Consider the following 111,313-nt stretch of genomic DNA (forward strand, 5'->3'; position numbering starts at 1 on the left):
GGCAGACGACAGGGGCGGCGAGGGTAGGGAGGGGCAAGAGGAGAAATAGTAGCATTACCGCGATAATGGGCCACGATCGCGCGAGGGGGGAGGCTTGGCGCAGCCCCCTCACGGCTCGGCCAACACGATATTCTCCACGCCACCGACATAATAGAACGGCTTCTGCTTCGACGACGTCAGCCGAACCACTTCGCGCGAGATGAAATCGGCGAGCCCGAACAGCGTCACGCCGCCGTCGGATGTCCGCGCCTTGCCGCGCAGGCCTTCGAGGATCGAATAGGTGAAGACGCCGTGGCCGAGTTCCGGCAGTTCGGCGGCGGTGTTGTTGGCCGCGGTCGCCGAAAACACGACGATGCGCGCGTCCTGCGCGTCCTTTTCCAGGCGCGGATTGAAGGCATTGGCGGCATGGCAGGTGTCGAGCAGCATGAAGCGCATGCCCTTGGCCCGTTCGACCGATTTCTGGATATCCGACCAGTCGACAAGCGAGGAGCGCTTCCAGCGGTCGGCATCCTGTTTGCGGCCATCAGTCGGGATGAAATAGTAGTCCTCGTCGATGTTGATGCCATGGCCGGCGACAAAGACGATGGTGGTGTCGTGTTCGCCGGGTCTGTCGAGGAAATCGGCAAGCTGGTCGTCGATCGTATGCGAATCCGGCTCCATGATGTTATCGGCGCTGGCGACCGTGTAGGTCTGCTGCGCCTTGTCGGGGCTCTCGTCGAGCGCCTCGCGGTTGACCAGAACCAGCGTTTCCATCGACGAGAACAAAGGCGCCGATTTCTGCGCGACCACTTTGAGGAATTCGGTGGCGTCGTCGACGGGGTAGCGCAAATCGCAGGCGTGGCCGGAGCAGGCGTCGGCCAGGAACGGATATTTGTCGACGCCGATGACGGCGACATAGAGCTTGCCCTTGGCTTCGGCCTTCTCCGTCTTCCTCGCCAGCGCGGTCACGCTGCGTTCGGTCAGATAGCCATATTCGTTGGTGCCGGTGATGCGAATGGTGTTCTGGCCGTCCTCGACCGGCACTTCGACTGTTGTCTTGTTGCCGTCGGCCGAACGCGTGGTGACGTCGCCGACATTGCGGCTGTTCGACAGGATCGAGAAGCCGGCGACATCGGCGCCCAATTCCTTGGCGCCTGTGATCTCGACGGCGACATAACCGTCACGGACCTTGCTCTGGTCGTCGGCCAGCCGAATGCCGAATTCCGGCGGCTTGCGCTGCAAAAGCTTCTGCAGCTCGTTGTCGACGCCCGGCCGCATCTCCTTAACCGCCTGTTTGGCGCTGCGCAGGATGATGGCACGGCGCACCATTTCGGGGCTCCAGAGATATTTCTTCAACTGGCCGGCGCGGATGAAACGGCCTTCATGATCGCGACCTTGGTTGACCTGCCAGCCGATCAGCTTGTCGCCCTCGTCCGAGGAATAATAATAGCCCTGCGGCATCCAGGCGATCCATTGCGAGCCGGCAAAGAAGATCGACACGATCAGCTCGTGCGTCTTCAGGTTCCACAGCCTCAGCGTCTGGTCGGCACTACCGGTGACCAGCAGGCCGGCTTTCCCCGAGGCGACCATGGCGTTGATTTCGCCGGTATGGCCGGTGAATTCGCCGGCAATCCTGGCGGTCGCGGCCTTGTATTCCAGCAGCGTGCCGTCACTGCCGCCGGTGATCAGGCCAAGCCCGTTGTCGATCAGCGTGAAGGCGGAATGGGCAAAGCCGTTGGTGGCGTCGTTCTCGATCGAGCGCACCATTTTGCCGCCATTGGCAATCTTCAGCACCGCGTTTTCCAGCGCATCCTTGCCACCCGCCGTGGCGTGTAGCGACCACTGGCCGTCGGCAAATGCTGCGCGGGCAAACGAGCCGGGTTCGGTCAGGGGCTGCGGATCCTCAAAGAACCGCTCGGTGGTCGGCAGTTCCAGCGTCTTGTCCAGCGCACCCAGCTGTTCCGGGCAAGCCACGCGCTCGGGGCAGGGGTTGGCATTACCCCAGGCGATGATTCCGTTCGCCGCATCGATGCCGACTGATGTCACCGGCTCTCCCACACCTTGTAGCAAGGCCTTGCGTTCGCCGGTCGCCGGGTCCCAGACTTGGATGGCGTTGCGGGTGCCGCCGGCGGTCGCCACCAGCGAGCCGTCGGCATTGGCGGCACTGGCATAGACGGTGCCGTCGTGGCCGCTGTAGTCGAGCAGCTTCTCGCCGCTGTCGGTATTCCAGACGGTGGAGCGATGCTTGTCGGCGCAGCGATAGCCGCATGAGGCGACCAGAAGCGACCCCTTGGCGAAGGTCAGCGAGCCGATGAGGAAATCCTGCTTCGGCAAGGCACGCACCAGCGTGCCGTCGGCTGCGCGCCAGAGCTGGACCTGTCCGTCCTTACTGCCGGTGGCGAAGAGGCTGCCGTCCTGGGATGCCGCCAGCGCCATGACGCTGATGTCCCGCAATGGCTCGGCGTCAGCCGGCAAGGCGATCTCCTCGCCCTTGGCGACATCCCACAGCCGGATGCCATTGTCGGTGGTGGTCGCCGCCAGCCGGGTTCCCGCAGAGGCGAAAGCCAGCTTGTCGATGTGCCAGGAATCGGCATCGAGCTTCGTGTCCAGCGTCCAGCCTGACGTGGCCTTGTCGTCCTGTTTCCAGAGATAGACCATGCCGTCGGCACCGCCGGCGGCCAGCGTCTTGCCATCGGGAGAGAAAGCCAGGTCATAAGTCGCGTAGTCGGCGGCCTTGAGCACGGCCTTCATCTTGCCGGTGGCGAAGTCGAACAGCCTGATATCGCCATAGGGCGGCTTGTCGCCGAGGCCGGCGCCGAAATAGCCGCCGGCGGCGATCGTCTTGCCGTCCGGCGAGACCGCGACCGCGAAGATCTTGCCGTCGTTGCCATTGCCGAGATAGCCGCGGATGGTGCGCAGCGTCACGCCGCTCTGCCAGTCCCAGATGCGGATGGTCTTGTCGTCGGATGCCGAGACCAGATCCTCTCCATCAGGTGTGAAGGCGAGATCGGCAATCCGTGCGGTATGGCCTCCGGTATCGAGGTCGAGATGGAAATCAGGGCCATCCTCGGCTCGAGCTACCGAGGCCATGATCAACGCCGCGGCCATGGCCAGCCAGCGGCAGGCACGCATGAGGCGGATGCTGATCCCAGCCTCTTCCATCGCTATTTGGCTTCGGCTGCCGGTTGCCCGTTGCGCACATAGGCCTCGATCGCCGTGGCGAAAGTCGGCGAACCGGCTTTGCGCTGCTTGTCGACATAGCCGGCAAAATAACTCCAGAACGAGACGGCGTAGTCGCGGAAATAAGCGTCGGTCACCTTGCGCGAACACAGGTTGCCGTCGACGCAGAAGGACAGGCGGTTGAGGAAATAGACGATGCGGTCGAAATTCTCGTTGAAATCGGCGAGCGGCATGTCGCCACCGGAGGCGGTCATCGCCTCGATGCCGATGCGCTGACGGAACACCTGTTCCTCGGTCGGCGAAGGATTGGCGCTGAGCAGATTGTCGTATTTGGCATTGAGGGCGGCGAGACGATCCTTCAGTGCCCGCTGCGCCTGCTGGTAGTCCTTGGTTTCCCAGAGCTCGACTAGCGACATGGTCTGCTCGACGCGCTTCTGCTCCTGGTTGGCGAGGAACTGGTAGACCGAGAATGCCAGGGTGAAGATGATGGCGAAACGCACCAGCAAGCCCGACCAGGCATAGACCAGCATGCGCCAGTCGCGATCGGTGAAGGGATTGCTCTCCTTCTTGATCTCGTGGCTGCTTGGCCAGGGGAAACCTTCCGTGGTTTCCGGCAGCGTCTGCTTCGCCGCCGGCACCTTGGCGGGCGCGGCCATCTGTGTCTGCTTTGTCGTGCCCCCCGGCTTCTTCATTTGCAGTTGTCCAGTTCGATGGTGGCGGAGGGATCAAGCACGATGCCCGGCGTCTCCAGCCGCTTCTTCAGGCACTGCAGTTGCGGGCGCGAGACCATGAACTGCACGTCCGGTTCCGCAGGCGCCTTTGTCGGTGACGGCAACGCTTCGACGATGCCGCGCGAGGCACAGCTCGAGAGATCGACCACGACAGCGTTGCTGTTGGTTTTAGCGATCTGGTCGTACTGATCGAGAAAACAGGTCGCCAGTTCCGAGTTGGTGACGATCTGCTTGACGCACAGGCCGCAAGCGTCCTCTGCCGAAGCGTTGGCGATCAGCAACAGGCTGCCGGCCAAGCCGGCCACCGCCACGCGCCAGGAAAACACGGAATTCTTCACAATCGATCCTATCTGCTTCATCCAGCCGTCACGCGCCATGGCGGCCGGGAATGTTCTCATATCGCGCCAATCGCGCAAGAGCCGGCGCAACAGGGCCGTGCGGCCCTGACACCGGAACTCAGGCGCGCGGCACCGTCTCCATCGGGAAGATCATCACCGCGCCCTTCGGGCCGCTCTTGTCGGCAAGCCGCATCACCGAGCGGGTCGGCGGCGCCGCGCCGATATCGGCGAGCATGTCGGAAAAGCTGGCGGGGCCGAGGCCGCGCGTCATCGAGGCGACGCCGTCCTGCGCCAGGAAGCTCAGATCCTCCTTCTCGCTCTCCGGCGGCGCCTCGGTCAGCACCGCGATCATCCGTTCCATGCCGAAGCTGGTGTCGGTGAAGGCGAGCAGCCCTTCCTCCAGCGTGGCTTGCGGGGCAAGACGCTCGGCAACGATGTGGGTGATCGAATAGTCGCTGCCGACATAGAGCACGTTGATGTCGACCAGCTGGTCCGAACTGTTCTTGGCCAGCACATGCACTTCGTCGCCCGGCGAGACGCGCGGCACCGCGGAAGCCTGCAGCGGTTCAAGGCCATCCTTGTCGCGGCGCTTGACCTTGAACTGCACGTCGACATCCTCGGGCTTGTAGTCGGAGGCCGCGGCCAGCCGCGACAGGCCCGTGGCGCGGAAGATGGTGCGCAAATTCCTGGCCGTTGCGTCGACCAGCTTCTGGCGATCGTCCGGATGGATGATGATCAGCGGCGGCTTGCTGCCGTCCTTCAGGGTCACGTCGCCCGATGCCGGCAGGAACCACAGCGCCGGTTTGTCGGTGGCGTCCCCGGCCGCGCCTTCAATGGCATTCTCGCGCATCACCGCGAAGCGCAGCTCGGCGCTCTTGCCGGGATCGACCAGCTCGATGTTGAAGCCAGTCTCCTTGGCCGCGGCCAGTTCGTCGAGAACCGAATTGACGAGTTCGGCTTCCTTCTCCAATCCCTTGGTCGCGGCCGGCCGCGCGACGGCGAGCTTGTAGTCGACGGCGATCTCCGCCACCCGCGCATAGGCGTTGGCGGGAATGTCGGTGAGCTTGAGTGCCGGCTTCTTCTCGAACTCGACCGGCTTGACGTGGCTCTCCAGGTTCTTGGCCGACTCCACTTCGAGATAGCCGACCGCGTCGGACAGCGACGACAGCGCCGAGGGGAGGATGGCGAGCTTGCTGCCAGGGGTGAGGCGATGCAGCAGGCCGGCGCCGATCGTCACCTCGCCGTCCTTGACGACGATCGGCCACTGCATGACCGCGTCGGTCTTGTCGGTGCCGAAGACGCGCGCGTCGAGTTCGCCCTCGAACAGCGGCGTCGGCCGAGTGCGGCTGTCGGCCGAATATTGCTGCAGCACGGCCTGGCCAAGCTGGCGATAGGTGACGTTGGGATTCTCGGCCAGTTTCGAAAGGATGGTGAAGGTGAACAGGCCGAAGCGCGGCGCGTCCGTCGTGCCCTTGGGCAGCGGCATCTCCGGCGTCGTCTCCACCGTCTGCGCGGCATAGAAGGCGACCAGCTTGCCCTTGGTGATCGGTTCGCCGCCAGTCGGCGTCAGGTTGAAGGCGGGCTTGCGCGCGCCATTCTCGTCGAGGCCGCGCGAGGCGCTTGCGACCGTGTCCTCATAGGTCTTGATGGCCGCCGCCCTGGCAGCCTCGTCGCCGCCAACCAGATCGGCGAATTCGACCTTGCGTTCCAGCTCGTCGTCGACCTCGACGGCGCGGGTCGCGGTGCCGGAATGGCAGCAGTCGAAGACAGCCCAGACGAAGGCGCCCTTGTTGCGGATGGCGTCGAGCGCGTCGCCGATCTCATTGTCGACCAGCGCGTTCGGCACCCCGGCGTCGCGGTTTATCCATTTCTCGATGTCGACCGGCAGGAAAATCTCGTCGAGCCCGTCGGTCTCGTCGCCCTTGACCATTTCAGGCTGCTGGGCGCCATGGCCGGACAGATGCAGATAGACGAAATCGTCACGCTGAACCTTGGCTGCCAGATCCGCCAACGCCGCCTTGATCGCCGCATGGGTCGGCAAGCCGTTGGCGCCGGGCACATCCTTGGCGAGCAGCGTGACGTTTTCGGGCGCGAAGCGTACCGGGTCGGGCACGTTCTTCAGCAGATACTCGTGCACCAGGCCGGCATCGTTCTTCGGCCCGATCAGCCAGTTCCTCTGCGGCAAGGCAGGATATTCGGTGCAGGCGACCAGCAGCGCATGATAGGTGCGCGATGCCGCCAGTGCCCGGAACGAGAGCGTACCGGCCGCCATCAGCGCCGACGTGCCGACAAGCAGCGTCCGGCGTGTCAATTTGATCATATCGCTTCCCCAAGCCCGATCGAATTTCCCAAGCGAAACCACCCTCGTCGAGGATTTTGTCAGTATTTTGAATGTCGCTCCGCCATCAACCCTGCCATCGTCAAATGTGCCGGCACGTCATCGATTGGCCCGGGACAACAGAAGAGTAGCAAAGACGACGGTTCGTCGCTATCTGATTGGGATCGGGCCGTTTGCACGGGCAAACAGCCTGAGGATGGCGCAGGACAAGTTGGAACAGAACCATGGCGGCAAGGGATGTGCTGACGAAAAACCAGGTGTGCGTGCTCGAGAAACTCGAGGCCGCCAGCGGACCGCTCAGCGCCTACACCTTGCTCGACCAGCTGCGTGAACGCGGTTTCCGCGCGCCGCTGCAGGTTTATCGGGCGCTCGACACGCTGGTAAAGTCGGGCTTCGTACACCGGCTGGAAAGCATCAACTCCTTCGTCGCGTGCGCCGAGCCGCACGACCACAGCCATTCAATGACCGCCTTCGCCATCTGCGACACATGCGGACAAGTGACCGAGATGTCGGATCACGATGTCGACCACCGGCTGAACGAATGGGTCAGTTCGACCGGCTTCGCCGCCAAGAAGGCGGTGATCGAGTTTCGCGGCGTGTGTGCGAAGTGCCGGGCTGAGGCGGCCTAAGGTGTATTGATATTCAGGTGAGGCCGGCCTGCAAACGGCGGCTTCCTCCGCTTCCGGTGCTCACGTACCCAAAAGTACGCTCCGCTCCGGTTCTCGGAACCCACCATTTTCGACTGAATCTCAACACACCTTGCGTTGGCGCTAGTGCGCCTCGTCCCAATTGTTCGCGGCTCGCGCGTCGACGTGCAGCGGCACCGACATCGACACCGCCGGCATCGCCGCGTTTTCCATGACGTGCCGCACGACCGGGATCGTCGCCTCGACTTCGGCCTCGATTGTTTCGAAGATCAGTTCGTCATGCACCTGCAGGAGCATGCGGGCCGACAGTTTTGCCTTGTCCAGCGCCTCCTCCATGCGCACCATGGCGCGGCGGATGATGTCGGCGGCGGTGCCTTGCAGGCGGGCGTTGATCGAGGCGCGCTCGTTGAACGCGCGCAGCGATGGGTTGGACGACCTGATATCAGGATAATGGATGCGGCGGCCGAAGATGGTTTCGACAAAGCCGTGCTCGCGGGCATAGGCCTTGGTTTCCTCGATATAGTCGCGGATGCCGGGAAAGCGCTCGAAATATTTCTTGATGTAGTTGCTGGCTTCCTCGCGCGGGATCGACAGCTGGTTGGCGAGGCCGAAGGCGGAGATGCCGTAGATGATGCCGAAATTGATCGCCTTGGCGCGGCGGCGGATCTCGGAAGGCATGCCCTCGACGGGCACGTTGAACATTTCCGAGGCGGTGATGGCATGGATGTCGGCGCCGTCGGCGAAAGCCTGCCGCAATTGCGGGATTTCGGCGACATGAGCAAGCACGCGCAGTTCGATCTGGCTGTAGTCGGCCGAGACCAGCCGGTTGCCCTTGTCGGCGATGAAGGCGGTCCTGATCTTGCGGCCTTCGGCGGTGCGCACCGGAATGTTCTGCAGGTTGGGATCAGAGGACGACAGCCGCCCCGTCGTCGTCGCGGCGAGCGCGTAGGAGGTGTGGACGCGTTTGGTGTCCGGGTGGATGAAGCCCGGCAGCGCATCGGTGTAGGTCGATTTCAGCTTGGTCAGCTGGCGCCAGTCGACGATCTTGCGCGGCAGTTCGTGGCCTTCGGCGGCAAGGTCTTCCAAAAGTTGCGCCGAGGTTGACCATTGCCCGGTCTTGGTTTTCGAACCACCGGGCAGGCCCATGCGGCCGAACAAGATATCGCCGAGTTGCTTGGGTGAGCCGATATTGATGCGCTCGCCGATGAGCTGGTAGATTTCCTCTTCCAGGCGAGCAGCGCCCTGCGCCAATTCGCCCGACAGCCTGGACAGGATTTGCCGGTCGACCGAAATGCCGCGCTGTTCCATGCGCGCCAGCACCGGCACCAGCGGCCGCTCCAGCCGCTCATAGACCGAGACCAGGCCCTTGGCGGCAAGCCTGGGCTTCAGCACCAGCCACAGCCGCAGCGTCACATCGGCGTCCTCGGCGGCGTGTGCCGTCGCCCTGTCGATGTCGACCTGGTCGAAACCGACCGAGCTCTTGCCGGAACCGGTGACATCCTTGAGCTGGAGCGGGGTGTGGCCAAGCCATTTCTCGGCAAGCGCGTCCATGCCGTGGCCATGCGGCGTGCCGGCATCGAGCACGTAGGAGATCAGCATGGTGTCGTCGAAGGGCGCGACATCGATGCCGTAGCGGCTCATGATGACGAGATCGTATTTCAGGTTCTGCGCGATTTTTAAGACCGATTTGTCCTCGAGCAGCGGTTTCAGCAGCGCCAGCGCCTCGCGAAGCGGGATCTGGTTTTCGAGCGTGCCGCCGCCGAGCAGGTCACCATTGCCGCTCTTGTGGGCGAAGGGAATGTAGGCGGCGCGGCCGGGCGCCGTGGCTATTGCCATGCCGATCAGTTCGGCCTGCATCGGATCGCCCGACGTCGCCCTGACGTCGAAGGCGGTGATGCCAGCCTCGCGCGCCTCGGCGACCCAGGCTTTCAGCGTCGCGATATCACGGATGCAGGGATAGGCCGCCGTGTCGATCTTGCTGGTGGCCGCGCGCTCCAGCCGCAAGGCTGAGAGCAGGGAAGGGGTGTCGCCTTGCTTGGCCTTGTCGGGTGCGGCGGCTGCCCCACCGTTGGCCTGGGCCGGCTGGGCGGCGCCTCGGGACACCACTGGCGCTCCCGCCCCAACGTCAGGGCCATGCGCATGGTCGGCGCGCTCGACGGTCACAGCGACGGCCTGGACGTCGCCGGCCTCGGTGCTGGTCGCTTCCGCCACGCGGCGGGTCAGCGAGGTGAATTCCATGGTCTTCAAGAAACCGATCAGCTTCGGCCCGTCCGGGGCATGCAGGACGAAATCGTCCAGCCCGTCGGTTACCGGCACGTCGTTCTTCAGCGTCACCAATTGGCGCGAGATCAGGGCCTTGTCGGTGTTGGCGATGATCGATTCGCGTCTCTTGTCCTGCTTGATCTCGCCGGCGCGGGCCAGCAGCCCGTCAAGGTCGCCGAACTGCTCCAGCAACTGCGCCGCTGTCTTCGGCCCGATGCCGGGCACGCCGGGCACATTGTCGACGGAGTCGCCGGTCAGCGCCTGCAGGTCGACCATCTTTTCCGGCGGCACGCCCCATTTTTCGATGACTTCGGGAATGCCGATCTGGCGGTCCTTCATCGGGTCGTACATGCCGACCGTGTCGCCGACCAGCTGCATCAGGTCCTTGTCGGAGGAGATGATGGTGGTGTCGCCGCCGGCTTCGCGGGCCAGCCGGCAATAGGTGGCGATGAGATCGTCGGCCTCGAAGCCTTCCATCTCGATGCAAGGCAGGTTGAACGCCTTGGTCGCCTGGCGGATCAGGCCGAATTGCGGGATCAGGTCCTCGGGCGGCGCCGAGCGGTTGGCCTTGTATTCGGGGTAGAGGTCGTTGCGGAAGGTTTTCGAGGAATAGTCGAAAATCACCGCGAAATGGGTCGGCACAATGCCTACATCGGTGTTGCGGGCATCCTGCATCAGCTTCCACAACATGTTGCAGAAACCGGAAACAGCGCCGACCGGCAGGCCATCGGATTTGCGGGTCAGCGGTGGCAGTGCGTGGTACGCCCGGAAGATGTAGCCGGAACCGTCGATGAGGAAGAGATGATCGCCTTTTTTCATGCCGGCAGGGATAGCGCGGCGCGATGGCTTGGTCCATGCCAAAGACACCATCAGGCATCGGTTCCGGCAACACCCTGACAGATCGGGGTTATACAGGCCCGCTCACGGGCACGTTACAAAAGTGTAACGTTGATGCCCTTGAATCGCCACGTTCGGAGACCCAAATACAGGCCATCGGCAGTTTTCGCCGAAGTCCGGAGCAAGGCCCGTCCCCCGCCTATCCCGGACAACTGCGGCAGCCTATCCCCCCTCTCCGGGCTGCCGCATCGTTTCGAGTATGAGGCCGCCGTGGTTCCCCCTCCACCACGGCGGTCTTTTTTTGCCTCGCGGCAGTCGACTTTTTTTGGCCTGCGGCAGCCGATCGGCGCCGTGGTCCAATGGTCCCGGGCTTTTCGTTTCGCCGCTCTGCCTTTACGGTTCCGCCACTGAATCGAAAGGCTTGCCAAATGTCCGCAGTTTCCCCCGTTCTCGACCGTCTCGACAAGAATCTCGACCAGAGCCTGGAACGCCTGTTCGGCCTGCTCAGGATCAAGTCGATCTCCACCGATCCGGCCTATGCCGCCGACTGCCGCAAGGCGGCGGAATGGCTGGTGGCGGAGCTCAAGCTGATCGGCTTCGATGCCAGCGTGCGCGACACGCTGGGCCATCCGATGGTGGTTGCGCATCATGAGGGTCCGGCCGGCGCGCCGCATGTGCTGTTCTACGGCCATTACGACGTGCAGCCGGTCGACCCGATCGAATTGTGGGAAAACGATCCGTTCGCGCCGGCGGTGAAGGAGGTTGGGCCTGACCATAGGGTGATCACCGGGCGCGGCTCGGCCGACGACAAGGGCCAGCTGATGACTTTTGTCGAGGCTTGCCGCGCCTGGAAACAGGTGCATGGCAATCTGCCGTGCCGTGTCACCATCCTGTTCGAGGGCGAGGAGGAGTCCGGTTCGCCGTCGCTGAAACCGTTCCTTGAGGCCAATGCCGAGGAGCTCAAGGCCGACTTCGCGCTGGTCTGCGATACCGGCATGTGGGATCGCGAAACGCCGTCGATCTGCGTGGCGCTGCGCGGGCTGGTCGGCGAGGAAATCACGGTGAAGGCCGCCGACCGCGACCTGCATTCCGGCCTCTATGGCGGGGCCGCCGCCAATCCGATCCGTATCCTGGCCAAGGTGCTGGCCGACATTCACGACAAGGATGGCCACATTACCATTCCGGGCTTCTATGACGGCGTCGAGGAAACACCCTCACAGGTTCTGAAGTCCTGGGAAAGTCTGGGCGAGACGGCCGAGACTTTCCTCGGCCCCGTCGGCTTGTCGATCCCTTCGGGCGAAAAAGGCCGCTCGGTGCTGGAACTGACCTGGGCGCGGCCGACCGCCGAGTTCAACGGCATCATCGGCGGCTACACTGGAAAGGGCTTCAAGACGGTGATCGCGGCGGAAGCCTCGGCCAAAGTGTCGTTCCGCCTCGTCCACAAACAGGACCCGAAGGCAATCCGTACTGCGTTTCAGGCATTCGTGCGGGAACGTATCCCGGCCGATTGCTCGGTCGAATTCCACCCGCATGGCGGCTCGCCGGCGATCCAGCTTTCCTACGACTCGCCGTTCCTGGCCAAGGCCAAGGACGCACTGTCGGACGAATGGGAGAAACAGGCGGTCACCACCGGCAGTGGCGGATCAATCCCGGTTGTCGGCGATTTCCAGACTTATCTCGGTATCGAGTCACTGCTGGTCGGGTTCGGCCTCGACGACGACCGCATCCACTCGCCCAACGAGAAATACGAGCTATCCTCCTTCCACAAGGGTCAGCGCTCCTGGGCGCGTATTCTCGATGCACTGACACGCTGAGCGGCTCAAAAGTCGTTTTCCTGTTGATTTTTCACCGGATCGCGGCGAGGACGGGGAACGCCGCGACCGGAGAAGACAATGGCCGATATCCGTTTCCACAAGCATGATCTGCCCGACCTTTCGCATTACAATGTCGAGGCGGTGGCCATCGATACGGAAACGCTGGGGCTGAACCCGCATCGCGACCGGTTGTGCGTGGTGCAGATATCGCCTGGTGACGGCAGCGCCGATGTCATCCAGATCGCGCCCGGCCAGAAGAAGGCGCCGAACCTCGTCAGTCTGCTCAGGAATCGCAGCGTGACGAAGCTCTTCCATTTCGGACGCTTCGACCTTGCCGTGCTCTACAACGCGTTCGGGGTGTTGCCCGAACCGGTGTTCTGCACCAAGATTGCCTCACGGCTGACCCGCACCTATACCGACCGGCACGGGCTGAAGGATATCTGCTTCGAGCTTCTCGGCGTCGGCCTGTCAAAGGCGCAGCAATCATCGGACTGGGCGGCCGAGACGCTGTCGCCCGAGCAGCTCGAATATGCTGCTTCCGATGTGCTCTATCTGCACCGGTTGCGCGATGTGCTGGCCGGGCGGCTGGCACGTGATGGCCGCACCAAGGAGGCCGATGCGTGCTTCCGCTTCCTGCCGACGCGGGCCAAGCTTGACCTGATGGGCTGGGACGAAGAGGATATTTTTGCGCACAGCTGATGGCCTGAGAGCGATCCTGGCCGGTGGACAACTGGAACCAAGATGCCAGCCGCCGCGTTTTGTCGGCGCAGTTTCAACGGCTCAATGGGGGATAAGATGGCCGATCGAAAGCCGATATCGACAGCGCCGACCGACGGCTCCAAGGTCTCTGTCATGTGGAAGGACAGCGACGGCGTCGTCAACGAATCCATTGCGCAACATCGCGACGGCGGGTGGTGGGTCTATACCGATAGCAACACCCAGAAAAAGGTCGAGCCGACCAGCTGGCGGCCAGCCTCAAGCGACGATGACGATTAGTTTTGACGCAATCCCGGACGGAAAACCGCTTCACACTTTTCCTGGGGTTGCTCTAGTGACCGCGAAGCTGGCGAGGCCAGCTGCTTTCGAATAGCCTGAAGCCGTTGATATCGGGGCCGATTCGGAGCCTTCCGCTCCGCGCTCGCCCTCTTTGCTCGGAGGAAATCACCATGGGCGTCGAAAGCCTGCTCGTCTTCATCATCATTGGTGCTATCGCCGGCTGGCTTGCCGGTCTCATCGTTTCCGGTTTCGGCTTCGGCCTGATCGGCAACATCATCGTCGGCATCGTCGGCGCGTTCATCGCCGGCTGGTTGTTGCCACGGATCGGCTTCTCCATCGGCGGCGGCGTCATTGCTTCCATCATCCACGCCACGATCGGTGCCATCATCCTCTTGGTGCTGGTCAAGGTCCTGAAACGAGCCTGAGGCTCGAGACGACAAAGGGCGCGCCATGAAGCAGAATACGCTCTATCTCATCATTGGCGCGCTCGTCGTCGTGGTCGTCGCGCTCGGCGTCTATGTCTACCGCGAGCAGACCAAGCCGAAAGGCGTGGAACTCAAGATCGACGACAAGGGCATTTCGATCCAGCAGAACTGAGTCCGCCGTCGATATTGAGGATGCAGGAGCGCGGCATGGTGGCTTCCGATGCGCCGGCAGGCGAAGATCAGTCCAGGATTACCGTGGCGGAATGGGAGAGGCTTAACCGGCCGCCACGGCGCGAGGCGCTGCTGCGCTATCGCTGGCGGACTTTTCGCTTCCTGAGGACATCGGCGCCGGTCAGCGAATTGCAGGGACGACAGCAAGCGTTCCGTAACGCGATCGTCGCCAGCGTCGCCTTCAACCGGCCTGATGTGATCGCATGGCAAATCCATCTCGTGCGCCGATACCTGGCCGAGCACGAGAGCTACATCGTCTTCGACAACAGCAAGAAGCAGGAGGCAAGGGACGCCATCCGCGACCTCTGCCGTCGCCAGCACGTCCCCTACGTCTCGTTGCCGAGGAATAGGCTGGTGGTCAGCAGATCGCACGGCCAGGCGATCAACTGGATCGTGCGGAATTTCATGACCGGTTTTGGACCGAAGCTCTTCGGCTTCATCGACCACGACATCTTTCCGACGGAACCGTTTTCAATCCGCGACCGGCTGAAGGGCAAAAGTGTCTATGGCAGTATGCGGCACGATACGCCGACGCCGGGCGGCTGGTTCCTGTGGCCCGGCTTCTGTTTTTTCGATGGAAGCCTGTTGCGGAAGCGGCTGGATTTCGCGCCGAGCTACAAATTCCATATGGATTCGGGTGGTGGCAACTGGCCGCTGCTCTATCGCTCGATCGATCCCGCCCGGGTCAGATCTACCGAAAACAAGTTGCTGCACTTCGGCGAGGGCGATGACCCGCACGAGGATTTCTTCATGTCGGTTGACGGCTGGCTGCATGTCACGAACGCTTCAAACTGGCGAAAACAGCCGGTTGACAGGCGCGAGCATCTTGTCGCCTTGTTGCGACAGGTTGGGGGTCCTGACCAGCCGGATGTGACGTTCGAGCCGATCTGAACTGATCGGGGCTCGTCACGTCGCTTGATTTCCAGATGGCGGGCAGCGTTGAGCGATAGAAGCGCCGCGGTCGCCGTGGGTTTAGTCGGCAACATCGAAACGGGGCAACAGTCGTCAATGGACGGGGAACAGTTGGATACTTCTCGACCCCTTTCGTCGTTCGATCCTCAGGGCGCACCACGAACAATCCCCGTGATCGCCTTCAAGGCCAATGCGGCGGTGCGGGCGGCGCTTTCGGCGATTGGACGCACCGAGGATCTGCGCTTTTCACCGGACAATCGATTGCTGGCGATTGCCGGCTATGCGCGCAAGCGCTTGCTGGTTCTGCGCATCGACATCGAGGCCGGATCCGATGGTCCAGACGTTACGCTTCACGATTTCATGGAGCTGACATCGGACGATATGAGCGAAATCCATGGCCTGGATTTCATCGATGACCGCACCCTGGCGATCGCCAACCGCGATGGGTTGGTTGCGATCTTCAGCCTGCCGCGCGAAGAACCGGCTGGCCAGAGCCTCGAGATATCAGCCATTCGCCGGGTAAAGGGCAGGCGGCTTTGCAAGCTGAATTCGCCGGGTTCGATTGCCGTCAGGCGGGAGTCGCGCGGTCGCGTCAGCCTGCTGGTCTGCAACAATTACACGCATCTGGTCACCCGGCACGTGGTCAACCGATGGCTTGGCTATCGCACGACGAGCAACCAGCGGCTGCTGGAGCGTGGTCTGGACATACCGGACGGCATTGCGCTCAGCCATGACGGCCGCTGGATCGCGGTCAGCAGCCACGGCACCCAGGATGTGAAACTCTACCGCATGTCCGCGCCGCTTGGACCCGGCACCGAACCCGCCGGCGTCCTGCAGCACGCCGGCTATCCGCATGGCGTGCGCTTCACGAGCGACGACCGGCACATCCTCGTCGCCGACGCCGGCAGCCGGATGGTGCATGTCTATGCCGGCGACGGTGACTGGAGCGGGCATCGCGCGCCCGCGCGCTCGGCCACCGTGCTCGACGAGGAAACCTTCCTGCGCGGCCGGGCCAGCCCCGAGGAAGGCGGCCCGAAGGGCCTCGACATCGACCGGTCGGACAGCGTCGTGGCGGTGACCTGCGAGGAGCAGACGCTGGCCTTTTTCGCGTTGTCGTCGATATTCGGTGGAGTTGAAAATTGCCGGCAAAGTGGGGCCATTGCGTTGGCGTAGTGCCGGAAGCGCGACTGTCCCGGCATGGAATTAGAATGACGGATCGACGCTTCGGCGCTATGATGTCGACATAGGGCGTTTGGGGTCAACCAACCTACTGCTAGGAGGTTGCCATGAAACACCAAACACTGGACCAACTGCATGCAGTGGCCGACGTCAACACACAGCCGGTAATGAGCCGAACCCAACGTCTCGTACGTTGGGCCGAGCTTCTTGAACGTGAGCCCAGCCGGCTCCTGACCGCGCTTGCCGGAACCGAATACCGTGCGCTGCCGGAGCGCGATGTCATGCGAGGCGATGGCTCGCCGATAGCGGTTGCCTTCACGGACCCCATATTGCGCGACGAGGGTCTGAAAGACGACACTTATGGCGAAGCCAAGCGCTTCTTCGAGTTGACCGACCACCAACTGCACGAGATCGTCTGCTACTGCCATGTCGGCGAGGTCATGCAATCGTCCAGGGCAGCCCTCTCGGTCCGTGCGGCGATTGGCTGACGCATGCCCACCAGGTGACCACCTGGTGACGGGTGATTTGGGGCCGCGGTCGGACGCGAAGCCGCGATCATTTGCGATCGCGCCCTAAGGTGGAACATGTCCGCGACTGCCTGGGTCGCGGTTGAGAATGGTTCGGGCCTTGGCGCCCCGGACAAAATGCCACGGCGAGGATTGTTCCATCGCGGCGACCGCGACCGTTTACCAGCGCCAAAATCGGGGGCCTCGAACAGAGCGCCAACTGCGCACTAACTGCCGGACCCCAGGCATTTGATTATCAATCGCCTTGAATTTTTCCGACTTAACCCGCCTTTAAACCGCCGCATCTACTCTTCAACCCGGACGCCGTTAGCACCGGGGATAGCAAGCGCAAGGCATGGCGAACCGCAGAGACAGCCGCATCGAGCCCAGTTTCGAGGGACCGCCACAGGCGCGACCCCAGACGGGCCTTTCGGTGAGCGAGGAGGATCGCGTCGTGCCCAGCAACCGCAAAGCCTCCGCCAAACGCAAATCGTCGAAGGCGAAATCGTCGCGCGGCGGGCGTGGCAGAAGTCGCCGCGGCCTGTTCGGCGTGCTCGGCCGGCTGTTCTACTGGTGCTTCGTGCTCGCCATCTGGGGCGGCATCGCGGTGGCGGGCGTCGTCGTCTACTACGGCGCCAAGATGCCGGCGGCTACGACCTGGTCGATCCCCGACCGCGCCCCAAACATCAAGATCGTCTCAGTCGATGGCCAGTTGCTCGCCAATCGAGGCATGAGCGGCGGCGAAGCGGTCGGCCTGCGCGAAATGTCGCCTTACATTCCGGAAGCTGTGATCGCGATCGAAGATCGCCGGTTCTATTCGCATTTCGGCGTCGACCCGATCGGCCTGTCGCGCGCCATGGTGACCAACCTGCTTGGCGGGCATTTCTCGCAGGGCGGTTCGACGCTGACGCAGCAATTGGCGAAGAACCTGTTCCTGAAGCCCGACCGCACGCTGGAGCGCAAGGTGCAGGAGGTGCTGCTGGCGCTGTGGCTGGAGCACAAGCACACCAAGGACCAGATCCTCGAAATGTACCTCAACCGGGTCTATTTCGGCTCCGGCGCCTATGGCGTCGAGGCGGCGTCGCGCCGTTATTTCGGCAAGAGCGCGCGGGACGTCACGCTCTCGGAAGCAGCCCTGCTTGCCGGCCTGCTGAAAGCGCCGTCGCGGCTGTCGCCGGCGCGCGATCCGAAGGCCGCCGAGGAGCGTTCGCAGCTCGTGCTCGCCGCCATGCGCGAAGAGGGCAAGATCAGCGACAAGGAGCTGAAGACGGCGCTCAGCGCTCCCGCAACGCGTTCGCCGTCCTACTGGACGGGTTCGGAAAACTATGTCGCCGACACCATCATGGAAGAACTGCCCGACCTGATCGGCGACGTGCGCGGCGACATCGTCATCGACTCCACCGTCGACCTGAACCTGCAGAAGCTTGCCGAGCAGTCGATCCGCCGGCTGATCGATGAAAGCGGCAAGAAGCTCAACGTCACCCAGGGCGCCCTGGTGTCGATCGACGATTCCGGCGCGGTGCGCGCCATGGTCGGCGGTTACGACTATTCGACCAGCCAGTTCGACCGCGCCTCGGAAGCGCGCCGCCAGCCGGGCTCGGCATTCAAGCCGTTCGTCTATATGGCGGCGCTCGAAGCCGGCCGCACGCCCGACAGCACGCGCAACGATGCGCCGATCAGGATCGGCAACTGGACACCCGACAATTACGGCGGCAAGTACTTTGGCAAGGTCACACTGGCGACGGCGCTGGCCAAGTCGCTGAACTCGGTTGCCGCGCAATTGACTATGGAGGTCGGGCCGAACGCCGTCGTCGAGGCAGCGCACCGCATGGGCATCCAGTCCGATCTGCAGGCCAACACCTCGATCGCGCTCGGCACTTCGGAAGTGACGCCGCTGGAGCTGACCTCGGCCTATGTTCCGTTCGCCAATGGCGGCTACAAGCCCGACATCCACTTCATCCGCCGCATCACGACAGCCGAGGGCAAGGTGCTCTATGACAGCAGCGGCGGCAGCGCGCCGCGTGTGGTCAAACCCGAGATCGTCGGCATGATGAACTCGATGATGACCGGCACCGTCGAGATCGGCACCGCCAAAAAGGCGGCTTTTGCCTGGCCGTCGGCCGGCAAGACCGGCACCAGCCAGAATTCGCGCGATGCCTGGTTCGTCGGCTACACCGCCAATCTCACCACCGGCGTGTGGTTCGGCAATGATGACGGCACGGCGATGAAGAAGGTCACCGGCGGCGCGCTGCCGGCGCAGGCCTGGCATGAATTCATGGTTGCCGCACATGAAGGCGTGCCGGTGCGGCCGCTGCCCGGCACCTGGAAGTCGACGCCGGCCGATACGATCGTGCCCGACGACATACCGTCCGCCGACAACAACCAGCCGGCGCCGGTTCCTTCAGCGTCGGTTGGCCAGCAGGCTCCGTCAGCGCAGGCAGCCGCGCCGGCGGCCCAAGCGCAGGCCCGCGTGGCGCGGCCTGCCCAGACCGTCGATGCCGATGGCTTCAACATGCCGGCGGACGACGGCACCACCGCTTCGGTCGGCCATCCCGTGCCGCCGGGCAATGTTGGCGGTCCGCTGAAGAAGAAGAAGCAGACCTCGATCCTGGATATTCTGGGCGGCGGCTGAGCGGTAATTCGCCTCTCGCCAGCGCCACGGCGTTCCGCTACATCTCCGCCCGGAGATCTGACATGGCTGAACGCGACACCAGAAAAACCATCGTGCTGACCGGCGCCAGCCGAGGTATCGGTCACGCAACGGTCAAGCGCTTTTCGCGCGAGGGCTGGCGCGTCATCACCTGTTCGCGCCAGGCTTTCGCCGAGGATTGCCCGTGGCCGGCAGGCCCCGAGGACCACATCAAGGTCGACCTCGCCGACCAGGAAGATGTCGGCGTCGCCGTCTCTGAGATCCGCCACCGGCTGGAAGCGCATGGCGGTCAGCTGCACGCGCTGGTCAACAATGCCGGCATTTCGCCCAAGCTCAAGGACGGCAACAGCCGCATGGACTCGATCGACACGCCGATGCATGTCTGGCGCGACGTGTTCCAGGTCAACTTCTTCGCGCCGATCATGCTGGCGCGGGGATTGTTCAAAGAGTTAGCCGCGGCCAAGGGTTCGATCGTCAACGTCACTTCGATCGCCGGCACCCGGGTGCATCCCTTCGCCGGCACCGCTTATGCGACATCGAAGGCCGCACTCGGCTCGCTGACGCGCGAGATGGCGCATGACTTTGGTCCGCACGGCATTCGCGTGAACGCCATTGCGCCGGGCGAGATCGACACGGCGATCCTGTCGCCGGGCACGGAAAAGATCGTCGAGACGATCCCGCTCAGACGCCTCGGCACCACGGCTGAGGTCGCCGACATCATCTTCTTCCTGTGCTCGCAGCAGGCCTCTTATGTGACCGGCTCGGAAATCCACATCAATGGCGGCCAGCACGTGTGAACAAGCCGACTTCGGCTGGGCTGCTCATCCGGCCATGGTGAGAACAGCCTTGCCGCTGAAGCTGCGCTGTCGCAGGGCGTCCAGAGCCTGGGCGATATCCGTCCACGGCATGGTCAAGGCGACGCGGGTTTCCAGCCGGCCGGCCGCGACCAGGGTGAGCAGCGCGGCAATATCAGCGCCGATGCCCGAGCCGGAATTATAGTAGGCGAAGGTCTGAAGCCTCGCGCCCTCATGGCCCGGAACGAACTGGCGAAAGCCTACCGGCGTGAGTTCGCCACTGCTTGAGCCAAACATGACGATGGTCCCGCCGGGCGCGACGCGTTCGATCGCGTGGGCGAGGCTTTCACCGCCAACGGACTCGGTGATCAGTGAAAACGGGCCCTCGGCCAGTTCGATCGCCTCGACCACCTGCTCGGCTCCCAACCCGCGGAGGTCCTCGGCATGCCGCGCGGCGGCGATCGCGGTCACCGAGGCGCCTTGCTCGCGGGCGATCTGGATTTGGAAACGGCCGACCGCGCCGCTCGCACCGGTTATCAGCACCTCTAGGCCGGCGAGGTCACCGCCATGGCGCAACGTCCTCAGTGCCGTCGTGCCCGCCACGGGGAGCGTGGCCGCCGCGACGAAGCCGATCTCATCCGGCAGGACGGCGAGACGGTCGGTCGGAACCGCGACCCGTTCGGCCCAGCCGGCCTCGTCAACCAGGGCCACGACCCTTGTGCCCACGGTCGGCCCGGAGCCATCGACTGCCGCCCGTTCGACGACCCCGACCACATCCTGGCCAGGTATCCAGCCGTCCGGACGTATGGCGAGCAGGCGCAGTTCGCCGCGGTTCAACGAGGTTGCGCGGACGGCGACCAGAACCTCGTTCGCGCAAGGACGTGGCTCGTCCACTTCGGTGAGCTTCAGCCTGGCGGCATTGTCGGAGGAGATGGTGAGGGCGAGCATGGGGTCTTCCTTGGCCAAATGGCGAGAACGGCCCGAGCCTATCGATTTACGCGGTCGAATAATCTAGATATAAAGGCAATTGATCGCTAAAAGCGGGCATCATGCGACAGCCTCTTCGCTACCCATGGCTCGATTTCGACGTCGATGACATCCCTGCTCCGGCGATCGCCGTGCGCGTTGACGTCACCGAGACCAAGGCCGAGGTGTCGGATCATTGGCATCGCAAGGGGCAACTCGTCTTCGCGCTCGGCGGCGGCGTCACCTGCCGCGTTCCCAGCGGCCTGTGGATGGTGCCGCCGCATTGCGGCGTATGGGTGCCAAGCCGCATGCAGCACAGCAACATCGCGACGGCCAACGCGCGGATTTTCTTCGTCTATATCGAGCCGGGCGCGGCCGAGCTGCCGGATCGGTGCTGCACGCTTTCGATCTCGCCGCTGCTGCGCGAGCTCATCATCGAACTGTCTGACTGTGCGCCTGACGATGCGAGGTGCGCTTTCCTGGGAAGCATCCTGCTCGCCGAACTGCCCGATATGCCTATCCAGCAATTGCATCTGCCGATCTCCTCCGAACCACGCTTGCGGCGGATCGCAGAAGCGTTGGCGCAGGACCCGGCTGACCGCAGCACGTTGGCCGAGTGGGCCAGTCGTGTCGCGCTCAGCGAGAGCAGTCTTGCCCGCCTCGTCGTCAAGGAGACCGGCTTGAGCTTCGGCCGGTGGCGCCAGCAATTGCACCTGATCGTTGCGATCAGGGAACTCGCTTCGGGTGCCAGCGTCCAGCGGGTTTCGGGCTATCTCGGCTATGAGTCCGTCACAGCCTTCATCACCATGTTCAAGAAGGCGCTCGGCAGGCCTCCAGCGCAGTATCTCAGCAGCATCGCACGCAATGGCGGTTCCGCGTTCGTGGCGTGATCAGGCGGCGGACGGCTCGGTCGCGGATGGCTTGTGGCCGAGCACCTCTTCGACGATGCCGCGCGCGATTTCGCGTTCGCCCATGATCACCGTGTCGGCGCCGAGCCCCTTGAGGTGCTCGACTTCGGCATCGGAATGGGCGCGGGCAACGACGCTGATTTTGGGGTTGGCGGCGCGCGCCCTGAGCACGATCTGGCCGGCCTCGAAGGCATTGGGGATGGCGAGGATCAGCCGGCTGGCGCCTTCGGGATTGGCGGCGGCGAACACTTCGGCGTTGGCGGCATTGCCGGCGACGGTCTCGACGCCGTCGGCTTTCAGCTTGGCCAGCGTCTTGTCGGCGTCCTCGATGACGAGGAAGGGTAGGGCTGCTTCCTTCAGCGCTGCGCCGACAAGGCCGCCGACACGGCCATAGCCGATCAGGATGGCATGGCCGGTAAGCACCGTCTTCGGCGGCGGGCCGTCTTCCTCTTTGGAGGTTGCGGTGACAGAGGCCACCTGGCCCGGTTCCGTCGCCGGACCGACCGGCTTGGCGTCTGCCGCCGGTGCCGTCCTGGCGGCGCGGGCCTCGAGCCACGGTTTCATCCAGTCGATGACCAGGAACATCAGCGGGTTGAGCACGATCGACAGGATAGCGCCGGCCAGGATCAGGTCGCGGCCCTGTTCGGGCAGAAGTTTCAGTCCGACGCCGAGTTCGGCCAGGATGAAGGAGAATTCGCCGATCTGGGCTAGGCTGGCCGAAATCATCAGGGCCGTGGCCAGGGGATAGCCGAAGGCGACGACGATGACGAAGGCGGCCAGCGACTTGCCGATGACGATGATGGCCAGCGTGGCCAGGATCGGCAGGCCGTTGCTGACCAGGCTGAACGGGTCGAACAGCATGCCGACAGAGACGAAGAACAGCACCGAGAAGGCGTCGCGCAGCGGCAGCGATTCTTCGGCCGCGCGGTGGCTGAGCTCGGATTCGCTCATGATCATGCCGGCGAAGAAGGCGCCGAGCGCCAGCGAGACGCCGAACAGTTTTGCCGAGCCGAAGGCGACACCGAGCGCGATGGCAAGCACCGCCAGCCGGAACAGTTCGCGCGACCCGGTGTGGGCGACGTAGTGCAGGATCCACGGAATGACCCGGCGGCCGACCACCAGCATCACGACGACGAAGGCGGCGACCTTGGCGAGCGTGATGCCAACGACGCCCCAGATGCCGTAGCTGGCCGGCAGCGACAGCAGGCCGCTTGTGTGCACGTCCGCCTGTTCCTGGCCGCCGAGCACGCCGGCAAGGGCCGGCAGCAGGACCAGCGCCAGCACCATGGCCAGATCCTCGACGATCAGCCAACCGACGGCGATGCGGCCGCGTTCGGTCTCGATCAGCCGGCGTTCCTGAAGCGCGCGCAACAGCACCACGGTCGAGGCAACCGACAGCGCCAGGCCGAACACTAGGCCCGCGCCCATTGACCAGCCAAGCATCCAGGACAGTCCGGCGCCAAGTGCCGTGGCAAATCCGATCTGGACGATGGCGCCGGGAACGGCGATGGCGCGGACCGACAGCAGGTCCTTCAGCGAGAAATGCAGGCCGACGCCGAACATCAAGAGGATGACGCCGATTTCCGCCAGTTCATTGGCAAGGCCGGCATCGGCGACGAAACCCGGCGTGTTCGGCCCGACCAGCACGCCGGCCACGAGATAGCCGACCAGCGGCGGAATGCGGAAACGATTGGCGAGAGCGCCGAAGACGAAAGCCAGCCCCAGACCGGCGACGATGGTGGCGATAAGGGGCGTGTCATGCGGCATTGTCTATGGAGCGCCTTTCAAGCTGGGGATGTCGGATTTGCGCCGCCCGAAGCCGCCGCCTGTTTTGCAATATGGTGGAAGGGGTGACGGTGATGCAACCCGCAACGGGTGTGAAAATCGACGGTGGGGCGACAAAATGCTTGGCCGGCAGCCGAGAGGCCGCCGGTCCGGTTTGCGCCCACTGTGGCATTCGCCTCGATAAGGAGACCCGTCGCGCGGTCAGGCCGCTTGCAGAAAGGCCTCGATCTCGGAGATGGCGTGGTTGGTCATGGTTTTTGGAATTTCAGCCGTCACCTTGTCACCGACCTCCTTGTGCAGCTTCTTGCGCATGGCGCCAAGCATCATCGGCGGGGCGACAAGCACGATGCTGTCGAGCTCACCGCCATGAGCGAGCTTGTAGAGGCGGTCCGCGATCTCGTCCGCAAAGCGTTCCTTGCCGATCCGATGCCAGTCGGTATCCTCGACGGCGCTGCGGTGCACGGACGGGCCATCATTGTACCGGCCTGGGCTGTCGCTTCCCTGTTCACGAGTGGGCGGGTTCTCCTGTTCCATTATCTGCACGACTTCGAGATTTGGGAACTTGTTGTCGCCGGCGTTCTTCAACAAGAGCGCTTTTTCGCCGTCGGCCACCAGGACCCAGATGCCGTGCTTCAGTTTGATCGTGTCCATGAAAGCGCTCCTTTTGATGAATGGCTACGCTTCGGAACGCGTTTCAACCCGGCAACGTTCCACCCCCCCCTACGGCGGTGCCGCCCGGCGGTTGAATTCGGGATCTTTGAGTTGGTGACTTTAATCTACTGAATTGGTAGAAATTAGAAAAAACTGTTTTGCGAAATAAGGGGCAGGTCGCTAGAAAGACCTGAAGTCAAGGCCCGCTTCAGCGGCTTGAATCCGTCCGCACCCTGGATGTGGAATATTTTTCTCCTGCCTTTCGCAGTTGCGAAAAAGCGATTGCCTGCCATCACAGGATGCGCGAGTGCTTTGCTTCTGGTTTTTCGCGCCCGGGCGTAAAACTGCCAACCTGTTCCCGGATTGCTTATCTCATGCCGCATGCCGTGCCCAAGCTCAACGCCTTTCCCGTCTTCGTGCGGGTCGAGGGCGAAGCCCTGGCCATCGTCGGCGGTGGCGATGAGGCCCTGGCCAAGGCGCGGCTGATCGGACAGTCGAGTGCGGTCCTGCGCATCATCGCGCAAAATGCCGAACCGGAGCTGCTTGCCTTCATCGCTCAGTCCGGCGCCAGCCACGTTGCGGCGGCCTACGATGCCTCGCAGTTGGAGGGCGCGGTCATGGTGTTTGCCGCCAGCGGCGACGAGGCGCTTGACCGTCGCGTGGCTGCGGACGCGCGCCGGCTGGGCATCCCGGTCAATGCCGTCGACCGGCCGGAGCTCTGTGATTTCTTCACCCCGGCGCTGGTCAACCGCGCGCCGGTCGCCATCGCCATCGGCACCGAAGGTGCAGGCCCGGTGCTTGCCCAGCTGTTGCGCAGCCGCATCGATCAGATGCTGTCGCCATCGCTCGGTTCGCTGGCGACGCTCGCCGCTTCACTGCGTGGCGCCGCCGAGAAATTGTTGCCGAAAGGCAATGCCCGCCGGCGCTTCTGGAGCAGTTTTTTCCGGGGTGCGCCTGCCCATGCCGTGGAAGCCGGCCAGCTGTCGCAGGCGCATGACGCGGCCGTCGATCTGCTGCTGTCGAACGCACCGGCTTCGGGCCACATCGCCCTGGTCGGCGCCGGCCCCGGCGCCGAGGATCTTCTGACGTTGCGGGCGCATCGCCTGCTGATGGAAGCCGATGTCATCGTCCATGACGCGCTGGTGCCGGAGGCGGTCGTCGCCATGGGCCGCCGCGACGCCGAGCGCCTTCCGGTCGGCAAACGCAAGGGCTGCCACACCAAGAGTCAGGCCGAGATCAACGCGCTGCTGGTCGAGCTCGGCCAACAGGGCAAGCGCGTGGTGCGGCTGAAGTCGGGCGATCCGCTGGTGTTCGGCCGCGCCGGTGAGGAAATGGCGGCGTTGCGCGATGCCGGCATCGCCTACGAAGTGGTTCCGGGCGTCACCGCGGCCTTTGCCGCCGCCGCCGATTTCGAACTGCCGCTGACCTTGCGCGGCGTGTCGTCGTCGATGGTGTTCACCACCGGCCACGATCTCAAGGGAAATTCATTGCCCGACTGGGCCAAGCTCGCCATTTCCGGCGCCACCGTCGCCGTCTATATGGGCCGCTCGGTGGCGGCCGAAGTCGCCGGCCGGCTGATCGAGGCCGGCCTGTCGCCGGACACGGCGGTGGCCGTGGTCGAGAATGCCAGCCTGGCCAACCGTCGTCGCTTCCACGGCACGCTGGCCGATCTGCCGTCGCTGGAAGCGCGCGGCGATCTTTCCGGGCCGGTCATGACCATCATCGGCGATGCCGTTGCCGGCGCCAACTTTGAACGGTCCGAGCCGCTTGCGGCACACAGGAATGACGATTTGGGACATGAAGGCGCGGCCATAGCCGCCACTGAGAGAGTTCAGCCATGAAGATACTCACCGCCAACCGCCTGACCGACGGCATCGCCGTCTGGTACGCCGACGGTGGCTGGGCCGAGACCGTGGGCCAGGCCGACCTTGCCCATGACAAGGCAGCCGAGGACCGCCTGGAGGCGATCGGCGCCAAGGCCTATGCCGACAATGAAGTGGTCGATGTCAATTTGATCGACGCGGAAGTCGTCGACGGTGTCGTTGAGCCGGTGCGGTTGCGTGAAAAGATCCGCGCCGCCGGCCCGACCATCCGCGGCGATCTCGGCAAGCAGGCCGAGCGGGCAGCATAGCCAGGATTTGAGTGAAACGGGCGGACGCGCCCTGAAAGACGAAGCATGTACCGTTACGATGAGTTCGACCACGATTTTGTCCAGGCCCGCGTCGCCGAGTTCAGCGACCAGGTCCAGCGCCGGCTGTCCGGCGAAATCACCGAGGACCAGTTCCGGCCGCTCAGGCTGATGAACGGCGTCTACCTGCAGCTGCACGCCTACATGCTGCGCATCGCGGTGCCCTACGGCACGCTGAACGGCAAGCAGCTGCGCATGCTCGGCCACATCGCCCGCAAATACGACAAGGGCTACGGCCATTTCACCACGCGCCAGAACATCCAGTTCAACTGGCCGGCGCTGTCGGACATTCCGGCGATCCTCGCCGATCTGGCCAGCGTCGAGATGCACGCGATCCAGACCAGCGGCAACTGCATCCGCAATGTCACCGCCGACCATTTCGCCGGTGCCGCCGCCGACGAGGTCGCCGATCCGCGCCCCTATGCGGAGATCCTGCGGCAATGGTCGTCGGTGCATCCGGAATTCTCGTTCCTGCCCAGGAAATTCAAGATCGCGGTGACGGGTGCCGAGCGCGACCGCGCCGCCATCCAGACCCACGATATCGGCCTGCACCTGAAGAAGAACGCCGCCGGCGAGCTTGGCTTCGCCGTCTATGTCGGCGGCGGCCAGGGCCGCACGCCGATGGTGGCGCGGAAGATCCGCGACTTCCTGCCGGAAGCCGACCTTCTGTCCTACTGCACGGCGATCCTGCGCGTTTACAACCTCTATGGCCGCCGCGACAACAAGTACAAGGCACGCATCAAGATCCTCGTGCACGAGACCGGCGTCGAGGAAATCACCCGCCAGGTCGAGGCCGAATGGCAGGAGTTGAAGGACGCCGAGCTGAAGCTGCCGGACGCCGATATCCGCGCCATCGAAGCCTATTTCGCACCGCCAACGCTCGCCGATCGGCCGGAAGGCGACCAGGCGGTCAAGCTGGCGCGTCTCGATTCCAAAGGTTTCTCGGAGTGGCTCGACCAGAATGTGGTGACGCACCGCCATCCCGACTATGCGGCGGTGACGATTTCGCTCAAGGGCATCGGCGAGGTGCCGGGCGATGCTTCCGACAGCCAGATGGAAGCGGTCGCCGACATCGCCGAGAAATACGCCTTCGACGAGCTGCGCGTCAGCCATGAGCAGAACCTTATCCTGCCGCATGTCGCGCGCGCCGACCTCAAGGCGGTCTATGACGCGCTGGTTGATATCGGGCTGGCGACGGCCAACTCCAATTTGATATCGGACATCATCTCGTGCCCCGGCCTCGACTATTGCGCGCTGGCCACCGCGCGCTCGATCCCGATCGCGCAGGAAATCTCGCAACGTTTCGCCTCGCTGGAACGCCAGCGCGAGATCGGCGAGTTGAAGTTGAAGATCTCCGGCTGCATCAATGCCTGCGGCCATCACCATGTCGGCCATATCGGTATCCTCGGCGTCGAGAAGAAGGGCTCCGAGCTCTATCAGGTGACGCTGGGCGGTTCGGCCGACGAAAACACGTCGGTCGGCGAGATCATCGGCCGCGGCTTCTCGTCGGAAGAGATCACCGACGCCATCGAGCAGATCGTCGAGACCTATCTCGGCCTCCGGCTCAACCCACAGGAAAAATTCATCGACGCCTACCGCCGTGTCGGTCCCGCGCCGTTCAAGGAGGCGCTCTATGCTGGCGAAACCAAGGCCGCTTGACCACATCGCCAACGTCGATGACGGCGTCGCCGCCAAGGCGGCGGGGCTCGACGCGCTTTATGGTCATCTGAAGCCGCTCGAGATCATCGAACGCTCGGCGCGCGAACTGTTTCACGACGAGATCGCCGCGGTCTCGTCCTTCGGGGCGGATTCGGCGGTGCTGCTGCACATGATCGCGGAGATCGACCGCACGCTGCCGGTCATCTTCCTCGACACCGGCAAGCATTTCGAGGAGACGCTCGGCTACCGCGACGCGCTCGTCGCCGATTTCGGGCTGACCAACATCCAGGTGATCAAGCCCGAGGAAGCCGCGCTCGAGCGGATCGACCCGACGGGCAATCTGCACCAGAGCAACACCGATGCCTGCTGCGGCGTGCGCAAGGTCGAGCCGCTGGCGCGTGGCGTGGCGCCCTTCCGCGCTTGGTTCACCGGCCGCAAGCGCTTCCAGGCCTCGACGCGGGCGGCGTTGCCGGTGTTCGAGGCGGTCGGCGCGCGCATCCGCATCAATCCATTGGCGCACTGGACGACCTCGGACCAGGCCGACTACATGCGCGCCCATGCACTGCGCGAAAATCCGCTGGTCGCCTATGGCTATCTCTCGATCGGCTGTTTCCCGTGCACGCAACCGGTGCAGCCGGGCGAGGACGCACGCAGCGGCCGCTGGGCCGGTCACGCCAAGACCGAGTGCGGCATCCACCTATCGGGGCTGGAAGTGTCGCTGACCGACGCATCCCTATAGGGCGGGTTGATATCCAGGTGAGGCCGGCCTGCAAATGGCTGATACCTGCGCTTCCGGTGCTCACGTACTTCAAGTACGCTCCGCTCCGGTTCTCGGTATCAGCCATTTTCGACACGGCCTGACCTGAATCTCAACGCGCTCCGAGCTTCTTCGAATTTTTAGGAATTTTTGATGACTGAAACGACGACAGCGGAGACCCGGCTATGGACCCCGCAGGGTTTTCGCGAGGACGAATGGGCTCATGCCGAAAGTGCTGACGCGCTTTCCGGCAATGGCCGCTTCATCCTGCCGCTGCAGGCATTCCTCGGCCTTGATCCGGAGGTGCGCCGGTCCGCCAAGGAGCGGCTCGGCGTGGTGCTGCAGCCCGGCGATCAGCTCGAGAAGATAGCGGACCTGCTCGACCAGCTGTCGCTGGTGGCGCTGGTCTTCCCGGCCTTCAGCGATGGGCGCTCCTTCTCCAAGGCTGAACTGCTGCGCAGCCGCTACCACTTTGGAGGTGCCGTTCGCGCCACCGGCCAGGTGCTGGTCGATCCGTTGCCGCATATGTTGCGGCTGGGCTTCGACGAGTTCGAGATCTCCAATCCGGTGCTGTTGAAGCGCCTGGAAGAGGGCCACACCGGTGGGCTGGGGCTTTACTACCAGCCAACCGCCGTGCCGGAGCCCAAGGGCCCGAAATATTCCTGGCGGCGCGTTCGCAAGAGCTGACGCAGCGGTAATCGCGCGCGTCTTTACATCAGCTCTGATCAGGCCTTCTCTTGGCTGTCCGGACGGAAACATCCGCCGGGCGGGAGGAGAAGATCATGGATTTCGACTATGTCATCGCCGGTGGCGGATCAGCCGGCTGCACGCTTGCCGCGCGGCTTTCCGAAGATCCATCGAAGACGGTGTGCCTGATCGAAGCCGGTGGCGAGGGCAAGAACCTGTTGATCCGCGCGCCGGCCGGCATCATCGCGCTGCTGCCGGGACGGCCGAAGATCAACAACTGGGCCTTCCAGACGGTGCCGCAAGAGGGTCTCAACGGCCGCAGGGGTTTTCAGCCGCGCGGCAAGGCGCTGGGCGGATCCAGCGCCATCAATGCCATGCTCTATACGCGCGGGCACCGCGGCGACTATGACGAATGGGCCAACCTCGGCTGCGACGGCTGGTCATGGGACGAGGTGCTGCCCTATTTCCGGCGGGCGGAAGGCAACCAACGCGGCTCTGATGCCCTGCATGGCGGTGACGGGCCGCTGCGGGTTGCCGAGCAGCAAGAGCCTCGTGCGCTCTCCCGGGCCTTTGTCGAGGCCTGCGGCGAAAACCAGATCCGCCGCAACGATGATTTCAACGGCGTCGAACAGGAAGGTGCCGGGCTCTATCAGGTGACGCAATTCTGGGGTGAACGCCGCAATGGCGAGCGCTGTTCGGCGGCCGCTGCCTATCTGCAACCGGTCATGAACAGGCCGAACGTTACCGTCATCACCGGAGCGCATGCCACGGCGGTCATCCTCAATGGCAAGCGCGCCACCGGCGTGCGGTATCGCGCGGGGAAGGGCGAAGCCGTCGCGAAAGCCAGGCGTGAGGTGATCGTCTGTAGCGGCGCCTTCGGTTCGCCGCAGCTCCTGTTGCTGTCGGGCATCGGCCCGGCTGCCGAACTTGCCATGCATGGCATTCCGGTCATTCATGAACTGCCCGGCGTTGGCAAGAACCTGCAGGACCACCTTGATTTCATCATGGGCTGGACGTCCAGGGATGCCGACATGATGGGCATCGGTGTGCGCGGCCTGCCTGGCCTGCTGCGGCACATTCTGCGCTGGCGGAAAGATGGCGGCGGTATGATCGCCACGCCCTATGCCGAAGGCGGTGCCTTCCTCAAGTCCGATCCGGCGATAGAACGGCCCGACCTGCAACTGCATTTCTGCATCGCGATCGTGGATGATCATGGCCGCAAGCTGCATATGGGATATGGCTTTTCCTGCCATGTCTGCGTGCTGCGGCCGCATTCGCGCGGCGAGGTCGGGCTGTCGACCCATGATCCCATGGCACCACCGCGCATCGATCCGCGCTTTCTTTCGGACGAACGCGACGCCGAACTTTTGCTCAAGGGGGCCAGGATGATGCGCGGCATCCTGGAGGCGCCGGCGCTGGCCAGATATCGCCACAAGGAAATCTACACCGCCGGTGTTTCGAGCGACGCGGAGTTGATGTCGCACATCCGTGCCCGCGCCGACACGATCTATCACCCGGCCGGCACCTGCAAGATGGGCGTCGACGAGATGGCAGTGGTCGATCCGCAATTGCGGGTCCACGGGCTCAAGGCCTTGCGGGTCGTCGACGCCTCGGTGATGCCGACCCTGATCGGCGGCAACACCAACGCGCCGACCATCATGATTGCCGAGAAGGCGGCGGACATGATCAAGGCGGCCGCCTGACTGCGGCTCTGGTCGAGCCAGCGAGGCTGTTTTCGTCTGCCGGGAACGGCCTTCGGTCAAGAATGCGGAAAACTGGTCATACCAATTTGGCGATTTGCGCTTTCCCTTTAACCGTCCTGCCCTTAGGATAGGGAACATTATTTCGCGACCCGAAATAAATATAGCCACAAGGGAGGAACCGGGAATGGCTGGCAAGAAAATATTGATGCTCGTTGGCGAGTTCAGCGAGGAGTATGAGATTTTCGTCTTTGAACAGGCCATGCATGCGGTCGGCCACACCGTGCATGTAGTCTGCCCGGACAAGAAGGCGGGCGATGTCCTGAAGACCTCGCTTCACGACTTCGAAGGCCACCAGACCTACACGGAAAAGCTCGGCCACGACTACATCCTCAACAAGACGTTCTCCGAGGTCGACCCGGCCAAATATGACGCCGTCTACGCGGCGGGCGGGCGCGGTCCCGAATACATCCGTATCGACAAGCGGGTGCAGGCGCTGGTGCGGCATTTCCACGAGGCCGGCAAGCCGATCTTCACCATCTGCCATGGCGTACAGATCCTGATCGCGGTCGACGGCGTAGTGCGGGGCAGGGAAGTGGCGGCGCTGCACTATTGCGAGCCGGAAGTGACGCTGGCCGGCGGCATCTACATCGACGTCGCCCCGACCGGTGCCCATGTCGACGGCAATCTCGTTTCAGCCAAGGGCTGGCCTGGCCTGTCCAACTTCATCCGCGAATGCCTGAAGGTGCTGGGCACCGAGATCCGCCATGGCGAGATCCTGATGCGCGACGAGCGCCAGGCGGCTTGATCCGGTGGCAAGCTGCCGCGCCATGGCGCGGCAGTCTTTCTACAACGCCGCCCGTGCTTCGCGGAACGACACCAGCTTGCGGCGGTTCTCGTCCCACAATGCCAGTTTGACGCAGCGCAAGCTGTCGAGCAGCGTGACGCGACCGATACCGCGCAGCTCCGGATAATCCCGCAGCACCTCCTGCAGCCGGTAGCCCGGCACCTTGGCGGAGAGGTGGTGCACGTGGTGGACGCCGATATTGCCGGTGAACCAGTTCAGCACCGGCGGCAGGTCGTAATAGGACGAGCCGTGCAGGGCGGCATGCTGGAACTCCCAGTCGTCGTCCTTTGCCCATTCCGTCTCCTCGAACTGGTGCTGGACGTAGAACAGCCAGATGCCGGCCGAGCCCGCGAGAATGACGATTGGCAGATGGACAACCAGGAACGCACCGGGGCCGACGGCCCAGATGAGAATGGCTGCCGCAAGCGCGATGGCGAGGTTGGTGGTCATCGACGACACCCAGGGCGTCAGGCCGCCGCGCATCATGCCAATGGGCAGCCTTTGCGAGAAGATGAACAGCCAGATCGGCCCCAGCCCGAACATCACCAGCGGGTGGCGATAGAGCCGATAGGCGAGGCGCCCACGCCAGGACAATTGCCGGTATTCGGCAACGGTCAGCGTCCTGATATCGCCCATGCCGCGCTCGTCGAGATTGCCGGCGCTGGCATGATGTGTCGCGTGCGCGCGCCGCCAGCAATCATAGGGCGTCAGCGTCAGGACACCGAGCGCGCGACCGATCCAGTCGTCGGCGTATCGATTGGCAAAGAAAGAGCCATGGCCGCAATCGTGCTGGATCATGAAGATGCGCACCAGGAACCCGGCCGCCGGCAGGATCAGGATCAGCCCCCACCAATGGCCATAGGCATAGGCCGCCGAGGACAGTGCCCAGAGCGTGGCAAATGGAATGAGGGTGATGGCGAGTTCGATGGCGCTGCGCCGCCGGTCCGGCTTCTTGTAGCGCGCCAGAATCTTCAGCCAGGCGCGCTTGCTGTTGGCGGCCGCATCGGGGGAAATCATGTTCATCAGGAACCATAGGCGCGGCGTGTGGCCACCGCAAGGCAACCATCACGCAGAATTACTGTGCGTAATTGTCGCGTAAGCGCCCAACGGGAATTATTGCCGCCGCCAGCCTGTATCCTCGTCCTCGACCCGGTCGAGGCGGTCGAGCAATTGCCTGAAGCGGTCGTGAGTATCGGCTTGGATACGGAAAGCCGGCAAGGTACGCAGAAAGCGCGTCATCGCCTCGGCACCGAACTGGCGCCTGACTTCGGCGGCGAGCCTTTCTCCTTTTTCAGCCTTGTCGCGGGTCATCATTATAAAATCCTGTGTCGGCTCGGAAACTCCTCCAGCAAGGGAATGGTTCCCTCATCACGCTTCTGTGGCAAGCCAAGCCGGCAGTCATGGTAAAATTTGAATTAAAATCGAAATATCGCCGTTGATCGCCGCTCAGGTCGGGCCAAGGGCCCAACGGTCGCTTACCCCTTGATTTTTGGCTGCCAAACCTCGATATCGGGCACAAAATCCATACCATTCGAGATGACGGGAAACGGCGATGAGCGACCAGGCAAAAGATGAACGCGCGCCCAATGAAGCCGAGGCGGCCGAGGCCAATGCCGAGCGCACGGAAGGCAGCATTGACGGCGACTATGAAGCGCTTGTGCGGCTGCTGAAGGAAAATGAAGAGCTGAAGGACCGCGCGCTGCGCGTCGCGGCCGAGATGGAGAACCTGCGCCGCCGCACCGCGCGCGACGTGCACGACGCGCGCACCTACGCGGTCGCGAATTTCGCCCGCGACATGCTGTCAGTGTCGGACAATCTGCGCCGCGCGCTGGACGCCATACCCGCCGAGGCCAAGGCGTCGGGCGACGCCGGCTTCAAGGCGCTGATCGAAGGCGTCGACCTGACCGAGCGCGCCATGCTTTCGGCGCTGGAACGGCACGGGGTCAAGAAGCTTACTCCCGAAGGCGAGAAGTTCGATCCCAATTTCCACCAGGCGATGTTCGAAGTGCCCAATCCCGATGTCCCGGCCAACACCGTGGTTCAGGTCGTGCAGCCGGGCTATTCGATCGGCGAGCGGGTGCTGCGTCCGGCCATGGTCGGCGTCGCCAAGGGCGGCCCGAAAATTGCCGCCGAGGCGCCGGTCGAGCCGGGGCCGGTGAATGACGAGGCGGAGAGGGATGCGTAGTTAGGGATTGGGCAGTAAGGCAGTAGGCAGTAGGCAGTAGGCAGTAGGCAGTAGGCAGTAGGCAGTAGGCAGTAGGAGAATAGGGGTCGTCCCAACTCTCTGGCTTCGTGTTAAACATACTGCCTTACTGCCCTATTCCCCTACTGCCCTTGGCCTCCCATGCACCCCATCGCCCTTCTCGACTATGCCGGCGTCGCCGTTTTTGCGGCGACCGGGGCGTTGGCGGCGTCGCGCAAACAACTCGACATTATCGGGTTCCTGTTCCTGGCCAGCGTCACCGGCATTGGCGGCGGCACGTTTCGTGATCTCATCCTCAATGTGCCGGTCTTCTGGGTGGGAAACCGCGACTATGTGCTGATTTGCGCCGTGGTGGCGGTCCTGGTCTTCTTCACCGCGCACCGCGTCGAATCCCGCTACAAGCTGCTCTTGTGGCTCGATGCCATCGGGCTCGCCGCCTTTTCGGTGATGGGCGCGGCAAAGGGCTTGGCCATCACCGGTTCGCCGGTGGTTTCGATCATCACCGGCATGCTGACCGCGACTTTCGGCGGCATATTGCGCGATCTGCTGGCCGGCGAGCCATCGGTGCTGCTGAGGCCGGAGATCTACGTCACGGCTGCCCTGGCGGGCGCCGCCATCTTCACACTGGGCGACGTCGCCGGATTGCCGCAGATCGTCTCGGGGTTGGCCGGCTTCGGCGTGGCGCTCGCCGTGCGCGGCGGCGCGCTCCGTTTCGGCTGGTCGTTTCCGTCGTACAGGAGCCGGCCGGGACGAAGGCCGGAAGATATTCCGTGAGAGAGGGAGCGAATGGCAAATAGGGAGTAGCGAATAGGGATGACAGTCCGCAGGATTGCGGCGTAATTCGCTATTCGCTATTCGCTATTCGCTATGCTGCGAAGCGCTGGGCTTCCCCGCCATAATAATTGACGTAGCGGGCGCCGATTTCCTTGACCGGCATCACGACGAACACATCGACCGTCGAGAATTCGCGGTCGATAACGCAGCCGTCGCCGATGCGGGCGCCGACCCTCAGATAGCCCTTGACCAGAGGCGGCATTGCCGCGATCGCCGCTTTGGCATTGACTGCCTCGATCGGCATCAGATCCATGGAGCAGTACCGATCGGAAACCGCGCGCACGTCCCAGGCGGAGTTGGTGCGGCAGTGATGGGCGAGATAGGTGAGCGCCTCCGCGTGAGCGGCCGGCACGGTGCCATGGAAGGACGCGCAGCCGGTCATCACGCCGATTTCGTAGTGATTGATGTAGGCCCAGATGCCTTGCCACAGCGCCTCGATGGTGCGCTTCGAGCGGTATTGCGGCAAAACGCAGGAGCGGCCGAGTTCGAGAAAGCGCTGGCCGGGATGACGGGCGATGAGCTTGGTCAGCTCGAACTCGCCTTCGGAATAGAAGCCGCCGGCGGTGGCCGCGATTTCTTGCCGCAGCAGGCGATAGGTACCGACGATACGGCGATGTTCGGGGCCGGAAAGCGTCGTATCCAGGACCAGAAGATGGTCGCAGAGCGGATCGAAGCGGTCGGCGTCGCGACGGTCCTGCGCCTGGAACAGGTCCTTGCGGGCGCCAAGCTCGTCGTAAAATACCCGGTAACGCACTTCCTGCGCGGCCGCGATCTCGGCCTCGTTGCGTGCGAGCCGCACTTCGAGATTGCCGATACGGCCGAGTGCTGCGCCTTTTATGACGGAATCGACATTACGCCCGGCAAGCAAGGCGCTGCTGGCGTTCGGCCGAGTGTCACATTCCGGCATAACTGTATGCACGAGTGATTCTCCTTCGAGCCATCCCTCTTGGCACGGGGATACGGTGTAGGTGCAACAGGATTGTGACAGTACCGTGATACGGCGTTGCGGGCAATACTTCGTCGGCTGGCGAAAACGGTCAACCGGCTACGTTCGGTGAGGAGAGCCGAGGCATGTCTCGTCTGCACGAACCCATTTGGAGCGCTCAAGGTCCCTGTTTCCACGCATGTCACCCTTGCAAAATGGCGGTCACTTTTGGGTGACATGCATCAGCGCGCGGTTGGAAAAAGGCGGATCAAGCGGCGACCTGGCCCTCGACGGCATTGACCAGTGCATCGGGGTCGAGCGGCTTGGTGACGAAGCCGCTGGCGCCATGGGCGAGCACCGCATGACGGGTCTTTTCCTGGCTGTCGGCCGACAGCACCATGATCGGCACGGGCGGCGCCGATGTTTCCTCTTCATGGCGGCGGATCGCGGCAATGGCGTCCAGACCGTCCATGACCGGCATATGCAGGTCCATCAGTACCACGTCGAAGCGGTGCTTGTGCCCGGCACTGGTGACGGCCTCGACGGCGGCCTTGCCATTGCCGACAACCTTGACGCGGTGCCCCGCCTTCAACAGCGTGGCGCGGGCCAGCATGGCATTGATGTCGTTGTCCTCGGCGATCAGCACGGACAGGCCCTGCTGGCGGCCACTTGAGGCGCGAAGCGCCGGGGTGCGGCCCTTTTCCGGCTGCGGCTGGGTAAGGGCCGGTGCATGGCTGGTCAAAAGGACACGCAAAAGTGTTCCACCGCGCACCGGTCGGGCCAGGAAGGTCGCGTAGCCGCTGGCGCGGAACTCGCCAAGCATGCCGCGGTCGGTCGGCGCGATCAGCGTGATGGCTTCGCAGTCGGAAAAGCCGCTTTGGCGCAACCGCTTGAGCACTCTCCCGTCGCTCTCCTCGATGGCCGCGTCGACCAGAAGAACGTCGCAGCCCTCTGCCAAGGGTACGGCCTGCGCCACGGTGGTGGCGATACCGGCGGTGCCGCCATTGGCGCGGATGGTGCGGGCGATGGCGTCGGCCTCGATGGCGTTCCTGGACAGGATCACCGCGCGCCTGCCGGCGAGCACGTTCTGCTGGCCCTGCGGCGCCCCAGTGGCCTCCGTGGCCGGGATTTCGAAGACGAATTCCGATCCCTGGCCAAGCCGGCTGGAGACCGAAATCGTGCCGCCCATGGCAGCCACCAGGCGCTTGGAGATGGCAAGTCCCAGCCCCGCCCCGCCATGTGTGCGCGTGGAGGTGCCGTCGGCCTGCTCGAACTCCTCGAAGATGCGCTCCATGTCCTCCTCGCGCAGGCCCGGGCCGGTGTCGGTGATGGTGAAGCAGATGCGGTCGCTGGTCTCGGTGCGGGCGCGCGCGACGCTGACCAGCACGCCGCCGCTGTCGGTGAACTTGATGGCGTTGCCGATCAGGTTGAGCAACACCTGCCTGACGCGGCCCGGATCGGCGGTGATCAATTGCGGTACATCCGGTTCGACGTGGCAACCGAGGCCGATACCTTTGGCGAAGGCGCGCGCGGCGAGCAATTCGATGATGTTGTCGGCGATTTCGCGCACCGACATTGGCTGCGGTTCCGGATCGAAGCGACCGGCCTCGATCTTGGAATAGTCGAGCAGGTCCTCGATCAGGGCGAGCAAGGCGCTGGCCGAGGTCGAGATGGCGCCGACATAGGTCTGCTGTTCCGGCGACAGGCTGGTGTCGGCCAAGAGCCTGGCCATGCCCATGATGCCGTTCATCGGCGTGCGGATTTCATGGCTGACCGTGGCGAGAAAGCGCGATTTGGCCTGGCTTGCGTATTCGGCCCGCTCGCGCGCGGTGATCAGCGAGGATTCGGCGCGCTTGCGGGCGGTGATGTCGCGGGCGATGGCGCGATGCGAAACCGCTCCGCTCTCCTTGTCGCGCACCGAAAGTTCGATCCACGAGAACCAGCGCGGGCCGCTCGGCGTGCGGATGGCAACATCGGTGGAACTCAGGCACTCATGGTCGGAAAAGGCGGCATCGGGCACGATGCCGACTTCGACACCGAGTTCGGCCAGGGTCTTGCCGGCAAGATCGCGCTGATCGGTTTCGACCAGATCGGCGAACACCTTGTTGGCATAGACGATGTAGCCGTCGCGGTCGCGATGGATGACGAGATCGCCAAGCGCGTCGATGAGACCGCGAAAGCGCTCCTCGCTTTCCTGCATTTCCCACATGCGGTCGGCCAACGTCTCGATCTCGGCGCGGCTGCGGGCGGTTGTCTCGTCCAGCAGCACCACGGTCCGGTGGACGCTGCGCCTGGCATGCAGATGCAGGCCAAGGCCGGCGAGGCCGGTTGCCAGCAAGGCGAGGCTGATGAAGATCGGCGCCCCGGTCAGATGCGCGAGGCCTGCCAGGATCATGATGGCAACGAAGGTGAGCAGCGGCAGGCTTTCCTGCCTGGCCAATTGCTGCTCGGGCACCAGCGGCGGCGCAGCGATAAACCGCCGCGCCGGCGCCGGAACCGCATCGACATCGTCGCCTTTGTTTGCCTGCTGGCTGTCGGATTCCGCGATCATGCCAAACCCTTGCCAGACAGAGATTATGGAAAATTGCGGCGGATCGTTCGAATTTTAGCGGATAGGGCGTTTTTGCCCCGGTAGCGGCGGATTTGCCACCGGACCTGGCAATTCCGTCCGCTGCCTGCGACCGGCCAGACGGGTCTACATGTCGACGACGACGCGTCCGCGGATCTTGCCGTCGACGATGTCGCCAGCGGCATCGATGATGCCGTCGAAGCCGATGGTCCTGGACAGGCTGGCGAGCTTCTCCAGGTCGAGATCGGAGCCGATGCGCCGCCAGGCCTCCAGGCGCACGGCCTTCGGCGCCATCACCGAATCGATGCCGAGCAGCGAGACGCCGCGCAGGATGAAGGGGGCGACGCTCGACGGCAGATCCATGCCGCCGGCCAGGCCGCAGGCCGCGACCGCGCCGCCATAGGAGGTCATCGACAGCACATTGGCCAGCGTGTGGCTGCCGACCGAATCGATGCCGCCGGCCCAGCGTTCCTTGGCCAGCGGCTTGGCGGGTTGGCTGAGTTCGTCGCGCGAGATCACCTCGGCGGCGCCGAGGTTGATCAGATAGGGGCTTTCGGCATTGCGCCCGGTCGACGCCACGACATGGTAACCGAGGCTGGACAGGATGGAGACCGCGACCGAACCGACGCCGCCAGCAGCACCCGTCACCACAACCGGGCCCCGGTCGGGCAGGATGCCGTGCCGCTCCAACGCCATGACGCAGAGCATGGCGGTGTAGCCGGCTGTGCCGACCGCCATCGCGTCATGCGCACTGATGCCTTGCGGCAGCGGCACCAGCCAGTCGCCCTTGACGCGGGCACGCCCGGCATAGGCGCCGAAATGCGTCTCGCCGACGCCCCAGCCATTGAGGATGACCTTGTCCCCCTTACGCCAGTCGGGATTGGAGGACGAGATGACTGTGCCGGCAAAGTCGATGCCGGGCACCAGCGGCCAGCGGCGGACCACCGGCGCCTTGCCGGTAATGGCCAATCCATCCTTGTAGTTCACCGTCGTCGCCTCGACAGCGACCGTGACGTCGCCCTCCATCAGGTCGGCTTCGGTGAGGTCGGTCACGGCGACCGATTGTTTCTTGTCGGCGTCGCGCGAGACGAGGATGGCTTTGAAGGTTTCGGGCATCTTTTTCTCCGCGAGCTTTGCTTGGCGTCCTGGAACTGTGCGGCGATGGCCGCGCGGGGTCAATCTTTGGAAGGTTTGGCGTTCGAAGACTCGGCGTTCGAAGACTTGGGCTCGCGCCGCCAGCCGATGAGTTCGTCGAAGACGACCAGCGCCGCGCCCACGGAAATGAAGGCGTCGGCGAGGTTGAAGACGGCAAAGGACCAGACCGGCGTGTGGAACAGGATGTAGTCGATGACATGCCCGTAGACGGCGCGGTCGATCAGATTGCCCAGCGCGCCGCCGATGATCAGGGCAAAGCCGGTGCGGGCGATGACATGGCCTGATGGCGTGCGGGTGGCGAGGTAGAGCACGAAAGCAACGACCAGCACGGCTATGACCACCAGGCCGGTGTCGCCGAAGGAGGAGAACATCGAGAAGGCGATGCCGGTGTTGTAGGTGCGAAACAGCGCCAGGAAGGGCACCAGATCGAGCTTTTCCTGGAAGGGCAGGCCGGTCTCGACCAGATGCTTTATCCATTGATCGAGCGCGATAGCCGCGACGACGAGCAGCGCGTAGGGGGACCATGATCTCACGGGCGGGCAACCTTCATTGCGGGTCGGCGATTGGTTCGAGCTTCAGCGCGCCGCGGCGGATCTCGAACAGCATGATGCCGGTGGCGACGGCGAGATTGAGTGAATCGGCGCGGCCTGCTTGCGGAATCCGGAGCAGCCTGTCGCAACTCGCCGCCAGGGTTTCGGGCAGGCCCTGCTGCTCATTGCCCATCATCAGCAGCACCGGTCCGCGGGAAAAATCGACCGAGCGGTAGTCGACCGCACCTTTCAGATGCGTGCCGGCAACCAGGCCTGAAAAGCCGCCGCGCCAGGCAAGGAAAGCTTCGGTCGTTGCCTTGGCCACCGGCACTGCGAAAATCGAACCCATTGTGGCGCGCACCGTCTCGACGGAAAACGGATCGGTGGTGTCGCCGACCAGGATGACGCCCTTGGCACCGACGGCATCGACGGTGCGGATGACGGTGCCGAGATTGCCGGGGTCGCGCACCCGGTCGAGCGCCACCCAGACATCGCCATTGTCGGCGCGGATATCCCTGAGGGCCAGGAATTTTTGCGAGAAGACGCCGACCACCATTTGCGGATTGTCGCGGCGGGTGATGGCGACAAGTACTTTCTCCGAGACTTCGAGCACCGTGCCGCCGGCGGCAACCGTGCGCGCCGCGACCTTTTCCACCGCGGCATTGCCACGTCCGGCCTTGGCGAACACAAGCGTTCTGATCTGCCAGCCCAAGTCGAGCGCATCGATGACCAGCTTCAGACCCTCGGCCATGAAGGCGTTTTGCTGGTCGCGGAATTTCTTCAAGGCGAGCGCCTTGATGTCCTTGATCAGCGGATTGGCGAGGCTGGTGACTTCCTTCACCTGGCCGGGTGCGCCGACATGCCGTTCGTTCATTTAGGACTCCCGGGCATTCAGGCCACCCAGCGCGAAAACAATGAGGTCGAAAGCGCCCTGCCGGCGGACTTTTCACGGATGATCAACTCGCCCGATTCAACCCTGCCGCCCATGCCGGCAAAGGTGTCGCGCATTAAGGCATGGATGGCGAAGAAGGAGGCGCGGATCGAATAGGCGGTGAGCACCACGGCAAGCGGTTTCGGCGTCAGGATCGCGCGGCAAAGGTCGGTCAGATCAGGCAGATCCTCGAACAATTGCCAGACCTCGCCCTTGGGGCCGCGGCCATAGGCCGGCGGGTCGAACAGGATGATGTCGTAGCGGCTGCCGCGGCGTTCCTCGCGCTCGGCGAATTTCACGGCATCGTCGACGATCCAACGGATCGGCTTGCTGCCCAGCCCTGCCATCTCCTGGTTTTCACGCGCCCAGCCGATCGCCTTCTTCGAGGCATCGACATGGGTGACCTCGGCGCCGGCGCGGGCAGCCACCAGCGAGGCGAGGCCGGTATAGCCGAACAGGTTGAGCACCTTGACCGGCCGCTTCGCCGCCGCGATCAGGCCGGCCATATGATCCCAGTGCGAGGCCTGCTCGGGAAAGACACCGACATGGCGAAACGAGGTGAAACGACCGAGATAATCGATGCCGTCATGCTTCATCGGCCAGGTCTCACCGAGCGGCGTCTTCGGGAAACGCCAGCGGCCGATGCCTTCCTCGTCGGTGTCGCCGGTGAAGATGGCGTCGGCACGCTCCCAGTCCTTTGCCGGCAAGGCTTTCTGCCAGATCGCCTGACCCTCGGGCCGCACGATACGATAGGGGCCGTATTGTTCGAGTTTCTGGCCAGCGCCACTGTCGAGCAGCGCGTAATCAGCGTTGGGTGCTACTTCGAGGATTACCGGAAGCTGTTCAGCGGGAAGGGCGCCGTCGCGGCGGGCAAGGATGCGCGGCGCGGATTTCGCTGCGGGCTGGCTATCCGGTTTCACGTCACGCGGTTCGCGCGGCCTGGTGTCCGGCCGGCCACGCGGCTCGTGCGGACGCACCTCTCCGGTTCCGCCTTTCGCGGGCGGGCGGCTGTCGCGGCGTTTGTCGCGAAAAGACTTCAAGCAGGAGCATCTCCGAGCGGCGTGCCGCTTTTGGCATGAGGACAGCGGCGGTGCAACAAGCGATGGCTCGCAGCTCGATTGGCGCAACTGGAAGCCTTCGCCTTCGAAGTGGTGCGGCGGTGTTGCGGCATCGCGCTTGTTTTTTCGCGCGCTTGGTTTATGAGGGCCGCATTGTTGTTTCTGGAATGGGAGCGAAAGATGACGAGCATCTTCACCGCGCACCCCTCGAGGGTTCCGGCGTAAGCCAGCATTTTGCTGCCTGCCGCCGGTCGAACGGATGCCTGACGGCGTCCGGTTTGTGACCTTTATCCAGAAGTGTTCTTGTCATGGGCAATTTTATCGGGGGCCTCGGCCCCTCTTCGTCGTGCGCTGCGCCTGCTGCGCACATCCAGCATTGTTTTTCGCCGCAGACATGGATCGAGGGCGCGGCGCTCCAGCAGCTTCGCAATGTCGCGGCGTTGCCCGGCGTCACCTCGGTTGCGGCCTTTCCAGACCTGCATCCGGGCAAATATGGCCCGACCGGCATTGCCGTGTTGTCGCAGCGTCTGCATCCGCAGCTGATCGGCAACGACATTGGCTGCGGCATGTCGTTGTTCGAGCTCGATCTGCCATTGCGCAAGCTCAGGATCGACAAGGCCGTCGAATGCCTGCGCCGGATCGAAGCGGAAGACATCGATCCGCATGCGGCGCTCGCTGCCTCGGATTTGCCGACGGATCTTTATCCGGATGCACTGGGCACGATCGGCGGCGGCAACCATTTCTGCGAGCTGCAGGCGGTCGACCAGACCGATGTGGCCGGCGAAAGCCTGTTCGATCGCCAGAAGCTCTATCTGCTGGTGCATTCCGGCTCGCGCGGACTTGGTGCCTTTGTCTTCGGGCAGATGCTCGACCTCCAGTCCGCGGTCACGGCCGGGCTCGATCCGGAGTCCGCGGAGGGCAGGAGCTGGTGTCGCCAGCATGACCTTTGCGTCACCTGGGCGTCGCTCAACCGCCGGCTGGTCGCCGAGCGCGCGGCAAGCGCCTTGCGCAGCGAAGTCCGGCAGGTGGCAGATGTGCCGCATAACCTTGTGCGCGACCGGGCCGATGGTTTCGTCCATCACAAGGGCTCGGCCGCGGTGCGGGCGGGCGATGTCGCACCGATCGCCGGTTCGCGCGCCAGCCTGAGCTATGTCGTGCGGGCGCTCGATGGGACGGGTCCATCGCTGGGCGGCATTTCGCACGGCGCCGGCCGCAAATACGACCGTGCCACCATGCATGGCCGTGCCGGGCGCAACAGGTCGGAGCGAGACGCCTTGCTGAGAAATGCATGGGGTGGGCAATTGATCTGCGACGACCGCAACCTCGTCATCGAGGAAGCGGCGTCCGCCTACAAGGATGCCGGACAGGTGGTGCAAGACCTTGCCGATGCCGGCCTGGTCGTGACGCTTGCGGCGATGAAACCGCTGGTGACCTACAAGAAGGCGATGGAAGGCCCGCCCGACCGGACACGCAAGAAGCCGTCGCGCGACCGTATGGCAAGGAGGGCGAACCATGGCCGCGATTGACATGCTCGTCACCTCGGGCAACGGACCGGTGGAATGCCGCATCGCCTTGATGGCTCTGGTCGGTATCCTCGAGAAGGAAGCCGTTCGGCTTGGCTGCACTTTCGAGGCTTCGTTTGGTCACAGACCGGACCGGCACGGCGCCAAATCCGCCGTGCTCAGCCTCGAGGGGCGCAACGCCGAAGCGCTCGCGCAGGACTATTGCGGCACCATCAAGTTCGTCTTCAAGAGCCCGGTGCGCGCAGGCCACAAGCGACAGAACTGGTTCGTCGGTGTGCAGGTGGTGGATCTGTCGGATGCCGTCGCCGTTTCGATCGCACCGTCCGATGTCCGTTTCGAAACCTTGCGGGCCGGTGGCCCTGGCGGACAGCATCAGAACACCACCGACAGCGCCGTGCGGGCCATCCACCTGCCGACCGGCATTGTGGTGACGGCACGCAACGAGCGCTCGCAGCACCGCAACAAGGCGATCGCGCTGCGGCGGCTGGAAGCGATGCTGCGTGTCCTTGCCGAGCGTGAGGTCGAAATGTCGAAGACGCAGATGTTCGTGGCCAACAAAGCCTTGGAACGCGGCAACGAGGTCAAGGTATTCCACCTCTGACGGCGCGGCGGCGTGAAGCTCAGACGCCGGCGCGCTTCGGAGCGAGATATATTATCGTGAAGACTGCAAACCACGAGAATCATGTCCCGCTCCGAACGCCTGCTTGACCTCATCCAATGCCTGCGCCGGCATCGCCGGCCGGTGAGCGGACATGTGTTGGCCGATGAGCTTGGGATTTCGATCCGCACACTCTACCGCGACATCGCCACGCTGCAGGGGCAAGGCGCGCCGATCGAGGGCGAGGCAGGTCTGGGCTATGTGCTGAAGCCCGGCTTCATGCTGCCGCCGCTGATGTTCAGCGACGAGGAGATCGAGGCCATCGTGCTGGGATCGCGTTGGGTCGCCAAGCAGCCGGACCAGCGGCTTTCAGCCGCTGCCGGTAATGCGCTGGCCAAGATCGCGGCCGTGCTGCCGGACGATCTGCGCGAGGATCTCGATGCTTCGACGCTGCTGGTTGGGCCTCCGATGGCGCCCGTTGAAGGCATAGACCTCGGCATCGTGCGGCAGGCCATCCGCAACGAACGTAAGCTCGGTTTTCTCTACCGCGATGCCGGAGGTGCTTCTTCGCAGCGTGTGGTCTGGCCGTTCGCGCTCGGTTTCTTCGACAAGGTGCGGGTGGTGGTGGCGTGGTGCGAGATGCGACAGGATTTCCGGCATTTTCGCGCCGATCGCATATCCGGCCTCAACGCCATAGATGCGCGCTATCCGCGTCGGCGCCAGGTGTTGCTCAAGGAATGGCGGGCGACGCTCGACAAGCCGCGTGGGTGATGGCGGCTACTGCCAGAATCTGACAGTAGCCTACTCTAAGTTCAGTACATCGAAACGCTGAACTTTGGAGAGCCGATCATGACCACGCCGAATTTCGTTATCCTCTATGTCGACCAGCCGCTGGAGAGCGGCGCCTTCTACAGCGCGCTGCTGGGGCGCGAGCCGGTCGAAAGCGCGCCGACCTTCGTGCTGTTCGTGCTCGACAACGGCTTCAAGCTTGGCCTGTGGTCGCGGCATACGGTGGAGCCGGCCGCGAGCGCGGCCGGTGGCGGCGGCGAGATCGTCTTTGCGCTGAAGGCGCCCGAGGCGGTCGACGCCACCCATGCCGACTGGGCAGGGCGTGGCTTGAAGATCCTACAGACGCCGACCGACCTGGATTTCGGCCGCACCTTCGTTGCGCTCGATCCAGACAATCACAGGCTGCGTGTCTACTGCCTGTCGGACGGGCAACAGGCCAATGGGGAACAGAAATGAACGCGTATTGGATCGCCGTGGCGTCGGCGCAACATGTCCGGCGCGGCCGAAAGGACGGCTTCATGCAGGTCAACCACGGCAAGGCGGCACCGCTGCGCCGCATCAAGCCCGGTGATGGCATCGCCTATTATTCGCCGACCACAATTTTGGGCGAAAAGGACGGCCTGCAGGCTTTCACGGCAATCGGCACGGTGCGGGAAGGCGAGCCCTATCAAGGCGAGATGGGCGGCGGCTTCACGCCGTTCCGCCGAGACGTCGAGTGGATGGCGGCAGCAGAAGCTCCGATCAAGCCGCTGCTCGACCGGCTGGACTTCACCGCCGGCAAGTCGAACTGGGGCTATCAGCTTCGCTTTGGCCTGTTTCCGGTCAGCGCGGCCGATTTCGCCCTGATCGCCGAGGCGATGGGCGCCAAAATGGCTGTAACCGAGAGCTAGGCCTTCAGCGCGTTATAAACGGCAATGCCGGCGGCAAGGTCCTCGAGTGCTGCGCCGACCGACTTGAACAGCGTGATCTCATCGGCGCTCGCGCGGCCCTTCTTCTGGCCGCGCGCCAGTTCATGCAGGTCGGCGAGGATGGCTTCCGGCTTCAGCAGGCCCGACGCAAGCGGGATGACGATGTCGCCGGCCTCTTTGGTGGCGCCGGCGCGGGTGTCGACATAGACGCGGGCGCGCCGGATCGCATCGTCGTCGCTTTCGCGCATGGTCGGCGTGAAACCACCAACCATGTCGACATGGGCGCCTGGCTTCAGCAGAGCGCCCTTGATCAGCGGCTTGGTGGCGATCGTTGCCGAGGAGATGATGTCGGCCTCGCCAAGTTCGGCATCGAGATCACTTGCAGCACTTGCGGCGAAGCCATCGGCGCGCAGATCGGTCGCGACCTTCTCGGCATTGGCCAACGTCCGGTTCCAGATGCGCATGGTCTTGATCGGCCGTACGGCCGAATGCGCCTTGGCGAGAAAGGGTGACAGCGCGCCGGCGCCGATCACCAGCAGCCTGGAGGCGTCCTCGCGTGCCAGATAGGAAGCCGCCAGCGCCGAGGCGCAGGCCGTGCGCCACTGGGTCAGGCGCTGGCCGTCGATCAGGGCTTCCGGTTCGCCGGTGGCACCATTAAGCAGGAGATAGAGCCCCATCACCGCCGGCTTGCCGATGGCGTTGTTGTCGGGCGAGACGGTGACGATCTTGACGCCGATATGACCACCGGCCGAGGTGCCGGCGGCGTTGAAATCGGTCCAGGCTGGCATCAGCAGCAAAGTCGAAGCCGCGCCATCCGGCCGTTCGACCGGGTGATGGTGCCGGACGGGCTGCACCGCGCCTTCGCGGAACGCCGTGCGCAATGTCTCGACCAAGCCGGAAAAGGTCAGCGCGCGATCGACCTCGGCAGCCGAAATGGTCAGCATGAAAGGCTCCGTGGAACGAAAGGCACCGGCCGGCTCATCAATTGGTCGGCTTTGGCAATGCCGGTCCTTGGGCTGCCCCTTGCGTGGTCGACGGCGCGCGGCTGACCGCCTGGCGCAGGTTTTCCGCCTCGACGCCGCGCTGGCGCGCCAGCTTGCGGTAGCGGCCCTGCTTGACCCAGGTCGCCAGGCTGCCGACGATCATGCCGATGGCAAGCGCCAGGAACAGGAAAATGAACAGCGGCAAGGTGAGCGTCAGCTTCGGATTGCCGGGGTTGAACGGGTCCAGCGTGAAGGCGACGAGTTCGCGGTTGGCGACGGCCAAGGCAATCAGGATGATCGCCAGGGGCACGAAGACCACGATGAGCATGAAACGATTGAGCATTGTGTTTTCCGTCGGAAGCCGGCGCTGAAGCCGCGCCTACTTGCCGCCGTTCAGCCTTTCGCGCAGTTCCTTGCCGGTCTTGAAGAACGGCACCCATTTCTCCTCGACCTCGACGGATTCGCCGGTGCGCGGGTTGCGGCCGGTGCGGGCGGGGCGATTTTTCACCGAAAAAGCACCGAAGCCGCGCAACTCGACGCGGTTGCCTTCGGCAAGGGCGTCGGTGATCTCGTCGAAGATCGCGCCGACAATGTTTTCGACGTCGCGCAGGAAAAGATGCGGATTGCGCGTAGCAATAATCTGCACAAGTTCGGACTTGATCATCTGACGGGTCCCCGTGAAAGCAGTTCGGTCAAAATTATGAGGATGATTTTATTGGCTTTTTCAGCTGTCCCAAACCGCGCTCAAGGGTGCCAGACGGAAACGAGGCCGTCAAGAAACAAGCGGTCGGCGCCAAGTTCGTGGATGACATCGCTGCTGGAGTCCGGCAGGCCGAGTGCACTGCCGGCCATTTTCACCATCGCTTTTGACCACAGGAAGCTGCCGCGCCGGTCCGTATCCTTCCATTCGACCACCTTGAGCTTGGCGTCGACCCCCTTGGTCGCCAGCCAGTCGACCGCCTCGGTCTCGCCGCCGACGGCGTCGATCAGCCCGTTGGCGACACCCTGGCGGCCGGTGAAGATCGACCCGTCGGCGAGCGCCAGCGCCTGTTCGTGGGTCATCTTGCGGCGTTCGGCGACGATGCCGACAAACCAGTCGTAGCTGTCGAGGATAAGCTTGCGGACCATGGCGCGCTCGTCGTCATTGGTCGGTTTGAAGGGAGACGGCGAGGCCTTGAGCGGCGAGGATTTCACCTCCTCCAGCTTGACGCCGAGCTTGTCCATCAGGCCGCTGACGTCAGGATACTGGATCAGCACGCCGATCGAGCCGACGATCGAGGTCTTGCGGGCGACGATGTGGTCGGCGGCACTTGCGATCATATAGCCCGCCGATGCGGCGAGCGTGCCGACCTCGGCCACGACCGGCTTGTCGGCGGCCACCTTGCGCACCTCCTCGTAGATCGATTCACCGCCGACGGTGGTGCCGCCGGGTGAATCGATCGCAAGGATCACGCCTTTCACCTTGGACGACTTGCGGATGTCCTCCAGCCGCTTGATGAGTTCCTCGTCCTCGGTGATCGTGCCTTCGATCCTGACCTTGGCGATATGGTCGACAGCCGAGCCGCCGAGATCGTCGCGATAGAACCAGGCCGACAGCGCAATCACCCCGAGTGCCACGATGCCGATGGCCGCAACACGCCAGAATGTCAGCTTGCGCCGCAAACGGCGGCGGTCGATCAGGTCGTCGGCTCTCAATGCCATGGTCAGCCTCACAGTCGGCGGGAAGAGACGCTTTTAGACCATGATGTCCTCATCGGGAAGCAGTTCCGTCTTCCCCATGGCGCGGCAATCCGCCCGCCGCGATCCTGGCGCTGTCAGTTTTGTGACTGGCCTGCGCAAGGGACGCAAGGTAAGGGGGGAGCAACGGCGGCGATGAAAAAACGGCGCAAGGGCGTTCATTTCTGCTATGAAGTGGCGGCTGTTGTGCCGACCTCGTTTTCGTTTGTACAACAACAGTTGTCACATTTTTGCGGTTTTCGTGGGCTTGTGCTTGCTTGAGGGCGCCGGCCCCCCACCTATAGGCGGTGCTCCCTGGCGGGCAGGGGTTTAGAAGAAAGCAGTCATGTTAGCGCGATCGAATGAACCGACCAACCCCGAAATGGAGTTGGCTCCCCCGGTGGATGGCTGGACGCGGGGCGACGCATTCGACCGCGCCCAACGCCATTCGCGCCGCGTGCGGGTGCTCAAATTCGCCGTGCCCTTGGCCGCGGCGCTGATCGCCGTCGCCTTCCCGGTCTATTCCTATCTCGCCGCACCGGTCTCCGTCGCGGTGCAGGCGGAAGGCACCGCCTTTTCCAATGGCAAGCTGGTGATGGCCAATCCCAAGCTCAACGGTTTCACCAAGCAGAAGCAGCCCTATTCGATGACGGCCCTGCGGGCGATACAGGATGTCAACACGCAAGGCATCATCGAGCTCGAAGGCATAGACGCTAAGGTGCCGGTCGGTCCGGACAATGTCGCCGCGATCAAAGCCTCGCGCGGGACCTACGATCGTGACGGCAATACGATGAAAATGACCAGCGACGTCACGATCACCACGACCGACGGCATGCGAGCCAAGTTCAAATCGGTCTTCCTCGACATGGGCAAAGGCACTATGAAGACGGATGATCCCGTCGACGTCAGCAGTGGCGGGTCACAGATCACAGCGAATTCCCTGTCGGTCCAGGACAATGGCAAGGTCCTGGTGTTCGAGAACAGGGTGCGCGTCAACATCGATCCCGCCAGTGCGAAGGCGGCTGAGGCAAAGGGCGAAGAAGCGAATGTGGCTCAATAGTTCGACACGGCTTGCAGCCGCAACTTCGGCGTTGCTCCTGCTGGGCCTTGTGCCGTCGCTGGCGCAGTCCAGCGCCACCAGTCAGGTATCAGGCCTCAAACTGTCCGGCGACAAGCCGATCCAGATCGAAAGCGACAAGCTGGAAGTCCGGCAGGCCGAAAATGTCGCCATCTTCACCGGCAATGTCACTGTCGTCCAGGGGCCGACGCTGATGAAGGCCGGCAAGATGATGGTCTATTATATCAAGGATCCCAATGCCGCGGCCAAGGGCACGGAAGCCGCGGGCGCGGCGATGACCGGCTCGGCCAACATCGACCATCTGGAGATATCCGACAAGATCTACATCAAGTCGGATCAGCAGGTCGCGACCGGCGATCAAGGCAGCTTCGACATGAAGAGCCAGGTGCTGGTGCTTTCGGGCAAAAAGGTCGTTCTGTCGCAGAACGACAACGTCCTGGTCGGCTGCAAGCTTACCGTCCAGATGAAAAGCGGGCTGGCGCAGGTTGATCCATGCTCTGGGCAGCGTGTCCAGATGTCGATCACGCCGCCGCCGAAATCGGGAGCGACGAACCCCTGATGGCCAGCCTGTCATCGCTGACGGCGCGTCTTCCGGGACGAGCCGCGGCTAAGGTTTCGGCTCCGGCCACGATCACCGTCGACAAGGCGAAGTTCAAGGGAACCTTGATCGCCAAGGGCCTGACCAAGAGCTACAAGGGCCGCAAGGTGGTCAGTGGCGTCACGCTCGGCGTGCGTGCCGGCGAGGCCGTCGGTCTGCTCGGCCCCAACGGCGCCGGCAAGACGACCTGTTTCTACATGGTCACCGGCCTGGTGCCGGTGGATGAAGGCACGATCGAGATCGACGGCTTCGACGTCACCTCGATGCCGATGTATCGTCGCGCGCGTCTCGGCATCGGCTATCTGCCGCAGGAGGCGTCGATCTTCCGCGGCCTCAATGTCGAGCAGAATATCCGCGCCGTGCTCGAAGTGGTCGAAAAGGACCGCAAGGTGCGCGAGCGCAATCTCGACGAACTGCTCGAGGAATTCCACATCAGCCATCTGCGCAAGGCGCCATCCATGTCGCTCTCCGGCGGCGAGCGGCGGCGCCTGGAAATCGCGCGCGCGCTGGCGACGCGCCCGGCCTACATGCTGCTCGACGAGCCCTTTGCCGGCATTGATCCGATCGCTGTCGCCGACATCCAGCAACTGGTGCGCCACCTGACGGCACGCGGCATCGGTGTCCTCATCACCGACCACAATGTGCGCGAGACGCTCGGCCTGATCGACCGTGCCTACATCATCCATGCCGGTCAGGTGCTGACCCATGGCCGCGCCGACGAGGTGGTGGCAAACCCGGATGTGCGGCGGCTTTACCTCGGCGAGGGTTTTACGCTCTGACCCGTTTTTCGCGCACAATTGCGGCCCGCAGCACACTTGGCCTGGAATTGCCCTGGGCGTGAAATTTGTTTCCTGACACGATTTTTTGCGTGTGACGGCCTGATTTTCGGCGATTTTGCCCCGAGATAACGCTCCGGTAAGCGGCTTTTGCTAGGCTTTGCCTTGACAAGCAAAAGCCGGGCCAGTTTCTATGGTCGGCCGCGAAATTCATTTCCGGTAAGTCCGGACGCGCAGAGGAGGCGTTTGAAACCGAACCATGGCGTTGGCGGCGAAACTACAGCTTCGACAGTCGCAGTCGCTGGTGATGACGCCGCAGCTGATGCAGTCGATTCGGCTGCTGCAGTTCACCCATGTCGAACTCGAGCACTTCATCGACGAGGAAATCGAGCGCAACCCGCTTCTGGAACGCGCCGAGCCGCAGGATGACGCCGCGAGCGACCAGGCGCAGAAGATCGATGCGGAGCCGCAAGCGGCCGTCGAGGGCGACTGGTTCGAGAACGAGGCGGGATGGAGCGCCGAGGCGATCTCGGAAAAACTCGATACGTCGCTGGAAAACCTGTTTCCCGATGATCCCGGCACCAGCGAGCGGCTCGGGCCCGACCTGACGGCGCAATGGAAATCGGCTTCCGGCAATGGCGGCGGCTCCTCGTCCGAGGGGCTCGACGCCGGCGACATGGCGGCGGGCGCCATCACCTTGCGCGACCATGTCGGCGAGCAGGTCGCACTCGCCTTCGCCGATCCCGCGGCGCGGCTGATTGCCGGAGAACTCGCCGATGGCCTGGACGAGACAGGCTATGTCAGGGCCGATCTCGCCGAGATTGCCGCGCGCCTGGGCGCCGATGCCGAGAGCGTGGCCAAGGTGCTGGCGGTGTGCCAGACTTTCGAGCCCGCCGGCCTGTTCGCCCGCGATCTTGCCGAATGCCTGTCGCTGCAGCTTGCCGTGCGCGACCGCCTCGACCCGGCGATGAAGGCCCTGGTTGCCAATCTGGAGCTCCTGGCGCGGCGCGATTTCCAGACGCTGAAGCGGATTTGCGGCGTCGACGAGGAGGATTTGCTCGACATGCTGGCCGAGATCCGGGCGCTCGACCCGCGCCCGGGCATGGCATTTTCGGGCGGCGCCAGCGACGCTATCGTCGCCGATGTCGAGGTGCGCGCGGCCAATGACGGCAGTTGGACCGTCGAACTCAATGCCGAAACGCTGCCGCGCGTGCTGGTCGACCACATCTATTTCGCCCAGGTCTCGCCGCACGCGAAGAACCAGGCGGAAAAGGATTTCCTGGCTGAATGCCTGCAAAACGCCAACTGGCTGACGCGCAGCCTCGACCAGCGGGCAAAGACGATCCTCAAAGTGGCCTCGGAAATCGTGCGCCAGCAGGATGCGTTCCTGGTTCATGGCGTGCGCCAGCTGAAGCCGCTCAATTTGCGCACGGTGGCCGACGCCATCGGCATGCACGAATCGACCGTCAGCCGCGTCACCGCCAACAAATACATGCTGACCCCGCGCGGCGTGTTCGAACTGCGCTATTTCTTCACCGCCTCGATCGCCGCATCGGGTGGCGGCGACGCGCATTCCTCGGAAGCGGTGCGTGACCGCATCAAGCAGCTGATCGACGAGGAGAAGCCCGTCGATGTACTTTCGGACGACGCGATCGTCGACATGCTCAAGGAAAGCGGCGTCGATATCGCCCGGCGTACGGTCGCCAAGTACCGGGAAGGCATGAATATTCCGTCTTCCGTGCAGCGCCGGCGCGAGAAGCGGGCGCTCGCCAGCGCCGGGCGCTAAGGCGCTTACGATTTTCCATAGCTTTCGAGCTTCATTGACAAGCCGCGGGGAAGTGGCTAGAAGCCCGCCCGCATGAGACGGGCCCGATGCCCGCTAGCGGATGGTCCGTCACGACAATGGCCTCGGGACGGTCAAAAGGCGGCTTGTGATCAACCGGAAAGTTCGGATTTAAATCGGCGCGAGTGACGCCGCAAAGCTTGTGCGCACGGATCACGAGTATAAACTCGGGCCAGTTTGAAGCCTGAGCAAGGAAGGTCAGTTTTCAGATGAATCTGCGCATATCGGGAAAACACATGGATATCGGCGATGCGTTCCGCACACGCATCAACGATCGTGTCGGCGAAGCGATCGGCAAATATTTCGATCGCGGTTTTGCGGGACACGTAACCGTCATCAAATCGGGTTCGCGCTATTCGGCGGATTGCATGATCCGGCTGGATTCCGGCGCCTCGCTGCAGGCCACGGGCGATGCCCAGGATCCGACGCTCGCCTTCGAGGCCGCGGCCGATCGGCTGGAGACCCGGCTTCGGCGCTACAAGCGCCGTCTCAAATCGCACAATTCGGGCAATGGCAACGGCGATTTGACCGACATCGCCTATACGGTAATGGCGCCGCTCGCTGATGACGACGAGGAGATGCCGGAGGATTTCGCGCCGGCCATCGTTGCCGAATCAACCATGACGCTGAAGACCATGTCGGTGGCCTCGGCGGTCATCGAGCTCGATACCAAGGACAGTCCGGTGTTCGTTTTCCGCAACGCCGGAACCGATCATCTCAATATCGTCTATCGCCGGCCCGACGGAAACATCGGCTGGATCGACCCGTCCACGACCAAGGTCGCACAGGGATAAAAGCCAGCCGCACGAGGGGTGGGGACTGGTGACGGCAGGCGAACAAGGGATTTTCAAGCATGGATCTGAGCGATCTTATCAGCGTTCCGGCGATTTTGCCGGCGTTGAAGGCGAACTCCAAGAAGCAGCTTCTGCAATTGCTGTCCGAACGGGCAGCGGCGATTTCGGGCATTCCGGAGAGGGAAGTGTTCGACACCATCCTGCAGCGTGAGCGGCTGGGTTCGACCGGCGTCGGCAACGGCATCGCCATTCCGCATGGCAAGCTCGCCGGCGTGAAGCGCATCGCCGGTGTCTTCGCCCGGCTGGAAACGCCGGTCGATTTCGAGTCGCTGGATGACCAGCCTGTCGATCTGGTGTTTCTGCTGCTGGCGCCGGAAGGGGCTGGCGCCGATCACCTCAAGGCGCTGTCACGCATCGCGCGGGTGCTGCGCGACGCCGACACGGTGGCCAAGATCAGGGGGACGCGCGACGCCACGGCGATCCACGCGCTGTTGTCGGACACGCAGGCCTCGCACGCCGCCTGAAGCCAATTTTGGATGAATTCGCCAAGGGCCGCCGCGAGCGGCCCTTTTTCGTTTCAGCAACCGGTCGCTTTAGTGAATCGCGACGGTGGTCAGGTCGTTTTCCATGGCGCCGGCCAGTGCACGGTCACGCGCGTCGGAAAGCAGGATCGGCTGGCCGTTTGCGGCAAACAGGGCCCACAGCTCCATGCCGGGCGCGATTTCGCCAATGTTGGGGAAGCGGCCGAGCAGGTCGTCGCTCGAGACCTTGCGCAGATAAGCGACCGAGCCTTCGCCCAGATGAGCGAATTCGCCGTTGGTCATGGTGACAGTTTCAGTTCTTGTCATTTCAAGCCTCCTTGGCGCGAGGACGCCGCCCTTTCCTGGGCAATAGGCCATCCCGCATGAGAGCCATCGGTAAAGATCAGTCTTTCACCGATATGTTTATTTTCCGTACCAGCCGTTCCGACTCCGGCCGATCGAGGTCGATCGACAAAAGGCCGTTCTTGAGCTCCGCCGCGATAACCCGCATGCCGTCGGCCAGCACGAAACAGCGCTGGAACTGGCGCGCGGCGATGCCGCGATGAAGGAATTCGCGCTCGGTGTCGTCGGTCTGACGGCCGCGCACGACCAGCTGGTTTTCCTCCGTTGTCACATCGAGATCGCTTTCGGCGAAACCGGCGACGGCGAGCGTGATGCGCAGCCTTTCGGCTTTGCCGTCAGTCCCGCTGAGGCGCTCGATGTTGTACGGAGGATAGCTGTCACCGGATTTCGCCAAGCGCTCCAAGGTCTTTTCCATGGCGTCGAAACCAAGGAGAAGCGGGCTGGAGAAAGGCGTCATTCGGCTCATGTTACACTGTCCTCTCAAGAGCGACATAAACTGGAAAAACCCAGATGGCATTTTTCCCGATGCTCTTGATATGGTCCGCCCCGCGACCAAGTTCAAGCCACCAGAAGACCCGCCCAAAAGACCAGGCCTTGGACTCACAGGAATAATCGACATGGCGCTTGAAACGACGCGCGGATGCAAGGAGAAGCGCCAAGGTCGTCCTGCAGGCGTGCTCTCGATCCGGTGAGCTCACGGCCAGCCAAACAAGGAATTGAAATGCCCCAACCACGCAAGATCATCATCGACACCGATCCCGGCCAGGACGATGCCGTCGCCATTCTGTTGGCACTCGGCAGCAACGAACTGGAGATCGTCGGCATCACCGCCGTTGCCGGCAACGTGCCGCTGAAGCTCACCGAAAAGAATGCCCGCAAGATCTGCGAACTCGCCGGCCGGCCGGAGATCAAGGTCTATGCCGGTGCGATCCGTCCGCTTGCGCGCACACTGGTCACCGCCGAGGAAGTGCATGGCAAGACCGGCCTCAATGGACCGCAGCTGCCGGAACCGACGATGAAATTGCAGGAGCAGTATGCCGTCGACTTCATCGTCGAGACGCTGATGAAGGAGGAGAGCGGCACCATCACGCTCTGCCCGCTCGGGCCGCTGACCAACATCGCGCTGGCGCTGATCCGCGAACCGCGCATCGCCCCGCGCATCAAGGAAATCGTGCTGATGGGCGGCGGTTTCTTCGAAGGCGGTAACGTTACGCCCGCGGCCGAATTCAACATCTATGTCGATCCGCAGGCGGCCGATCTGGTGTTCAAGTCCGGCATCCCGATCGTGATGATGCCGCTCGACGTCACCCACAAGGCGCTGACGACGACCAAGCGCACACAGGCCTTCCGCAAGCTCGGCACCAAGGTCGGTATCGCGACCGCCGAGATGCTGGAATTCTTCGAACGTTACGATGAGGGCAAGTACGGCACCGACGGCGGGCCGCTGCACGACCCCTGCGTCATCGCCTATCTGCTGAAGCCGGAGCTGTTCAAGGGCCGCAACTGCAATGTCAGCGTGGAGACCGCCTCGGAACTGACCATGGGCATGACCGTGATCGACTGGTGGGGCGTGACCAAGCGTCCGAAGAACGCCATGGTGATGCGCGACATCGACCACGACGGCTTCTTCGCACTGCTGTTGGAGAGGCTGGGGCGGCTGTAACACTTCCACCCTCGATGCAAATGGTTAGCCCAGAGCATAGAGCTTTTGGGTATGTCTCACTCGGGAAACCGGTAGAAGACGGCGCCATTGTCGCGCGTGACGCGTTCGATGCTCGCATCTGACCCAATCAGATGCGAGCGGTCGTCGTCGATGAGCACGTACGAGCCATCATTGAGAGCAAGCACATAGCGGATGTACTTACCGTCTCTCCATTGGGCACTTTTAATCGTTGCATCGATGGCACCAACTGACCGGATCGGGCTTGCGTCGTTGGCCCATTGGTTTGCCGCCAACATGAGCATAATAGCAAACGCACCGACGAAAAGGATCACGCTAGGCGCGTTCCTCTTCAAACCATCCCAAGTCCAAAAGACAGAATCCCCCGATGCAGATTCATGTGGTGGTGGGCGAGCACGGTTTCAATCGGTTGCCATTCCAGGGCGCTGCAACTCTTTGCGGCGCCGGCCTAGCGGCCGCCTTTACTTCGATCTTGAAAACGCCAGCCACAGGCCGCCGCCGACCAGGAAGCTGCCGCTGATCCTGGACATGAGCTTGATGCGGCTGGCCGACAGCAGGCGTCCGGCGCGGCTGGCGGCGAGCGCATAGCTCGAATCCGACAGGGCGGCGAAGATCATGGCGGTCAGGCCCATGACGACGATCTGCAGCGTGTAATTGCCCTGCGGCGCGATGAACTGCGGAAAGAAGGCGCCGAAGAACACCAGCGTCTTGGGATTGCTCAGCGCCACCAGCAGGCCCTGCAGGAAGAAGCCGCCGCGCGGCTTCCTCGCGGTGCCGTCGGCATTCAGCGTGCCCTTGGAGCGGAACATCTGCACGCCCATCCAGATCAGATAGGCGGCACCGATCAGCCGCACCCATTCGAACCAATGGCCCATGCCCGCGATCAGCGTGTTGAGGCCGATGCCGACGATCGCGATCATGATGGCAAGCCCTGCCTGTGTGCCGGCGACATTGGCGAGGCCGGCGCGGGCGCCATGGCGGATGCTGTTGGCGATGATCAGCGTGACCGTCGGGCCGGGCACCAGGATGATGACGATGCAGGCAAGGACATAAGCGGCGTAGAGTTCGAGCGACATGATTTTTCCCTTGGAATGCTGTCGATCCAGCAGGCGACAATCAATGCATGGCGACAGGCTCCGCGCAAGCCATGCGCGAAGCGCCGGGCCGCTACACGCGTCAGGCGCCGGCTTGCCAGGGCAGCGTCGCCTCATAAGCTGCGGCCGCCCTCAGCACGGCGAGGTCGCCGCGCGGCCGGCCGATCAGCTGCATGCCCATTGGTCGCCCCTTGTCGTCGAAGCCGACCGGCACGTTGACCGCCGGGCAGCCGCCCAGCGTGGCAAAGGCGGAAACCTGCATCCAGCGGTGATAGCTGTCCATAGGCCGTCCGGCGACCTCGCTTGGCCAGTGCGTGCCGATCTCGAAGGGGAAGACCTGCGCGGTCGGCAGCGCGATCAGATCGAAGCGGTCGAAGATCGACAGCAGCGTGCGATGCCAGGAGGTACGGATCACCGAGGCGGCGCGGATCTGCGGCGCCGTCAGCCGCATCGCGTTCTCGATTTCCCAGATGGCTTCCGGCTTCAGCAGGCCGCGCCTGGAAGGGTCGTCGTAATGGACCTTGAGCGCGCAGCCGCTGCTGGCCTGGCGCAGCGTCACGAAGGCCTGCCACAGCGCTTCGAAATCGAAATCCGGCAGCAAGGGCTCGGTCAGGAAGGATGCATCGGCAAATCGGTTCAGCGCGGCCTCGCACAGATCGAGGATGCCCGGTTCGACCGGCAGATGGCCGCCGAGGTCGCGGAGCCAGGCGATGCGGCCGCCGGTCGATGCCGTTGCGAGCCCTTCGAGAAAGGAGCCCGGTTTCTCATAGGACAATGGTGCTTGCGGGTGGTAGCCCGCCTGGACGTCGAGCAGCAGCGCCATGTCGGCGACGTTGCGGCCCATCGGCCCTTCGACGCCCATTTGCGCATGAAAGACCTCGAAGTCCGGCCCGCCGGGCACAAGCCCCTGCGACGGGCGGAAACCGTAGACATTGTTCCAGCCCGCGGGATTGCGCAGCGAGCCGCCGAAGTCGCTGCCGTCGGCGACAGGCACCATGTCGAGCGCCAGCGCCACCGCCGCACCGCCGCTAGAGCCGCCGGCGGCGAGCGCCGGATCGAAGGCGTTCAGCGTCGCCCCGAAGACATTGTTGTAGGTGTTCGATCCCAACCCGAATTCGGGAACATTGGTCTTGCCGATGATGATGGCGCCGGCGTCGCGGATGCGCTCGACGAAGAAATCGTCTTCCTGCGGCACGAAATCGGCGAAGATCGGCGAGCCGAAGGAAGTCCTGAGGCCGGTGGTCGAGGCGAGATCCTTGATGGCGATCGGCAGGCCGAAGAGTGTACCGGTTTCGCCTCCCCGTCTGCTATCGGCTGCATTGGCCTCGCGCAGGATGTCGCTGCGGTCGCGCAACGAGACAATGGCATTGACCAGCGGATTGACCGCCTCGATGCGATCGAGGAAGGCGGTCACCACCTCGCGCACGGACAGCTTCTGGCGGCGGATCGCATCGGCAAGCTCGATGGCCGACAGGCGGCAGATATCGCCGACCGGCGGCACGGCATGTTTCGTCTGGGGACGCATCATCTCAGCTGGCTTCCTGCAAGGCCTGGTCGACATCCCTGGCCAGCGGGATCGCCGGCTGGGCACCCGGCTTGAGGCATGCGAGCGAGCCTGCCGCACCGGCGCGCGCCAGCGCCTTGTCGAGCGCTAGGCCGGACGACAGGCCGGCAGCAAAGTAGCCGCAGAAGGTGTCGCCGGCGCCGACCGTGTCGACAGGCGTGATCTTCATGGCCGCAACGGTCAGGAAATCGCTCGGCGTCGCCGCCATGACGCCATCGCCGCCGAGTGTGACGACGATGGTGCGGCCGGTTTTCGCGGCGAAGTCGCGCATGCGCGCCGCGCGGTCGCGGCCGCTCAGCGCCAGCGCCTCGCCATAGAGGTCGAACTCGGTCTCGTTGGCGACGGCATAATCGGCCTTGCCGAGGAAACGCGCCGCGTCGCCCTGGAAAGGAGCGGTGTTGAGCACTGTGATGGCGCCGGCGGCCCTGGCCTGGTCGAGCGCGGCATCGACGGTCGCCAGCGGGATCTCGTGCTGGAGCAGAACGACGTCGCCCTTTTTCAGGAAGGCCTTGGAAAGGTCGCCGGGCACCACGGAGGCATTGGCGCCGGGAACCACGGCGATGATATTCTCGCCGTCATCACCGACCATGATCAGCGCCGTGCCGGTCGAGGCAAAGGTTTCCCCCACGCCCGACAGGTCGACCTTGGCCTCGCGCAGCAATGCCAGCGCCTCGCCGGCGAAACTGTCCCTGCCGACGGCGCCGACCATGCGCACGGGGACGCCGGCGCGTGCGGCGGCCAGCGCCTGGTTGGCGCCCTTGCCGCCGGGCGCCGTGGCGAAACCGGAGCCGCTCACCGTTTCGCCGGGGGTCGGCAAGCGGTCGACTTTGGCGATTAGGTCGAGGTTGATCGAGCCGATGACGACTATCAAGAAAGTGCCTCCCTGCCAGCGCTGGCCGGAAATCAGGATCGACTTTCGGAGAGCACGATGTGGATCGAAGATGGCGGGGTGCGCCGATGCATCACTGTGGCTGCACCGGCACCCCGATTGCGCGGGAAGCTAGCGCGTCATGCGATGACTTGCCAGACCATGTGGATACCAAAAAGCGATTTGTCGCCTCACTCGCAGCGCACGGTGACCGTGCCCTGATAGCTGCCGGCGGGAAAGATGCCGCTCGACTTGGTGGCGGTGAGATCGACCTGGATAGTGTGGGTGCCGTTGACGACGCGCTGCGGCACGCTTCCGGAGGTGTCGGCGCCGGTGCCGTCGAGGCGGTAGACGGTGCTGAAGTTGACATTGGTGCCGCCGCCGCTTGGCGCCGACGAGAACGATGCGGGCGCCGGTGCGGAAACGGAATAACAATCGAGCAGGTTGAGCAAGGTACAAAGCAGCGAGCTGGCGGTGATGGTGGCGTCCGCGCTCGATCCGCCGGCCTGCTTGGAGCCGAACACGTTAAGGCCGGGATTTGCCTTCATCGTTCCCGACGCCCCGACCATGATGGTGCAGGTGCCGATGATTGCCGCCGGCGCAGGCTGGCAGAAACCGGCAAGGGCCGCCATCGCAAGCAGCGTGCGGCTATTTCTTCTTCCTCTTTTTCTTGCCATCGCCATCTCCGGTCCTGATGCTCCAGCCTTCGTTGGCCCACCCGGGTGACGCGGCCGCGGTAGCGGGAGCGCTGGCGGCCACGCTTCCCGTCGGGCCGTCGCCGCCGAGGCCCATCTTGAGCAGTTTCAGCTCCAGTTGCAGGCGCTGGACCTCAAGTTCGTACAACCGGCTGCAGTCGAGACGCGTCGGTGTACGCCCGATCGGGATCACCACCCGGCCATAGGTGGCGACGCCATTGTCCGTCTGGTTGTTGCCTCTGATAACGCCGAGATCCATATAGGCACCGGAACCGGAAACGGCGGAACGGCAAGTGGTGCCGTCCGCGGCATGGACCTCGTCCTGGCCCTGGGGCAAGGTGACACCGGGCAAATTGAAGCCGTTCTCGTTCTGGTTGAGATTGTAGATCTGGTCCTGGGCCTGGGTTGGAACGGTGCTTGTCACAGCAACCGCGACTGCCAGCGTCAGGACTTGCGGTGCCCAAAAAACTTTCCGCATATCTGTGCCCTTATCTGCGTCTGTTGATTGGGGAAGGGGATGCTTTCGGTACAGATACGCACTTTACGCTCGGCGGCGCCGCCGAAAGGCACGACCACAAGGACAGGACGGGAAGCCTGGGACCCCAGTTGGAAGGCACTCGGCGAGATCCTGGCGTCCACCGGCTGAAAATCCTGATCGTAGACGTGGATTTCGACCTTGATCTTCTGGTCGTATGGATTGGCCGGGTATACGCGGACCGCGAAGACGTCGGTGAAACTGTTGACCTCGCCGCGCATCGGCGACATCGATTGGGCCGCCGCGGCAACAGGGATCAGGCCGACGGCCAGCGCCGTCGCCAGAGTTCGAAAAAGTGTCAAGGATGCCTCCCTTCCCGGGCGCTACTCGCAGCGCAGCGTTACCGTTGCCTGATAGTTTCCGTTGGCGAAGCGGTTGCTGCCGCCCTTGGTGCCGGCGAGATGGACCGAGACAAGGTCGGCGCCGGGCGTGCTGATGGCGGTCGCCGAGCCGGTCTCGACGATGGAGTGCGTACCGGCGGAAGAATAGGTCGGGGTCCAGGTGGTCGATGTCGTGTCGGCTGACGGCACCGTCGTGGTGGTAACCGGATCGACGCTCAACGACACGCCGCCGGTCGTCGTCAGCGTGACGGTTCCGGCCGAGCCGCCGCTGTTGTGGGAGCTGAGCGACTGGAGATCGGGACTGACCGTCATTGTGCCATTGGTGGCAATGACAAGCGTGCAGGTCGGGGAGATCGTGCCATTGAAAATGACATTTTGCGTCGTTGCCAATGCGGGCTGGTCCAGACATGCGACCAGAAAGGCTGCACCGAAGGCGGTGCGAAACAACTTCATCGAGACCTCCTATTAAGTCGGATCGCCCGAATTAATATGGGTCATGATCGCTTTATCGTGGTTAATTTAGCGTAAACTTAAATAATTCGCGGCAATAATGACCATGAATAAACCGATGGTTGTCCCCGGTTGTATCCAGAAATTCCGATGAGAAATCGCACTAATACTTTATAGTGCGACTATTCATATATTTCTTGGATCGAAATTGAAAAATCGACATTTTACGACGACACCTGGCCCGCCTCCCAGCCCAGGATGGCGCGCTTGCGGGTCAGGCCCCAATGGTAGCCGGTGAGGTCGCCAGACTTGCCGATGGCGCGGTGGCAAGGCACCACGAAGGAGAGCGGGTTGGCGCCATTGGCGGCGCCGACGGCGCGGCTGGCGCTTGGAGCGCCGATGCTGGCTGCGATCGAGGAATAGGTGCGGGCCTTGCCCATCGGGATCTGCAGCAGCGCCTCCCAGACGCGGACCTGGAAGTCGGTGCCGATCATGACGACATGCAGCGGCTGATCGGGACGCCACAATGTCGGATCGAAGATGCGCGCGGCATAAGGACCAGTCGCGGCCATGTCCTCGACATAGATGGCGTTCGGCCAGCGGCTGGACATGTCGGCGAACGACGCACGTTCCTCGCCCGGGTCGCTGAAGGCGAGACCGGCAAGGCCACGGTCGGTGGCCATGATCAGGGCGGTGCCGAAAGGTGAGGCATGGTAGCCGTAGCGGATGGTGAGGCCGGCGCCGCGTGTCTTGTAATCACCCGGCGACATCGCCTCATGGGTGACGAACAGGTCGTGCAGCCGGCCGGGACCGGACATGCCCAATTCGAACGAGGTTTCGAGCAGCGGCATGCCGGAATCGAGCAGCCGGCGCGCATGGTCGAGCGTCACCGCCTGCAGGAACGCCTTGGGCGACAGGCCGGCCCAGCGGGTGAACAGTTTTTGCAGGCCGGTCGGCGTCTCGCCGACCTCTTCCGCGAGCTCCTCGAGCGAAGGTTGGTCGCGGTAGTCGAGGCTGATCTTCTCGATGGCGCGCCGCACGATCTCGTAGTCGCTGCCTTGCGGTGTGATGTCCTTCTTGAGGACGGCTGTCTGTGTGCTCATCGAACTGTCTCCTTGGCCAGGAATATCGCCCCTTGGGGCGCCGATCGCCACCCGAAACTTGCTTTCTTGCCGCGCATGCCCAGATAGACTCGGGTTTCGTGAGCCTGTTCCATCCCGATGTGTCGGGATGGGGCTCTATCTTTGTGTTCGAGCATGATCCTTTCCGAAAACCGGCATCCACTTTTCGGGATCATGCTCTTGCGAGGAGTCGCTCATGGCCGGCGAGAAAGTGCATCTGACCGGGGCAAAGGAAACCTTGCTGATGACGCTCTACGGCAAGGCGCTGGAGAGCCGGCTGCCGCATTCGCTGCTTGGGGATCATTTCGCCGACGAGGCGGTGCGCAAGATCGATTACGATTTTTCCAGGCTCAAGGTCGACGAGAATCTCGGCGTCGGCTTGGCGATCCGGGCCAAGACACTGGACGTTCGCGTCGAGGATTTTCTGGCCAGAAATCCCGGCGCCATCGTGCTGCATCTCGGTTGCGGGCTCGATACGCGCATCTTCCGCGTCGATCCGCCAGCGGGCGTGGACTGGTTCGATGTCGACTATCCCCAGGTCATTGAGCTCAGGCGCAGGCTCTACCCGTCCCGCGACCATTACCATCTCATCGCTTCGTCGGTGACCGAGCCCGGCTGGCTGGCCGACGTGCCCCGCAACCGCCCGGCCATCGTGGTGGCGGAGGGGCTGACGCCCTATCTTCCCGCCGACGAAGGGTTGCGCCTGGTTTCGCGGCTGGTCTCACATCTTGCCGGCGGCGAATTGATGTTCGACGCCTACAGCCGTTTCGGCCTGACGCTGCTTCGCCTCAATCCGACCATCAAGGCGACAGGCGCCGAAGTTCACTGGGCGATCGATGATCCGCACGAGCTGGAACTGGCGGTTCCCAAGCTGCGGTTCGTCGAGGATATCTCCGCCTACAAGCCGGAACACGCCGCCCGCATGGGCTGGTCCGCCAAACTGTTCGTTAGGCTGTGGAAACACATTCCGGCGCTGCGCAAGGTCGGCAGGCTTTTGCGCTATCGCTTTTGAGCCGGTTCAGCGCGCCTTGGCGGTTGCCAGCGCCCGCGAAAAGGCCGTAGCAAAGCTCTCGCGGGACTCGGGATCGAGAAAGCCGCCGATCGGCACGTTCTGGCCTTGGCCTTCGACCGTCATCCGGGTGATGCCGATCTCGGCGTGGCGGGCGACCGAAAACCGCGCCCAGAACGGGTTGAAGCGATGCGCTTCCGATTTTCCCGAGGGGGCGGTCTTGCGGATGTCGAGGCTGGTGCGCGAGACCGACACCTCCTCGCGGGCACGGGCGGCGCGGTAGTTGGCGCGGAAGGCGATGTAGACGGCGATCACGTCGAGGCCGAAGAAGCCGAACACTGGCCAGGCGCCGCGCGACAGGAAAAAAGCACCGGTCACCAGCCAGCCGAACAGCAGCGCGGCCATCAGGACCAGGAAGCCCGTCCTGCCCAGCGACCGGTGCGGCGTCAGCAATGCATGAAAGAAGGGCTCGTCAGCCTGAAACGAGGCGTTTGTGTCGCTCATGACAGGATATTATAGGAGGGAAATCGCGCCCCCCAAGTCCAAAGATTCTCCCATGCCCGAAAAAAAGCTGCCGGCCGGACGACGTGACGGATCGAACGCCAAACCGCGTCCACGCCCGGCCCGGCGGATATCACGCTACAGTCCGGCCGAAGTGCATGAGATTTTCCGCCGATTTTCCGTCCAGCGGCCGGAGCCGAAGGGCGAACTCGAACATGTCAACGCCTTCACGCTGCTGGTGGCGGTGGTGCTTTCGGCGCAGGCGACCGATGCCGGCGTCAACAAGGCGACGCGGGCGCTGTTCAAGGTCGCAGATACGCCGCACAAGATGCTCGCGCTGGGTGAGGCCAAGGTTGGCGACTATATCAGGACCATCGGTCTGTGGCGCAACAAGGCCAAGAACGTCATCGCCCTTTCAGAAGCGCTGATCCGCGATCATGGCGGCGCGGTGCCTGATGACCGCGACGAGCTGGTCAAGCTGCCGGGGGTTGGGCGCAAGACCGCCAATGTCGTGCTCAACATGGCGTTCGGCCAGCATACGATGGCGGTCGACACACATATTTTCCGGATCGGCAACCGGCTTGGCCTGGCGCCTGGCAAGACGCCCGAACAGGTCGAGCAGGGGCTGCTGAAGATCATCCCGGACGAATATATGCGCCATGCACATCACTGGCTGATCCTGCATGGCCGCTATGTCTGCAAGGCGCGCAAGCCGGATTGCCCGGCCTGCGTCATCGCCGATATCTGCAAAGCCGAGGAGAAGACCACCAGCGTGCCGGCGCCCTTGGTGCCGATCGCGCCGCTCGAAACGGCGGTCGCTGCCGATCAGGTGCCGTAACCGCGCGCCATCGCCGCCGCGAAGACCGGGATCAGCAGGAAGACGAAGGCCTCAGTGCGGATACAGGTCTTCACCGAGGCCAGTTCGCTCGCGGGCACGGCGAAGGTGGGGTTGGCATTGGCTTGCCGGTTCCAGGAAATGAAGCGCACGGTCGGGATGATCGACAGCAGGCCGACAATTCCGAAGGCGGCCATCTTGGCCCAGAATATCCAGTTGTAGACGTAGAACTCCCAACCCTTGAGGCCCCAGAAGACACGGCCGATGCCGACGATGATGACGAGCGCGGCGATGATGCCATAGTGGCGGTCGATGCCGGCGAGCCGCTTGAGCGTCACGGCGGGCAGGTCGCCGCGGATCAGCACGAATTCGGCGCCGATGATCCCTGCCAGCGAAAACACCAGCAGATGATGGACGATGGCAAGCACAAGGTCGGTCGTGTCCATGCTTTTTTCCCGTGGGTTTGAGCGCCTGAAAAGGTCGCCTCGGCAGGTGCTGAATCAGCCTGCCGGGAAAATAACACTGTCAGGCAGAAATCCCATAGCGGAGCTGGTAGCGGCCATACGGCTTTTCTGGATGATGGCGCGTCTCGTGCTGGCCCTTGCACCGCAGGGGCGATTTGCTAAGCGCGGACAACATCAGCGAGGCAAGTCCCATGAACAATCCGCAAGCGACCATCGCACCCGTCATCGAGACGCAGCGAACCATTCTGAGGGCGCACCGGATCGAGGATTTCGAAGCCTATGTCGCGATGTGGGCCGATCCGGTCGTCACCCGTTTCATCGGCGGCAAGCCGCGCACGCGTGAAGAGAGCTGGATGCGCTTTCTGCGTCACGCCGGCTTGTGGTCGCTGCTCGGCTACGGCTTCTGGGCGATCGAGGAGAGGGTGACAGGCCGCTTCGTCGGCGAGGCCGGTTTTCACGACCTGAAGCGTGATATGGAACCGTCGATCGAAGGCATTCCCGAGGCCGGATGGGCATTGGCGCCGGCCGTGCACGGTGCCGGCCTTGCCACCGAGATCGTCAGTCGCGTGCATGTCTGGGGCGACGAGACCTTCGGACGTACCAAAACCGTCTGCATCATCGATCCGGAAAATACGGCTTCACAGAATGTCGCCAGGAAGTGCGGCTACAGCGAGGTGACGCGGACCCTCTATCACGATGCCCCGACCATCCTGCTGGAGCGACGGCCCTAAACCGAAGTGAGGCCTAACCGGCCTTGCGGCGCAGCTTCCGTGTCAGATCGGCCCATGGATCGGCGCTCTCCGCGGCGGGCGTGACAACCCGGCCAAGCAGCACCGTCGAGGCATCGAAAGGCTTCGGCCTGGCGATGCCATAGCCCTGGGCATAGTCGACGCCGATCGTCTTCAGGGCGGCGATGATCCCGTCGCTTTCGACGAATTCGGCGATGGTGCGTTTGCCCATGACCTTGCCGATATGATGGATCATCTCGACCATGGCGCGGTCGATGCGATCCTCCAGCATGTCCTTGACGAAGCTGCCGTCGATCTTGAGGTAGTCGACCGGCAGGTGCTTCAGATAGGCGAAGGATGACATGCCGGAGCCGAAATCGTCGAGTGCGAAACGGCAGCCCAGGCCGCGCAGATCGGCAATGAAGCGCATGGCATTGGTGAGATTGGCGATGGCGCTGGTTTCGGTGATCTCGAGGCAGATCACGGCCGGTGAAATGCCATGGACGAGGAACTGCTCGCGCAGGAAGCCGAGAAAGGTCTCGTCGCCGAAAGTCGCACCGGAAAGATTGATGGCGCATGTGGCGATCGGCGGCGTGAGCGGATCGGCTTGCCGTGCGGCCAGGATGCGGAAGGTGTTGCGTACCACCCAGCGGTCGATCGACGGCATCAGGCCGTAGCGCTCGGCCGCGGGAATGAAGCTCTGCGGGGTGACGAAGCTGCCGTCTTCGTCGGTCAGCCGCAACAGGATCTCGATATGCGCTCCCGCCTCGACGATGTCGTCATTGAGCGGCCAGATTTCCTGGGCATGCAACCTGAAGCGGTCTTGCTCCAATGCGGCGTGCAGGCGCTGCACCCAAGCCATCTCACCGAAACGTTCGCGTAGGGCCATGTCGCCATCGCTGTGGATCTGGACGCGGTTGCGGCCCTTTTCCTTGGCCATGTAGCAGGCGACATCGGCGGCACGCAGCGTCTCCTCGATTGTCACGTGCGCATCGGCGATCTGCACCATGCCGATGCTGACACTGGTGTTGAAAGGCCTGTTATCCCAGGCGAAATGCAGGTCCTGCACGGCTGTGCGCAGCCGTTCGGCGGTGTCGGCGGCGGTTTCGCAGTCACTGTCCACGAGCAGCACACCGAATTCGTCGCCGCCCAGCCTGGCCAGCACGTCGCCCGGCCGCAATTCGTGGGTCAGCAGCGCGGAGATCTGGCGCAGCAATTGGTCACCAGCGGCATGGCCGCAGGTATCGTTGACCAGCTTGAACTGATCGAGATCGAGATACATCAAGGCGTGCTGCCGGGGCTGGCCCTGCAATTCGACGATCGTCCTTTCCAGCCGGCTTTCAAAATCGCGCCGGTTGGCGAGCCCGGTCAACGCGTCATGCGAAGCCTGCCATGAAAGCCGCTCGATATAATCCTCTTCGCGCGTCATGTCGTGGAAGGCGAGCACCGCGCCGACGACCTCACCGGAAACGAGCAGCGGCGCGCCGGTCAGCGCGACGGGAACAACAGAGCCGTCCGGCCGCTGCAGCAATTGCGGACGGGCACTGGAACGGCGCGGTTCGCCAGCCAGGAGACGCTCGACCAGCTGCGTTTCTTCAACGCTGGTGTCCTTGTCGACAAGGCGAAACAGCGATGTGATCGGTTTGCCTCTGGCAGTGCCGAACGGGCAGGCCAGCAGTTTCTCGGCAACCGCGTTCATGTAGTCCAGCCGCCCGTCACGGCCTGTGCTGATGACGGCCTGGCCGATCGAAGCCAGCGTCACCTGGGCGCGCTCGCGCTCAGCATTGAGCGCCAGCTGGAAGGCCTGGCGCTGCGCCAGGAGTTTGCGCGTGCGCCAGACGGCGAGCAGGATCAGCAAGGCTGCGGTGACGAGATTGGCAAGGGTAAGCAGCAGCTTGATGAAGCGCGATCCCTCGCCGAGACTGTCCGAGAAAGCCTTGGAAAGCGGACTGATCTGACGGTCTAGCTGATGGATATCCGTCTTCCAGGCGTTGATCTCAGCCGGTGACGCCTGCCCTCTGCTCAACGTCGCGTGCATCGCGTCGCCGAGCTGCTGGATGGCGAGGATCATCGCGTCAGCGGCGGTCCAGTGCCGGATAGCGGTGTCGAGATAGATGAAGCCGCGGAAATTCTGGAACAGCCAGATCATCCCGGTCACGTCGTCCGGGTGGTTTCTGCCCTGCAGAAAGCCTGCGCGCGCCGCCTCTGTATCGGGGTCGGGCTGCTCGAGCGCCAGGCGCGCCGAGCGGTCGGCAAGCGGAACGGCGATCGCTTCGCGATACTCGTCGAAAAACTCCTCATTGCCGGTGTCGGCATAGAGGCTGAGGAAATAGATGGCGTGCTTTTGCCCCTTGGACCACTGGCTTTCGCCGCCGACATAGGCGCGAACCGCCGAAAGCGTGTAGAGGCTGAGGCTGGCGACCAGCGCCTGGACGAGAACGACGGCAATGAACGGCCAGACGAGCCCGAGAAGACGGGGGCTGGCGGTCCTCGATGACGGCTTCATCGAATTCACGGACGTGCCATGATCCTGTCAGCGCGTCTGTCCGGCTGTTTCATCCGCCGGTTGAGACGATGTTTCTTCCCTCATGTCGCTTAAAGCGCGACAGCAATCGGGTATCACGAGGGGCTTAACAGCTAATAAATAGTTCCGTTCTCTATGAAGCCTTTTCTTGCCGTGGGCAGTCGAATATTACGCAACGTCAAGTGACTGCTTAAAGTTGAATCAGTTTGTATTCGAAGCTTATCGGTCCTTTTGCAGGTCGCAACCGCCGAGGCTAAGGCAGAGCCTCCGTCGTAAGACTTGCCTGTTCGAGCATGGAGGCATCCTCGCCGAAGGCGCGGGTCGCGCGGGCAGCTGCCTCGAGCAACGGACGTTTCATGCGTTGAAGGAAGGCAGCATCGACGCGCGTGCTCGGACCGGCCAGCGTCAAGGCGCCGAGCAGGATGCGTCCCGGTCCAAACACCGGCGCAGAGATGCCCGCCGTGTCGGGGTCGCGGTCGCCGACGGCGAGGCAATTGCAGGTCCTGCGGATCGTCTCGTAGGGTTCGCCCGGCTGACCGGAAAACGCCGCGAGCACGCGCCCGCCCGAGCCGACCAGCAAAGGCAGTACGTCACCCTCGCGAATGGTGTAGCGGATCGGATGTTTGGATTCGACGCGGTAGAGGCAGGTGCGGACGTCGCCCGAGCGGACGTAGAACGCAACGCTTTCCCAGCTTCGCTCGGAAAGATCGCGCATGATCGGCAACAGGATGTCGACCGCCACGACCGAACGCTGATAGAGCGCGCCCAGCCGAAAGGTGGCCGGCCCGACGCGGTAACGCCCATCGTCGAGGCGCTCGAGCAGTTGCCCGCGCAGCAGCGAATTCGCCAGGCGCAGGATCGTGCTCTTGTAGAGGCCGGTGCGCGCCGCGATTTCGGCCAGGCTGAGTGAGCGGTCGGCGGTGGTGAAGGCATCGAGGATGGCAATCGCCCGGTCAAGTGCCGCAACACCTTCGGCTGTCGCGCGCCGGCTTTCCTCATCAGTCGATTGGCTTGGTAAGTCCATTGCGGTTCCCAGTTCGGAGAAGCCCGAGCGGAGCCACTCTGTCGCGCCACTGGACCGTTCTGTCCAGCAGAATATCGTTCCCGTTGACAGAACTCAGTAACATCTGCTTGAACTCGATCACGGGTCTGTGATTGCAGGCGCGTTTGGCCGGCACCGGAGGAGGTGTCGTGATCTGGAGGAATCCCATGCTGAACAGACGCAGATTTTTGATGAGCACGGCGGCGGCAGGTGCTGCCGCCCTTGCAGGACTTCATCTCACGCCCGCTTTCGCCGAAGGCGCGCCGCAGATCCAGATTTTCGTGCCGGCAGCACCCGGCGGCGGCTGGGACCAGACCGGGCGCACGATGGATCAGGTGCTGCGCGCAGAGAAGCTGATCTCCGGCTCGCAGATCACCAATGTCGGTGGCGCCGGCGGCACGGTCGGGCTGCCGCAGTTCATCAGCCAGTGGAACGGCAAGGGCAATTCGCTGATGGTTGCCGGCATGGTCATGGTCGGCGCCATCATCGCCAACAAGGCCGCCAACAATCTGACGCAGGTCACGCCGATCGCCCGCCTCACCGGCGAGTTCGAGGCTTTGGTCGTGCCGGCGGAGTCGCCGTTCAAGACGGCCGCCGATTTCGTCGCCGCGCTCAAGGCCGATCCGACCAAAGTTCCCGTGGCCGGCGGTTCCGCCGGTGGCTCCGACCACATCCTGTTCGGCCTGATCGCCAAGACGGTCGGCGTTCCGGCAACCAGTCTTTCCTATGTGCCGTTCGCCGGCGGCGGCGAGGCCTTGTCGGCGTTGCTCGGCAACCAGGTGGCGGCCGGCATCTCCGGTTTTGGTGAATTCTCCGAACAGGTCAAGGCCGGCGCGCTGAGGCTGCTCGCCATCTCGGCCGACAAACGCCAGGACGGTATCGACGCGCCGACGCTGAAGGAAGCCGGCATCGATGTCGAGCTGTTCAACTGGCGCGGCGTTTTCGCGCCTCCCGGGGTGTCGGACGCCGACAAGGCGGCGATGATCACGATGGTCGAGACGATGGCCAAGAGCGATGCCTGGGCGGCCGAATGCAAGAACCGCAACTGGACGCCCATTCTGCTCACCGGCGACGACTATGCGAAGTTCGTAGCCGAGGATTCGGCCCGCATCGAAGCCATCCTCAAGGATCTCGGCCTCGCCTGATTTTCCCCAGGGGGACGGCGTGAGCCGTCCCCCATTTTTCTATTCCAGCCGATCGCAGGAGAGAGTGCGGTCGGCCAATGAGTGAAGGTACGTGAAGCCGGCAGCGGCTGCCGGCTGTCTTGGCCAACTACCGGGGAGGGACATTCATGAGCACCATCAACCAGCCGGCGGCGCCCTCGCGCCTTGCCGTGCCGGAATTGCTTGTTGGCATCGGCCTTCTCGCCTGTGCCGGCGCCGTTGCCTGGCAGACGCTGGCGATCCCGGTGTCGCCGCTCTATTCCAAGGTCGGCCCGACCGTCTTCCCCTATCTCACCATGGTCGGCCTTGCGGTGCTGTCCCTGCTGCTTATCCTGGCCGCGTTTCGCGGCGGCTGGCAGCCGGAGGAGGAAAAGGAAACGCCGACCGACTGGAAGGCGATGGGTTTCGTCGTCATCGGCCTGGTCGCCAACCTGCTGCTTATCCGGCCGCTCGGCTTCACCGCGGCATCGGTCATCATGTTCGTTCTCGTCTGCTATGGCTTCGGCAGCAAGCGTACGCTGCGTGATGCGCTTACCGGCCTTATCCTGGCACTGGCCGCCTATTTCGGCTTCGCCAGGGCGCTCGGCGTCAACATCGGCGCCGGTTTCATCGAGAACCAGTTGAACACGGTGATCGATGCGATCATCGGCGCGTTTGGAAGCTGACGCCATGGAAACGCTTGGCCATCTCGCGCACGGCTTTTCGGTCGCCTTCACGCCGATGAACCTGATGTGGTGCCTGCTCGGCACCACGCTCGGCACCGCCATCGGCGTGCTGCCCGGCCTTGGACCGGCGCTGACCATCGCGCTGCTTCTGCCGATCACCTACCAGGTGGCACCGGAAGCGTCCTTCATCCTGTTTGCCGGCATCTATTACGGCGCCATGTATGGCGGCTCGACGACATCGATCCTGCTCAACACGCCCGGCGAAAGCGCCACCATCGTCACCGCGCTGGAGGGCAACAAGATGGCCCGGTCCGGCCGCGGCGGTGCGGCCCTTGCCACCTCGGCGATCGGCTCGTTCGTCGCCGGAACCATCGGCACGCTGGGCGTCGCCTTCCTGGCGCCGGTGGTGGTCAAGTTCGCGCTGGCCTTCGGCCCGGCCGAATATTTCTCGCTGATGGTGCTGGCCTTCATCACGGTTTCGGCCGTGCTCGGCTCGTCCTCGGTGCGTGGGCTCACCAGCCTGTTTGCCGGCTTCGTCATCGGCATGATCGGCGTCGATCTGCAGACCGGTCAGCCGCGATTCACCTTCGGTACGACCGAACTGCTCGACGGCGTCGACGTCATCATCGCCGCCGTCGGCCTGTTCGCGGTCGGCGAGACGCTCTACATGGCCTCGCGCCGCTATGCCGGCAAGGACGAGATCGTGCCGCTGAAGGGCTCGCTTTACATGACCGCGGCCGAATGGGGCCGGTCATGGAAGGCCTGGCTGCGCGGTGCCGCGATCGGTTTCCCGGTCGGCGCCATGCCGGCCGGCGGAGCCGAAATCCCGACTTTCCTGTCCTATGCCATCGAGAAGAAGCTGTCGAAGCACAAGGAGGAGTTCGGCACGGTCGGCGCCATCGAGGGCGTTGCCGGGCCCGAGGCCGCCAACAATGCTTCCGCCGCCGGCGTGCTAGTGCCGATGCTGACGCTCGGCCTGCCGACCTCGGCGACGGCGGCGATCATGCTGTCGGCGTTCCAGAGCTACGGCATCAATCCCGGGCCGCTGCTTTTGACGACGCAGGCCAATCTGGTCTGGGGCCTGATCGCCAGCCTGTTCATCGCCAATGTCATCCTCGTCATCCTCAACCTGCCGTTGATCGGGCTGTGGGTGCGGCTGCTGAAGATCCCGGCGCCGCAGCTTTATGCCGGCATCCTGGTGTTCGCCACCGTCGGCACCTATGGCATCTCGCAGTCGCCGATCGATCTCGTCATCCTCTATCTCCTAGGAGCGGCTGGCTTCCTGATGCGGCGCTTCGATTTCCCGACCGCGCCGGTCATCATCGGCATGATCCTGGGGCCGCTCGCCGAAACCCAGTTCCGCCGGGCAATGACCATCTCGAATGGCGACTGGTCGGTGTTTTATACGCACAAGCTGTCGCTGACGCTGCTGACGCTCGCCTTCATCGGCCTCGCCGGGCCGCATATCTGGGCCTTCATCGAGCATCGCCGGCGGCGCGGACCGGAACATGTGCCGGGCGATGCCTGACCGATTTGAGAAGACATGACTGATCTGCTTTCCGGTATCCGCGTCCTCGACCTGACCAATGTTCTGGCCGGGCCCTATTGTGCCTATCAGCTGGCGTTGCTGGGAGCCGATGTGATCAAGGTCGAGGGGCCGCAAGGCGGCGATCTGGCGCGTCAGCTCGGCGGTTCGCCAAAGCTCAACCAGGCTGGCATGGGCGCCTCCTTCCTGGCGCAGAACGCCGGCAAACGATCTGTCATGCTCGATCTGAAGACGGAAGCGGATCGCGAGCGCTTCCTCGATCTGGTCGCCAGTGCCGACGCGCTGGTGGAGAATTTCCGCCCCGGGGTGATGGATCGGCTTGGCCTTGGCTATGAAGCGCTGAAAGCGATCCGGCCGGGCCTCGTCTATTGCGCGATATCGGGTTTCGGCCAGACCGGGCCGATGCGCGACAATCCCGCCTATGACCAGATCATCCAGGGCCTGTCGGGCATTATGAGCATCACCGGCACGCCGGAAACGGCGCCGTTGCGCGTCGGTTATCCCGTTGCCGATACGCTGGGCGGGCTGGTCGGGGCTTTCGCGATCGCATCGGCGCTGGTCAGGCAGAAGACATCGGGCGAGGGCGCCTTTCTCGACGTCTCGATGCTCGAATGCATGCTTTCCGCGCTGGGCTGGCCGGTATCGAACTACCTGACGGCAGGAGTCGATCCCAGGCCGATGGGCAATGAGAACATGACCGCGGCACCCTCCGGCGCGTTCCGTACCGGCGACGGGCTGCTCAACATCGCCGCCAACAAGCAGGAACAGTTCGTGACGCTTTGCCGGCTGATCGGGCGAGCGGAGCTGGCCTCGGATGAGCGCTTTGCCGAGCGCGAAACACGCAAGAAGAACCGCGCGGCGCTTAAGGCCGAGATCGAGGAGGCCCTGGCAGGCGCCTCGGCGGCGGCGTGGGAAGAGACGCTCAATCGTGCCGGCGTGCCGGCGGGCAGGGTGCTGACGATCCCGCAAGTGCTGGCCGAGCCGCAGGTGCTCCAACGCCAGGTGACCGCGAATTTCGACGATGTGGCTGGCATGGACAGGCCGCTGACCGTTCTGCGCGGCGGCTTCATGGTCGATGGCGAGGCGCCTTTGCCGACGAAGCCGCCGCCGGCGCTCGGCGCGCATATGGACGAGATTTTCGCCGGCCTGCCGCCGCGCACCAAGGCCGGGGCACGGGCATGAGCGATACGCAGAAGCAGAAGAAGACGGGCCGTGAGCGCGGCGAGGAATGGTGGCAGACCGGCATCATCGAGATGAGCCCCGGCGTCATCCGGCTGCGCGGCTATGAAATCCAGGACCTGATCGGCCGCGCCAGCTTCCCAGCTATGATCTGGCTGATGCTGCGTGGCGAACTGCCCAGCGAGGACCAGGCGGCACTGCTCGGCATCGCGCTGGGCGCGGCCGTCGACCATGGGCCGCAGGCGCCGTCGATCGCCATTGCCCGTATGGCCGCCACCTGTGGCGTCGGCATCAACAGCGCCATGGCTTCGGCCATCAACGTGCTCGGCGACGTGCATGGCGGTGCTGGTGAACAGGCGCTGTCCTTCTACGGTGATATCGTCGTGGCGATCGATGGCGGGACGGCGTTGGATGAGGCGGTCCCGGCACGACTCGACCGGTTCTTCGCCGAGGAAAAGGGTTATGTGCCGGGGCTCGGTCACCGCTTCCACCCGGTCGATCCGCGCGCACCGCGGTTGCTGGAACTGACCCGCTCGTTTGCCGCGCGGGGCGTGGTCAATGGACGGTTCGCCGACATCGCCGAGGCGATCGAGGCGGAGGTCGCACGGCGCAAGGGCAAGAAGATCCCGCTCAATATCGATGGCGCCACGGCGGTCATCTATGGCGAACTCGGCTTCCCGCCGCCGCTGACGCGCGGGCTCTTCGTGCTGTCGCGTTCCGTCGGCATACTGGCGCATGCCTGGGAACAGTCGCAGCAGAGCGAGCGCAACAAGGGGCCGCTGCCGCGTGAATGGCTGTGGGCCTATACCGGCAAGCCGCCGCGGCTTTTTCCCGAAGATGGCGACAAGAGCGGGTAAGGGCTGCCTCAGGCAGCGTCGATCGGCGCCGGTCCGGGAATCGTCAAGCTCGCCAACAGCGTCGAGAGGTCAGGCTCGTCGATCAGCGTCGCCGCGTCGGCCGGCGTAAGCCAGGCCCGCTGCCGCCGCTTGGCTTCCTGCCAGTTGGCCAGTTCCTCGGTCACCTCAAGCAGATAGACGATGACGTCGACACGAATGAAGTTGTTGGCCAGCCGTTTCCAGTAGGAATAAGTGCCTGCCGGTTGCTTCAATGTCTTGCCGAGCACGCCGGCTTCCTCCATCGCCTCGATGGTGGCTGCCTTGCGGCCGCCCTTGCCCTTCATCGGCCATCCCTTCGGGACGATGAAGCGTTGCGTCGTCCGCGACGTGACCAGCATCACCTCGATGTCGCCATGCGCGTTCCGCCGAAAGGGAATCGCCGCGACTTGGCGGATCCGCTCGCCTTTCTTGGCCTTGCGCACGGCCTTTTTCTTGGTGGTTGCCATTCGTAACAATCCAGTCGGTGCAGTGCCCCATAGCGTGACGCGGCGCCTTTGCAAACCCAAACTGCCGCAGGGGCACCTGAAAGGCCCCTATCATGTAAGTCGGCTAAATAAAAGAGTGGTCAGCCTGTCAGCGACAGGTGCTCACAGCGGTGTTGCCGATTATCTGTGTCTGGCAACTCGACCTGACCTGCGGCACCACCGGCGGCGGCGGCTGGACGATCACCCGGTCCTGAGCGCGATACTGCTGTTGCTGCTGCTGAAATTGCTGCCGCTGCACCCGGTTCTGCAAGATCTGCAAATCGTTCTGCTGGACCAGCGCGTTGCCGTTGGCCGCGGGATTGAGCACCTGCGCGGAAGCGGGCAGCGCACGCCCGGCCACGAAAGCCGCGGCCAGCAGCGCCGACACCAGACGCACCGACGGGAGACCCACCGCCATCCGCTCATTCCTGCCAAAAAACCTGTTCATGCCCGTAATATAGGGTGTTTGTCCGGCGATGCCATGGCCGGCCCATCGGGCGCGTTGAAATCGATCACGCCCTCTGCTGGTCATCCGACCGCGACCGCAGATTGCCGACGACGCCAATGCTTGAGATCGGCATGGACATCGCGCCCGGCGACACTGCGGCATTCGCTCCATGGAAGGCCAGGTGGAGTTGCCCCAATAAAGGTCGCTTCGCGGCTGCCGAGAATCTGCCCGGCAACCCCGCATTGCACTTGACGGAGGCGATCGATTCGCCGCTCTATCGGGGTCGGCGCTGGCCTCGAACTGAATGGCGTCAATGGCGTCGACATGTCCGTCGGGTACAACGGCGCCTTCGGGGAAACGGTCAAACAGAATGTAGCCAGCGCGTCTCGCGAGGTCAGCTTCCAGGCTGGTTCGAGACGGAGCCGGGCGGGAGAGGTCTTGATGAGGAAATACGCGTATTTGGTTGCGATGCTGGGTGCGGCCTGCATCGCCGGTGTGCCGGCCGTGGCCGCGCAGACCAAGGGCGACAAGGTGGCGGCGCCGCCCGCCGCGGCTGATGCGCCGCAGCTGCCCGGCGGGGCATCGGCCTTGTCCGAAACCCATGGCGACTGGACGGTCAACTGCCAGATATCGGGCACGAACAAGGTCTGCAGCCTGTCGCACCAGCAGTTCAACAAGCAAAGCAACCAGCGCCTGCTGGCGATCGAACTGTCGAGCAAGACCGGCGAAGACGCCACCGGCACGCTTGCCCTGCCGTTTGGCTTGGCGCTCGCCAAGGGCGTCACCCTGACCATCGACGACCAGAAGCTCGATGGCAGCCTGGCGTTCAACACTTGCCAGGTGGTCGGCTGCCTGGTGCCGGTGGCGTTCGACGCCAATGTCACGCCGCTGCTCAAGAATGGCACCACGCTGAAGATCGACGCCTTTGCGGCCGATACGGGACAAGCGGTTAGCTTTTCCATTCCGCTCAACGGTTTCGGCGGCGCGCTCGCCCGCACGGCGGAACTGTTGTCAAACTGACGGTTCAGACAGGAATCCGATGCGCGGCGTCCAACGGGCGCCGTGTGTCTTATCCAATGCGCGTCAAACGACTGTTGTTTTCAGCCGCTCGGCAATGAGGGTGGCGAGCCGCGCCGCCACCTCGTCCTTGGTCATTTCGGGCCATTCCTCGACACCAGTCTTTGAGACGATCCGCACCTTGTTGCGGTCGCCGCCCATGACGCCCGTGGGGCCGATGCCGCTTTCATGCGAGACGTCGTTGGCGACGATGAAGTCGGCGCCTTTCTTTTTCAGCTTGGCCTCTGCATTGCGCAAAAGATCCTGCGTCTCGGCGGCGAAGCCGACGACCAGGCCGGGCCGTTGGCTGTGATGGCCGACGCCTGCCAGGATGTCGGGGTTCTCGACCATGCGCAGCACCGGTGGTCCTTCGCCCGCTACTTTCTTGATCTTCTCGCCCGCCGAATTCTCACTGCGCCAGTCGGCGACGGCGGCGACGAACACCGCAGCGTCGGCGGGCAGAAGCTGTTCGACCGCGTCGCGCATCTCTTGCGCACGCTCGACATGGATGGTCTTCACGCCGGCCGGGTCGGCGATGCTTACAGGACCCGAGACGAGGCGCACATCGGCGCCAAGCCTTGCCAATGCCGCGGCGATGGCGTGGCCCTGCTTGCCGGAGGAACGGTTGGCGATATAGCGCACCGGGTCGATCGGTTCGTGCGTCGGACCGGAGGTAACGATGATCTTGCGCCCCGCCAACGGTTTGGGGCCGGCATCGAGCATCGCCTCGACCGCGGCGACGATCTCCAGCGGCTCGGCCATGCGGCCTTCGCCGACCTCGTTGCTTTCGGCCATCTCGCCTCTGGCCGGGCCGACGAAAGCGATGCCATCCTTGCCCAAGGTCGCGCGGTTGCGGCGAGTGGCCGGATGCTCCCACATCCTCGGGTTCATCGCCGGCGCCATCAGCACCGGCTTGTCGGTGGCGATGAGCACGGTGGAGGCAAGATCGTTGGCATGGCCGTTGGCAAGCTTGGCCATCAGATCGGCGGTGGCGGGGGCCACCACCAGAAGGTCCGCCTCGCGCGACAGCCTGATGTGGCCGACGTCATGTTCGTCATTGCGGTCGAACAATTCGGTGAAGACGTGGTCGGCAGAGAGCGCTCCAACCGACAGGGTGGTGACGAATTCCTGGGCAGCGGCAGTCATCACCACCCGGACAGCCGCACCGCGCTCGCGCAGCCGGCGGATCAGGTCGAGCGCCTTGTAGGCGGCGATGCCACCGCCGATGATGAGCAGGATGCGCTTGCCGGAGAGTGCACCCCGCGGAAGGGTTTTGCTTGCCGAAGAGGCAACCGGCGTAGCCGCAACGTGCGCGCTGGCCAAATCGCGCAAGGTCTTTTCGATCTGGTCGATGCGGCCGGGTCCGATCTGACCGTCGACAGCGGTCCGGATCATCACCCGCGCCTGCTCTTCCATGGAGCGGTTGTTTTCAGCCGCCAACCGGCGCAGCAGCTCCTTGACCTCGTCGTCAAGGTTGCGGATCGTGATGCTTGCCATGTGATTGCACTTTGCCCATCTTAACCGATGGCGATGATAGCAATGCAATCACATTGCGGCAAGTTGCGGGCCCGAGCGTCGACTTCTGGGCCTAAAGGATCTTCCAGGCGATATAGACCAGGGTCAGCGCGATCACCCACAGCGCCACGCGGCCGGAGCGGCTGTAGCGCGCCTCGGCCCTGCCGATGGCGCGCGCCGTGGTTTCGTCGAAGCGTAGCCCGTGCTCGGCCATCAGGTCGATTTCGCGCGACAGCCGGTCGGTGCGAGCGGCAAGCTCCGGCGCCTGGCGGGCGAGCGTCAGCAGCGCCTTGGCGCCGTCGCGCGCATCGACCATCATGCCGCGCGGGCCAAGGTTTCCAGCGATCCAGCCGCCGACCACCGGCTCGGCCGTCTTCCACATGTTGAAGGCCGGATCGAGCGTGCGCGCCACGCCCTCGACCACCACCATGGTCTTCTGCAGCAGGATCAGCTCGGGCCGCGTTGCCATGTCAAAGAGTTCGGTCACCTCGAACAGCAGCGTCAGCAGCTTGGCCATGGAGATGGTCTCGGCCGGCTGGCCATGGATCGGCTCGCCTATGGCGCGGATCGCCTGCGCAAAGGCCGCGACATTGTGCTGGCGCGGCACGTAGCCGGCCTCGAAATGCACCTCGGCGACGCGCAGATAGTCGCGCGTGATGAAGCCATAGAGGATTTCGGCGAGGAAGCGACGCTCCTTCTTGCCGAGACGGCCGGCAATGCCGAGATCGACGGCGACAATGGTACCGCTCGCCTCGACGAACAAATTGCCGGGATGCATGTCGGCGTGGAAGAAACCGTCGCGCAAAGTATGGCGCAGGAACGACTGGATGAGGTTCGCGGCGATCGCTTTCAGATCATGGCCGGCCTCCTCCAGGCCTGCGATGTTGTTCATCTTGACGCCATCGACCCATTCCATCGTCAGCACGTCGCGGCCGGTACGCTCCCAGTCGACGGACGGTACGCGAAAGCCCGGATCGTCCCTGGTGTTCTCACCAAGTTCGGATAGTGCCGCCGCCTCGAGGCGCAAATCCATCTCGATCTTGGTGGTCTGTGCAAGCGTCTCGGTCACCTCGACAGGCCGCAGCCGGCGCGACGACGGGATGTATTTCTCCTGCAGGCGGGCGGCGAGGAAATAGCTTTCGAGGTCATGGAAGAAGCGGCGGCGCACGCCGGGCCGGATCACCTTCACCGCGACCTTGGTGGCAGCGCCGTCATGGATGGTTTCGGCGGTATGGACCTGGGCGATCGAAGCGGCGGCGACCGGGTCGCCGAACTCCGCGTAGAGATCGCCCACCTTGCGCCCGAGCGAGGCTTCGATGGCCGAGACCGCCTCGGCTCTCGGGAACGTATGCATCTTGTCCTGCAGCATGGCGAGATCGAGCGCCATGTCGTTGCCGACGACATCGGGCCGTGTTGCCAGGAACTGGCCAAGCTTGACATAGGACGGGCCGAGCCGAACCACCGCCTTGGCCAGCCGGTCGCTGCGCTCATAGGCCAGCGCGCGGCGGCGGGTGAACAGCCGCGCCAGCCGCCAGCCGAATTTCGGCAGGCCGGACAGTTCCTCGCCCGGCAGAGCGGCGATGACTCCCTCGCGCACCAGCACCCAACCGGCCCGTGCGAGCCTGAAACCAGCGCCGACGCTGCTCATGGCCGCACCCTGGCCGTTTCTTGCGGCCGGCACGAGCCATATCGGGGATGGGAAATGCGGGCCAGCCTCAAAGCTTCCAGCCCGAATGCAGCGCGGCAATACCGCCGGAATAGTTGCGGAAGGAAACGCGGTCGAAACCAGCGCGGGAAATCATCGCCGCAAAATTCTGCTGGTTGGGGAATTTCGCGATCGATTCGACCAGATAGGAATAGGGCTCGCCGTCGCCGGTGACCATCTTGCCGATCCTTGGAATGGCGTTGAACGACCAGGCTTCATAGGCCTTGTCGAGCAGCGGCATCTCGACCTCGGAAAATTCCAGGCACAGGAACCGGCCGCCCGGCTTCAGCACGCGGAACGCTTCTGCAAGCGCGACATCGATGCGCGGCACGTTGCGGATGCCGAAAGCGATGGTGTAGGCGTCGAAGGTGGCGTCAGCAAAGGGCAGTTCTTCGGCATTGGCCTCGACGAAATCGGTGTTGCCGGACAGGCCTTTCTTTTCGGCCCGGTCTCGCCCGACACTGAGCATCGAGCCGTTGATGTCGAGCACCGTGGCATGCGCGTTGCCATGGCTGGCATCGACAATGCGGAAGGCGATGTCGCCGGTGCCGCCGGCCACGTCCAGGACCTTCCAGCCCGCCCGCTTCGGCGGATTGAGCCATGTCACCATGGCATCCTTCCACAGCCGGTGCAGGCCGGCCGACATCAGGTCGTTCATCAGGTCATAGCGGTTGGCGACCTTGTGGAAAACATCGTTGACCAGGGACTGCTTCTCGCCTTCCCCTACACGCTTGAAACCATAGGAGGTTTCCATGCCGCCCGCGGCCGTGGTTCTCTCAACTGACATTTTTTTGATCCGTCATAAAACCGGCGGGACCATAGCCGATCGATGCTGTGGGCGCTATTGTTTAAGGCGCGGTGTTCGGCCGCGCTTCCAGGTGCTGGGTTTTCAAGACCTGGACTGACAGACGGGATGTTTGAATGCCTTTGAAAGCGGAACTGCACTGCCATATTGAAGGGGCAGCCGCGCCAGAACTCGTCATCCGCCAAGCGCAGAAATACGGCAAGGATACCTCGCCCTATATCCAGAACGGTTCCTTCGTCTGGCACGATTTCACGTCCTTCCTCGCGGCCTACGACTTTTCCGCCGATCTGTTCCGCACCGAGGAGGATTATGCGCGGCTGGCCGATCATTATCTGACCAGCCTGGCCCGCGATGGCGCCATCTATTCCGAAGTGTTCACCTCCCCGGATCATGCGACGAAGGCTGGGCTGTCGCCCAAGGCCTATACCGACGCGCTTGGCGAAGGCATGCTCCGCGCCAAGGCCAAGACCGGCATAGAGGGCCGCATGATCGTCACCGGCGTGCGCCATATCGGTGTGGAATCGATCGAACGGGCGGCGCGCTTCGCGGCACGCTGCGGGCATCCGCTGGTCACCGGCTTCGGCGTTGCCGGCGACGAGCGCATGGGCGAGATGGAAGACTATGTCAGGGCTTTCGAGATCGCGCGCGAGGCCGGGCTCGGCATCACCATCCATGCCGGCGAACTGACGGGCTGGGAGACCGTGCAGGCGGCGCTCGACCATATCCGCCCCTCGCGCATCGGCCACGGCGTGCGCGCCATCGAGAACCCGGACCTCGTCCGGCGCATCGCCGACGAAGGCATCGTTCTGGAATGCTGTCCTGGTTCCAACATCGCGCTCAAGGTGTTCGACAGTTTTGCCGACCATCCGTTTCCCGCCTTGCAGGCGGCCGGCTGCAAGGTGACGCTCAACTCCGACGACCCGCCCTATTTCTGGACCTCGCTGAAGCGCGAATATGATATCGCCGCCGAGCATTTCGCAATGAACGAAAAGGCGCTTGCGGCCGTCACCAGAACCGCCATCGAAGCCGCCTTCGTCGACAGGAAGACCAAGGCGGCACTTCTTGCGCGGCTGAACGGCGCGGCACGCTGATTTTCTTCCGACAAAGCTGTGGTCGATGCCGGCCAAGCGGTTCCTTGGCCGCTCCATAGTCGCTAGGGTCGTTCCAGCTGCCTGAAGCGCGTCCGCGCGCCGGGCGACACGCATCAGGAGAGCACCATGAAGGGCGTCACCGTCGTCGACCACCCGCTTGTCCAGCACAAGCTGACCATCATGCGCAAGAAGGAGACTTCGACCGCCGGCTTCCGGCGGCTATTGCGCGAGATATCGCTGCTGCTCGGCTACGAGGTGACCCGCAATCTCGAACTGACCACCACCACCATCGAGACCCCAATCGAGGAAATGGAAGCGCCGACGTTGGAGGGCAAGAAGCTGGTGTTCGCTTCGGTGCTGCGCGCCGGCAACGGTCTGCTGGAAGGCCTGCTCGACCTGGTGCCGGCGGCCCGCGTCGCCCATATCGGCCTCTACCGCGACCACGAGACGCTGGAGGCGGTCGAATATTTCTTCAAGGCGCCGAGCGACCTCGCCGACCGGCTGGTGATCGTCGTCGATCCGATGCTGGCGACCGCCAATTCGGCGATCGCGGCGATCGACAAGCTGAAAGGGCGTGGCGCCACCAACATCCGGTTCCTGTGCCTTTTGGCGGCACCCGAAGGCATCGAGCGTTTCACCAAGGCGCATCCGGACGTTCCTGTGTTCACGGCGTCCATCGACCGCCAGCTCAATGAGAAGGGCTACATCATGCCCGGCCTCGGTGACGCCGGCGACCGCATGTACGGGACAAAATAATTTACCGAATGTTTACGTAACGGTGCGGTTTTGGCGCCCGTTAAAGCGGCAAACACCATCAGGGGCTAAAGGATCGGCAGTCACAAAGGCCGATCCATGCTGCGCAAGCTTCTCATCCTCAGCGTCTTTGCCGGTACATCGGCATCGATCCCGGTCGTCTACCAGTCGAATCCGCAGATATTTGAAAACCTGCTGAAATCGACGGTGACGGCCAAGCCCGAGGTCGAGGGACAACCGCAGGTCAACCTGGCGTCGGTTCCCGACAAGCCGGCGGCGCCGCTGCCGACCGGGCGCAAGGTCGTCATCGCGGCGGACGGGCGCGGACACTTCTCGTCGACCTTCAAACTCAACGGCCGTCAGGTGGACGGCATGATCGACACCGGCGCCACGCTGGTCGCGGTCAACACGTCGACGGCGCGCCGGATCGGGCTGTCGCTCAATCCGTCCGATTTCAGCCATGAGGTCAACACCGCCAACGGCTCGATCAAGGCGGCGGTGGTGATGATCGACCGGCTGCAGATCGGCAGCATCAGCGTCGATGGCGTGCAGGCCATCGTGCTCGACGACAAGGCGTTGCGCACCAACCTGATCGGCATGAGCTTCCTCAACCGGCTCGGCAAATACCAGGCCGAAAACGGCACGCTGCTGCTCGTCCAATAGGCTCCCGGCTCGGTCAGCCGCGCGGCAGGATCCGCCGGATGACGGTTTTGTCGGCCGGCGGTTTCGAGGCGCCGATGGCATAGGCCGAAACCACGGTGGCGGCTGCGGCCTCGGCATCGGAGGGTGAGCGGGCGTGGATCAGCGCCAGAGCATCTCCGGCGTGCACTTCCGCCCCTATGGGCAGCAGCCTGGTGATGCCGACGCTGGGGTCGATCTTGTCGTCAGGCCTTGTGCGCCCGCCGCCCAGGCCAACCACAGCAAGGCCGATGTCGCGGGTGGCGATGCCGGTGACGAACCCGTTTGCCGTTGCCTTGACCGCGAATTCCGTTGCCGCGTCGGGCAGGTATTTTTCCGGATTCTCGATGAAATCCGCGGGGCCGCCAAGCACCGCCACCATGCGCGCGAAGGTGGCGGCGGCACGGCCGCTGGTGAGCGTCTCGGTGGCGCGCCGCAGGCCATCCTGGTTGGACGACACCAATCCGGCCGACTGCAGCATTTCGGCGGCCAGCGCCAGTGTCACGTCCTCCAGGCGCCGGTCACGCAAACGGCCGGTGAGGAAATCGACGGCGTTGCGCACCTCGACGGCGTTGCCGGCGGCCGAGGCCAGCGGCTCGTTCATGCCGGTGATCAGTGCCGAGACCTTCAGCCCGGCGCCGCTGGCGACTTCGACCAGGCTGTTGGCGAGCGCGGTCGCGTCGCGCGACTTCTCCATGAAGGCGCCATTGCCGACCTTGACGTCGAGCACCAGCGAGCCCAGGCCGGCGGCCAGCTTCTTCGACAGGATGGAGGCGGTGATCAGCGGCACCGATTCCACGGTTCCGGTGACGTCGCGGATGGCATAGAGCCGGCGGTCAGCAGGCGCCAGATCGGCGGTCTGGCCGATGATGGCGCAGCCCGTTTCCAGAACCGCCCGGCGAAACAACGCAATATCGGGCTGGCTGGTGTAGCCGGGGATCGCATCCATCTTGTCCAGCGTGCCGCCGGTATGGCCGAGGCCACGGCCTGAGATCATCGGCACATAGGCGCCGCAGGCAGCGACGATCGGCGCCAGCATCAGCGAGACATTGTCGCCGACGCCGCCGGTCGAATGCTTGTCGGTGACCGGGCCGGGCAGGTCCGACCAGTCGAGCACATCGCCGGAATCGCGCATAGCCAGCGTCATCGCCACGGCCTCGTCGCGGTTCATGCCGTTGAAGAACACCGCCATGGCAAAAGCCGCGGCCTGGCCATCGGTGACGGCGCCCGAGGTGACGCCATTGATGAAGGCCGCGATTTCACCGGCCGAGAGCCTGTGGCCGTCCCGCTTGTGACGGATGATTTCCTGCGGAAGCATCAGCTCTCCAGCAGTCCGTCGCGGAACACTCTGTGCAGGACCGTGGCCAGCCGCGACCCGCCGACAGGCGCCATGTCCTTGGTCTCCTGGTGCGAAAGCTCGGCTCCGGTCATGCCGGCCGCCAGATTGGTGATGACCGAGCAGGCGGCGACGCGCAGGCCCAGGAAGCGGGCAAGAATGACCTCCGGCACGGTCGACATGCCCACTGCGTTGGCGCCCATGATGCGCGCCATGCGGATCTCGGCCGGTGTTTCGAAACAGGGGCCGGAAAACCACATATAGACGCCCTGGTGCAGCGTGGTGCCGGTCGCCTTCGCCGCGCGCTCGATCGCCTTGCGGATGCCGGCGTCATAGGCTTCGGTCAGGCCGACGAAGCGGCGGTCGCTCGGCTCGCCGATCAGCGGATTGCTGCCCGAGAAATTGATGTGGTCGGTGAGCAGCATCACCGAGCCCGGCGGCATATCCGGATCGACAGAGCCGGCGGCATTGGTCAGGATCAGTTTGGTGATGCCAATGCCGGCAAGCACCTCCAGCACCGGCCGCATCGCCGCCGCATCGCCATGCTCATAGTAATGGGCGCGGCCCGACAGCATCAGCACCGGCACGCCGGCAAACAGCCCCGCCACGACTTCGCCGGCATGGCCGCTGACGCCGCTTCTGGGAAAACCCGGCAGGTCGGCATAGGGGACGCGGATCGGGTGCTCGATCCGGTCGACAAGCACGCCGAGGCCCGAACCCAGCACCAGCGCTGTCGACGGGGCCAGACCGTCCAGCCTTTCGATCAGATGGTCCACCGTTTTTTCGGTCATTGCAGCCCGCTCTTCATTTGAGCCAATTCTTCATTTGAGCCAATTCTTCATTTGAGAATGTCGCCGCGAAAACCGTAGGGCAGCATGTCGCCCATGGTCACGGTCTCGGCGACGCCGGTGTTGTCGCAGAGGTAGAGGTTTGTCTCCGGGCGGCAGAACTCGGCCAGCCGCTGGCGGCAGCCGCCGCAGGGCGAGCATTTGGCCATGCGTTCGGCAATAACCGCGATTTCGACGATTTTGCCGCCGCCGCCCATGATGTAGTGGCCGAGCGCGGTGGTCTCGGCGCACCAGCCCTCCGGATAGGAGGCGACCTCGACGTTGGCGCCGGTGAAGACGCGCCCGTCCTCGGTGCGCAAGGCGGCGCCCACCGGAAATTTCGAATAGGGCGCATAGGCCTTGGCCATGGCGGTCCTGGCCGCTTCGAACAGATCATGCGACATTCAGTTCTTCTCTCCGATGATCGTGTCCAAAACCCGGCGCGTGCCTCGCGCCGAGCCTAGCGTTCCTTGACGTAGGGCACGCCGCCGGCGCGCGGCGGGATGGCCTTGCCGATGAAGCCGGCGAGCAGGATGACGGTGAGGATATAGGGCAGCGCCTGCATGAACTGCACCGGCACCTTGCCGATGATCGGCAGCGGCGAGCCCTGCAGGCGGATTGCCGCCGCATCGAGGAAGCCGAACAGCAGGCAGGCGAACATGGCGTTGACCGGCTTCCATTTGGCGAAGATCAGCGCGGCCAGCGCGATATAACCCTTGCCGGCGGTCATGTCCTTCACGAAGCCGCCATTCTGCACCATCGACAGATAGGCACCGGCGACGCCGGTGAGGATGCCGGTGCAGATCAGCGCGCGGTAGCGCAGCCAGGCGACCGAGATGCCGGCGGTGTCGACAGCGGCCGGGTTCTCGCCGACGGCGCGCAGCCTTAGGCCGAAGCGGGTGCGAAACAGCACCCACCAGGTGAAGGGCACCATCAGGAAAGCGAGATAAACCAGTATCGAGTGGCCGGAGATCAGCTCCGCGTAGATCGGACCGATGATCGGCACGTCTCTCATCGCCTCGGCGCCGGGCCAGACAATCGCGTCGAACCGCTCGCCCGGCTGCAGCGCCGGCGTGCGCCCGCCTTGCTGGAACCAGGCTTGACCGAGGATGATGGTCGAGCCGGCGGCGATGAAATTGATGGCCACGCCGGAGACGATCTGGTTGCCGCGATGGGTGATCGAGGCGAAGCCGTGCACCATGGCAAAGGCGACCGAGATGAGAATGGCCATGCCGAGGCCGATAAAGGCCGAATGGAACACGGAAGCCGCGGCGGCGCCGGCGAAGGCGCCGACCAGCATCTTGCCTTCCAGGCCGATGTCGAAGATGCCGGAACGCTCGGAAAAGAGGCCGGCGAGGCAGGCGAGCAACAATGGCACCGACAGGCGGATGGTCGAGTCCAATATCTGCACGATGGCGATAAAGACATCCATCTCAGGCGCCCTTTCCCTTGACCGCTTCCATGCCGACCGACCTTGGACTGAACGAGGCGAACAGCGCCTGGATGTAAGGCCTGAACATGTGTTCCAGCGCGCCGGCGAACAGGATCACCAGGCCCTGGATGATGACGATCATGTCGCGGCTGATCGCCGGCATCTCGAAGGCGAGTTCGGCGCCGCCCTGGTAGAGCATGCCGAACAGGACTGCCGCCAGCACGATGCCGACCGGATGCAGGCGCCCCATCAGCGCCACGGCGATGCCGACGAAACCGGCGCCGGAGACGAAGTCGATCGCGACATTGTGCTGGTCGCCCATCACGGGATTGAGCGCCATCATGCCGGCCAACGCGCCCGAAATCATCATGGCGGTGATGATGATGCGGGTTTCGGAAATGCCGGCATAGCGGGCCGCCTTCGGGCTATGACCATAGGTGCGCATCTCATAGCCGAGCTTGGTGCGCCAGATCAGCAGCCAGACCAGGAAGGCCATGAGCAGCGCCAGCAGGAAGGTGACATTGAGCGGTGCGGAACGGATCTTGGCGCCGAACAGTTCGATGATCCAGTTGAGCTTAGGCAGTTCAGCCCCCGCGAAGAAGTTGCGCGTCTGCGGGGCTTGCGATCCCGCCGGCTTCAACGGTCCGACCAGCAGATAGACCATGATCGAGGCGGCGATGAAGTTGAACATGATGGTGGTGATGACGATGTGCGAACCACGCTTGGCTTGCAGATAGGCCGGGATCAGCGCCCACAAAGCGCCCACGACCGCCGAAGCGACGATGGCTAGCGGAAATGTCAGCCACCAGGGCAGCGTGCTGTCGAAGGACAGGCAGACGATGGCGATGCCAAGGCCGGCAATGTAGGCCTGCCCCTCGGTGCCGATGTTGAACAGGCCGCAATGCGCAGCCACCGCCACCGAAAGCCCAGTGAAGATGAAGGTGGTGGCATAGAAGAGGGTAAAGGCGATGCCGGTTCCCTTGCCGAAGGCGCCCTCGACCAGGATGACGGCGGCGCGGAACGGGTTCTCACCGACCAGCAGCACGACGAAGCCGGCGACGATGAAAGCCACCGAAAGGTTGATCAGCGGGATGAGTCCATAATCGGCCCAGGCCGGCAGTTTGGCGTAAGGCGTGCTCATTGCGCGGCCTCCTGGCGCTCGACGCCCGCCATCAGCAGGCCAAGTTCGCCCTCGGTCGCCTCCGGGCCACGCTCGCCGACGATGCGGCCGGCAAACATCACCAGGATGCGGTCGGAGAGCGAGCGGATCTCGTCGAGCTCGACCGATACCACCAGCACGGCCTTGCCCTGGTCGCGCATGGCGATCAGGCGCTTGTGGATGAATTCGATGGCGCCGACATCGACGCCGCGCGTCGGCTGGCCGACGATCAAAACACCCGGGTCTTGTTCCATCTCCCGCGCCAGCACGATCTTCTGCTGGTTGCCGCCGGAGAAATTGGCGGTTTTCAGCCGCGGATTGCCGGGACGGATGTCGTATTTCTCGATCTTTTCCTTGGCATCGGCCATGATGGCATCGACGTTGAGGAACGGCCCTTTCAGATAGCGAGGGTCGTCGTGATAGCCGAGGATGGAATTCTCGTTTTCCTCGAAGGCCAGCACCAGCCCGACATGGTGGCGATCCTCCGGCACGTGGGCGAGCCCGCGGTCGCGCAATTCGCCGGGGTCGGCCTTGCCGGTGAGATCGATCGGCTTGCCGTCCAACATGACGGAGCCGGAAACGGCGTGCCTGATGCCGGAAATCGCCTCGAGCAGTTCGGACTGGCCATTGCCGGCGACACCGGCGATGCCGACGATTTCGCCGGCGCGCAGGTCGAAGGAGATGTCGTCGACCATGGTGACGCCACGCGAATCCTTGACCGTCAGGTTCTTGACCGCGAGTTTGACGGCCCCGGCTTCTGCTTCGCCCTTCTCGACCCGCAGCAGCACGCGGCGTCCGACCATCAGTTCGGCCAGTTCCTCGACCGTGGTTTTCTTGGTCTCCCGGGTCGCCACCATCGTGCCCTGGCGCATCACCGAGACGGTGTCGGTGATGGCCATGATCTCGCGCAGCTTGTGGGTGATCAGCACCACGGTCTTGCCTTGGTCCTTCAGCTGCTTGAGGATGCGGAAGAGGTGGTCTGCCTCGGCCGGTGTGAGCACGCCGGTCGGCTCGTCGAGGATCAGGATCTCGGCGCCGCGATAGAGCGCCTTGAGGATTTCGACGCGCTGCTGCAGGCCGACCGGCAATTCCTCGATGATGGCGTCTGGATCGACCTCGAGCCCGTATTCACGCTCCAGCCGCTCCAGCTCGGAACGCGCCTTGGCGATGCTGCTTTTCAGCAAGGCATCGTTTTCGGCGCCGAGGATGATGTTTTCCAGCACCGTGAAATTATCGACCAGCATGAAATGCTGATGCACCATGCCGATGCCGAGCGCGATCGCGTCGTTGGGCGTCTTGATCGACGCCGGCTTACCGCCGACGCGAATCTCACCGCTGTCGGCCTGGTAGAAGCCATAAAGGATCGACATCAGCGTCGACTTGCCGGCGCCGTTCTCGCCGACGATGCCGTGGATGGTGCCGCGCGCGATCTCCAGATTGATGTCGCGGTTGGCGCGCACGGCGCCAAAACTCTTGTTGATGCCGATCAGTTCGATTGCGGCTTGCGCCATGCAGCCAGTCCCACTCTTATTTTTTTATCGCTTGGTCAAAATGCCTAGCATGACGCTCCGCCCATGCCAATTGGCTGGAGCAGCATCCACTCTCGGCAAATCCCGGTGCGCTTGTCAATTTCCAACGTGTCCGCCAGCTTCAGATTCGCTAATATGACGACGTCGAAATTCGCATCACGATGCAAGGCATTGGGGTGCAAGATCAGGGACTGCGAATGATCATGCCCGCCGACCGGCTGACGACGCTGGAAATCCGAGCCGCCGAGCAGGAAAAGAACATCGAGGAACTGTCGGGCCAGATCGCCGAGCAGTGGACGGTGATCGAGCGCATGCAGCGCAAGCTCGACGCGCTGACTGACCGCTTCCTGGCGCTGGAGGAGCAGTCGGCACCCGATGTGCCCGTGACCAAGCCGCCGCACTGGTAAGGAAAAGGGGAGGGCGCAAATCATGAGCGACCGCATCGCAAGGGCCGGTGACTATGTACTTGGCCTGATGAACGACGCGGAGCGCGAACGGGCCGAGCGCGATCTGGAAATCGACCCCGCCTTCCGCGACGCCGTGCTGCAGCTTGCCGAACGCATGCATATGTTCGACCGTGCCGAAAAACCGGGTGGCCTGCCAGCCAATCATTGGGAACTGGTCACCCAGCGTATCGCGGAATTGCCGCAGATGCGTACGTCGGGGGTGGGTAATGCGCGGTCTCCAACGGTGATCCGCAACCTCTCCCAGTCACCATACGGCGTTGGCGTGCATTCGCTCGGCGGCCGGCGCGGCACCATCATCGCGATCGTGCTGATCGCGGTCTTCGCGCTGGGCTATCTCGTCGGGAAATTGTAGGTCGACGCAAAACCGCCGGACTTGCGCCCGGCGGTTGCAGATCATGGCTGTACGGTGTTGCCGATCAATACGGGCAGGCGTTGTCAGCCGTATAGTCGTGCACCTGGATCTTGCCGGCGATGATGTCGGCCTTGGCCTTCTCGACCGCCGCCTTCATCTCAGGGCTCACCAGCGCCTTGTTGTTGTCGTCCATGGCGTAATCGACGCCGCCTTCCTTGAGGCCGAGATTCTCGAGGCCACCCTTGAAGGTGCCGTTCTTGCCATCCATGAAGGCGGTGTAGACGGCAACGTCGACGCGCTTCATCATCGAGGTCAGCACCTTGCCAGGCTGCAGGCCGTTCTGGTTGGAATCGACGCCGATGCCGAGCTTGCCGGCATCAGCCGCCGCCTGAAGCACGCCGACACCGGTGCCGCCGGCCGCGGCGTAGACCACGTCGGAGCCCTGGTCGATCTGCGTCTTGGCAATCTCGCCGCCCTTGGCCGGATCGTTCCAGGCGGCCGGCGTGTCGCCGGTCATGTTCTGGATGACGTCGGTCGCGCCGGCGGACTTGGCGCCGCCGACATAGCCGCATTCGAACTTGCGGATCAGCGGGATGTCCATACCGCCGATGAAGGAAACCTTCTTCGTCTTCGATGCCATCGCCGCCATGATGCCGACGAGGTAGGAGCCTTCGTTCTCCTTGAACACCAGCGAGCGGACATTGGGCAGGTCGACGGCATCGTCGATGATGGCGAAGTTGAGGTCGGGATATTCGGCCGCGACCTTCTTCAGCGCATCCTCCCAGGCAAAGCCGGCCATGACGATCGGGTTGTGGCCGTCCTCGGCGAAGCGGCGCAACGCCTGCTCGCGCTGCGAGGCGTTGGAGACCTCGAACTCGACATAGGCGACGCCGGTCTCGGTCTTGAACTTCTCGGCGCCATGGAAGGCAGCCTCGTTGAAGGATTTGTCGAACTTGCCGCCCAGATCATAGAGGATGGCCGGCTGGACATCCGCGGCGAAAGCCGGAAGAACCATTGCGGTTGCGGCCAGGAGGCCGAGAACGATACGTTTCATGTGATCCACACCCTGTCGGTTATTTTTTCCGTTACGCACCGCCTGGCTGCCCGGTTCACCGGCAGCCACGCGACGTCAGCCAGGAGTGTATTCCCCTCCCGCTCCTGGGCAATCTGGCACGGCCCGAAACAAAATTCACGCGGAATTTTGACCTTTTGGAAAAGCGTGCCACGGGCATGCCACGCCGCAGTCCGATCCTTGCTCGTTAGAGCGGTTCATCGTTTCGCGGAAACGCCGAACCGCTCTAACTTTTTGTTTTGACGCAATTCCCCGGGGAAAACCGTTCCACACTTTTCCTGGAATTGTTCTGCCCATCAAGCGGTGGCGGCCGGCATGGCGCAGGCGATGCCGGTGCCCTTGAGGTTGCAATAGCCGTACGGGTTCTTGGCCAGATATTGCTGGTGATCGGCCTCGGCGAAGTAGAAGGTGGGCGCCGGCGCGATCTCGGTGGTGATCCTGCCGTGGCCGGCACCGCGCAGCGCGGCCTGATAGGCGTCGCGCGAGGCGCTCGCCGCCCGGAATTGCGCATCGCCGGATGTGTAGATGGCCGAGCGGTAGGTGGTGCCGACATCATTGCCCTGGCGCATGCCTTGCGTCGGGTCATGGCTTTCCCAGAACAGCCGCAGGAGGTCGGCATAGGAGACGATCTTGGGGTCGAAGACGACCAGCACCACTTCGGCATGGCCGGTGAGACCGGTGCAGGTTTCCTGATAGGTCGGATTGGGTGTGATGCCGCCGGCATAGCCGATAGCGGTGACCCAGACGCCCTCGGTCTGCCAGAACAGGCGCTCGGCGCCCCAGAAGCAGCCGAGCCCGAACATCGCCGTCTCCAGCCCATCGGGGTAGGGGCCCTTGAGCGGCCTTTTCAGGACATGGTGCTTGGAAATTGTCGGGATCGCCTTGGCACGGCCCGGCAAAGCCTCGGACGGCTTCGGCATATTGAGCTTTTTGTTCAGCATGTCGCTGAGAAAGAACATGCGCGGCCTTCCTTCCCTGGGCGGGATCGCAAGAAATGGATCAGTTGGCGGCGAATTGGCCCGCGCGCCGCTGGCGCCTGTAGCCGACGGCGTAAAGCAGGAAGGCAAGCACGGCGAACACGGCAAAGCCCGGCTGGTTGAGCACCCAGGCGATGGCGCCATCCCACAAAAGCGGGCTGGCCTTGGCGCGGACGAAGGTCTCGAAGGCCGCCCGCGTGTCCGGCGAGACGGCCAGCCAGCTGGCGTTGAGCGGGGTCAGCACAAGCGCCGAAGCCGCCACCGTGCGCGTCGTGTCGAGCACCGCCATGATTACGGAAACCGATAGTGCGACCATGGCGGCCAGACGAAAAATAAAGCGAAACATCAAGCTCTCCCCCGGCCGATCCTGGACGGGATCTCCGGCACCAGCGAGAAATAGAGTGCGCATGGCTTGCCCGCAACCGCGATACGCGAATTTGAAGGCTCTGGCCTGCTCTCTCTATGCAATCGGCCTGCGCTTGCGTCTGTGAACGAGCCAGACGGCGAGAATGCCGCCGGCAATGGCACCGACCACCAGCCCGCCCAATCCGAAGAAGGCCGCGAAATAGCCGCAGCCACCTTCGAAACAGCTCACTTCGGCGACATCGGCGATCACCGAACCGGCAAGGAAGCCGCCCACGGCACCGACGACGGCACCGAGAATGATGCCGAGCAAGGCGGCGGCAATGGAAACGCCGACTGGCGGCGCCTCTGTTTCCGGTTTGGCGTAGACGGTCTCGGCGCCGGAGCCGCGGCGCAGCAGGTAGATACAAAGCAGGCCGACGCCGATCTCGATGGCGGTGATGCCAAGGCTCCTGGCGGAGAAGACGAAATCCGGCACGACAAGCACATAGGCCTGCCTTGCCAGCACCCAGACGATGAGGGCGATCTGCCAGACGGTGAAATGGCGGGGGAAGCGCCCCGAGCGGCCAAAGGCGAGGCCGAGCAGGTAAAGCCCCCACAGGATGATGATGACATTGGCGACGAGGCCGCCGAGCAGGAAATTGAAGATCTTGTCCGGCAGGCCGGAATTCCCGACCAGCCACCAGGCCGACGCCAGGCCATAGACCGACCATGCCATGACGAAGATGAGCCAGCCCACCGGGACGTAAAAAAGGTCGCCACCCGGGCGTCCGGCTGGCGCCTGCCCACTGCCCGGTTGCTCGCTGCTGGATGTCATATCCGGACGATGCCCCCGCAAAGCCTCTTCCTCACTCGACGCGCGACCAGCGGGGAAGTCAAGCGCGGCGGGCCCTGCGGCCTTGCCTGTGCACATCATTCGGGGCCGACACCCCGGGAACGGGTGCGATGGCGGCCTTGCGAAACACCATGTGCCCGGCAAAGCGAATAGACTGCGCTTATGGCTTGGCATTCGGCGCGGGATCGACTAGATGAGCCCCGCGCCTGTTGCTTTGACGGCTCAGGTGCCGGGGAAGGATGTCCGCTGGTTGGGCGGCATCCATGGCGCGGACATTCCGCGCCGCAGCCCCAAAGGAGATGCATCTCCCCAACCCGCGCGGCGAAACCGGCCGGCGCGAAGGCAAGGACGGAGAGGTGGCCGAGTGGTTGAAGGCGCACGCCTGGAAAGTGTGTTTACGGGAGACCGTAACGCGGGTTCGAATCCCGCTCTCTCCGCCAGTTCCATCTAAATCATTGAAATCACTTCGTATTTTCCCGCGCGAACCTTGACGAGGCGACGCCAGGAGGCTCTCGGGGTAATCTCAGGCCGGGCCGGTTCATCAGCGACCACGTGAGCGAGCCCGTTTGATGAAGCGAGGAAGAGCAAGCCAGCGACCAAGCCCCGTTGCTGGCGGTGTCGGTTCGACGGCTGTCCTGTCTCCGGCGGCTGAAGCCGGCTTGGTGCAGACAATCAGGTCTGTGTATTCGCCAAGGATACCGTGCGTGCGATCAGCGAAGCGATACACGCGAACGTCAAATGGTGCCCATTCCGCGATGGCCAGATGGAGATCGTAACCGTAATCGACAGTCACGATGGAACCGTTGCTGCTGACCGGATTTCCATGGATTTCCGGCTCTTTCAAATGCTCTCTCGTCCCATCCGCATTCTGAACGAACCTGCGCTCCCATGCGTTGGTTTGAGATTTCCGGACCGGAAAAGTACAGATGTAAATTCCGCCGGGTTTTATCGTTCTGAAAATCTCCGAAATGACCTTGTCCGGATGATATACGTGCTCCATCACGTCGAGCGTCACAGTGATATCAAAGCAGCAATCATCAAAAGTCAGGCTTTCGAGATTTTCGTTGCGAACTCCCTTGTGCATTGACCCGAATGGCTGGTCCGGGAAGTATTGCGAGGCGATGTAGTGTCGCGCCTCCCGCTTCATCACCGGAGATATACCCCTGACTTCGGGCGATGACTCATGGATGTGCAAGTCGCGCCAGTCGGGTCTCAGCTCATTGAGGATCAGCGCCAGTGCCCGCTCCCTGGGGATTGACCCTTTAGGGCACGATGTACAGAGCAGTTCCTCGCGAAGCCAGGCGCCCTTCGCCAGGAACTCTGTGTTCTTCTGGCAAATGGGGCAAAACCCCGAAATTTTCCACGGCCGAAATTCGTTCATCAGTCTCGTCGATAGCTGTTCGTGAGCGTCTTCGCCACTCCAATCCATGAAGACAAATTTCAAGGGATGGCCAAATACGAGGTCGGTGTTCACCACTTCGTGTCCTTTCCGTCAATAAAGGACGCCGAATTCTTGCTATACCGTCTTCTCCTGGGGAAACCAGTTTCACGCGGGAAAGCCGGCCTTTCTGAAGCCTGACGTGAAAAGCTCGAGGGCGACTTGGTCGGCGAACGGTAGACCTGAAATCAGCCGGACAGTCAGGTCGTGTTTCCTTGCCAGTGCTTCCTGGACTTCAGCGCACGCCTTCTGCGCCTCGCCCAAATGCGCGTACGCCGCTGCGAGGAAGGCATGAATGAAGAAATGGTCGCCGGCCATCTGATACGAACGGACGGCTTCCGAGTACCTTCCAAGCAGGAAGAGGGAGCTACCCTTCACCTCCCAGAACCATATCGGAGGCAACGGGTCGCGCAGGAGCGCGGTTTCGAGCACGTTCAGCGCCGTCTCGGCCTGTCCGCCGTAGTTGAGCCAGCTTGCGTAGTCACCCGCTATGTTCACGTCTAGCGGGTTCAACGAGCGCGCTCGCTCGAAATGCGCTCCCGCATCGCTGTGCTGGCGCATGTGCGTAAGCACTAACCCCATGCTCTGGTGACAGACACCATCGCTCCTGTCGAGAGCGAGTGCCGTTCGTGCCGAGTCCCAGGCCTTCTGTAGCGTCCGCGGATCGTTGTCGTACCAAAATCTGCCGACGAGGGCCTGTGCGAGGAAGGCGTGGCCTTGAGCGAACGTCGAATCGAGCTCGACGCTCCGGACGAATAGCGGCTCGGACTTGTCCAGTTCATACCGGTAGAAGTGTGCGCGCCCCTGCAGGTAGTAGTCGTATGCATCCCAATCGGCCGGAGGCTTGCGTCTGGTGCGGCTCGCCGAATCGGCCTCCGCCTGGCCTTCGACCATCGAGGCGATAAGAGCCGCAACCTCGTCTTGCAATGCGAAGATGTCGTCGAGGGCCCGGTCGTACCGTTGTGCCCACAGGTGGGTGCCGGTGGCGGCGTCAATCAGCTGTGTGGTGATGCGAATGCGATCACCAAGCTTTCGTAGGCTGCCTTCGACAAGGTAGCGAACGCCGAGTTTGCGATGGACTTCGGCAATGTCCAATGCCGGATGGCGAAACTGAAAAGATGAATTGCGCGCGATGACGAGGAGGGAGCGGAACCTGGCCAGCTCCGTAATTATGTCCTCGGTTATGCCGTCGCTGAGATACTGCTGGTCCTGATCGCCACTCAAGTTGGCAAAAGGCAGCACCGCAATCGACGGCTTGCCGGCGGGTGGTATCAGTCCGCGGGATGCGCTCGCCACCGGCTCGACAGTCCCGGTGAAGCGGTAGCCGACGCGGGGCACCGTGGCGATCCACTCGCCGCCTTTATCAGCCGGACCGAGTGCCTTTCTTAGTGCCGCGATTTGGACGGTAAGGTTGCCTTCCTCAACGGCAGTGTCCGGCCAGGCAGCGTCCATCAGCTCGGCCTTGGTCAGGATCTCACCGGGCCGGGCCGTAAGCGCAGCAAGCAGCGTCAGCCCACGATGCCCGACAGCGATCGGGATCTGCTCCTTAAGGAGCGTCCCGGTGTCGGGATCGAGTAGGAACGGACCAAAAGCGATGCGGGTGCCCTGCATGTGGGCATACTAGACGTTTCGGAAGTTTTCGGAACCGTTTCGGCACCGCCTCCAGAACTCGAAACCGTTGCGACGGTTATCGAGCCAAGGCCTGACCTGTTTTCTTCAAAGAGAGCCGACACGTCTATCTCTCCATGAAGCATGCGAGGCAAGCGTGGCACGGTTCTTGCTTCTACAGATTCAGGCAATGCCGGGCGCAAAGACGCTGTTTCATATCGACACCGGCGTGTGAGGTTGGGACAATGATGTCGCGTAAGCTTCTGTTCGGGCTTCTGGCAGTGTTCTTGGCCATCGCCCTGGGGGTGGTCGCTCCCATGCCGCCCTCGTGGGGGTTTTTGACTGCGGCTCAAAACAATTCGGTCTTTTGCTCAAGCGCTCCGCCAGCCGAGACCTTGACTGCGGCGGCTTCAATGTCGCGGGCTTTGCGATCATGTCCGCCGGCCATCACAAGATCATAGGGAACCACCTCGATGGCGACGAGACTGTGGATCGGAATTGAACAGCCTCATGCAGCGGCATCTTGCAGAGATTGGGTCGCAGGACGTCTGGCTGTAATCAATCGGTTTGCATCAGCCTTTCGCGAATTCGTTGCACCGCGCTACCGACCAGAGCTCCACTATATGCGCGGCCCCGGACCGGCCTGCGCGCGCCGCGTGAACGCGCGTTTCCTTGCCGACCGCTCTCCTGCACAAACGAAGCGTCCCCGCCTGTAGCCCGCGCCATGGATTGATGAGCCATGCTGCGGGAAAGGCCTTCCTGCTTGTCGTGGCATGGGCCGAAATCGCCATGCGGCAATGCCCCTTGTTGCGGAGCAGCCTGCGGCCGATTGCCATCTTCTGATCGATCGACAGGTGGCGCTGGGAATTGCTCGGGTATCCTCATCAATCTGGGCCTTCTTGTCGGTCTCTACGGCGCCCGCAAGGCGCTTGCGGGCGCGGCTCGGGACGATCACTGGAAAGTCGGCAAGCCGCTCTACTGGGCGGTGATGGTCTCCGGCATCGGAATGCTGCTGATCCGTGTCAGCAGCAGCCATGGCTGGTGGACCGGGCATCTGATGTAGCCCCACGGGCGTCAGCGCGCAGGAACAAAAGCGTCCGTCTGGAACCTCCTGCCCCTCCGCGCGTTTCACGGCGTCCCGTCCGTGGACCAGCCCGGATATCTCTCCTGGCGCTGCGATAAATCAGGAGCCGTTTGATGTACGACAAGCTGTTTCATTCGCCGGTGGCGCTCACCGTCGGCCTCGGTTTCAAGCGCGAGATTGCCTCGTTGGCCGAAATGCACGATTTCCTGACCAATTGGACGACCTCGCGCCGTGGTCCGCTCCATCGCCATGCCGTCGAGGCGTGTGGCCTTGCGCTGGAAGGCTGCATCACCCGGGATGAGGCGCGCCATGCGCTCGTCGAATTCGCGCAAGCCGCCGGCATCCTCTGGCCCGAGATCGAGCCGGTGATCGTGGCGCGCGCCGTCGCGCGTGGCTATGGCGGCTACGCCGCCTGATTTTTGAGGCCACCTCCCGTCGTGGTGGCCGATTCGACATCAGCCGCCACAGAAAGCCCGGCCTGGCCCTTCCAGCCGGGCTTTTACTTTGCCAAGGGAAGATCGCGCCTATCCACCGATGATGTTTGCCCAGCGCTTTTGGGCAATCACCCTTTCGAAGCTGTGCCCCGGCGTGCAGTCTTGCGCCTCGTCGGATCAGGCTCCTGCGCTGCCTGCGCGGCAAGGCGCAGCTCTCTCAGCCTGGCGGTCTTTGCCTCGCGGGCCGCCCGCTCGGCATCGATCACGATTTGCGATTCACGTTTGGCGCGCTCGTCGCGCTGGGTGTCGACTTTTGCACGGTTCATCTGCTGCTACCTCCATCCCGCAGGGGGCGGCGGTTCGGAACGCCGCCTCTTCCGGCCCCGCATGGTGCAGCGTTGCGGCGGGGGCGGCGATTACAAATGATGGTCGGAGAACTTTTGTCATCGATGCCGGGGAGGGCCGTCAGTCGCACCACCCCGAAGAGACCACGAGCGATGCCTCGAAGATATGGCGTCCGCTCTCGTCGCGCACCTTGACAGTAATGGCCGTGCGGTCGTTCTCGATCATTTCGTCGCGGACGATGTCGGGCAGGATGCGGATCGCTTCGCGCCGCAGGCGTTCGCGGGTTTCGAAGATCTGGCCGTCATCATCGACCGTCAGACCGTCGCCATTGTAGAGGTCGAGATAATATCGAGGCATGATGGGCTGGACCTCAGGCTGTTGAAATGGCGAGATATTCAACCGACAATTCGCGGGCCGGGCAGTTGTTCCACCAACGGTGGCATTTGGAACAAGCGGGCCTAACAAATGTTAATGCTCATCAGTGCCCAAAGGCCTAGTGCATCCGAAGCCGCCTTGCTTCCGACAGAAACACTTGGGCGTCGGCCACCTGAAGCCCTTTCGCCGGAGGTCGCGGTGCTTGAATCCCTTTACCTGAACCTCGGCCAGCACGATGCGCTGTCCGATGCCGAGAAAGCGCTGCTGGCTGGCGCCATGACGTTCGAGCGGCATTTCGCCACCGGCCAGGACATTGTCGCATCGGGATCGCGGCCAACCTACTCGACACTGATCCTCGACGGGCTGGCGGCGCGCTACAAGGTGCTGGAGAATGGCGGCCGGCAATTCACCTCGTTGCAGGTGCCCGGCGACTTCGTCGATCTCCACGCCTTCCTGCTGAAGACCATGGATCACGGCATCGTCGCTCTATCGCCCTGTCATGTCATGTTCGCCGATCACAGCCGGCTTCGCACCATCACCGAGCAGGCGCCGCATCTGACCCGGCTGTTGTGGCTGGATACGCTGGTCGACGGCGCCATTCACCGCGAATGGATCGTCGCGATGGGACGGCGCTCCAAGACCTCGCATCTGGCCCATCTCGTCTGTGAGCTGTTCGTGCGGTTGCAGGTGGTGCAGCGCACCAACGGCATGAGCTTTCACCTGCCGCTCTCGCAAGCGGAGATGGCCGACGTGCTTGGCCTGTCGGTGGTGCATATGAACCGGGTTATCGGCGCCTTGCGCAAAGTCGGCGTCGTCAGCTGGGCGAACCATACGGTGACCATTCTGGACTGGCACCGGCTGCAGGACATCGCCGAGTTCGATCCGACTTATCTGAGCATGATGCGGGAGCCGCGCTAAGGTGTATTGATATTCAGGTGAGGCCGGCCTGCAAACGGTGGCTTTCTGTGCTTCCGGTGCTCACGTACCTAAGTACGTTCCGGTCCCGTTCTCGAAGAGCCACCGTTTTCGGCGCGTCCTGACCTGAATCTCAACACACCTTAGGCGCTACCTATCTCTACAGATCACGCCGCTTCGGCCGCAACGTTGACAGCGGACTCGGCGATCGTGGTCAGCGCTTGGTCCGTCGCCTTCTCTTCCTTCAGCGTCGCTTCGAGAAGCGTCATGGCTTCGTTCAGACCGAGTTCGCCGGCCCATGTCCTCAGCGTGCCATAGCGCGAGATCTCGTAGTGTTCGACCGCTTGTGCGGCGGCCAGCAGGCCGGCATCGAGCGCGGGAGATCCCTTGTACTCTTCCATGATCTCGGCACCTTCCTCGGTGATGCCCATGATGGCCGCACAGGTCTTGCCCAACGGCTTCTTGCCGATGACGCCGAAGACCTTCTCCAGTCTTGCAACATGGCCTTCGGTTTCAGTGCGGTGCTTTTCGAAGGCGGCTTTCAGTTCGGCGCTCTGCGCGGCCTTGGCCATTTTCGGCAGCGTCGCCAAGATCTTCTTTTCGGCGAAATAGATGTCCTTCAGCGTGTCGTGAAACAGGTCGTCGAGCATTTTCTGTCTTGCCATCGTCATATCCTTTGATGCGTGAACCCTCAGGTCGACAATCTCCCCCGGGATGATTTGTTCCATTCAGGCCGCACAGCGCGGTGAAGCGGTTTACCCCGGCGAATCCTCATCGAGACGCCATCCGCCCGTCGGCGATGGGCTGGCAAAAATCTTTATAAAATTCCTATTTCTTTCCGTCCCGCGTCGTCTCGAACCTTTATGGCGATCGGGTCCATATTCTCCAGGGAACACACAGCTCGGTCGCGATTATCCATCGTGGCGGAGTGGTTCCATTTGGTTTCCGCCTGCCGACTGCAGGCGTACAGCGAAATGCGCAAATAAAACGAAGATAAGGAACACCCACGATGGATATCGTCGTTCTCGGGATAGAGATTTTGTTTTTCGCTCTCTCCATCGCCTACATCAAAGTCTGCGACATTCTTTGAGCCGGAGGATCGCAACATGCTTCTCGACTATATCCTCGGCGGCGGTGTGACCTTGTTCCTGCTCGCCTACCTGACATACGCCCTCGTTCGCCCAGAACGCTTCTGACGGCAACCGAAGCAAGGCACGGAAAGCTACTTCAATGACTCTCAACGGATGGATACAGATCCTCGCCTACTGCGTGGTCGTCGTTCTGCTGGTGAAGCCGCTTGGCGGCTACATGTACCGCGTTTTCAACGGCGATCGGACATTCCTCTCGCCGATCCTCGGGCCTGTCGAGCGGGTCCTTTACCGCATTTCGGGAACCAGCGAGCGCGAGGAACAGCACTGGACCGCCTATGCGGCCGGCATCATGTTCTTCAGCCTGGCCAGCTTCCTGGTGCTCTATGCCTTGCAGCGGCTGCAGGGCGTCCTGCCCTACAATCCGGCCGGCATGACAGCGGTCGGGCAGACCCTCGCCTTCAACACCGCCGTCAGCTTCGTGACCAACACCAACTGGCAGAATTACGGCGGCGAAAGCACGATGTCCTACCTCGTGCAGATGGCCGGCCTGACGGTGCAGAACTTCATGTCGGCGGCGGTCGGCATCGCAATCGCCGTCGCGCTGATCCGCGGCTTCGCCCGGCATTCGGTCAAGTCGATCGGCAATTTCTGGGTCGATATGACCCGCTGCACGCTCTACATCCTCCTGCCGGCCTGCATCGTGCTTACCCTTGTCTATGTCTGGCTCGGCATGCCGCAGACGCTCGGCCCCTATGTCGACGCCACCACGCTCGAAGGCGCCAAGCAGACGCTCGCCCTTGGTCCTGTCGCCTCGCAGGTCGCCATCAAGATGCTCGGCACCAATGGCGGCGGCTTCTTCAACGCCAATGCCGCGCATCCTTTCGAAAACCCCGACGCGATCTCCAACTTCATCCAGATGGTGACGATCTTCGCGCTTGGCGCCTCGCTGACCAACGTGTTCGGCCGCATGGTCGGCAACCAGCGCCAGGGCTGGGCGATCCTGGCGACGATGGGTGTGCTGTTCATCGCCGGCGTCACCATCTGCTACTGGGCGGAAGCATCAGGCAATCCGCTGGTGCATGCACTCGGCATCGACGGCGGCAACATGGAAGGCAAGGAGAGCCGCTTCGGCATCGCTCTGTCGGCTTTGTTCGCCGTCATCACGACGGCCGCCTCCTGCGGCGCGGTCAATGCCATGCATGACTCGTTCACCGCGATCGGTGGCTTCATCCCGATGATCAACATGCAGCTCGGCGAAGTCATCGTCGGCGGCGTCGGCGCCGGTTTCTACGGCATCCTGATGTTCATCGTCATCGCCGTCTTTGTCGCCGGCCTGATGGTCGGCCGCACGCCCGAATATCTCGGCAAGAAGATCGAGGCCAAGGAGGTCAAGATGGCGATGCTCGCCATCCTCGCTCTGCCTCTGGTCATGCTGGTCTTCACGGCCATCGCGGTCGTGCTGCCAAGTGCGGTGGCCTCGATGGCCAATGGCGGTCCGCACGGCTTCTCCGAAGTTCTCTATGCCTACACTTCGGCAGCGGCGAACAACGGCTCGGCCTTTGGCGGCCTCAGCGGCAACACGCCCTGGTACAACATCACGCTCGGCATCACCATGTGGGTGGGTCGCTTCTTCGTCGTCATTCCAGCGCTTGCCATCGCTGGCTCGCTGGTGGCGAAAAAGACGGTGCCGGCCTCCGCCGGTACCTTCCCGACCGATGGCCCGCTGTTCGTCGGCCTGCTGGTCGGCGTCATCCTGATCGTCGTCGGCCTGACCTTCTTCCCTGCACTGGCGATCGGACCGATCGTCGAACACCTGGCCATGATCCATGGGCAGACATTCTGAGACCGCCCAGCCTTGGATAGAAAGTTATGTCCTGGTTCAAAAACACGCGTCGCAACGTTGAGCGTCGGACCGACAAGGAGGGGGAGAGAATCCCCCCTCCTTTCCCGACCGTGTCCACATTCCTCGGCATTGCGGCAGCCATGATCGTGATCTGGCTGCTGGTCTATGGGCCGCCGCGTCTTCCTTCGGCATCCGATCGATCGGTGCCCGCCAACAACATCGATACTGGAGCCAACAAATGAGCCAGTCCAAATCCGCTAGCATCATGGATGCCAGCATCCTGTGGCCCGCCATCGGCGGGGCCTTCAGGAAACTCAACCCGCGCACCTTGATCAAGAACCCGGTGATGTTCGTCGTCGCCGTCGTCTCGGCGCTGACATCGGTGCTGTTCGTCAGGGATCTCATCACCGGCGGCGGTGATTTCAAGTTCACCCTGCAGATCATCATCTGGCTGTGGTTCACCGTGCTGTTTGCCAATTTCGCCGAAGCGGTCGCTGAAGGCCGCGGCAAGGCTCAGGCCGACTCGTTGCGCAAGGCGCGCACCGAGACCCAGGCCAAGCTTCTGGCCGGCGAGGACCGAGCCAAGTTCAAGCTGGTGCCCGGCACCAGCCTGAAGGTCGGTGACATCGTCCTCGTCGAAGCCGGCGACATCATCCCGTCGGACGGCGAGGTGATGGAAGGCGTCGCCTCGGTCAATGAAGCGGCGATCACCGGTGAGTCGGCTCCCGTCATCCGCGAATCCGGCGGCGACCGCTCGGCGGTCACCGGCGGCACGCAGGTGCTGTCCGACTGGATCCGGGTGCGCATTACCGCTGCCTCCGGCCACACCTTCCTCGACCGCATGATCTCGCTGGTCGAAGGTGCCGAACGCCAGAAGACGCCGAACGAGATCGCGCTCAATATCCTGCTCGTCGGCATGACGCTGATCTTCGTGCTGGCCACCGCGACGATCCCCAGCTTTGCCGCCTATTCCGGCGGCTATATCTCGGTGACCGTGCTCGTCGCCCTGTTCGTCACCCTGATCCCGACCACGATCGGCGCGCTGCTCTCGGCGATCGGCATCGCCGGCATGGACCGCCTGGTGCGCTTCAACGTGCTCGCCATGTCCGGCCGTGCCGTCGAGGCCGCTGGCGACGTCGACACGCTGCTGCTCGACAAGACCGGTACGATCACGCTCGGCAATCGCCAGGCGACGGAATTCCGTCCGGTCAAGGGCGTTACCGAACAGGAACTGGCCGACGGGGCCCAGCTCGCCTCGCTTGCCGACGAAACGCCGGAAGGCCGCTCGATCGTCGTCCTGGCCAAGGAGAAATACGGCATCCGCGCCCGCGACATGGCAACGCTGCACGCAACCTTCGTTCCCTTCACCGCGCAGACCCGCATGAGCGGCGTCGACGTCGACGGCTCGTCGGTGCGCAAGGGTGCGGTCGATTCCGTGCTTGCCCATGTCAACCAGTCGACGGTCGCTGCCCATGGCACGCGTCCAAGCAGCGAGTCCGTCAGGGATCTCCAGGCGATCGCGGACGAGGTTGCCAAGTCCGGCGGTACGCCGCTGGCGGTCGAGCGTGACGGGCGCCTGCTCGGCGTCGTCCACCTCAAGGACATCGTCAAGGGCGGCATCAGCGAGCGCTTCACGGAGCTGCGCCGCATGGGCATCCGCACGGTGATGATCACCGGCGATAATCCGCTGACGGCCGCCGCCATCGCCGCGGAAGCCGGCGTCGACGACTTCCTTGCCCAGGCGACACCCGAGGACAAGCTGAAGCTGATCCGCGACGAACAGGCCAAGGGCAAGCTGGTCGCCATGTGCGGCGACGGCACCAACGACGCGCCCGCCCTTGCCCAGGCCGATGTCGGCGTCGCCATGAACACCGGCACGGTCGCCGCGCGCGAAGCCGGCAACATGATCGATCTCGACAGCGATCCGACCAAGCTCATCGAGATCGTCGAGATCGGCAAGGCGCTGTTGATGACGCGCGGCTCGCTGACGACCTTCTCGATCGCCAACGACGTGGCCAAGTACTTTGCCATCATCCCGGCCATGTTCGCCGTCTTCTACGTCGCGCCGGGACAGACCACCGGGCCGCTGCAGGCGCTCAACATCATGCATCTGGCGACGCCGCAGAGCGCCATCCTGTCGGCCATCATCTTCAACGCGCTGATCATCATCGCGCTGATCCCGCTGTCGCTGAAAGGCGTCAAGTATCGCGCGATCGGCGCCGGCGCGCTGCTCAGCCGAAACCTTCTGGTCTACGGCCTCGGCGGCATCATCGTGCCGTTCGTCGGCATCAAGATAATCGACATGGCCGTCACGGCCCTTGGCCTTGCATAAGGATCATTCCGATGCTCAAGCAAATCAGACCCGCGATCATCATGATCGTCTTCTTCACCGTGCTGACCGGCCTGGTCTATCCCCTGGGCATGACCGGCATTGCGCAGGCGCTGTTCCCCCGCCAGGCCAATGGCAGCCTGATCGAGAAAGATGGCAAGGTCATCGGCTCCGAGTTGATCGGCCAGGCCTTCGCCAGCGACAAGTATTTCCATGGCCGGCCCTCGGCCGCCGGCAACGGCTACGATGCCACGGCGTCGGGCGGCACCAATCTTGGGCCGACCAACCCGAAGCTGATCGAGCGCATCAAGGGCGATGCCGAGAAGCTGAAGGCGGAGAATTCGAACCAGCCCGTGCCGATGGACCTAGTGACGACGTCCGGCAGCGGCCTCGATCCGCAGATCAGCCCGGAGGCGGCCTATTTCCAGGTTCCGCGCGTCGCCAAGGCCAGGGGCATCGACGAAGCCAAGGTCAAGGCACTTGTCGACGGCCAGGTCGAGGGCAGGGAGCTCGGTTTCATGGGCGAGTCGGTGGTCAACGTGCTGGCGCTCAACCTGGCGCTGGACGCTGCTAAATAGGTGACGGCGAGGGCCGGGGATCGACAGCATCCCCGGACCTCTCCATGATCGATCCTGATGCCGGAAGACAGAAGCAACGAAAACCGACCTTCCCCCGACGCGCTGCTCGAGCATGCCGAGCGGGAGGGGCGCGGTCGTCTGCGGATATTCCTCGGCGCGGCGCCCGGTGTCGGCAAGACCTACGAAATGCTGATGTCGGGCCGCGCCAGGCTGGCCGACGGTATCGATGTGGTGATCGGCGTCGTCGAAACGCATGGCCGTCAGGAAACCCAGGCCCTGGTCGAAGGCTATGAAGTCATTCCCCGCCGCAAGGTCGACTACAAGGGGCGCATGCTGGACGAGATGGACATCGACGCCATCCTTGCCCGGCGTCCGGCATTGGTACTCGTCGACGAGCTCGCCCACACCAACGCGCCCGGCAGCCGCCACCCCAAGCGCTATCTCGATGTCCAGGAAATCCTGACGCAAGGCATCGACGTCTACACGACGCTCAACGTCCAGCATGTCGAAAGCCTGAACGATGTCGTCGCCCAGATCACCAAGGTCAGGGTGCGCGAGACGGTTCCGGACTCCATCATCGACCAGGCCGACGATGTCGAGATCATCGATCTCACCCCCGACGACCTGATCAAGCGGCTCGAGGAAGGCAAGGTCTACTTCCCCAACACCGCCCAGCGCGCCATCGAGAACTATTTCTCGCCCGGCAATCTGACGGCGCTCAGGGAACTGGCGCTGCGCCGCACTGCCCAGCGTGTCGACGAGCAGTTGCTCAATCACATGCAGTCCCATGCCATCCAGGGCCCCTGGGCTGCCGGGGAAAGGGTCCTCGTCTGCCTCGACGCGCGCCTGGGCGGCGCGGCCCGCATCCGCTATGCGCGCCGGCTGGCCGATCGGCTGCGTGCGCCGTGGACGGCACTGCATGTCGACAGCCCTCGCTCGGCCAGCATGCCCGAGGAGGACAAGGACCGGCTCGCGAACAATTTGCGCCTCGCCCAGCAGCTTGGTGCCGAGGTGACGACCATTCCGGGTCAGAATGTCGCGCAGGACATCGTGCGTTACGCAACGGCGAACAATTTCACCCATATCGTTGTCGGCAGGCCGACCCGCTCGCGCTGGCGCGAATTGATCGAGGGCTCGCTGACCTATGATCTCATCCGCAATGCCGGCGACATCAGCGTCCATGTCATTTCGGGAAACGAACGCAACAGCGAGGCGACGTCGAGGAACGTAAGGACCGCCGACGAGCAGACGCAATTCCAGATCTGGCCCTATCTCCTGGCCACGGCCTATGTAGCAGGCTCGCTCGCCTTCGCCGTGCTGCTCGACCAGTTTCTCGATGTTCGCAACCTTGCGATCATCTTCCTCATCGGGGTCCTGGCGTCGGCGGTGACCGGCGGTCTGTGGCCGGCCCTTTACGCCTGTCTCGCCAGCGCCCTTGCCTTCAACTATTTCTTCCTGGAGCCGCGCTACACGCTGACGATCCGGGATCCGGAGAGCATTGTCGCTCTCGGCGTGTTCCTGGTCGTCGCCGTCATTGCCAGCAATCTGACGGTCCGCGTGCAGCGCCAGGCGATCGCTGCGCGCTCGCGGGCTCGGGCCACGGAGGATATCTACCTGTTCTCCAAGAAGCTCGCCGGTGCCGGCACGCTCGACGATGTGCTGTGGGCCACCGCCTTCCAGATCGCCTCGATGCTCAAGCTGCGGGTGGTGCTGCTTCTGCCTGAAGACGGCACCATCACCGTCAAGGCCGGCTATCCGCCCGATGACACGCTGGCCGAGGCCGACATCGCCGCCGCCCGCTGGGCCTGGGAGCACAACCGTGCCGCGGGGCGCGGCGCCGACACGCTGCCTGGCGCCAAGCGCCTCTATCTTCCCTTGCGGACAGGGCGCACCGCGATCGGTGTCGTCGGCCTCGACAATGACAAGCAGGGCCCGCTGCTGACGCCGGAGCAACAGCGCCTGCTCGACGCGCTGGCCGACCAGGCGGCGGTGGCGATCGAACGCATCCAGCTCGTCGCCGATGTCGACCGGGCCAAGCTCGCCGCCGAGGCGGACAGGCTGCGTTCGGCGCTGCTGACCTCCATTTCGCATGATCTGAAGACGCCGCTCGCCGCCATCATGGGCGCGGCGGGCACGCTGCGGGAATTCGCGCCCGCTCTTCCCGAACAGGACCGGGCGGAGCTGTTGACGACCGTGCTTGATGAATCCGAGCGGCTGAACCGCTTCATCGCCAATCTGCTCGACATGACCAAGATCGAGTCCGGTGCAATGGAGCCGAACTTCGCTTTCCACTATGTCGGCGACATCGTCGGCTCCGCCCTGCAGAGGGCCAAGAAAATCATCGCCGAGCATAAGACCGAGATCGACATCCCGGCGGATTTGCCGATGTTGAAGGTCGATCCCGTGCTGTTCGAGCAGGCGCTGTTCAATCTCCTCGACAATGCGGCGAAATACGCGCCGGCAGGCTCGACGATCCGCGTGCAGGGTTGGACCGACAATGGTTCCGTCATCCTGCAGATCATGGATGAGGGGCTGGGCATTCCTCCAGGCGATCTGGAACGGATTTTCGACACGTTCTACCGGGTGCGCAAGCGCGACCAGGTTCGCGCCGGCACCGGGCTCGGCCTGTCCATTTGCCGCGGCTTCATCGAGGCGATGGGGGGCACGATCACCGCGGCAAACCGAACCGACCGTTCGGGTGCGGTTTTCACCATCAAAATGCCGAAGCCGACGAACCCGCCCGATCTCGGCGCCGCCTGCGCGGACGACAATGATGTGGGTGATTTGGGATGTGGGTGATTTGGCATGACGAACACGAATGTCAGGATATTGGTCGTCGATGACGAGCCGCCGATCCGCAAGTTGTTGCGCGTCGGCCTCGGCAGCCAGGGCTATGCGGTCAGCGAGGCGCCGAACGCCAAGGCGGCGATCGAGCTGATGGAACAGGAAAAGCCGGACCTGGTGCTGCTCGATCTCGGCCTGCCCGGCATGAGTGGCCATGAGCTGCTGCGCAAATGGCGTGACGACGGCCTCGACATTCCCGTCGTCATCCTCTCCAGCCGCACCGACGAGGCCGGCATCGTCAATGCGCTCGAACTCGGCGCCGACGATTATGTCACCAAGCCGTTCGGCATGAACGAACTGGTGGCGCGCATCCGCGTGGCGCTGCGGCACAAATTCCAGCAGCAGGGCGAGAAGCCGGTCTTCCAGAGCGGCGACCTCAGCGTCGATCTGGTCAAGCGCATCGTCAAGGTCGAGGGCAAGGAGATAAAACTCTCGCCGAAGGAATACGACATATTGCGCATCCTGGTGCAGCATGCCGGCAAGGTGCTGACCCACCATTTCATCCTGAAGCAGATCTGGGGCGACTCGACCGACGTGCAATATCTCAGGGTCTATGTCAGGCAGCTTCGGCAGAAGATCGAGAAGACCCCCGACCAGCCGCGCTACATCACCACCGAGACCGGTGTCGGCTATCGGCTGCGTGTCGACTGAGACAGCCCCATCGATTGAACCTGCGTCAGCCGATGGCTTCCAATGGCCGGTTCGTGGCCGACGCCCGCAAAGCGGCAAGACAGCCGAGGATGCCAAGCGGCACGAAAGCAAGAAACAGCCAGCTCGCGACATTGGCCGCCGCGTCATGGTTCAGCCCTTGCGAAAAGCCGGTGGCATTGGCGACGATGCCGGCAAGGGCGGCGCCCACCGCATAGCCGATGCGCTGCATGGTCGGCACCGCGGCCGAGGCGATGGTCTGTTCGTCGTCCGGGGCGGAGGCGACGATGACGCGGGTCAGGAACGGCCAGGCAATGCCAAACCCGCCGCCCTGCAGCAAGGCGCAGACCAGGATCAGCGGGATCGAGCCGAGGGGTATCGTGTAAGCAAAGCCGGCAATGCCGGCCGCGATCATCAGCGCGCCGGCGACGATGATCAGCCGCTCGCGCTGCGGCGGCGCGTTGGCGACCAGGATCGACAGGATCGACCAGGCGATCGATTCGGCGGCGATGATGTAGCCGGTGGTCAAGAGCGGAATGTCGTGCAGGCTGGTCAAAAGCAGCGGCCCGTAGACGCCGAAGGAGCAGGTGGCGACAGAAAACGCGGCGACCATGGTCATGCCGGCGCCGATCGGCGTGCGCCACGAGAACAGCCGCGACGGGAAAAGCCGCGAGCGCGGCTTCAGCGCGTCGATGGTGAAGAACAGCGCCAGGCCGGCGAGGCCAAGGACGATCAGCAGTGAGGAGCGCAGCACGGCGATGTCGACGCCAGCCGAGGCGATCAGCACCACGGCGACGGCAAGGCAGCCAAGGGCTGCAAACGGGAAGGGTGGCACTTTGCCCGCGCTTGCGCTCGGTCGCGTCGCCTGCGGCGTGTTGAGCACGATGAAGCTGGCCAGCGCCATGGCCGTGCCGCCGAAAGTGAAGACGCCGAAGGCCCAGCGCCATGACAAAAGCTCGGTCATGATCGCGCCCAGCAACGGACCACTGAACGCCGCGACGCCCCAGATCGCCGACATGATGCCGAAAAGCTGCGGCCAGATGGCGCGCGAAAACAGCCGCTCGACCGAGACGAAGGCCAACGACACCAGCGCGCCGCCGCCCAGTCCCTCGATCAGGCGGCCGGCAAGGAACAATTGCATGGAGGGCGAGGTGGCGCAGATCAGCGCGCCGGCCGCATAGAGCAGGGCCGCGACCACCATATTGGTGCGCAGCGCCACATAGCTCACCAGCCGTCCGGCCGCGGCACCGGCGACGATGGCGCCAAGTTCGTAGATCGCCAGCGACCAGCCGACGAGCTGCACGCCGGCCAGTTCGCCGACCATGGCCGGCATGACGGTCGCCACCATCGTCTC

At 63.5% G+C, this 111,313-nt stretch carries 113 protein-coding genes and 1 tRNA gene (1 of these 114 cut by a window edge); 58 read left to right on the plus strand and 56 right to left on the minus strand.

The window, feature by feature from the left end; all coding sequences use genetic code 11:
* Positions 1–108: 108 nt before the first annotated feature.
* From AC04SF_RS26540 to AC04SF_RS26555, 4 genes are read right to left on the minus strand one after another with little or no spacing between them, the layout of a single operon-like run.
* A complete protein-coding gene (locus tag AC04SF_RS26540; RefSeq protein WP_488480202.1) occupies positions 109–3,111 on the minus strand; it encodes a caspase family protein in 3,003 nt (1,000 codons plus the stop codon).
* Positions 3,112–3,143: 32 nt separating this feature from the next.
* Positions 3,144–3,851, minus strand: coding sequence for a DUF4760 domain-containing protein (locus AC04SF_RS26545; protein WP_488480203.1), 708 nt, complete (start codon positions 3,849–3,851; stop codon positions 3,144–3,146).
* Positions 3,848–4,288, minus strand: a complete 441-nt coding sequence (locus tag AC04SF_RS26550; RefSeq protein ID WP_488480204.1) for a hypothetical protein — start codon at positions 4,286–4,288, stop codon at positions 3,848–3,850. Before AC04SF_RS26550 ends, AC04SF_RS26545 begins: the two co-directional genes overlap by 4 nt.
* A 58-nt stretch (positions 4,289–4,346) precedes the next feature.
* On the minus strand, positions 4,347–6,548 hold the full coding sequence (locus AC04SF_RS26555) for a caspase family protein (RefSeq protein WP_488480205.1): 2,202 nt from the start codon (positions 6,546–6,548) through the stop codon (positions 4,347–4,349).
* A gap of 242 nt (positions 6,549–6,790) precedes the next feature.
* Here AC04SF_RS26555 and AC04SF_RS26560 point away from each other — a divergent pair, with 242 nt between their 5' ends.
* Entirely contained in the window at positions 6,791–7,195 is a 405-nt protein-coding gene (locus tag AC04SF_RS26560) for a Fur family transcriptional regulator (RefSeq protein WP_095199553.1), read from the plus strand.
* A gap of 141 nt (positions 7,196–7,336) precedes the next feature.
* Here the strand turns inward: AC04SF_RS26560 and polA are convergent, their stop codons facing one another.
* On the minus strand, positions 7,337–10,294 hold the full coding sequence (gene polA / locus AC04SF_RS26565; protein ID WP_488480462.1) for a DNA polymerase I: 2,958 nt from the start codon (positions 10,292–10,294) through the stop codon (positions 7,337–7,339).
* A 446-nt stretch (positions 10,295–10,740) separates the two neighbouring features.
* Between polA and AC04SF_RS26570 the strand changes: the two genes are divergently transcribed.
* The 10 genes from AC04SF_RS26570 to AC04SF_RS26615 all read left to right on the plus strand — a co-directional run bounded on the left by AC04SF_RS26570 (position 10,741) and on the right by AC04SF_RS26615 (position 19,822).
* Positions 10,741–12,126: a M20/M25/M40 family metallo-hydrolase gene (locus AC04SF_RS26570; RefSeq protein ID WP_488480206.1), complete on the plus strand. Its 1,386-nt coding sequence runs from the start codon at positions 10,741–10,743 to the stop codon at positions 12,124–12,126.
* Positions 12,127–12,204: 78 nt separating this feature from the next.
* A complete protein-coding gene (locus AC04SF_RS26575; protein ID WP_488480207.1) occupies positions 12,205–12,825 on the plus strand; it encodes a ribonuclease D in 621 nt (206 codons plus the stop codon).
* A gap of 96 nt (positions 12,826–12,921) precedes the next feature.
* On the plus strand, positions 12,922–13,122 hold the full coding sequence (locus tag AC04SF_RS26580) for a hypothetical protein (protein WP_488480463.1): 201 nt from the start codon (positions 12,922–12,924) through the stop codon (positions 13,120–13,122).
* Between the two features lie 170 nt (positions 13,123–13,292).
* Positions 13,293–13,547: a GlsB/YeaQ/YmgE family stress response membrane protein gene (locus AC04SF_RS26585; RefSeq protein WP_010911563.1), complete on the plus strand. Its 255-nt coding sequence runs from the start codon at positions 13,293–13,295 to the stop codon at positions 13,545–13,547.
* A 25-nt stretch (positions 13,548–13,572) separates the two neighbouring features.
* Positions 13,573–13,719: a hypothetical protein gene (locus AC04SF_RS26590; RefSeq protein WP_488480208.1), complete on the plus strand. Its 147-nt coding sequence runs from the start codon at positions 13,573–13,575 to the stop codon at positions 13,717–13,719.
* A 35-nt stretch (positions 13,720–13,754) separates the two neighbouring features.
* Positions 13,755–14,669 (plus strand): hypothetical protein, encoded by a 915-nt coding sequence (locus AC04SF_RS26595; RefSeq protein WP_488480209.1) that lies wholly within the window; start codon positions 13,755–13,757, stop codon positions 14,667–14,669.
* 192 nt (positions 14,670–14,861) lie between these two features.
* Positions 14,862–15,863, plus strand: coding sequence for a hypothetical protein (locus AC04SF_RS26600; protein WP_488480210.1), 1,002 nt, complete (start codon positions 14,862–14,864; stop codon positions 15,861–15,863).
* A 113-nt stretch (positions 15,864–15,976) separates the two neighbouring features.
* Positions 15,977–16,357, plus strand: coding sequence for a hypothetical protein (locus tag AC04SF_RS26605; protein ID WP_488480211.1), 381 nt, complete (start codon positions 15,977–15,979; stop codon positions 16,355–16,357).
* Positions 16,358–16,730: 373 nt separating this feature from the next.
* Positions 16,731–19,007, plus strand: a complete 2,277-nt coding sequence (locus AC04SF_RS26610) for a transglycosylase domain-containing protein (RefSeq protein ID WP_488480212.1) — start codon at positions 16,731–16,733, stop codon at positions 19,005–19,007.
* Between the two features lie 62 nt (positions 19,008–19,069).
* The gene (locus AC04SF_RS26615) at positions 19,070–19,822 is read left to right on the plus strand and encodes an SDR family NAD(P)-dependent oxidoreductase (protein WP_096450280.1); all 753 of its coding nucleotides are present in this window, start codon (positions 19,070–19,072) and stop codon (positions 19,820–19,822) included.
* Positions 19,823–19,846: 24 nt separating this feature from the next.
* Here AC04SF_RS26615 and AC04SF_RS26620 read toward each other — a convergent pair whose 3' ends face one another.
* Entirely contained in the window at positions 19,847–20,767 is a 921-nt protein-coding gene (locus AC04SF_RS26620) for a zinc-binding dehydrogenase (protein ID WP_488480213.1), read from the minus strand.
* Between the two features lie 101 nt (positions 20,768–20,868).
* On the opposite strand from AC04SF_RS26620, the gene AC04SF_RS26625 reads away from it, so the two are divergent.
* Positions 20,869–21,675 (plus strand): AraC family transcriptional regulator, encoded by an 807-nt coding sequence (locus tag AC04SF_RS26625; RefSeq protein WP_488480214.1) that lies wholly within the window; start codon positions 20,869–20,871, stop codon positions 21,673–21,675.
* Here AC04SF_RS26625 and AC04SF_RS26630 read toward each other — a convergent pair whose 3' ends face one another.
* Complete coding sequence (locus AC04SF_RS26630) at positions 21,676–23,460, minus strand: cation:proton antiporter domain-containing protein (RefSeq protein ID WP_488480215.1); 1,785 nt, start codon at positions 23,458–23,460, stop codon at positions 21,676–21,678.
* Positions 23,461–23,679: 219 nt separating this feature from the next.
* A complete protein-coding gene (locus AC04SF_RS26635) occupies positions 23,680–24,129 on the minus strand; it encodes a baeRF12 domain-containing protein (protein ID WP_488480216.1) in 450 nt (149 codons plus the stop codon).
* A gap of 374 nt (positions 24,130–24,503) precedes the next feature.
* Between AC04SF_RS26635 and cysG the strand changes: the two genes are divergently transcribed.
* From cysG to AC04SF_RS26670, 7 genes are all read left to right on the plus strand, one after another.
* On the plus strand, positions 24,504–25,970 hold the full coding sequence (cysG, locus tag AC04SF_RS26640) for a siroheme synthase CysG (RefSeq protein WP_488480217.1): 1,467 nt from the start codon (positions 24,504–24,506) through the stop codon (positions 25,968–25,970).
* Entirely contained in the window at positions 25,967–26,260 is a 294-nt protein-coding gene (locus AC04SF_RS26645) for a DUF2849 domain-containing protein (protein ID WP_032931682.1), read from the plus strand. The genes cysG and AC04SF_RS26645 overlap by 4 nt, the downstream gene beginning before the upstream one ends.
* Positions 26,261–26,305: 45 nt before the next feature.
* Positions 26,306–27,976, plus strand: coding sequence for a nitrite/sulfite reductase (locus tag AC04SF_RS26650; RefSeq protein ID WP_202357857.1), 1,671 nt, complete (start codon positions 26,306–26,308; stop codon positions 27,974–27,976).
* A complete protein-coding gene (locus tag AC04SF_RS26655) occupies positions 27,951–28,715 on the plus strand; it encodes a phosphoadenylyl-sulfate reductase (RefSeq protein ID WP_488480218.1) in 765 nt (254 codons plus the stop codon). The genes AC04SF_RS26650 and AC04SF_RS26655 overlap by 26 nt, the downstream gene beginning before the upstream one ends.
* A 171-nt stretch (positions 28,716–28,886) precedes the next feature.
* On the plus strand, positions 28,887–29,420 hold the full coding sequence (locus AC04SF_RS26660) for a DUF934 domain-containing protein (protein WP_488480219.1): 534 nt from the start codon (positions 28,887–28,889) through the stop codon (positions 29,418–29,420).
* A gap of 95 nt (positions 29,421–29,515) precedes the next feature.
* Positions 29,516–31,123 (plus strand): GMC family oxidoreductase, encoded by a 1,608-nt coding sequence (locus tag AC04SF_RS26665; RefSeq protein ID WP_488480220.1) that lies wholly within the window; start codon positions 29,516–29,518, stop codon positions 31,121–31,123.
* Positions 31,124–31,307: 184 nt separating this feature from the next.
* Positions 31,308–31,928 (plus strand): DJ-1/PfpI family protein, encoded by a 621-nt coding sequence (locus tag AC04SF_RS26670; protein WP_013892983.1) that lies wholly within the window; start codon positions 31,308–31,310, stop codon positions 31,926–31,928.
* 39 nt (positions 31,929–31,967) lie between these two features.
* On the opposite strand, the gene AC04SF_RS26675 is transcribed toward AC04SF_RS26670, so the two are convergent.
* Complete coding sequence (locus tag AC04SF_RS26675) at positions 31,968–32,990, minus strand: fatty acid desaturase (RefSeq protein WP_096450260.1); 1,023 nt, start codon at positions 32,988–32,990, stop codon at positions 31,968–31,970.
* Positions 32,991–33,080: 90 nt separating this feature from the next.
* Complete coding sequence (locus tag AC04SF_RS26680) at positions 33,081–33,281, minus strand: hypothetical protein (protein ID WP_096450258.1); 201 nt, start codon at positions 33,279–33,281, stop codon at positions 33,081–33,083.
* Positions 33,282–33,519: 238 nt separating this feature from the next.
* Here AC04SF_RS26680 and grpE point away from each other — a divergent pair, with 238 nt between their 5' ends.
* Positions 33,520–34,152, plus strand: coding sequence for a nucleotide exchange factor GrpE (gene grpE, locus AC04SF_RS26685; protein WP_488480221.1), 633 nt, complete (start codon positions 33,520–33,522; stop codon positions 34,150–34,152).
* 159 nt (positions 34,153–34,311) lie between these two features.
* Entirely contained in the window at positions 34,312–34,944 is a 633-nt protein-coding gene (locus tag AC04SF_RS26690) for a trimeric intracellular cation channel family protein (protein ID WP_488480222.1), read from the plus strand.
* Positions 34,945–35,035: 91 nt separating this feature from the next.
* Here the strand turns inward: AC04SF_RS26690 and olsB are convergent, their stop codons facing one another.
* From olsB to AC04SF_RS26720, 6 genes are all read right to left on the minus strand, one after another.
* Entirely contained in the window at positions 35,036–35,911 is an 876-nt protein-coding gene (gene olsB, locus AC04SF_RS26695) for a l-ornithine N(alpha)-acyltransferase (RefSeq protein WP_056577807.1), read from the minus strand.
* Between the two features lie 286 nt (positions 35,912–36,197).
* Entirely contained in the window at positions 36,198–38,480 is a 2,283-nt protein-coding gene (locus tag AC04SF_RS26700; protein ID WP_488480223.1) for an ATP-binding protein, read from the minus strand.
* Positions 38,481–38,624: 144 nt separating this feature from the next.
* Complete coding sequence (gene acuI / locus AC04SF_RS26705; RefSeq protein WP_488480224.1) at positions 38,625–39,614, minus strand: acrylyl-CoA reductase (NADPH); 990 nt, start codon at positions 39,612–39,614, stop codon at positions 38,625–38,627.
* A 59-nt stretch (positions 39,615–39,673) separates the two neighbouring features.
* On the minus strand, positions 39,674–40,186 hold the full coding sequence (gene lspA, locus AC04SF_RS26710) for a signal peptidase II (protein WP_488480225.1): 513 nt from the start codon (positions 40,184–40,186) through the stop codon (positions 39,674–39,676).
* A 13-nt stretch (positions 40,187–40,199) separates the two neighbouring features.
* On the minus strand, positions 40,200–41,057 hold the full coding sequence (locus AC04SF_RS26715; RefSeq protein ID WP_096450246.1) for a TrmH family RNA methyltransferase: 858 nt from the start codon (positions 41,055–41,057) through the stop codon (positions 40,200–40,202).
* A 17-nt stretch (positions 41,058–41,074) separates the two neighbouring features.
* Positions 41,075–42,154 (minus strand): RsmD family RNA methyltransferase, encoded by a 1,080-nt coding sequence (locus AC04SF_RS26720; protein ID WP_488480226.1) that lies wholly within the window; start codon positions 42,152–42,154, stop codon positions 41,075–41,077.
* Between the two features lie 326 nt (positions 42,155–42,480).
* Here AC04SF_RS26720 and AC04SF_RS26725 point away from each other — a divergent pair, with 326 nt between their 5' ends.
* The 5 genes from AC04SF_RS26725 (at position 42,481) to AC04SF_RS26745 (ending at position 45,972) form a co-directional block, all read left to right on the plus strand.
* Positions 42,481–43,698: an RNA ligase RtcB family protein gene (locus AC04SF_RS26725; protein WP_488480227.1), complete on the plus strand. Its 1,218-nt coding sequence runs from the start codon at positions 42,481–42,483 to the stop codon at positions 43,696–43,698.
* Complete coding sequence (prfH, locus tag AC04SF_RS26730) at positions 43,685–44,296, plus strand: peptide chain release factor H (protein ID WP_488480228.1); 612 nt, start codon at positions 43,685–43,687, stop codon at positions 44,294–44,296. Before AC04SF_RS26725 ends, prfH begins: the two co-directional genes overlap by 14 nt.
* 81 nt (positions 44,297–44,377) lie before the next feature.
* Complete coding sequence (locus AC04SF_RS26735; protein ID WP_488480229.1) at positions 44,378–45,064, plus strand: helix-turn-helix transcriptional regulator; 687 nt, start codon at positions 44,378–44,380, stop codon at positions 45,062–45,064.
* Positions 45,065–45,142: 78 nt separating this feature from the next.
* Positions 45,143–45,538: a VOC family protein gene (locus AC04SF_RS26740; RefSeq protein ID WP_488480230.1), complete on the plus strand. Its 396-nt coding sequence runs from the start codon at positions 45,143–45,145 to the stop codon at positions 45,536–45,538.
* Positions 45,535–45,972 (plus strand): EVE domain-containing protein, encoded by a 438-nt coding sequence (locus AC04SF_RS26745; protein WP_488480231.1) that lies wholly within the window; start codon positions 45,535–45,537, stop codon positions 45,970–45,972. Before AC04SF_RS26740 ends, AC04SF_RS26745 begins: the two co-directional genes overlap by 4 nt.
* Here AC04SF_RS26745 and lhpI read toward each other — a convergent pair.
* The 4 genes from lhpI to sppA all read right to left on the minus strand — a co-directional run bounded on the left by lhpI (position 45,969) and on the right by sppA (position 48,674).
* Complete coding sequence (gene lhpI / locus AC04SF_RS26750; protein WP_488480232.1) at positions 45,969–46,934, minus strand: bifunctional Delta(1)-pyrroline-2-carboxylate/Delta(1)-piperideine-2-carboxylate reductase; 966 nt, start codon at positions 46,932–46,934, stop codon at positions 45,969–45,971. The two genes, AC04SF_RS26745 and lhpI, sit on opposite strands and share 4 nt — an antisense overlap.
* Positions 46,935–46,971: 37 nt before the next feature.
* Positions 46,972–47,316: a DUF1049 domain-containing protein gene (locus AC04SF_RS26755; RefSeq protein WP_488480233.1), complete on the minus strand. Its 345-nt coding sequence runs from the start codon at positions 47,314–47,316 to the stop codon at positions 46,972–46,974.
* Positions 47,317–47,352: 36 nt separating this feature from the next.
* Positions 47,353–47,637 (minus strand): integration host factor subunit beta, encoded by a 285-nt coding sequence (locus tag AC04SF_RS26760; RefSeq protein WP_006200394.1) that lies wholly within the window; start codon positions 47,635–47,637, stop codon positions 47,353–47,355.
* Positions 47,638–47,717: 80 nt separating this feature from the next.
* Positions 47,718–48,674, minus strand: a complete 957-nt coding sequence (gene sppA / locus AC04SF_RS26765) for a signal peptide peptidase SppA (RefSeq protein ID WP_488480234.1) — start codon at positions 48,672–48,674, stop codon at positions 47,718–47,720.
* A gap of 361 nt (positions 48,675–49,035) precedes the next feature.
* Here sppA and lptC point away from each other — a divergent pair, with 361 nt between their 5' ends.
* The 6 genes from lptC to ptsN all read left to right on the plus strand — a co-directional run bounded on the left by lptC (position 49,036) and on the right by ptsN (position 54,302).
* Entirely contained in the window at positions 49,036–49,749 is a 714-nt protein-coding gene (gene lptC, locus AC04SF_RS26770) for an LPS export ABC transporter periplasmic protein LptC (protein WP_488480235.1), read from the plus strand.
* On the plus strand, positions 49,736–50,326 hold the full coding sequence (locus AC04SF_RS26775) for an LptA/OstA family protein (RefSeq protein ID WP_096450226.1): 591 nt from the start codon (positions 49,736–49,738) through the stop codon (positions 50,324–50,326). The genes lptC and AC04SF_RS26775 overlap by 14 nt, the downstream gene beginning before the upstream one ends.
* The gene (lptB, locus tag AC04SF_RS26780; protein WP_019861197.1) at positions 50,326–51,144 is read left to right on the plus strand and encodes an LPS export ABC transporter ATP-binding protein; all 819 of its coding nucleotides are present in this window, start codon (positions 50,326–50,328) and stop codon (positions 51,142–51,144) included. The genes AC04SF_RS26775 and lptB overlap by 1 nt, the downstream gene beginning before the upstream one ends.
* Before the next feature lie 256 nt (positions 51,145–51,400).
* The gene (gene rpoN / locus AC04SF_RS26785) at positions 51,401–52,927 is read left to right on the plus strand and encodes an RNA polymerase factor sigma-54 (RefSeq protein WP_488480236.1); all 1,527 of its coding nucleotides are present in this window, start codon (positions 51,401–51,403) and stop codon (positions 52,925–52,927) included.
* 266 nt (positions 52,928–53,193) lie between these two features.
* On the plus strand, positions 53,194–53,778 hold the full coding sequence (gene hpf, locus AC04SF_RS26790) for a ribosome hibernation-promoting factor, HPF/YfiA family (protein WP_488480237.1): 585 nt from the start codon (positions 53,194–53,196) through the stop codon (positions 53,776–53,778).
* 59 nt (positions 53,779–53,837) lie between these two features.
* Positions 53,838–54,302: a PTS IIA-like nitrogen regulatory protein PtsN gene (gene ptsN / locus AC04SF_RS26795; RefSeq protein WP_010911486.1), complete on the plus strand. Its 465-nt coding sequence runs from the start codon at positions 53,838–53,840 to the stop codon at positions 54,300–54,302.
* A 69-nt stretch (positions 54,303–54,371) separates the two neighbouring features.
* On the opposite strand, the gene AC04SF_RS26800 is transcribed toward ptsN, so the two are convergent.
* Positions 54,372–54,626: a BQ00720 family protein gene (locus tag AC04SF_RS26800; protein WP_096450222.1), complete on the minus strand. Its 255-nt coding sequence runs from the start codon at positions 54,624–54,626 to the stop codon at positions 54,372–54,374.
* A 76-nt stretch (positions 54,627–54,702) separates the two neighbouring features.
* Positions 54,703–55,128 carry an Hsp20 family protein gene (locus tag AC04SF_RS26805; protein WP_096450220.1) on the minus strand — a complete coding sequence of 142 codons (426 nt, stop codon included), beginning with the start codon at positions 55,126–55,128 and terminating at the stop codon, positions 54,703–54,705.
* A gap of 255 nt (positions 55,129–55,383) precedes the next feature.
* Here AC04SF_RS26805 and AC04SF_RS26810 point away from each other — a divergent pair, with 255 nt between their 5' ends.
* A complete protein-coding gene (locus AC04SF_RS26810) occupies positions 55,384–56,325 on the plus strand; it encodes a nucleoside hydrolase (RefSeq protein ID WP_488480238.1) in 942 nt (313 codons plus the stop codon).
* Between the two features lie 56 nt (positions 56,326–56,381).
* Here the strand turns inward: AC04SF_RS26810 and AC04SF_RS26815 are convergent, their stop codons facing one another.
* The 9 genes from AC04SF_RS26815 to AC04SF_RS26855 form a co-directional block, all read right to left on the minus strand.
* Positions 56,382–56,657, minus strand: coding sequence for a hypothetical protein (locus tag AC04SF_RS26815; protein WP_488480239.1), 276 nt, complete (start codon positions 56,655–56,657; stop codon positions 56,382–56,384).
* Between the two features lie 147 nt (positions 56,658–56,804).
* A complete protein-coding gene (locus tag AC04SF_RS26820; RefSeq protein ID WP_096450214.1) occupies positions 56,805–57,419 on the minus strand; it encodes a LysE family translocator in 615 nt (204 codons plus the stop codon).
* A gap of 100 nt (positions 57,420–57,519) precedes the next feature.
* Complete coding sequence (locus AC04SF_RS26825; protein ID WP_488480240.1) at positions 57,520–58,965, minus strand: amidase; 1,446 nt, start codon at positions 58,963–58,965, stop codon at positions 57,520–57,522.
* 1 nt (position 58,966) lies between these two features.
* Positions 58,967–59,872, minus strand: a complete 906-nt coding sequence (locus AC04SF_RS26830) for a ribokinase (protein ID WP_488480241.1) — start codon at positions 59,870–59,872, stop codon at positions 58,967–58,969.
* 188 nt (positions 59,873–60,060) lie between these two features.
* The gene (locus AC04SF_RS26835; RefSeq protein ID WP_488480242.1) at positions 60,061–60,546 is read right to left on the minus strand and encodes a hypothetical protein; all 486 of its coding nucleotides are present in this window, start codon (positions 60,544–60,546) and stop codon (positions 60,061–60,063) included.
* Positions 60,518–61,042, minus strand: coding sequence for a hypothetical protein (locus AC04SF_RS26840; protein WP_096450206.1), 525 nt, complete (start codon positions 61,040–61,042; stop codon positions 60,518–60,520). Before AC04SF_RS26840 ends, AC04SF_RS26835 begins: the two co-directional genes overlap by 29 nt.
* Positions 61,009–61,401: a hypothetical protein gene (locus tag AC04SF_RS26845; RefSeq protein ID WP_096450204.1), complete on the minus strand. Its 393-nt coding sequence runs from the start codon at positions 61,399–61,401 to the stop codon at positions 61,009–61,011. Before AC04SF_RS26845 ends, AC04SF_RS26840 begins: the two co-directional genes overlap by 34 nt.
* A gap of 21 nt (positions 61,402–61,422) precedes the next feature.
* Positions 61,423–61,893, minus strand: a complete 471-nt coding sequence (locus AC04SF_RS26850) for a hypothetical protein (RefSeq protein ID WP_202352698.1) — start codon at positions 61,891–61,893, stop codon at positions 61,423–61,425.
* A 221-nt stretch (positions 61,894–62,114) separates the two neighbouring features.
* Entirely contained in the window at positions 62,115–62,993 is an 879-nt protein-coding gene (locus AC04SF_RS26855) for a methylated-DNA--[protein]-cysteine S-methyltransferase (protein ID WP_488480243.1), read from the minus strand.
* A gap of 214 nt (positions 62,994–63,207) precedes the next feature.
* Between AC04SF_RS26855 and AC04SF_RS26860 the strand changes: the two genes are divergently transcribed.
* Positions 63,208–64,023 (plus strand): class I SAM-dependent methyltransferase, encoded by an 816-nt coding sequence (locus AC04SF_RS26860; RefSeq protein ID WP_488480244.1) that lies wholly within the window; start codon positions 63,208–63,210, stop codon positions 64,021–64,023.
* 6 nt (positions 64,024–64,029) lie between these two features.
* Here the strand turns inward: AC04SF_RS26860 and AC04SF_RS26865 are convergent, their stop codons facing one another.
* Positions 64,030–64,524 (minus strand): DUF2244 domain-containing protein, encoded by a 495-nt coding sequence (locus AC04SF_RS26865; protein ID WP_488480245.1) that lies wholly within the window; start codon positions 64,522–64,524, stop codon positions 64,030–64,032.
* A 52-nt stretch (positions 64,525–64,576) separates the two neighbouring features.
* Here AC04SF_RS26865 and nth point away from each other — a divergent pair, with 52 nt between their 5' ends.
* Entirely contained in the window at positions 64,577–65,359 is a 783-nt protein-coding gene (nth, locus tag AC04SF_RS26870) for an endonuclease III (protein WP_488480246.1), read from the plus strand.
* Here nth and AC04SF_RS26875 read toward each other — a convergent pair.
* The gene (locus AC04SF_RS26875; RefSeq protein ID WP_202352703.1) at positions 65,347–65,802 is read right to left on the minus strand and encodes a DUF2214 family protein; all 456 of its coding nucleotides are present in this window, start codon (positions 65,800–65,802) and stop codon (positions 65,347–65,349) included. The two genes, nth and AC04SF_RS26875, sit on opposite strands and share 13 nt — an antisense overlap.
* A gap of 209 nt (positions 65,803–66,011) precedes the next feature.
* Here AC04SF_RS26875 and AC04SF_RS26880 point away from each other — a divergent pair, with 209 nt between their 5' ends.
* Entirely contained in the window at positions 66,012–66,551 is a 540-nt protein-coding gene (locus tag AC04SF_RS26880; RefSeq protein ID WP_488480247.1) for a GNAT family N-acetyltransferase, read from the plus strand.
* Positions 66,552–66,564: 13 nt separating this feature from the next.
* On the opposite strand, the gene AC04SF_RS26885 is transcribed toward AC04SF_RS26880, so the two are convergent.
* Positions 66,565–69,054: an EAL domain-containing protein gene (locus AC04SF_RS26885; protein ID WP_488480248.1), complete on the minus strand. Its 2,490-nt coding sequence runs from the start codon at positions 69,052–69,054 to the stop codon at positions 66,565–66,567.
* A gap of 271 nt (positions 69,055–69,325) precedes the next feature.
* A complete protein-coding gene (locus AC04SF_RS26890) occupies positions 69,326–70,096 on the minus strand; it encodes an IclR family transcriptional regulator (RefSeq protein ID WP_096450188.1) in 771 nt (256 codons plus the stop codon).
* A gap of 185 nt (positions 70,097–70,281) precedes the next feature.
* Here AC04SF_RS26890 and AC04SF_RS26895 point away from each other — a divergent pair, with 185 nt between their 5' ends.
* The 5 genes from AC04SF_RS26895 to AC04SF_RS26915 all read left to right on the plus strand — a co-directional run bounded on the left by AC04SF_RS26895 (position 70,282) and on the right by AC04SF_RS26915 (position 75,524).
* Positions 70,282–71,259, plus strand: a complete 978-nt coding sequence (locus AC04SF_RS26895; protein ID WP_488480249.1) for a Bug family tripartite tricarboxylate transporter substrate binding protein — start codon at positions 70,282–70,284, stop codon at positions 71,257–71,259.
* Between the two features lie 146 nt (positions 71,260–71,405).
* Entirely contained in the window at positions 71,406–71,942 is a 537-nt protein-coding gene (locus tag AC04SF_RS26900) for a tripartite tricarboxylate transporter TctB family protein (RefSeq protein WP_488480250.1), read from the plus strand.
* Between the two features lie 4 nt (positions 71,943–71,946).
* Entirely contained in the window at positions 71,947–73,470 is a 1,524-nt protein-coding gene (locus AC04SF_RS26905) for a tripartite tricarboxylate transporter permease (RefSeq protein WP_488480251.1), read from the plus strand.
* 15 nt (positions 73,471–73,485) lie between these two features.
* Positions 73,486–74,670, plus strand: a complete 1,185-nt coding sequence (locus tag AC04SF_RS26910; protein ID WP_488480252.1) for a CaiB/BaiF CoA transferase family protein — start codon at positions 73,486–73,488, stop codon at positions 74,668–74,670.
* Positions 74,667–75,524: a citryl-CoA lyase gene (locus tag AC04SF_RS26915; protein ID WP_488480253.1), complete on the plus strand. Its 858-nt coding sequence runs from the start codon at positions 74,667–74,669 to the stop codon at positions 75,522–75,524. The genes AC04SF_RS26910 and AC04SF_RS26915 overlap by 4 nt, the downstream gene beginning before the upstream one ends.
* 8 nt (positions 75,525–75,532) lie before the next feature.
* Here the strand turns inward: AC04SF_RS26915 and AC04SF_RS26920 are convergent, their stop codons facing one another.
* Both AC04SF_RS26920 and AC04SF_RS26925 read right to left on the minus strand, forming a co-directional pair.
* Entirely contained in the window at positions 75,533–76,009 is a 477-nt protein-coding gene (locus AC04SF_RS26920; protein ID WP_488480254.1) for an NUDIX hydrolase, read from the minus strand.
* Between the two features lie 127 nt (positions 76,010–76,136).
* Entirely contained in the window at positions 76,137–76,445 is a 309-nt protein-coding gene (locus AC04SF_RS26925) for a hypothetical protein (protein ID WP_488480255.1), read from the minus strand.
* A 471-nt stretch (positions 76,446–76,916) separates the two neighbouring features.
* Here AC04SF_RS26925 and AC04SF_RS26930 point away from each other — a divergent pair, with 471 nt between their 5' ends.
* The gene (locus AC04SF_RS26930; RefSeq protein WP_096450172.1) at positions 76,917–77,495 is read left to right on the plus strand and encodes an invasion associated locus B family protein; all 579 of its coding nucleotides are present in this window, start codon (positions 76,917–76,919) and stop codon (positions 77,493–77,495) included.
* Positions 77,496–77,558: 63 nt separating this feature from the next.
* Here the strand turns inward: AC04SF_RS26930 and coaBC are convergent, their stop codons facing one another.
* The 3 genes from coaBC to ubiE all read right to left on the minus strand — a co-directional run bounded on the left by coaBC (position 77,559) and on the right by ubiE (position 81,538).
* The gene (gene coaBC, locus AC04SF_RS26935; protein ID WP_488480256.1) at positions 77,559–79,028 is read right to left on the minus strand and encodes a bifunctional phosphopantothenoylcysteine decarboxylase/phosphopantothenate--cysteine ligase CoaBC; all 1,470 of its coding nucleotides are present in this window, start codon (positions 79,026–79,028) and stop codon (positions 77,559–77,561) included.
* Between the two features lie 91 nt (positions 79,029–79,119).
* A complete protein-coding gene (gene ubiB, locus AC04SF_RS26940) occupies positions 79,120–80,694 on the minus strand; it encodes a 2-polyprenylphenol 6-hydroxylase (protein ID WP_488480257.1) in 1,575 nt (524 codons plus the stop codon).
* Between the two features lie 67 nt (positions 80,695–80,761).
* Entirely contained in the window at positions 80,762–81,538 is a 777-nt protein-coding gene (gene ubiE, locus AC04SF_RS26945) for a bifunctional demethylmenaquinone methyltransferase/2-methoxy-6-polyprenyl-1,4-benzoquinol methylase UbiE (protein ID WP_096450164.1), read from the minus strand.
* 134 nt (positions 81,539–81,672) lie between these two features.
* Here ubiE and AC04SF_RS26950 point away from each other — a divergent pair, with 134 nt between their 5' ends.
* The 3 genes from AC04SF_RS26950 to AC04SF_RS26960 all read left to right on the plus strand — a co-directional run bounded on the left by AC04SF_RS26950 (position 81,673) and on the right by AC04SF_RS26960 (position 84,063).
* Positions 81,673–82,647, plus strand: coding sequence for an adenosine deaminase (locus AC04SF_RS26950; RefSeq protein ID WP_488480258.1), 975 nt, complete (start codon positions 81,673–81,675; stop codon positions 82,645–82,647).
* A 126-nt stretch (positions 82,648–82,773) separates the two neighbouring features.
* A complete protein-coding gene (gene upp / locus AC04SF_RS26955) occupies positions 82,774–83,403 on the plus strand; it encodes a uracil phosphoribosyltransferase (protein ID WP_095199484.1) in 630 nt (209 codons plus the stop codon).
* Between the two features lie 96 nt (positions 83,404–83,499).
* Entirely contained in the window at positions 83,500–84,063 is a 564-nt protein-coding gene (locus AC04SF_RS26960) for a TIGR02281 family clan AA aspartic protease (RefSeq protein WP_488480259.1), read from the plus strand.
* A 13-nt stretch (positions 84,064–84,076) separates the two neighbouring features.
* On the opposite strand, the gene deoA is transcribed toward AC04SF_RS26960, so the two are convergent.
* Genes deoA through AC04SF_RS26990 form a run of 6 tightly spaced genes read right to left on the minus strand, consistent with a single transcriptional unit; the run spans position 84,077 to position 90,343 of the window.
* Entirely contained in the window at positions 84,077–85,396 is a 1,320-nt protein-coding gene (gene deoA, locus AC04SF_RS26965; RefSeq protein ID WP_488480260.1) for a thymidine phosphorylase, read from the minus strand.
* Entirely contained in the window at positions 85,396–86,205 is an 810-nt protein-coding gene (locus AC04SF_RS26970; RefSeq protein WP_096450156.1) for a purine-nucleoside phosphorylase, read from the minus strand. The genes deoA and AC04SF_RS26970 overlap by 1 nt, the downstream gene beginning before the upstream one ends.
* A gap of 47 nt (positions 86,206–86,252) precedes the next feature.
* Complete coding sequence (gene cdd / locus AC04SF_RS26975) at positions 86,253–86,645, minus strand: cytidine deaminase (RefSeq protein ID WP_488480261.1); 393 nt, start codon at positions 86,643–86,645, stop codon at positions 86,253–86,255.
* A gap of 56 nt (positions 86,646–86,701) precedes the next feature.
* Positions 86,702–87,673, minus strand: a complete 972-nt coding sequence (locus AC04SF_RS26980; RefSeq protein ID WP_488480262.1) for an ABC transporter permease — start codon at positions 87,671–87,673, stop codon at positions 86,702–86,704.
* Between the two features lies 1 nt (position 87,674).
* A complete protein-coding gene (locus AC04SF_RS26985; RefSeq protein ID WP_488480263.1) occupies positions 87,675–88,814 on the minus strand; it encodes an ABC transporter permease in 1,140 nt (379 codons plus the stop codon).
* Positions 88,811–90,343, minus strand: a complete 1,533-nt coding sequence (locus tag AC04SF_RS26990; RefSeq protein ID WP_488480264.1) for an ABC transporter ATP-binding protein — start codon at positions 90,341–90,343, stop codon at positions 88,811–88,813. The genes AC04SF_RS26985 and AC04SF_RS26990 overlap by 4 nt, the downstream gene beginning before the upstream one ends.
* 218 nt (positions 90,344–90,561) lie before the next feature.
* Here AC04SF_RS26990 and AC04SF_RS26995 point away from each other — a divergent pair, with 218 nt between their 5' ends.
* Both AC04SF_RS26995 and AC04SF_RS27000 read left to right on the plus strand, forming a co-directional pair.
* The gene (locus AC04SF_RS26995; protein WP_488480464.1) at positions 90,562–90,768 is read left to right on the plus strand and encodes a SlyX family protein; all 207 of its coding nucleotides are present in this window, start codon (positions 90,562–90,564) and stop codon (positions 90,766–90,768) included.
* Positions 90,769–90,790: 22 nt separating this feature from the next.
* Complete coding sequence (locus AC04SF_RS27000) at positions 90,791–91,180, plus strand: hypothetical protein (RefSeq protein ID WP_488480265.1); 390 nt, start codon at positions 90,791–90,793, stop codon at positions 91,178–91,180.
* 64 nt (positions 91,181–91,244) lie between these two features.
* Here the strand turns inward: AC04SF_RS27000 and AC04SF_RS27005 are convergent, their stop codons facing one another.
* From AC04SF_RS27005 to AC04SF_RS27020, 4 genes are all read right to left on the minus strand, one after another.
* Positions 91,245–92,234 (minus strand): BMP family lipoprotein, encoded by a 990-nt coding sequence (locus tag AC04SF_RS27005; RefSeq protein WP_488480266.1) that lies wholly within the window; start codon positions 92,232–92,234, stop codon positions 91,245–91,247.
* A 314-nt stretch (positions 92,235–92,548) separates the two neighbouring features.
* Complete coding sequence (gene msrA / locus AC04SF_RS27010; RefSeq protein ID WP_488480267.1) at positions 92,549–93,211, minus strand: peptide-methionine (S)-S-oxide reductase MsrA; 663 nt, start codon at positions 93,209–93,211, stop codon at positions 92,549–92,551.
* 40 nt (positions 93,212–93,251) lie between these two features.
* A complete protein-coding gene (locus tag AC04SF_RS27015; RefSeq protein WP_488480268.1) occupies positions 93,252–93,575 on the minus strand; it encodes a hypothetical protein in 324 nt (107 codons plus the stop codon).
* 114 nt (positions 93,576–93,689) lie between these two features.
* Positions 93,690–94,409, minus strand: a complete 720-nt coding sequence (locus AC04SF_RS27020; protein WP_488480269.1) for a hypothetical protein — start codon at positions 94,407–94,409, stop codon at positions 93,690–93,692.
* 368 nt (positions 94,410–94,777) lie between these two features.
* Between AC04SF_RS27020 and AC04SF_RS27025 the strand changes: the two genes are divergently transcribed.
* Positions 94,778–94,867: transfer RNA gene (locus AC04SF_RS27025), tRNA-Ser, on the plus strand.
* A 101-nt stretch (positions 94,868–94,968) separates the two neighbouring features.
* Here the strand turns inward: AC04SF_RS27025 and AC04SF_RS27030 are convergent.
* Both AC04SF_RS27030 and AC04SF_RS27035 read right to left on the minus strand, forming a co-directional pair.
* Positions 94,969–95,901 carry a class I SAM-dependent methyltransferase gene (locus tag AC04SF_RS27030; RefSeq protein WP_488480270.1) on the minus strand — a complete coding sequence of 311 codons (933 nt, stop codon included), beginning with the start codon at positions 95,899–95,901 and terminating at the stop codon, positions 94,969–94,971.
* 72 nt (positions 95,902–95,973) lie between these two features.
* Positions 95,974–97,476, minus strand: a complete 1,503-nt coding sequence (locus AC04SF_RS27035) for a winged helix-turn-helix domain-containing tetratricopeptide repeat protein (protein WP_488480271.1) — start codon at positions 97,474–97,476, stop codon at positions 95,974–95,976.
* A gap of 826 nt (positions 97,477–98,302) precedes the next feature.
* Here AC04SF_RS27035 and AC04SF_RS27040 point away from each other — a divergent pair.
* Both AC04SF_RS27040 and AC04SF_RS27045 read left to right on the plus strand, forming a co-directional pair.
* On the plus strand, positions 98,303–98,536 hold the full coding sequence (locus AC04SF_RS27040) for a hypothetical protein (protein WP_488480272.1): 234 nt from the start codon (positions 98,303–98,305) through the stop codon (positions 98,534–98,536).
* 134 nt (positions 98,537–98,670) lie between these two features.
* Positions 98,671–98,973, plus strand: coding sequence for a DUF982 domain-containing protein (locus AC04SF_RS27045; RefSeq protein ID WP_488480273.1), 303 nt, complete (start codon positions 98,671–98,673; stop codon positions 98,971–98,973).
* A gap of 146 nt (positions 98,974–99,119) precedes the next feature.
* On the opposite strand, the gene AC04SF_RS27050 is transcribed toward AC04SF_RS27045, so the two are convergent.
* On the minus strand, positions 99,120–99,317 hold the full coding sequence (locus AC04SF_RS27050; RefSeq protein ID WP_096450078.1) for a hypothetical protein: 198 nt from the start codon (positions 99,315–99,317) through the stop codon (positions 99,120–99,122).
* Between the two features lie 139 nt (positions 99,318–99,456).
* Positions 99,457–99,693, minus strand: coding sequence for a DUF6894 family protein (locus AC04SF_RS27055; protein WP_096457885.1), 237 nt, complete (start codon positions 99,691–99,693; stop codon positions 99,457–99,459).
* Between the two features lie 216 nt (positions 99,694–99,909).
* On the opposite strand from AC04SF_RS27055, the gene AC04SF_RS27060 reads away from it, so the two are divergent.
* On the plus strand, positions 99,910–100,629 hold the full coding sequence (locus AC04SF_RS27060) for a Crp/Fnr family transcriptional regulator (protein WP_096450076.1): 720 nt from the start codon (positions 99,910–99,912) through the stop codon (positions 100,627–100,629).
* A gap of 164 nt (positions 100,630–100,793) precedes the next feature.
* On the opposite strand, the gene AC04SF_RS27065 is transcribed toward AC04SF_RS27060, so the two are convergent.
* On the minus strand, positions 100,794–101,291 hold the full coding sequence (locus AC04SF_RS27065) for a YciE/YciF ferroxidase family protein (protein WP_488480274.1): 498 nt from the start codon (positions 101,289–101,291) through the stop codon (positions 100,794–100,796).
* Between the two features lie 441 nt (positions 101,292–101,732).
* Here AC04SF_RS27065 and kdpF point away from each other — a divergent pair, with 441 nt between their 5' ends.
* Genes kdpF through AC04SF_RS27100 form a run of 7 tightly spaced genes read left to right on the plus strand, consistent with a single transcriptional unit; the run spans position 101,733 to position 109,962 of the window.
* Positions 101,733–101,822 carry a K(+)-transporting ATPase subunit F gene (gene kdpF, locus AC04SF_RS27070; RefSeq protein ID WP_032918612.1) on the plus strand — a complete coding sequence of 30 codons (90 nt, stop codon included), beginning with the start codon at positions 101,733–101,735 and terminating at the stop codon, positions 101,820–101,822.
* 34 nt (positions 101,823–101,856) lie between these two features.
* Positions 101,857–103,560 (plus strand): potassium-transporting ATPase subunit KdpA, encoded by a 1,704-nt coding sequence (gene kdpA / locus AC04SF_RS27075; protein ID WP_488480275.1) that lies wholly within the window; start codon positions 101,857–101,859, stop codon positions 103,558–103,560.
* A 26-nt stretch (positions 103,561–103,586) separates the two neighbouring features.
* Positions 103,587–103,802 carry a hypothetical protein gene (locus tag AC04SF_RS27080; protein ID WP_488480276.1) on the plus strand — a complete coding sequence of 72 codons (216 nt, stop codon included), beginning with the start codon at positions 103,587–103,589 and terminating at the stop codon, positions 103,800–103,802.
* Positions 103,799–105,892 carry a potassium-transporting ATPase subunit KdpB gene (kdpB, locus tag AC04SF_RS27085; protein ID WP_488480277.1) on the plus strand — a complete coding sequence of 698 codons (2,094 nt, stop codon included), beginning with the start codon at positions 103,799–103,801 and terminating at the stop codon, positions 105,890–105,892. The genes AC04SF_RS27080 and kdpB overlap by 4 nt, the downstream gene beginning before the upstream one ends.
* Positions 105,893–105,903: 11 nt before the next feature.
* Positions 105,904–106,467 carry a potassium-transporting ATPase subunit KdpC gene (gene kdpC / locus AC04SF_RS27090; protein WP_488480278.1) on the plus strand — a complete coding sequence of 188 codons (564 nt, stop codon included), beginning with the start codon at positions 105,904–105,906 and terminating at the stop codon, positions 106,465–106,467.
* A gap of 57 nt (positions 106,468–106,524) precedes the next feature.
* Positions 106,525–109,266 (plus strand): DUF4118 domain-containing protein, encoded by a 2,742-nt coding sequence (locus AC04SF_RS27095; protein WP_488480279.1) that lies wholly within the window; start codon positions 106,525–106,527, stop codon positions 109,264–109,266.
* Positions 109,267–109,272: 6 nt separating this feature from the next.
* A complete protein-coding gene (locus AC04SF_RS27100; RefSeq protein ID WP_096450063.1) occupies positions 109,273–109,962 on the plus strand; it encodes a response regulator transcription factor in 690 nt (229 codons plus the stop codon).
* A 25-nt stretch (positions 109,963–109,987) separates the two neighbouring features.
* Here AC04SF_RS27100 and AC04SF_RS27105 read toward each other — a convergent pair whose 3' ends face one another.
* Positions 109,988–111,313 carry the 3' portion of an MFS transporter gene (locus tag AC04SF_RS27105; RefSeq protein WP_488480280.1) on the minus strand. 108 nt of this gene lie beyond the right edge of the window, so 1,326 of the gene's 1,434 nt are visible here — the last part of the coding sequence; its start codon lies off the right edge, out of view; the stop codon is at positions 109,988–109,990.

The sequence above is a fragment of the Mesorhizobium sp. CNPSo 4671 genome (assembly GCF_057784245.1).

Excerpts from the sequence above, each read along its gene's own strand:
- AC04SF_RS26550 (WP_488480204.1), bottom strand. The coding sequence starts at position 4,288 with ATGAGAACATTCCCGGCCGCCATGGCGCGTGACGGCTGGATGAAGCAG.
- kdpF (WP_032918612.1), top strand. The coding sequence starts at position 101,733 with ATGCTTCTCGACTATATCCTCGGCGGCGGTGTGACCTTGTTCCTGCTC.
- ubiB (WP_488480257.1), bottom strand. The coding sequence starts at position 80,694 with ATGAGCAGCGTCGGCGCTGGTTTCAGGCTCGCACGGGCCGGTTGGGTG.
- AC04SF_RS26880 (WP_488480247.1), top strand. The coding sequence starts at position 66,012 with ATGAACAATCCGCAAGCGACCATCGCACCCGTCATCGAGACGCAGCGA.
- AC04SF_RS26670 (WP_013892983.1), top strand. The coding sequence starts at position 31,308 with ATGGCTGGCAAGAAAATATTGATGCTCGTTGGCGAGTTCAGCGAGGAG.
- AC04SF_RS26820 (WP_096450214.1), bottom strand. The coding sequence starts at position 57,419 with ATGTCGCTCGAACTCTACGCCGCTTATGTCCTTGCCTGCATCGTCATC.
- AC04SF_RS26920 (WP_488480254.1), bottom strand. The coding sequence starts at position 76,009 with ATGGCAACCACCAAGAAAAAGGCCGTGCGCAAGGCCAAGAAAGGCGAG.
- hpf (WP_488480237.1), top strand. The coding sequence starts at position 53,194 with ATGAATCTGCGCATATCGGGAAAACACATGGATATCGGCGATGCGTTC.
- AC04SF_RS26930 (WP_096450172.1), top strand. The coding sequence starts at position 76,917 with ATGAGGAAATACGCGTATTTGGTTGCGATGCTGGGTGCGGCCTGCATC.
- lptC (WP_488480235.1), top strand. The coding sequence starts at position 49,036 with ATGTTAGCGCGATCGAATGAACCGACCAACCCCGAAATGGAGTTGGCT.
- AC04SF_RS26580 (WP_488480463.1), top strand. The coding sequence starts at position 12,922 with ATGGCCGATCGAAAGCCGATATCGACAGCGCCGACCGACGGCTCCAAG.
- kdpB (WP_488480277.1), top strand. The coding sequence starts at position 103,799 with ATGAGCCAGTCCAAATCCGCTAGCATCATGGATGCCAGCATCCTGTGG.
- AC04SF_RS26560 (WP_095199553.1), top strand. The coding sequence starts at position 6,791 with ATGGCGGCAAGGGATGTGCTGACGAAAAACCAGGTGTGCGTGCTCGAG.
- AC04SF_RS26960 (WP_488480259.1), top strand. The coding sequence starts at position 83,500 with ATGCTGCGCAAGCTTCTCATCCTCAGCGTCTTTGCCGGTACATCGGCA.
- AC04SF_RS26835 (WP_488480242.1), bottom strand. The coding sequence starts at position 60,546 with ATGGCAAGAAAAAGAGGAAGAAGAAATAGCCGCACGCTGCTTGCGATG.
- AC04SF_RS27035 (WP_488480271.1), bottom strand. The coding sequence starts at position 97,476 with ATGCAGGGCACCCGCATCGCTTTTGGTCCGTTCCTACTCGATCCCGAC.
- acuI (WP_488480224.1), bottom strand. The coding sequence starts at position 39,614 with ATGCCCGAAACCTTCAAAGCCATCCTCGTCTCGCGCGACGCCGACAAG.
- AC04SF_RS26915 (WP_488480253.1), top strand. The coding sequence starts at position 74,667 with ATGAGCGATACGCAGAAGCAGAAGAAGACGGGCCGTGAGCGCGGCGAG.
- AC04SF_RS26590 (WP_488480208.1), top strand. The coding sequence starts at position 13,573 with ATGAAGCAGAATACGCTCTATCTCATCATTGGCGCGCTCGTCGTCGTG.
- AC04SF_RS26630 (WP_488480215.1), bottom strand. The coding sequence starts at position 23,460 with ATGCCGCATGACACGCCCCTTATCGCCACCATCGTCGCCGGTCTGGGG.
- AC04SF_RS26675 (WP_096450260.1), bottom strand. The coding sequence starts at position 32,990 with ATGAACATGATTTCCCCCGATGCGGCCGCCAACAGCAAGCGCGCCTGG.
- AC04SF_RS27065 (WP_488480274.1), bottom strand. The coding sequence starts at position 101,291 with ATGGCAAGACAGAAAATGCTCGACGACCTGTTTCACGACACGCTGAAG.
- AC04SF_RS26810 (WP_488480238.1), top strand. The coding sequence starts at position 55,384 with ATGCCCCAACCACGCAAGATCATCATCGACACCGATCCCGGCCAGGAC.
- AC04SF_RS26635 (WP_488480216.1), bottom strand. The coding sequence starts at position 24,129 with ATGGACACGATCAAACTGAAGCACGGCATCTGGGTCCTGGTGGCCGAC.
- nth (WP_488480246.1), top strand. The coding sequence starts at position 64,577 with ATGCCCGAAAAAAAGCTGCCGGCCGGACGACGTGACGGATCGAACGCC.
- msrA (WP_488480267.1), bottom strand. The coding sequence starts at position 93,211 with ATGTTCTTTCTCAGCGACATGCTGAACAAAAAGCTCAATATGCCGAAG.
- upp (WP_095199484.1), top strand. The coding sequence starts at position 82,774 with ATGAAGGGCGTCACCGTCGTCGACCACCCGCTTGTCCAGCACAAGCTG.
- ptsN (WP_010911486.1), top strand. The coding sequence starts at position 53,838 with ATGGATCTGAGCGATCTTATCAGCGTTCCGGCGATTTTGCCGGCGTTG.
- AC04SF_RS27050 (WP_096450078.1), bottom strand. The coding sequence starts at position 99,317 with ATGAACCGTGCAAAAGTCGACACCCAGCGCGACGAGCGCGCCAAACGT.
- AC04SF_RS26735 (WP_488480229.1), top strand. The coding sequence starts at position 44,378 with ATGTCCCGCTCCGAACGCCTGCTTGACCTCATCCAATGCCTGCGCCGG.
- kdpA (WP_488480275.1), top strand. The coding sequence starts at position 101,857 with ATGACTCTCAACGGATGGATACAGATCCTCGCCTACTGCGTGGTCGTC.
- lptB (WP_019861197.1), top strand. The coding sequence starts at position 50,326 with ATGGCCAGCCTGTCATCGCTGACGGCGCGTCTTCCGGGACGAGCCGCG.
- AC04SF_RS26800 (WP_096450222.1), bottom strand. The coding sequence starts at position 54,626 with ATGACAAGAACTGAAACTGTCACCATGACCAACGGCGAATTCGCTCAT.
- AC04SF_RS26615 (WP_096450280.1), top strand. The coding sequence starts at position 19,070 with ATGGCTGAACGCGACACCAGAAAAACCATCGTGCTGACCGGCGCCAGC.
- coaBC (WP_488480256.1), bottom strand. The coding sequence starts at position 79,028 with ATGGCAAGCATCACGATCCGCAACCTTGACGACGAGGTCAAGGAGCTG.
- AC04SF_RS26715 (WP_096450246.1), bottom strand. The coding sequence starts at position 41,057 with ATGAACGAACGGCATGTCGGCGCACCCGGCCAGGTGAAGGAAGTCACC.
- prfH (WP_488480228.1), top strand. The coding sequence starts at position 43,685 with ATGGCCGCGATTGACATGCTCGTCACCTCGGGCAACGGACCGGTGGAA.
- AC04SF_RS26700 (WP_488480223.1), bottom strand. The coding sequence starts at position 38,480 with ATGATCGCGGAATCCGACAGCCAGCAGGCAAACAAAGGCGACGATGTC.
- AC04SF_RS26595 (WP_488480209.1), top strand. The coding sequence starts at position 13,755 with ATGGTGGCTTCCGATGCGCCGGCAGGCGAAGATCAGTCCAGGATTACC.
- AC04SF_RS26990 (WP_488480264.1), bottom strand. The coding sequence starts at position 90,343 with ATGGCGCAAGCCGCAATCGAACTGATCGGCATCAACAAGAGTTTTGGC.
- cysG (WP_488480217.1), top strand. The coding sequence starts at position 24,504 with ATGCCGCATGCCGTGCCCAAGCTCAACGCCTTTCCCGTCTTCGTGCGG.
- AC04SF_RS26650 (WP_202357857.1), top strand. The coding sequence starts at position 26,306 with ATGTACCGTTACGATGAGTTCGACCACGATTTTGTCCAGGCCCGCGTC.
- AC04SF_RS26680 (WP_096450258.1), bottom strand. The coding sequence starts at position 33,281 with ATGATGACCCGCGACAAGGCTGAAAAAGGAGAAAGGCTCGCCGCCGAA.
- AC04SF_RS26825 (WP_488480240.1), bottom strand. The coding sequence starts at position 58,965 with ATGATGCGTCCCCAGACGAAACATGCCGTGCCGCCGGTCGGCGATATC.
- AC04SF_RS27015 (WP_488480268.1), bottom strand. The coding sequence starts at position 93,575 with ATGTTTCGCTTTATTTTTCGTCTGGCCGCCATGGTCGCACTATCGGTT.
- AC04SF_RS27100 (WP_096450063.1), top strand. The coding sequence starts at position 109,273 with ATGACGAACACGAATGTCAGGATATTGGTCGTCGATGACGAGCCGCCG.
- AC04SF_RS26620 (WP_488480213.1), bottom strand. The coding sequence starts at position 20,767 with ATGCTCGCCCTCACCATCTCCTCCGACAATGCCGCCAGGCTGAAGCTC.
- AC04SF_RS26745 (WP_488480231.1), top strand. The coding sequence starts at position 45,535 with ATGAACGCGTATTGGATCGCCGTGGCGTCGGCGCAACATGTCCGGCGC.
- AC04SF_RS26895 (WP_488480249.1), top strand. The coding sequence starts at position 70,282 with ATGCTGAACAGACGCAGATTTTTGATGAGCACGGCGGCGGCAGGTGCT.
- AC04SF_RS26885 (WP_488480248.1), bottom strand. The coding sequence starts at position 69,054 with ATGAAGCCGTCATCGAGGACCGCCAGCCCCCGTCTTCTCGGGCTCGTC.
- AC04SF_RS26760 (WP_006200394.1), bottom strand. The coding sequence starts at position 47,637 with ATGATCAAGTCCGAACTTGTGCAGATTATTGCTACGCGCAATCCGCAT.
- olsB (WP_056577807.1), bottom strand. The coding sequence starts at position 35,911 with ATGCCGGAATGTGACACTCGGCCGAACGCCAGCAGCGCCTTGCTTGCC.
- AC04SF_RS27005 (WP_488480266.1), bottom strand. The coding sequence starts at position 92,234 with ATGAAACGTATCGTTCTCGGCCTCCTGGCCGCAACCGCAATGGTTCTT.
- AC04SF_RS27020 (WP_488480269.1), bottom strand. The coding sequence starts at position 94,409 with ATGACATCCAGCAGCGAGCAACCGGGCAGTGGGCAGGCGCCAGCCGGA.
- AC04SF_RS26950 (WP_488480258.1), top strand. The coding sequence starts at position 81,673 with ATGCCTTTGAAAGCGGAACTGCACTGCCATATTGAAGGGGCAGCCGCG.
- sppA (WP_488480234.1), bottom strand. The coding sequence starts at position 48,674 with ATGGCATTGAGAGCCGACGACCTGATCGACCGCCGCCGTTTGCGGCGC.
- lhpI (WP_488480232.1), bottom strand. The coding sequence starts at position 46,934 with ATGCTGACCATTTCGGCTGCCGAGGTCGATCGCGCGCTGACCTTTTCC.
- polA (WP_488480462.1), bottom strand. The coding sequence starts at position 10,294 with ATGAAAAAAGGCGATCATCTCTTCCTCATCGACGGTTCCGGCTACATC.
- AC04SF_RS26910 (WP_488480252.1), top strand. The coding sequence starts at position 73,486 with ATGACTGATCTGCTTTCCGGTATCCGCGTCCTCGACCTGACCAATGTT.
- AC04SF_RS26540 (WP_488480202.1), bottom strand. The coding sequence starts at position 3,111 with ATGCGTGCCTGCCGCTGGCTGGCCATGGCCGCGGCGTTGATCATGGCC.
- AC04SF_RS26575 (WP_488480207.1), top strand. The coding sequence starts at position 12,205 with ATGGCCGATATCCGTTTCCACAAGCATGATCTGCCCGACCTTTCGCAT.
- AC04SF_RS26665 (WP_488480220.1), top strand. The coding sequence starts at position 29,516 with ATGGATTTCGACTATGTCATCGCCGGTGGCGGATCAGCCGGCTGCACG.
- AC04SF_RS26655 (WP_488480218.1), top strand. The coding sequence starts at position 27,951 with ATGCTGGCGAAACCAAGGCCGCTTGACCACATCGCCAACGTCGATGAC.
- AC04SF_RS26585 (WP_010911563.1), top strand. The coding sequence starts at position 13,293 with ATGGGCGTCGAAAGCCTGCTCGTCTTCATCATCATTGGTGCTATCGCC.
- AC04SF_RS26925 (WP_488480255.1), bottom strand. The coding sequence starts at position 76,445 with ATGGCGGTGGGTCTCCCGTCGGTGCGTCTGGTGTCGGCGCTGCTGGCC.
- AC04SF_RS26865 (WP_488480245.1), bottom strand. The coding sequence starts at position 64,524 with ATGAGCGACACAAACGCCTCGTTTCAGGCTGACGAGCCCTTCTTTCAT.
- AC04SF_RS26980 (WP_488480262.1), bottom strand. The coding sequence starts at position 87,673 with ATGGATGTCTTTATCGCCATCGTGCAGATATTGGACTCGACCATCCGC.
- rpoN (WP_488480236.1), top strand. The coding sequence starts at position 51,401 with ATGGCGTTGGCGGCGAAACTACAGCTTCGACAGTCGCAGTCGCTGGTG.
- AC04SF_RS26860 (WP_488480244.1), top strand. The coding sequence starts at position 63,208 with ATGGCCGGCGAGAAAGTGCATCTGACCGGGGCAAAGGAAACCTTGCTG.
- AC04SF_RS27080 (WP_488480276.1), top strand. The coding sequence starts at position 103,587 with ATGTCCTGGTTCAAAAACACGCGTCGCAACGTTGAGCGTCGGACCGAC.
- AC04SF_RS26890 (WP_096450188.1), bottom strand. The coding sequence starts at position 70,096 with ATGGACTTACCAAGCCAATCGACTGATGAGGAAAGCCGGCGCGCGACA.
- AC04SF_RS26740 (WP_488480230.1), top strand. The coding sequence starts at position 45,143 with ATGACCACGCCGAATTTCGTTATCCTCTATGTCGACCAGCCGCTGGAG.
- AC04SF_RS26570 (WP_488480206.1), top strand. The coding sequence starts at position 10,741 with ATGTCCGCAGTTTCCCCCGTTCTCGACCGTCTCGACAAGAATCTCGAC.
- grpE (WP_488480221.1), top strand. The coding sequence starts at position 33,520 with ATGAGCGACCAGGCAAAAGATGAACGCGCGCCCAATGAAGCCGAGGCG.
- AC04SF_RS26875 (WP_202352703.1), bottom strand. The coding sequence starts at position 65,802 with ATGGACACGACCGACCTTGTGCTTGCCATCGTCCATCATCTGCTGGTG.
- ubiE (WP_096450164.1), bottom strand. The coding sequence starts at position 81,538 with ATGTCAGTTGAGAGAACCACGGCCGCGGGCGGCATGGAAACCTCCTAT.
- AC04SF_RS26755 (WP_488480233.1), bottom strand. The coding sequence starts at position 47,316 with ATGCTCAATCGTTTCATGCTCATCGTGGTCTTCGTGCCCCTGGCGATC.
- AC04SF_RS26645 (WP_032931682.1), top strand. The coding sequence starts at position 25,967 with ATGAAGATACTCACCGCCAACCGCCTGACCGACGGCATCGCCGTCTGG.
- AC04SF_RS26970 (WP_096450156.1), bottom strand. The coding sequence starts at position 86,205 with ATGACCGAAAAAACGGTGGACCATCTGATCGAAAGGCTGGACGGTCTG.
- cdd (WP_488480261.1), bottom strand. The coding sequence starts at position 86,645 with ATGTCGCATGATCTGTTCGAAGCGGCCAGGACCGCCATGGCCAAGGCC.
- deoA (WP_488480260.1), bottom strand. The coding sequence starts at position 85,396 with ATGCTTCCGCAGGAAATCATCCGTCACAAGCGGGACGGCCACAGGCTC.
- AC04SF_RS27045 (WP_488480273.1), top strand. The coding sequence starts at position 98,671 with ATGTACGACAAGCTGTTTCATTCGCCGGTGGCGCTCACCGTCGGCCTC.
- AC04SF_RS26625 (WP_488480214.1), top strand. The coding sequence starts at position 20,869 with ATGCGACAGCCTCTTCGCTACCCATGGCTCGATTTCGACGTCGATGAC.
- AC04SF_RS26855 (WP_488480243.1), bottom strand. The coding sequence starts at position 62,993 with ATGAGCACACAGACAGCCGTCCTCAAGAAGGACATCACACCGCAAGGC.
- AC04SF_RS26985 (WP_488480263.1), bottom strand. The coding sequence starts at position 88,814 with ATGAGCACGCCTTACGCCAAACTGCCGGCCTGGGCCGATTATGGACTC.
- AC04SF_RS26775 (WP_096450226.1), top strand. The coding sequence starts at position 49,736 with ATGTGGCTCAATAGTTCGACACGGCTTGCAGCCGCAACTTCGGCGTTG.
- kdpC (WP_488480278.1), top strand. The coding sequence starts at position 105,904 with ATGCTCAAGCAAATCAGACCCGCGATCATCATGATCGTCTTCTTCACC.
- AC04SF_RS27055 (WP_096457885.1), bottom strand. The coding sequence starts at position 99,693 with ATGCCTCGATATTATCTCGACCTCTACAATGGCGACGGTCTGACGGTC.
- AC04SF_RS26850 (WP_202352698.1), bottom strand. The coding sequence starts at position 61,893 with ATGAAGTTGTTTCGCACCGCCTTCGGTGCAGCCTTTCTGGTCGCATGT.
- AC04SF_RS26725 (WP_488480227.1), top strand. The coding sequence starts at position 42,481 with ATGGGCAATTTTATCGGGGGCCTCGGCCCCTCTTCGTCGTGCGCTGCG.
- AC04SF_RS27000 (WP_488480265.1), top strand. The coding sequence starts at position 90,791 with ATGAGCGACCGCATCGCAAGGGCCGGTGACTATGTACTTGGCCTGATG.
- AC04SF_RS26805 (WP_096450220.1), bottom strand. The coding sequence starts at position 55,128 with ATGAGCCGAATGACGCCTTTCTCCAGCCCGCTTCTCCTTGGTTTCGAC.
- AC04SF_RS26840 (WP_096450206.1), bottom strand. The coding sequence starts at position 61,042 with ATGCGGAAAGTTTTTTGGGCACCGCAAGTCCTGACGCTGGCAGTCGCG.
- AC04SF_RS26690 (WP_488480222.1), top strand. The coding sequence starts at position 34,312 with ATGCACCCCATCGCCCTTCTCGACTATGCCGGCGTCGCCGTTTTTGCG.
- AC04SF_RS26900 (WP_488480250.1), top strand. The coding sequence starts at position 71,406 with ATGAGCACCATCAACCAGCCGGCGGCGCCCTCGCGCCTTGCCGTGCCG.
- AC04SF_RS26605 (WP_488480211.1), top strand. The coding sequence starts at position 15,977 with ATGAAACACCAAACACTGGACCAACTGCATGCAGTGGCCGACGTCAAC.
- AC04SF_RS26555 (WP_488480205.1), bottom strand. The coding sequence starts at position 6,548 with ATGATCAAATTGACACGCCGGACGCTGCTTGTCGGCACGTCGGCGCTG.
- AC04SF_RS26660 (WP_488480219.1), top strand. The coding sequence starts at position 28,887 with ATGACTGAAACGACGACAGCGGAGACCCGGCTATGGACCCCGCAGGGT.
- AC04SF_RS26545 (WP_488480203.1), bottom strand. The coding sequence starts at position 3,851 with ATGAAGAAGCCGGGGGGCACGACAAAGCAGACACAGATGGCCGCGCCC.
- AC04SF_RS26905 (WP_488480251.1), top strand. The coding sequence starts at position 71,947 with ATGGAAACGCTTGGCCATCTCGCGCACGGCTTTTCGGTCGCCTTCACG.
- AC04SF_RS26610 (WP_488480212.1), top strand. The coding sequence starts at position 16,731 with ATGGCGAACCGCAGAGACAGCCGCATCGAGCCCAGTTTCGAGGGACCG.
- AC04SF_RS27095 (WP_488480279.1), top strand. The coding sequence starts at position 106,525 with ATGCCGGAAGACAGAAGCAACGAAAACCGACCTTCCCCCGACGCGCTG.